This window comes from Actinocorallia sp. B10E7, from assembly GCF_039871655.1.
In the GTDB taxonomy this organism is placed as follows: domain Bacteria; phylum Actinomycetota; class Actinomycetes; order Streptosporangiales; family Streptosporangiaceae; genus Actinocorallia.
Genome location: NZ_JBDPLZ010000008.1, coordinates 112,846 through 225,680, shown reverse-complemented (window position 1 = coordinate 225,680; position 112,835 = coordinate 112,846). Strand labels below are relative to the sequence as shown.

The window sequence follows — 112,835 nt, the reverse complement described above, 5'->3', positions numbered from 1 at the left end:
AGCGGCCGCAGGACGCGCCGCTCGACCTCGGCTTCCAGCGGCCGTCCGGTGACCCGCTCGACGATCATTCCGGCGAGTGCGTAGTTGGTGGTCGAGTAGTGCCAGGTCCGTTCCGGGCGCGGCATCGCCAGCGCCAGTCGGACCAGTTCGGCCGGCCGGAACGTGCGGTACCGCCATTGCTCGCCTTCGGGCAGGTCGGCGTGGTCGGGCAGCCCGGAGGTGTGCCGGAGCAGGTCTCGGACGCTCATACGCCGCCCGTCGTAGGCGCCCTGGACCAGGCCGGGCAGGTAGGAGTCCACGGACGCGTCCAGCGAGACCTGTCCCTCGGCGGCGAGCTGGAGCACGGCGACGGCCGTGAACGTCTTGGTGATGCTGCCGATCCGGAACCGCTCGTCGACGGGCATGGGCCGTCCGATGCGCCGGTCGGCGACCCCGGCGGACGCCGTCCATCTGCCGCAACGGGGGTTGTCGACCTCGACGGCCGCTCCCGCGAGGCCCTGTTCGGTGATGAGCCGGTTCAACCCGGCCCGCAGTCCTGGCAGATCCCCGCACTCCGTCGCCGCCGCGCGTGCCGGCGTCCCGGCCAGGGCGACCGCGAGGAGGGTGAGGATCGTCAAGTTCGCACCAAGGATCCGCATGCCGTTGACGCTACGGATCGCACATGCGCTGTCCCATGGTGCTGACCTGAGTCCTCGTACGGGGGATGGCCCCCCGGAGCGTTACGCCCGCGGAATTCCGGCAGCTCGGCCTGCATGAGACCGCAGCCGCGCGATGGTCGGCCCGCTGATGCGCGGCCGCCCTTGGCCGATCTCGGGCGCCTGTTACGGCTGGTCCTTGCGGTCTTCCCCAAGGCCGCCCATCGACGGGAGCGTGAGCGCGATCCGTCTGCGGGTGACGTCCACCTGGGCGATCCGCACAGTGAGAAGGTCACCGACCTCTACGGTGCTCTGCCCCAGTTCGGAACGGGGCAACAAGCCCTCGAAACCGTGCTTCACGTTTTCGACCCGGACGAAGACCCCGAAGGGCACGACCTTGGTGACAGGACCGGTGACGACGTGCCCGACCCGCTGCTGGAGCTCCTGGAACGGGTCGTCCTGGAGCGCTTTGAGAGACAGGGACACGCGCCCGCGCCCGAAATCGACGTCGAGGATTTCGGCGGTGACTTCTTGCCCGACGGCGACGACGTCGGAGGGGTGATCGATATATCGCCAGGAGATCTCGGGAATGTTGATCATGGCGGTGAAGCCGCCGATGTCCACGAAGGTCACTCCGAAATGAGCGATCTCGATGACCGTCCCCTGGACGATCTGCCCCCGGCGCAGCGTCCGCAGGAAGGCCGACTCGCTTTCGCCGAGGATCCGTTCCGTCATGTCAGCGTGCTCCGATCGACGACCTGGACACAGTGCTCGTCACCGCCCCGACGCGTGGTGACGCCGACGGTCGGCGAGAAGCCGGGCGACTTGCTCGTCGGTGGTGTCGGCCATCCGGCGAAGGTCTTCGAGCAGGAGGTCCCGCCGAGGATGGTCACTGTCGGCGACGTACTGGAGGGTGTGTTCGACGCCGGCAGCGTAGACGATCCGGTGAGGCATGATTCCCAGGGTGTCGAAGCTCCTGTGGACCGCCTCCCAAAGAAGCCAGACGTCCTGGACGCGGCGGTGCTCGGCGACCAGAATCGCGGCGATCTCGATGCTGTGGCAGAAGCCCCAGTAGTGCCCGTGCGCATGCGTCTCCTGGACGAGTAGGAAACGCGCGAACTCCAGATCGGCGAGGCCAGGGCAGCGGGCCAGGCTCTCAAGCACTTGCCGCCGATCCCCGGCCGCCAGGTCGATGGGCCCGCCGTCCTCACTATGGCCGGCTTCGAACGTGAGCAGAGGCCAGAGCTCGGGATTCTCAAGCCACCACGCAGGCTCGGGAAGTGAGCTGTTGGGAGGCCTTCCGTCAGTGCACGCCATGATCTACCTCGCTGACCACGTCTGCGGGCGGCCGCCAGACGAGCCTGCATGCTGACTTTGTGGTTGGGATGGCAGTGCTGCAACCAGCGCTCGAGTTGCCGAGTGGTCTCCGCGTGGCCGAGGTTCCGCTTCGAGATCTCGTGATCATGCCACTCGATGACGTAGTCGCCATCATCAAGTGTCCCGAACCCGCCCCGCAAGCAGTCGACGAAGGAGTCCAGGCATTTCCCGAAGTAGCCACCGCAACCGATGGCCTCGCCCACCACTCGCCAGAAGTCTTCCAGACTTCCGACCTGCGAACCCTCGACAACATAGATCACGGTCACGCCTTGCAGGATAAGCCGGCCTGTATTAAGAGATCCTCATTCCGAGCGCGCAGATCAGCGGCCGCATCTCGGCGAACAAGTCCCCGGCCGCACGCGATTGATCGTTATCTTCTGGGTGTGGCCTTGGTACGCGCCCTCCATGATGAGCGGCACCCGGTGGACCTGTACGGACTTCGTGTCGAGGACTTCCCCGACGGAAACGAGCACGCGTCCGCAGGGTCACTCGAACGGGGGATCGGGCCGCTGCACAAGAGCGGGACGTTCGTGCGTGCCGGCGCGGGATGGTTGCAGGGAAACCCGGCGGAGGCGAAAGTCGATCTCAGGATCGAGTTCCACGACAGTTCGCCGATGGCCGATCATGAGGCTTGGTCCGATGTGCTGGAGACCCCGTATCTCTGCCGTAGCGGCTCGGTCTGGCAGAGCATGGATGATTTCCCCAACGAATCCCTGGCGTTGGACGGTCCCGGACTGTACCGAGTCAGGGTTTCGGCCTCTGCTGGGGCCTGGTGCCTCCGGTTCTGGCGGGTGTCGGATACCGCCGAACCACCGTTGCGGCTGGTGAGGAGCACTCCAGCCGTTCGCGCGAGGTCTTCCGGTTGGAAGGCCGCTTTGCCTGCTCCTGTGTGGCGGGTCTTCTGCGTCGCCCGCCGGGTCGCCGAGAACGGCCGAGCCGTGCGGCCCGAGCAGGTCTTGGACGGACTCCGAGCCCGCCCGGACTTCTTGGAGGAGAAGGAAGCCATCGCAGAAGTCGAGTCAGCCCTTCCGCTGCTCGTCTCCGTCGGTCTCCTCTCGGAGAAAGCCGGTGAATTCCGGATCGCCGACGAGTTTCCTCCGCTGGATCCACGCCTGGCCACGACCAGGGCGCTGAGCGGCGCCGATGACTATCTGCGGTATGAGGCCCTGGCAGCCGACGTCTTCTCGCTCTTGGCTTGGAGCGCTCGTGAATCGGTCTCCGTCGCCGATGCGGCCGATTGCCTTCTGGTCTCCGCAGAGGACATTCGCACGGCGGTCGCGAACGCCGGTTCCGTTGATGCCGTCGCGGGGTTCCGGATGGCTCCCGACGACACGATCGACCTCATCGCCGTACCCGCGGCCGGTGCTCATCCGGTCGGTCCTCCACCGAGAGCGGGAATGCTCGGAAGTGACGGCCGGCTGGTCGTCTGGCGGGACGGCGAACCCGAAATCGTGGCGGAGTACGGCGAACCCTGCCCGGGCGGTTTCATCGATCTCTGGCACGAGGCCCCGATACGGATATCCCGAACCCCGCACGGGCTGATCCTGCACGACCACGGCCCGGGTGAGGAGGAATTGAACCTTCTCCGGCCCGACAGCCGATTGGACGAGATCGGCTCCGTGTCCGAGTACGGAACGCCGCTGTTCCTTCTGGACGAACGAACGATCGCCGCGGAAAACGGAAGCGACCTGTACACGTTCGACCTGGTCGACGGAACCCGCGCCTCCGTTCCGCATGACCCCGCCGCCAGGCATGTGAAGATCGTCGGAGTGTTCGACGGCTGCGTCTACTTCCACGGCTGCACACCCGGCCCACCGACGACCTGGCGCTGGAGACCCGGCCGTGAACCCGAAGCTCTTCCTCGGGACGTGGAACAGGTCGACCCGCTCAGCGGCGCGACCCTTGCCCTACGGCCGGACGGGCTTGTGGTCATCGAGTCCGGCGGCGACCGCTACCACGCGAGCATCGACCGTGGCGTCCGTATGGCCCCTGGCGGCAGGACGCTCTACCTCGCCCACGACGATCCGCCGGCCATCACCTTCTTCGACCTGACCGACTCCCGGTCCCTACCGAGGGTTCTTCGTCTTCCGGCAGGAGCCGAGACTTCCAAGATGTTCTGGGAGGACGAAGACCACCTGCTCATACCAGCCGGTTCGAACTGGAGGATCGAAGGACCGACCTGGGCGTACCGGCTGACCATGCCGTCCGGGGAGCTGGAACGCGTCTCCGACTGCGACACCACTGGCCTACCGGATGAATGCGAGTGCTGTGCCGGACCCCAGGCACCGGTCTTCGTCCGTCCCCTCCTGCTGGGGGAGGGGTGAACGGCCCGAGCCCTTTACGGCCGGTCGCGGCCGTAAAGGGTGGGCAGGTCGATGAGGTGGATGTCGGGGGAGGCGCTGGCTGAGGCATACGCCTTGTCGTTGAATCCCGCTCCACTGAAGCAGAGCAGTTTGGTGTGCGTGGTGTCGTAGCGGCCGGTCTGGGCGATGAGATCGCGAATGTGGTGGAGGCGTTGGAGGTGGGCGGCTCCCATGGTGTCGTTCCATTTGGCCTCGCCGATGGCGAGCAGGGGCGGCTTGCCGTTGTCGGCGATACCGACGACGGCGACGTCGACTTCGTGGCCGGTGCGCGCCTTGGGGTCGTGGACGGTTCCGTGACCGACTCGGGCTGGTAGCCCGCCGAGCAGGTCAGGGTCGGCGTGGTGGAGGGTCCATTCCCGGCAGATCTGTTCGAAGTGCGGGCCGAGGACGTTGCTGACGAAGCGTCGGCGGCTGGCCTGCCAGACCCGTCGGGCGCTGCCGGGGCGTTCCAGTTGGTCCCAGACGGGCCGCATGATGGCGTGGTGGAAGCCGATCAGAGGTTCGGTGATGCGGTAGGTCGGCCTGTTCTCACGGAAGACGTCCGCGTCGCGGTGGAGCAGCCCGGCGTCTTCGAGGACGTTGATGGGATGCGCGATGTCGGTGGCCTTGCGCTCCAGGTAGCCGGCGATGCCGCATCGAGTGGCGTTCCCGTCGGCGACGGCCCCCAGGACGGACAGGTAGAGGGCGGTGTCACGCAGGTCGGGTTCTTCGGCGAGTAGATAGCGGGCCTCACGGAAGAGCGGCGTCTCGGGGTTGAGGACGGTGCGGACGACCCAGTCATCGAAGTCCTCAGGCCCGGACGGAGAGTCACCGCGAGTGAACTCGCGCCGGTAAGCGGGCGTGCCTCCGACGATCGAGTGGACCATCAAAGCCAGCCGCGGGTCGGTGATGCCCCAGAAGTCGGCGGCGAGGTGGTAATCGAGAGGACGGATGAGCAGTTCCAGCCCGGACCTGCCGCGCAGCGGCGCGTTGCCAGACAGGAGCTTGCCCATGAAGGTCAGAGCCGAGCCACAGAGCAGAAGCCGGGTGCGTGAAGCGACACGCTGGTCGCGCAGAGGGCGCAGGGCCTCTTGGAGGATGGACGGCAGCTCGGGATTGGCTTTGGCGAGGCAGGGAAACTCGTCGATCACGACAGGGACCGGCCGCTCAGAGCCAAGGGCGAAGAGAGCGTCGATGACTTCGGCCCAATGGGCGAAGTGGTAGGGACTCGGCGGCCGGACATGCTCGGTGAGCGCGGCACTGATCCGGCGCAGCGACTCGGCGTCGGCGGCCTCAGTAGCCCCGAAATAGAAGCCCCCGGCGGCCCGGCAGGCCGCGTCGAGGAGGAAGGTCTTGCCCTGACGCCGCCGCCCGGAGACCACGCCGAGGGTCGCTCCGGGCTGCTCATCGGTGATGAACCTGGTGAGCGCTCCCCACTCATGGTCCCGGTCGAACATCCCCTGAGGCTTCTCCACCGGAGCTCCCCGCCGCCAAGGATGTAGGGGTACAGATCTATAAACTGTACCCCTGCATCCTTGGTTGAGTGAGGACGCCAAGGCGCTAGTTCAACTAATTGTTGGCAAGGCTAGCTGGAATGCCTCGTGCCGAACATGGTCTTCTTGGCCTGTGAAAGCCTTAAAAGAAAGGAGTTTGTAAGAAGGGCCGGACTTCGACTGGCGAGTATCGATCTCGAAATCACGGTTGAGGATACTGATATGCCGTTCAAGGTCCTCTAGCGGAAGTTGGCGTCTGGCGATCCGCGCGATTTGAGCTGGGGTCAGATAGTCGTCAGCATCACGTAGAGCCTGGTAGATCGGATCGACCGAGGGGATGATCCGTTCCTCTGGCTCTCCCTCATGGTTGAAGGCAGCTACGATTGCTTCGCCAATCGCTCGGGCGACGGGCGGCGGGAACGCGTTGCCGATTTGGCGGTAGGTGGAGGTCTTCTTGCCAGTGAACTTCCACTTGTACTCGCCATCGTCCCAGCCCTGAAGGCGAGCTACCATTTCGCAGGTCAGCTTCGGGGTCCAGTCGATGGGGCGATCTTTGCCGGGAGGCTCGTCAGCGACGCCAAGAGCATCGACACCCATTTCTGCCCAAGCCCGTTTGGCACGAGTTGGGCCGAGGTCGGCCCCGCCATGCTTCTTTGAACCACCCACGATGGTGGGGGCAATCTTGTTTGCCTTCTTTGCCCATGCCTCTGCTCCTGGCCAGCCTTTAGAGGCCATGAGGTCGTAGAGAACCTCTCCCACAGTGGGAGCCTTTTCCGGGTGAGGCGCCGGCCATCGGAAGTAAGAGGCGTCTTCCTCTTGGAGCGCGACTAGAACGAATCGGGGTCGGAGCTGGGATACCCCAAAGTCGGATGCATGGAGGAGTTTCCATTCACCGACGTATCCCAGCGAGATGAGCCTGTCGAGGACATGCTGGCGGTATGCAGCGAAGCGAGGCATGCTCAGGCCTCGAACGTTCTCGAGCATCAGGGCCCGCGGCTTGACGATCTCGCATTGCTCGACGGCCCAGGCGAACAAGTCGCGCTCATCGGTGGCACCGAGCTGCTTGCCGGCGATGCTGAAGGGGGGGCACGGTACCCCGCCTGCAAGCAAGTCAACGCCTTCGTGCTCGGCGGGGTCCCAGACTTCATGATCTGCAACGTCTCCCTGGCGCACGACCTCTGGATGGGCGAGGTTTGCTCTAAGCGTGTTGCAGGCATTTGTGTCTAGCTCGACTGCTAGTCGGTGCCTGAATCCGGCACGCTCTAGACCGAGTGACTGTCCCCCTGCACCGGCGCAGATCTCCACTACTTCAAGATCGTGCACGCGGCCTCCTCGTGGTGTCTGAGTGCCCTGCGAGGAAGAAGTCATAGCGGTATCTTCTCTCATGACAGCCCTAGCAGGGCGAATCGAGGGATGTCGGCTAGATCATGTCTAAGACAGACAGCGCTGGTGGAGCAGCTGCGGACCCACGGCCTACGTATCCAGCCGCAGCAAACGCGGGCCGGTCGCGGAACATGCGAGCAAACCGCCGGACCGATACCAAGCCGGAGATCGCGCTGCGGAAAGCGCTCCACGCGCGAGGCTACCGGTATCGGAAGGACTTCCGTCTCGATCTTCCGGGTGGTGTGCGCGTAAGGCCAGACATCGTGTTCACCGCTCGCAAGGTCGCGGTCTTCGTTGACGGGTGCTTCTGGCACGTTTGCCCAGAGCACGGCCGTGAACCGACGTCGAACGAGTGGTACTGGACTCCTAAGCTGCGCCGGAACGTCGAGCGCGATCGCGCTGCGGATGCTGCCCTCACAGCGAACGGCTGGCAAGTGGTCCGGCTGTGGGAACACGAGCCACTCCCTTCCGCTGTCGCGGCTGTTGCCGCCGCTGTTGATCAAGCCTCCATCGAACTGTGATTCGACGTTACCCCTGTGGTCTGACAGAACTAGCAGGTTGATGAGGAATGATGTGCCGGGTCTAGACCTTAGGGAGCAGCGGGGCCAGCTCCGGAGGGTCGGCAGGACCTGCGATCACCCAGTCCTGGCCATCCAGCGTGATGAACGGCTGGTCGCCGTGGTGGCTTTGGCGGCGCGCCAAGCGGACGCTGAGTGACTCTCCTCGTCCAGGAACGGGAAGTCCTAGATCCCTCGCTATGTCCCCATGGCTGCTGTATTGGCCGAGGATCACAATGCCCTCGGGCCGCAACTTGGACCGAGCCCCGCCGTTCCCCCGTACACGCTTCATGTAGTCGTCTTGCTGGGCGACTGTTGCAACGACGTTACGGCTGATCAGGCGGCCCTGTGCAAGGCGGAACAACATACTGACTCGCTGCTGGCCAGAGAGCGAGGGGTCGAGGATTTTCCCAGCAGAAACAGGATCGATACGGAGCAATGCGTTCTCAGGAAGCGGCATGTCCTTAAAGAGCCATCTGACCGATCCCTTACCTGCCTTCGTTAGCTGCCGCTTCCTGTCCCTATTCCCCCTCGGTGAAGTCAGCACAGCCTCATCGGCTCGGACCAGCCCTGCTGCCCATAGGCCCTGCTGGTCACTGGCCCATAGTCCAAGAAGAAGGTGCCCGTTGGCTTCGGGAGGGATCATCCATGCTCCGGGGACCTGGGAGAACTTGCAGTCGACGTCGATGCCTTCTATCGCGAAGTCCATCGACTGGCCGTCCGTGAAACTGAACTCACGCTGCAAGTTGATCTCGACCAGGGTGCCGAAGTGTGTCTTCTCAGTTTTGTAGAGCTGATCCCACCGGTACCTGCCCGTGTGCTGCCCGTCCAGCAGCATGTCGTAAGTACGTCTCAGAACCTGCGCGATCCTGACTCCGGAAAAATCTATAGATTTCAAGTGAGCTTCAACTATGGAGAGTTCAGCATCGTTGCTCTCAGGAGTTACCACCCTCGAGAGGTTAGCACTTTCTTCCCTTCAGGCAATAGATGATCATGAGAGTCGCAGCCAATGTTGCAATGGCGGGTTAGCAAGATCAATTTTTTAGAGTGGCTGGTCGCAAGGTCAGCGTTGCCTGGCTGCGTAGCTGGCGACTGACATTCTCGCAGGTCAGTGGCATGCGACCCTTGGCTTGGGTTCCGGCGTGAAGAACGGTGGTGATAGTGACAGATTGTCGGAGGTGTGTCATATGCTCTGTTCTAGACCAACTTACCCCTCGAACTGGAGCCTCCATGGAGACCACCGCCGCCGAAGTTCTCTCTTTGTTCAACGTTACTCGGGCTACCGAAGAGGAGTTCTCTTCTTGGAAGAAAGACAGAAACCGATGTAATACTGTTGTTCCACATGTGCTCGGCCACAAGACCAAGGTTCTTTACCGTGTAACCCCTGCTGACATTGATCGAATCCGGAAGAATAAGGATCCAAGAAACCATGCGCTAGGGGATATTAAACGGCGAGAAGGAGAGATGGTGGGATCCATCGTGGACTGGGAGCCAGATTACGCCGTCACTCATGTCCTGCACTATGCTCTTGAGGAGATCGGGGAAGTTTTCACCTGGCAACATTTTCAGTCTTTCTGTGAGGAAGATCCCAAGGCCCGGGAGATGCTCTGGATGCCGGCTATCGAGAAGGTGGAGGAGGCAAAGAGGGCAGGCTGGAGCTACGTCCAAGCACACAATGCTATGCGCTGGCGTATCGGGAATTTTTATTACTCATTCATTCGTGAAGTTCACCTGGTCGCCAGCCTTCGGATGCATGAAGTGGATGTTCGGTCACACCCGCTTGCAGATGCGCTATTTCGAGTTGATGCATGGTGGGATCGCACCATCCTGAGCCTTTACATAGGGAATAGAAAATTTAAAGGGGGTGGTAGTAGGGGAAGGAAGAAGAGGCCAGAGGATCTTCTCCGGAATGCCATCCCTGGGTTTAGCTTTAGATCTATTGAGCTGCTACCTGCGGATAGGTTTGGTGTCGTTTATTTGGCTTCGGAGCGTGATATAAAAAGGGAAGTGAATAGACTCAAATTTTCTTAATGTGGCTGTGTCAATTTTCCTGTCATTCTCATTCTATATTCCGTATTCTTGAAGTGTGGATAGCCCTAAAGCGTGCTGTCCTGGCAGCTACAAGATCATGTCTGGCTCTAGCTGTGATTTCGCTCTGAGCAGAGAGCAGCTACTGAAAAATCTGGACAAAATATCGGTTTTTCCTGGTATGTCTTGCATATGGCCGTTGTTGACTCTGTCGAGCACCGTATTGCTTTTGATGCCCTGGCTAGTGCGGACCTGATCGTGGATGCTGTTTACATGGGCGGGAGTAACGGGACTACCGCTGATGATCCGATCTCGAAGCTGATTCCCGGGGTTGGCAACCAGGGAGGCTTCCGGCACGCGGGATCTCCCAGGAAGGGAGCCGTCCGGTTGGCTGTGCTCTATACGAGCGGTGGCGAGGTGGACTGGCCAGACCACCTGGATCTGCAGACGGGTACGTTTACGTATTACGGGGATAACCGGACTCCGGGACGGGATCTGCATGACACCCCTCGAGCTGGCAACCTGCTGCTCAGAGATGTCTTCATGGCTTCTCACGGAACGGCTGGAGACCGGGCCACAAAAGTGCCCCCGTTTCTCTTGCTCGAGAAGGCCTCTACTTCGGGGAGGTCGGTTCGCTTCAGGGGGCTACTGGCTCCAGGAGGACCGACGATGATGGCTGATGATGAGCTAGTTGCGATCTGGCGCACGACGGCCGGTCGAAGGTTCCAGAACTATCGTGCTCGCTTCACAGTGCTCGATGAGGCTAAGGTTTCCCGGGAGTGGATCCAGCACTTGCTGAATGGTGGTAATTCACTTGAAGGTGGATGCCCTGCTAGTTGGCGAACTTGGGTGGAAGGCCGGGCTTACGCATCTCTTCTAGCGCCATCTACCTCGGTTATTAGGTCTCGTGAAGATCAGTTGCCTACTAGCTCTGTCGGCAAAGAAATGCTGGAGCAGATTCGTGAGTTTTTTCGAGATCGCGAACATGACTTTGAAGCATGTGCCGTAGCTATCTGGCGCATGATTGCGCCTAGTACGGGTCCTGTCGACATTACTAGGCCAAGCAGGGATGGTGGACGTGACGCCATCGGTGCTTACATGCTTGGTCCGACAGCGAACCCAATCGCGGTTGACTTTGCCCTAGAGGCTAAGTGCTATTCTGGGAAAAACTCGGTGGGCGTCAGAGAGGTCTCACGGCTCATCTCTAGGCTCCGGCATCGCAATTTTGGCGTCCTTGTCACGACCTCCTACTTCAATACGCAGGTTCAAGAGGAGATACACGAGGATAAACACCCGATAGCGCTCATCTGCGGGAGAGACATTATTGAGGTCCTCCGGCAGCAAGGCCATACCACTGTGGAGTCTCTCCTTAGGTGGCTTGAACAGAGTTTCCCCAGGTAGACCCCGTCAGCCTTCGGAAGCGGTCTGTCGCTCTGTTCAGAGCAGCAGGTTGATCAGCTGGTCTGTGTCGGCGTTTGCGAGAAACTTCTCGATCCTCTTGGCGGAGGGAGGGAGGTATGGGCGGTACTCGGCCACTGAGAGAACGAAGGTCCACGCCCTGAGGCGGTCAGGGTGAAGGGCCTGGTGCGCGCTTAGCCCGATGAGGCGGGCTTCGGTGGTGGTGGGGCCGTCTTGGATGGCGATCCAGAGGGCGGCTTCGGCGTTGAGGTCGCCTGAGGCGCCCAAAGGGTCGATGGCGTACCAGCGGTCGGGGCCTCGGAGAATGTTCTTGGCCTGGAGGTCGGCGTGGAGGACGTGCCGGGTCGTTGTGGTCTGGAGAAGGGCGTCCAGGACACGTTCGGCGTCTTTGATGTTGGCGACGTCGTTGGCGTAGCGGGGGTCGGCGAAGCGGTCTCGGGCCCAGTCGAGGCGCATCTCTGCTATCTCGGCCATGTCTTTCAGGGGCGGGGCTTGGGGGAGGAGTGGGTGGTTGAGACGGTCGAGGAGCGCGCCGAACTGTTGTGAGTCGGTGTGGTCCGCGGTGGCCCAGGCGGTGGTGCCGGGGAGGATGCGGGTCATGAGGAAGACGCCTGAGTCGCTGGCCTGATCGAGGATCTGGGGAGTGGCTTCGGACGTGCTCCAGTGCTGGAGGAGTCGCAGTTCGTTCAGGCCGGCTGCTTCGTCGACGGGAATCTTCAGGACTGCTGGGGTGCCGCTGCTGGTGGTACAGAAGATGCAGCAGGACATGGCTCCGCCTTCGGCGATGCTCTCTGGATGCAGGTTCCACTGTCGGCAGTAGAAACCGATGCGCTCTGGGAGCTCTCTCAGCCAGGCGTGCCCGTTCTCTTCGCCGCGTAGGAAGACGATTGCCTTGACCAGGCTTTCGGGGATCTCGGGAATCCTCACGACAGAGCCTCCTTGAGCTGGGCAGCTACGGTTTCGACATCACTCGCGTCGTTGTAGATGTGGGTGGAGAGCCGGAGGATGCATTCGCCGGCGGTGCCCGGTCCTACCCAGGTGCGAACTCCTGCTTCCTGGAGGAGGCCTTTGACATCAGCTACGGACAAGCCGTCTATGACGAATCCGCGCAGACGTGGTGGGAGATGGGAAGGGGCCGCGGTAGGGCGTGCTCCGACCGAGGTCAGGAGATCTACTGCGTGATCGGCGAGTTCCTGGCACTGCTCGATGAGCTTTTGTTCATGCCATGAACGCCACTGCTTGACGGCGGTGTCCAGGGAAAGCCGCGGTACGGGGTCGAAGGTGCCAGGCCATGAGAAGCGCTCGATGAGATCCGAAGAGTCCCAGCTCAGTGATATCTCTGCTGGCTTGATGTGAGGAGCGAGACTTTCGTGTAGCCAGAGGAAGCCGACCGGCCTCAGGGTGGGGAACCACTTGTGGAGCGTGCCGAAGACAGCGTCGACACCCCAGAACAGAGGCTCGAGGGGCACGTGGCCCGGGCCGTGAGCCGCGTCTAGGAGGAGGCGGCCGCCGCGCCGGTGTACCCAGTCGGCTATGTCGGTGACAGGGAAATGGATAGCCGACGAGGAGGAGACCAGGCTCATCTGAAGGTAGGTGACTGGGCCTGGGACAAGGGCCTCAAGTGAGAAAAGAAGCTGGTCCGGGCCTTCGAAGGGGAGCTGTACGGGAACCCGGATCATCGTGGCGCCGACCCGTGTACATGCGACTTCCCAGGCACGCAGGATCGAGGAGTACTCGGTCTCAAGCGCTACGACCACGGAGTCTTCGGCTAGTGGGAGAGAACTGATCAGTGCGGCCGCACCCGAGGTGGCATTCGGGCACAGTGCCGTGTTCTCGGGAGCCAGGTTCAGAGCCGCCGCCGCTGTCTGGGTCGCCTGCCGGAGATGTTCGGTCAGGTGCGAGCCGAGGAAGAAGGTGGGGTCTGATTCGATCTGCTGCCGTATCCGGTCGGCGTGACTGGTGACCAGTCGGGAGGCCAGGCCATAGGACGCATGGTTGAGGAGCACCAAGTCAGGGGCGAGGAAGAAGTCGTCCTGAGCCGAGGGCTTCACGTCCGGATGCTACCCCTCGGCTCGGAGGCGCGAACGCAGCCGGGGAAGGTCTGCGACATCGAACCGGAAGATCGCGTCGGCGGCCTCGGCTTCTGCTTGGGGGGCTTCCAGCCATCTGACCGCGAAAGGCACAGGCTGCCAAGTCGGTGGGCGGGAGGCGAGTGCGCGGAGGTGCTGGGTCAGTCGTTCTCGGCGTTCAGGGTCGACCATCTCGCGATCGCATGCGGTTGTCAGTCCGTTGAGCATGGCGTCCCCCGCACGGCGCCCGTACAACTGCTCCAGCTCATGCAGCTGGCAGGCCAGGGTCGTCGTCGCTCGCCCACCCGCGTGGGTGTACCCCGAGTCGTAGTAGTGAGAGAAGGTCTGAGCGGCCTCGGGAACACGTCCTTGAAGTCCGAGCACCCGGCTGGAGTCGCGTAGATGCCAAGGGCTTTCGCTCGCGACGCCGGAGGCTTTGGAGTTCCGGGCGAGTTCCTCCAGGAGGCGCCAGGCCCGGTCGAGTTCGAGGCAGGCCATGGCTTTCTTGCTCAGCCAATGCACCGCTTCGTACTCGGCGTAGGGGTGCTCCTTCTCGCGCGCGACTTCGATCGCCTTGTTCAGCCACTGTTCTGCGGCGACGGGGTCGTATCCCGCCAGGTGAGCGAGACCGCGGTGCCCATATGCCCGTGACTGGAGTTCAGGGTCCATGCTCATCTCCGCGACCACGTCGCAGAGCTGAATGCAGCGTTCAACATCTTGGACGGGGCCGCACAGCGCGATTTCCGCATGCAACATCAGGGCTTGGGCCAAGGTCTCGCTCGGGCCTGAGCTGGAGGCCGCCAGCTGGTCGATGAGCGCACGGCATTCGGCCCAGCTGTTGGTCATCCTGAGGTTCCGTGCCCACAGCAGCTGCAGTTTGGCTTCCCGCTCCGTGTCAGGGGAGTGGGACCGCAGCTGTTCGGCGGCTGTCGCACATGTGATTGCCGCGTCGAAGTGGTTGCCTCCGGCAGCGAGGCATTCGGCCAGTAGCTCCAGGGTGTCGAGTGTTCGTGCGGTTCCGCGTGCCTGCTCGACCGCGACCTCGGCGAGTTCCTTGGCTTTCGATACAGCGCCGAGTGTGAACTGCCGACGACATGCCGCGGCGGCGAATGCCGCGGCTTTGGCACGGTTGCCGGCGGCGACGGCGATGGCGACTGCCCGTACTTGGAGTTCGTCATCCCAGGGATGTTCGGCTTCCAGCGCCTCTAGGAGCTTCTGGTGCTGGCGGCGCCATCGGGGGCCGTTTTGCGAAGCGCGCTGGCGCAGCACTTCGGCGAGCAGCGGATGATGAAGGGTGTACCGGTCGAAGCTTCCTCTGGGTTCGGCAGGACGGACCAGGCTGTGCTCGGTGAAGAGGACGTCGAGACGTTCGTAGACGTCATCGATGTCGGCTCGGGCGAGCTGGGCGAGGTATTCGACTTCGAAGTTGTAGCCGATCAGGGCGGCGGCTTCGAGAAGGCGCTGGTCGGATGGCCTGAGGAAGGAGAGCCGCTCGTCCAGGATCGCTGTGATCTGGCTGGGAGTTCCAGCGTGTGCGGCCACGGCCTGCTCGCCCAAGCGGACCAGGGACTCCGCGAACAGCGGGTTGCCGGCGCTGAGCCGGATGATCTGGGAAACAGACTGGGCGGGCAGCCTTGATCCTCCTACCTGGCGGATGAGCTGTTCGGTTTCCCGAGCGGAGAGCGGCTCCAAGTCGACTTCAAGGCAGTCGGCGCGGTAGCGGCGAAGACGGAACACCGCTCGTCTGAGCGGATGGGTTTCGGCGCCGTCACCGGTCTGCAGGTTGTCGGGCCGGTAGGCCAGGACGAGCAGTAGGGGACCTTCGACTTTGAGGGTCATCGTGATGAGCAGATCGATTGTCGCAGTGTCGGCCCAGTGCAGGTCGTCCAGGACGAGCAGGAGCGGCCCCCGGGAAAGGAGGTCCTCTACCAATCGGATGAGCTGATCCAGTCGGCTGTCCATTTCTGGGGCGGGATTACCGTTGTCGGCTATCGATCTCCCGGTTCGGATACCTGCGGCCAGGAGGTGGCCGACGACCGGGACGGATTCCACCCAGTCGGGAGCGTGGAGGCGGAATGAGTCGGCTACACGGTTCAGCAGGTCCCTCGAGCCGGAGCGTTCGGCGGAAAGCGTGAGTGAGCGCAGGCATTCGCGCACCGCTTGAAAGGAGTCCGAGGCCAGGGAGTTCAGCATGGCCTGGCCGTATCCGACGAGGAGTCCTGTCTCTGAGTAGCGGCTCACCGCGTGATCGGCCAGCGAGGTCAGAAGGCTGCTCTTCCCGACACCGGCTTCGCCTCGTACGACGACGACACCGCTGGCGCCCTGTGTGATGCTCCGGCCGAGCTCATCGAGGAGGCGTGAAAGCTCGCGGTCCCGTCCTACCAGTCGAGGGGCCGCAGGGGGATGCGACAAGAGACCGCCACCTCTCAGTTTCCGCCGCCTCGACAGAGCACCGGTTCGAGCCCTGGGAGACTCGCCACTCCGACTAGTCGAATATTTATGACGTTTCCGGCAGATTAGCGGACCGGCCGGGGGCAGCCGGAGAGGAGATCGGTCTCGGAAAGCCGATTATCTTCACATGGCGGATTTCGATCTGAGAATGAGAAAGGCCTGGCCGATGCCTCTTTGGAAGAGGATCGACCAGACCGATGGCGAATCTGAAGACAAGAGGTTCGTGAAAGAAATCGATCGTCGGGGCTTGGCGGGTCAGGCGTCGAGAGAGGCCCAGACCCACTTGCCGCCCGACGGGACGGGGTGGTGGCCGCAGGACGAGGAGAGCGCCAGGACGAGGGGAAGCCCCCAGCCTCCGCCGTTGTCCCAGGTGTTCGGGGAAGCGTCGAGGGCTTCGAGGGTGAGTTCGGCGGCCGGCTTGGCGATGGGGAGGGCGGGGGCCGGGTCCCAGACGGAGATGAGGATGCCCTGGCTGTTGTGGTTGAGGCGGAGTCTGATGCGGGAGTTGGGGGCGGCCTTGCTCGCGTTCGTGATGAGTTCGCTGGCTACCAGGAGGACGTCGTCCAGGCGGTGGGTGCAGCCCCACTGGGTGATGCGGCGGGTGATGAGGGTGCGGGCGAGGCGGGCGGCGGTGGGACAGGCGAGCAGGCGGAGGTTCAGTCCGTCGGTCATGGTTCTCACGCGGGTCTCCCAAGAGCGGGTTTGCTGATTCCATCACGAGAATCGCATCGGATGGCTACGCTCCGTTGTGCCTTCTGAACTCAGAAACAAGGAGGGTGCGTGCCCAAGAAGCGTGATCCGCTGAACCCGAGGCTCTCGCTCTGGCATCTGCTCGCGTTCCAGCTCCGCTATCTGAGGGAGCTCAACGAGTTGAGCCTCGCGCAGGTAGGGGCCATCATCAACGCCGCCCGGTCGACGGTCTCGAACATCGAGGCCGGGAGGCTTCGTATCGACGAGCGGCAGGCCGCGCTGCTGGACCAGAGGTACGGGACGGGTGTTCTGCTCCAGACGCTCCTGTACTTCGCCTGCATGGGGCATGACCCGGAGTGGCAGCGGCAGTACGCCGACTACGAGGCACGGGCTCGGATCATCAGGATCTACCAAGGGCAGGTCGTCCCGATCGGGCTGCAGACGGAGAGGTACATCCGGGCGCTGGTGGAGGAGAGCGCCGCCACCAACGTCGAGATGGGCGTCACAGCTCGGCTGAAGAGGCAGACGGCCCTGCTGGAGCGGGAGCCGGCGCCTTGTCTCTGGGCGTTGCTGGACGAAGGCGTCCTGGAGATTGAGGTCGGCGGACGCGAGGTGATGCGGGAGCAGCTCGAGTACCTGCTGGAACTCGGTCGGCGCCCGAACGTCTCGGTGCGGATCGTCCCGAGGTATTCGGGTGCGCATCTAGGCCAGGACGGGCCAATGCGGATTATCAGCCTGAATGTTCGAGATCTCGCCTATATCGGGGCGCGTAGGGGTGGCAGGCTGGTGGAGGCGCCCGGAGAAGTCCGGGATCTGGTCTTCGAGTTCGACTGCATCGGGCAGAAGGCAGCCTCCGAGGACGAGTCTCGGAGGATCATCCAGCGAGTGTTGGAGTCCAGGTATGGCGGTTCGGTGGCGTAAGAGCTCCTACAGCGGCGCGATCAACGATGAGTTGTGTGTCGAGCTGGCACGTTTCCCGCAGAGCGTGGGTATTCGGGATTCCAAGAACCCTAGCCTCGGGCACCTCGCGTTGACTCAACGGCAGTTCGCGCGGTTGGCGTCCGGGCTCAAAAAGCAGGACTGACGCTGGGCGGCGGCTTGCCAAGGCTGCGGATTTGTCGTGCGAGACGTTCGGGGCCGACGCGCTGGCTGCGGGAGACGCCCACTTCGGTGACCCGTAGATCCTTGATGTGTCGGCTCATCCCCCGCTGTCACGCTCGTTGAGCCCCCGAAGGCTGGCTTCGGTCTCGCCTCTCCTGTCGACCTTGCGGGCGCTGCTGCCGCCGAGCGTCCAGTCGGTCACTCCGTCGGCGTCGGCGTTGATCTCCAGGCGGAAGGGGCCGCGCAACATCTGGCCGGCGAACATCGCCACCTCGGCGACCGAATCCGTGTCGGGTGGCAGCAGCAGTGCCGCTGGTGCGACGTCCAGCACCTCGCCCAGTGCGACCAGTTCCTCCGCCGTCACGTAGGAGCGGCGGCCGTTCTCGAAGTTCGCCACGATCGACCGGTCCCAGCGCACTCCAGCCGCAGTCATCTCCTCGGCGAGTTTTGCCGCGGACCATCCCCGTTCGTTCCGCAGCCTCTTGATTCGTGCGGCTATGAGCCTATGAACCGATCTCTGTGTCACAGCAGCACATTAGCTCTCTGCTGGACACAGTTCAACGCTTCGGATTACTGTGCTCAACAGACCTGTACTGAGCGTGAGGAGCACAGAGGATGTGTGGTGCACGCGGGCTCGCCACCTCGGAAGCAGCCGCCGCGCACCTTCAGGTCCTCCTGCGCGCCCTCGACGACCGGGCACATAACGGGGGAGGCCCCGCCCGCAACAGGGTGGGATGCCATCGCCGTTACCGCTGGTCGGATGATGAGAAGCGGATCGACGAGCACCGGAGAGGCGGACCCTCGGTGAGCCCGGACGGCCGACCTGCGGAAGGCCGGTGATGGGCTACAAGCTGCGTCGCGAGATCGCCGACCGCCTTCCCCCTAGCCTGTCCAGCGGGGAACGGCTCGTGGTGCTGGAGATCGCCGATCAGGCCAACGACATGACCCGGCAGGCGTTCGGCAGGGACCTGCTCGACATCGTGGCGCGCCGTACCGGGTTCGCCGGCACGAAGCAGGTCGGCAAGGTACTGGGCAAGCTCGCCGAGAAGGGCATCGAGCTGCGCGTCCAGATCGTCAAGAACGGTCGGCCTCTGGTCGACAGGCGAGGGCGTCCGGTCTTCGCCTACGAGGGGCACCAGACCACCTACCGGATCCCGGTCTTCGACCCGGTGGTCTCCCCGCCGGGGGACCACTCGGGCGCAGACGACTCTTCAGAGGTCTCCCGGGAAGGGGACCACTCCGGAGCAGAGGTCCCCCCGTCGGCCCCCAGTGGTCCCCCGCCTGGTCCCCGGTGGTCCCCCGCTGAGGGCTCAGTGCTCCCCCCAGCGGGGGACCCTTCTCCTCATCTCCCCTCAGAGTCTCCTCATCTCTCCTCGGTGGACGCGCGCTCCGAAGAGGAGAAGAGCGACCTGAACGAGATCGTCGAAGACCGGATCATCGAGCTGCTCGCCGAACACACCGGACGGTCCGTGAAGCGCTCATGGGCTTCGAGGGTGCGCCGCGAGATCCTCGACGGCCGTGACGTCCGCGACCCCGTCCGCTACGTCGCCGCCGCCGTCAAAAGCGAACCGTTCCGGTACGCGCCTCAGGACGCCCCGTGGGACCGGCGCGTGCCCGAAACCGGCCCTGCCGACCCCGACGGCTACAAGCGCAACGCTGCCCGTGCACGCGAACTGCTCGCCGCCAGACTCAGAGGACGGACGTGAGTGGCCGCCAAGCGGTCGATCGGCTGCACGGCGGAGACGTCAGATCTTCCCGATGCCGAGCGTGTTCTCAGAGGGCAGCATTCCCGAGCCGATGGCCTCCACCCAGAGCGGACCGAGGAGCTCGGCGAGCCGCGCGGTGCCCTCATCGCCGAGCGCCTGCCAGGGGGCGACGGCCAGCTCGTCGGTGCGGTGCTCGACCTCGGCGCGCAGGCCACGGCCCGCGTCGGTCGCCGCGCCGTCGGCGTCCATGAACCCCCGCGCGACCAGCCGTTCGCGGGCGGCCATCCACTCGGGCTCGCTCCAGCCGCGGCTTGCGAAGACCTCGGCTGGCGCCGCGCCGATCGAGGCGAACGACACCAGGGACTCCACGGGGTCGAGGCCTGCGGTCAGGAGGGCGGCGAGATGGCCGTCGCCCCGGTGCTCGCGCAGGATCGTCGCGGCCTGCCACAGCACAAGGTGCGGCTCCCGGGGCCAGGGCAGTTCGGCGTTGGCGGCGGCGAGCGGGCGGCCCTCGGTGCGGGCGGCCTCCGCTGCCGAGCGGGCGAGCCCGGCGGCCTCGGCGAGGTCAGATCCTTCGATCCGCTCGCCGAGGAGTGCGCGGTACATCCGGTCGACGCCGCAGGTCCGGGCTGCGAGTACCTTCTCGGGTGCGGCGACGTCCCAGACGGCGGGGACGTGCTCGGCGACCATGCGCGGGCTGAAGCTGTAGAACGCGGAGGTCACCTGGCGGGGTCCGGGTGCCCCGAGCGGTGACGCCCGCAAGGCGAAGTAACTCGGCCAGCGCTCGCTGGTGTCGTAACCGAGAGCCTCCATCTCTTCGAAGACCTCGGGGGCGTAGTAGACGATGGCGTGCAGGGGCTCCAGGAGGTGCCACATCCGCCGTGCGAGTCCGTTTCCGTTACCCATGATCCCTCGTTCCACGATCCGTACATCTTGACAATGACTAGATTGCGCTCGGCGGGCAAACTTGTCAATGCCTAGATTGCGCGTAATCTGCTGACCATGACCACCGAGCGCGCCTACCACCACGGAGACCTGCGGCGGGCCATCCTCGCCGCGGCTCTCGACGTCATCGCCGCCGAAGGGCCGACGGCCCTGTCCCTGCGCGACCTGGCCCGGCGCGCGGGCGTGTCCCACGCCGCGCCCGCACACCACTTCAAAGACCGCGCGGGCCTGCTCACCGCCATCGCGGTCGAGGGCTACGGCCTCCTGGCCGCCACCCTCCAGAAGGCGGAAAGCCTGCGCGACCTGGGCCTCCAGTACGTGCGCTTCGCCGCCGCGCACCCGGCGCACTTCCAGGTCATGTTCCGCCCGGAACTCCTGCGCCCGGACGACCCAGAACTCCTCGCGGCCCGTGAACGAACCCGCAACCAGCTCCACACGGCGGTGGAGGGCTACAGCGACGACCCGGCCATCGGCGTCATGGCGGCCTGGTCGATGGCCCACGGCTTCGCGACACTGCTGCTCTCCCACAACCTGGACGGCCTGCTGGACGGGCGGGATCCCGAAGAGGCCTTCCTGTCGCTGACGAACGAGATGTTCCAGTCCGCGAAGAACCCCGCGACAGGCTGACTCGTACCTCCGGAGTCAAGAGGACGACGGACGTACGGCTCGCGGTGTCCACGACCTGCCGGGCATGGCGATCTCGATCCGTCGACCAGGCAGCCCGGGAGGCGACGTTGCTGCCCGTGCCGTTTTCAGCGGGTCAGAACCGGATGAAGTCGAACTGGAGCTTGCCGACGACCGGGCGGTGGGGGCTGTGTCCGATGGCGGCCCAGTCCTCCCCGAGTCCTTGGAGCCAGCCGGGGAACCGGCCCAGGCGCTGACCGTCCTCCACACGGTAGACCAGCACGTGGGGGCGGGTTCCGACGGCGCCGCTGACTGAGACGAGACGGCCGGTGACAGCGGTCTGCCAACTCGCCGATGAGCCTTCCAGCCCGGGGTCGGGTGCCGTCCACAGTTGGCGGCCCGTGGCGAAGTCCAGCAGCGTCAGGCTTCCCTGGTCGGCGTGCTGGCGGACCAGGAGAGTGCGGCCGTCTCCGTCGATCGGCACTCCCTTGACGTCACCGCGCCAGACCGTACGGCCGACCTCCAGGTCGAACACCTGGGGGTATCCGTCCTCGGTGCTGGCCGCTATACGGCTGCCCGCGCCGATGAACGAGTACTGCCCTGACTGGGCGTCGGCCAGCCAATGTCGGCAGCCTCCGTGGGCTTCTCGGCCGCTGAAGACCTCACGTTTCCACTTCTTGCGCCCGGACTCGACGTTGACCGCGGTGAGGGTGACCGTGCAGCGGTCGTCGCCGTCCGGCGGGTCGTGCTCGGAGGACACCAGGGTCCGGCCGACCACGACCTCGTGCCAGCCGCTGGTGATGCGGCCGCGTGTCAGGCGGCCGGACTTCGCGTCGCGCGCGCCCACGGAAAACCCCTGGTCGTCCTCATGGAGTTCGGCGGGCAGGTAGGAGCCGGTGGCCGGTACGAACGGCAGCCGTGCCCCGATGCCGTCCTCTCCCAGCCAGGCGTCGCTGCTGCGGACGTTCCACCGCGGTTCACCGCTGCGCCGGTCATGACGGGTGGTGGTGCACTCGTCGTCCTTTCGGCAGGTGACGGTGAAGATCGCGTCCTCGGCGACCCGGAGCCCGCTGAGGGAATCCTTGCGCCACAGGATCCGGCCCGTCGCCGGGTCGGCGACCGAGAACGCCTTGATCCGATCGTGTTTCTCCAAGAGCACGATTAGATCACCGCTGACGCGCAGGCCTGCGGAGGGAAAGCTCCACAGCTTCCTGCCGGTCTCGGGGTCGGCTCCGAACATCTCCTCGTCGTTGCGGACGACGAGGACACGGCCGATCATCACCGCGGTGTTCATCCCGGTGGGGCCCTGCATCGACCAGCTCGCCGGCGGCCCCTCCCGCGGTTCCGGCTCCGGTTCGGCCACATCCAGGCTGCACGCCGCCACCCCGGCGAGCACCGCCCCGAGCGACACACACCCACGAAACCATGAGGAGGCGGACATGCCTGCATTATTCCGATCACGTCCGCCGGTGTGGAGGGCCGCCCGAGTACCGGCTTCCACGCCGCCTCAAGCGCTACACCAAAAGTCCCGTTAGCCTGCCCTCGTGCATCTCGACCTCGTGACGCTCATCGTCGACGACTACGATCCGGCGATCGCGTTCTTCACCGGCGTCCTGGGGTTCGACCTCGCCGAGGACAGCCCCGCCCGCACCAACGACGGCCGCCCCAAACGCTGGGTCGTGGTCCGCCCGCCCGCCGCACGCACCGGGTTCGTCCTGGCCCGCGCCGACGGTCCCCGCCAGTCCGCCGCCGTCGGCGACCAGGCAGCGGGCCGCGTCGCGTTCTTCCTGCGCGTCGACGACTTCGCCGCCTCCCACACCCGCCTGACCGCCGCGGGCGTCCCCTTCGTCGTCCCGCCCCGCGACGAACCCTACGGCCGCGTCGCCGTCTTCACCGACCCCTGGGGCAACCGCTGGGACCTCCTCGGCCCTCCGCCAGGCTCCTGACTCAACGGCTACGCCACTACCCCGAAAACCCCTTCTCTCTCGAGCACGAACTCCCCGCTCGGAGACATCAGAACGAACTATCGGCCTCGATTTCCGGGGACCGGCCCGCTGACGGGACTTTCCGCCTGGAGTGGCGCTGCCGGATCCCGGGGGTCACGGCTGACGCCTCTCGGCGAACCGTGACCGGTTCGGGCGCGTCTGAGTGTCTATGACCACCCCTGACCTGCGGTTGCAGCGGCTGCGCGGAACCTGGCTCTACGGCACGCTGCTCCTGTCGCTGGGCGCCTTCGCCGTCGCGATCGCCCTGGCGCCGCCCGCCGGGACCGATCCCGGACGGGCGCTGACGGGGCTGCTGTTCTTGGGCAGCTCCATGCATGTCGCGGCGACCGGGTGGTTCTACACGCTGCCGGAGATCCGCTCCCACGCCCGTGCCCACCTCGGCCGGTACGCGATCGTCCCGCTGGCGCTGGTCGCAGGGACGGCCGCGGTCGCCGCCGCGCTGTCGGAGCCGGCCTTCCGCTGGGCGCTGTACGCCTTCTTCGCCTGGCAGTTCTTCCACTTCCAGAAGCAGAACCTGGGGATGGCGGCGCTGGCGGCGAGCGCGCTGCGGGCCGGATCGTTGTCGCGCGAAGAACGCAACGCGGTGGCCGTCACCGGAATCGCCGGGACGGTCGCGCTACTGGCCAGGCCGGATCTGCTCGCCCTGCACGACGCCCATCTCGCGCGGGTGTTCCCCGTCGCATGCGCGGTCTTCCTCGCCGGGATCGGCCTCGGCCTCTACGGCCTGTACCGCCGCGGCAGCCGGCCGCCCGCGTTCGTGGCGATGTACCTGGGCTCGCTGCTGTTCTTCACGCCGGTCTTCCTGCTCGACGCGCCGTACGCGGCCGTCGCCGGCCTGATCGTCGCGCACGGGCTGCAGTACCTGCTGATCGTGGGGATGGTGGCCGTCACGCCGCGTCCGGGCGGCGGCCCGCTCGGCGTCGCGACGATGCTCGTCATCGCCCTGGTCGGCGGGCTCCTGCTGAACCTCGCCTCCCACCTTCACGGCTCACCGCACGCCTGGGAACGCGCCCTCTACGGCGCGTTCCTCGGCGCGACGATGGCGCACTTCGTGATCGACGCGGGCCTGTGGCGGCTACGCGAGGAGTTCCCCCGGCGCTTCCTCACCGCGCACCTGCCCTATCTGCTCAGGCCCTGATCAGCCACCGCCGCAGCCGGGCACCTCGCTCGCACCCACGAAGCCCGCGAACAACGCGATGACCCCCACGACCACCAGCAGCGTGGACACCACCGCCACCACCGCCCAGCGCCGCTTCCCGCGGGGCCGCTCCGGCTGCTCGGTCTCGTACCAGTTCGCCTCAACCACATCGCTCATGCCCGTCAGACGCGCAAAACGGACGAGCGGTTCGCTACCTGTCGACGTCGCCCACGACGAAGAACAAGCCGCCAAGGACGGCGACCATGTCCGCCACGAGCCTCCCTCGAGCACCTCGTTCAGAGCCCGGATGCCGTCGAACGACGCGCCGCGGGTCTCTGTTCCGTCAGCGACGCGTCTGATGGTCGAGTACCCGGGCCATCAACCGGGTGAGCTGCTCGCGCTCGTCGGGGGAGAGAGGGGCCAGGAGCTCGTCCTGCGCCTTGTCGAGCTCCCCGCCGATCCGGTGGAATTCCCGTTCGCCGGTCTCGGTGATGGTGATGATGTTGCGGCGCCGGTCGGCGGGGTCGGGGATCCGGACGGCGAGCCCCCTGTCGGCCAGGTCGTTGACGGCCTCGACGACGTAACTGCGGTCGATGGAACACCGTCGGCCGAGCTCCGCCTGGCTGGCCGGGCCGAACTCCTCCAGGGCCGCCAGCAGCGCGTACTGGTAGCGCCGGCAGCCGGTCGCGTTGAAAGCCTCACCCGACAGCCGGGCCGCGTGGATGGCGATCTGCGTGATCAGCCAGCTCGGGGTGTCCCGCAGCCGGGCCGGCGGGCGGTGTGCGTCGGTGGTGGCCATGGCTTCACCCTAACCAGGGCCGTTGGCAAGACCCACAATCTGTGCGACGGTCGCCACGATCATGACCGTGCAGCGCGCACTGGACCTCTCGGCAGTCCAGCAGCAGTGAGTGATCACCATCTTCGTGCTCCGCTACGGGGTTTCTTGCTCCTCGGCGCCGCTTCCAGGGCATTCAAATGGTTCTACCTGCAGAGATGCTCGACTTCCGCGAGGATGACTCGAGTGCGGATTCAGGAACGGAACCTGCTGTAGGGCGACTTCGGCGAAGCATGGCTGGAGGCGGTAGCTGCGGCATGCGAGATCCTGCACGGCCGCCCGACCACACTCGATCTGCAGAAAGCCGACGTGCTGCTGTCGTATCGGGGACTGCTGAACGGGACTTACAACCCGTCCGTTCTCGTACAGGTCAAGACGACCACTGATCTGCGCAAATTGCCGGACGGCGACTACAGCTACGATCTCGACGTCGATACCTATGACGTCCTACGGAGGGACGACCACGCCGTCCGGCGGGTCCTCGCAGTGATCGGCTTGGCGGACAACGGGGAGCGGATCCGCACGTACCCCGACGGGACGCTTCTCGTAGGGCGCGGCGCCTGGGTATCGCTCGAAGGCCTGCCGGAGTCGGGTAACTCGAGCACGCAAGCAGTTCGTCTGCCGGCTGCAAATACCTTGGACGGGTCGGGGCTGACGCGGATGATGGGCATGCACGGGGTCAGGAGCTCCACACCCGTGCCTGAATTCGATGTGTGGGAGCTACTTTGAACATGTCGGAAGGTGCTCGCGAGAGGGAAGCCGTGACGACTCCTGGGCTGACGGAACTGACCTCCTATCTGCGTGGTTCCGGTTGGACGCTTGAGGACGACGATGAGCGCACTACGCTGTGGCGGCCTGGCGTACCCGTGAACGGCATCCAGGTCGTTCTGCCGGTCAAGGAGCACGTCCTCGACTTTTCAGACCGTGTCCAAGAGGCATTGAAGACGATCGCTCATGTCGAACGCCGTCTCCCACGAGAGGTGCTGGAGGACATCGCCATCGGCGGTGCCGATACGGTCGCGGTGCGGCTCACGCCGGACCTTCCGTCCGGTGAGGCGCCTTTGGGGCTGGCCCATACGGCGATCAGTTCGCTGTGGACGCTGGTGGTGGCGTCAGCGTCCTCGCTCGAGGGGAAACCGCTGGTCCTCCCGTCCCGGAGGTCTCGACGTGCCGAGGTCTACGCTGATCGGGCCCGCTTTTCGACCCAGCCCGGCAGTTTCGTCCTCTCACTGTCGCTTCCCTTGGAAGACGGCTTTCCGGAGCCGCAGGCCCAAAGGGAGATGGACGGCCAGGAGCAGCTGGTGCCGACCGTGCATGAGCCGTTCGGCCGACGAGTCACCCAGCGGATGATGACCGCTGCCCGCCACGCCCGGCAACTGGCCGAAGCCGTGTGCGAGGGAACCGAACCCCTCACCGCGTTCGGCCGCCAGAGCTTCGTCAACGCGACGGAGTTGGCCGCTCTCGGCGGACTCGGCGGACCTGAGCACGATCCCTACCAGGTCAGGTTCGCGCTGTCCCCACGTGCGGGAAAACCCACCCCGCCAGAACTGCTGAGGATCACGCCGGGACAGCAGCGGATTCTGCGAGAAGCAGCCGATTACCTGAGGACCAGACAGCCTCGCACCGGAGTGACCGTGACAGGGCACGTCATTCGTCTCTTCCGAGAAACCGGGCCGGGGCCGGGTGAGGTCGTCATCCTCGGCGTCGACGACGACACCGGTATTCCTAGGAGAGTGCGAGTGGAACTCGCGAAAGAGGACTACGTCCGTGCACTCAACGCTCATGCCCAGGGCTTGCAGGTCAGTGCCACCGGAGACCTTGAGATCCGCGGTAACCGCAGAAGCCTGCGCGGACTCAGTTCGTTCGCCGTCGTTGCCGGGCTCGAAGACGACTGAGCGGGAAACGTCCGACGGGTTGTGATGCGCCCGGTTCGTTCTTGTTTCTTCCTCAAAGGCTCGTCTCGGTCTCGTCTCGACGCACGCAAGTCCCTTTCCCTCGGTGATGGCTTGATTACTGTTGGCCATTCACTGGTCGGGTCCGGGAAGCTTCGGGGGCGTTGTGGCAGGAGACGACTTTCGGCTGCGGATGATCCTCGCGGACGTGCAGGAGATGTCGGACCGGCATTGGCGGCAGTTCGACACCCCCGTGCGGCTGATGGACGGCAAGGCCTGGGTGGGGCCGTCCGCGCGGGCCTTCGAACGGGAACTGCGACGGAACCGGCAGGTGCTCCAGACGCAGTTGCAGAAGGCCGTGGACTCGCTGCGCAGGCCGGGGGTCGGCAGCGGGGCGGGCGTCGTCCGGTGAGCGGGGACGGGTGGCTGGAACCCGGGGTCTGCGGAGTGCAGTTGAGCATGTTCGAGCAGCTCACCACGGCAATGAGCCGTTCTGAGGACGATCTGGAGCGGCTCGCCCGGCGCCTCTATACCGCGTTGGCCTCAGCGGGGGCGGATACCGGGCCCGCACTGGAGATCTCCCGGGTCGCTCAATGGGCCCGTGAGGTGGGGCCGGACCTTCGACGGCGTCATCGGCTCGCGCAGGACCTCGACGCGCAGCAGCCCAGGTCGGCTTTGAGCGTGGTGGACGGGGTGTTCGTCCGACTGCCGGACGGGCGATCCGATCAGCAGGCGCAGATCAGCGGGTATCAGGCGGCGGATCTGTTCGAACAGGCCACGGCGGGGGACAGGGGAGCGCTGCGGTCGCTGCGGAACTACGAGCAGTTCGCCGGTGATCCCTACTTCGCGCGCGGGCTGCTCGAAAGGCTCGGAGCGGTCGGAGTGCTGAACGTCCCTTTCGGGCTGACCCGGACGCTTCAAGCCGACGCCAACCGGCATGGCGCGATGCTGGACGCCAACACGGCCGACACCCGGGCGGCCATGGAACTGCTGGGACGGGCACTCGCCGACGGGACGCGGCCGTTGAGCGCGGGATATATGGGGGACGATTTCCTGACCGCCCTCACCGCCGCGGGGAGGGCCGGATTCCCTCCCGAGAACAGCCACCCGCGGTACTTCGGATATCAGGGGCTCGGCACGATCCTCGGCTCCGCCCCGGGCGCGGTGAAGTACTCGGATGCGTTCATGCGCGTGGTCGGGAGGGACATGCTCGCGCATGAACGCCAGAACGACATTTCCTCCTGGCGGGCCGTGCCGGACGCCGCGGGGATCTACGCGTCGGGTGCTTTCAATAGCGAGGGCGAGCAGCCGGGGCATTACCTGCAAGGGCTGCTCATGGCTGCCGGGGCGTCGCGAACGGGGGCGCAGATCCTGCTCGACTACACGCCCGCCGGAGAGACCTCCAGCAACCTGCGCTATCTGCTGCATGACCGTCGCCGGGTATGGGCGGGCACGGACCACGGGGCGGCACTCGGGCACGTCCTTCGAACCGCCGCGTCGGGGGAGGACGAACGGTCCCGGGAACTCTTCGACGAGATCGTGCGGGTGCTGGGAGCAGACCAGTTGAAGCTGATGAAATACGAGGCCGGCGGGCTGAAGATCAGTGACCGGGAGACGTTCGACGAACTGTCGGGGCTCCGGGCGGCGATGGGCGACCTTCTGATCACCCAGCTCGACCACGTCTCCACGAGGCTTTACGCGGCAGAGGACTCAGGGCACATCGCGCGAGGATCGCGGGAGCAGACGCGGCTGCTCCTGGCCGTCATCGCCGACACCGTGACCGACGACGCCGCCTACACCGCGTTGTTCAAAGCCCACGTCGGGCACCTGAGGCTGTGGATCGACGACCAGCGGAGCAAAGGACGGGAAGGAGAGATCGGGCTGGCGATGGACGCCAGTGCGCTGGGACGCCTCCTCGCCCTGCGCACCGAGACGATGAAAGCGCTCAAAGTCCAGGAGGACAAGGTCAACGCCTCGCTCAAAGCGAAGATCGACTTCGGGCTGGGGCTGGTCGACCCGACCGCCTACCTGAGCCGTTTCAAAGTCCCGCCCGAGATCACGGGGCCCGCGGGGGCGAAGGTCTTCGACGAGATCAGCAAGTACCTGGTGCAGCGGTTCGGAGAGAACACGGAGAAGGAGAACACCGAGAACCACCGGGTCAGCGACGAAGACCGCATGCGCGACCTCGTCAACCAGATGCTGCTCTCCTCCACGGTTTCGTACTTGGAGCACGACTCGGAGGATGTAGCGGGTTGGCCTTTCGAAAGAGGTGGGGAGATCCTTCCGCCTTCCACTTGGGACCAGGCTCAGGCTGAGGCTTTCTACCGGTGGTGCAAGGAGCGCGACGTCCCTGTTCCCGAAGCAGGCAGCGGAGTCAACGAAGCTATTGAAAGAGCGCATGACAGAGCTGTGCGTAGTTTCGCGGAAGCCGGAGGGCGGGAATGAAGTCGTCTTTGCTCCGCAAAGGCAAGCTAATAGGGCCGATATTTGGGGCTTTGCTCGTCACGACGCAGTGCAGCACAGAATCGGCTGATCCCAAGCCTGTAGGGTCCTCAACGCAAGCGGTTCCGGATACCCAGCCAGTAGCAGACTCTGCTCCGTACTGGTGTGGACTTACTCCAAAGGCTGCACTAGAGAACATCACGGGCATTGAAGATGGGCTTTCGGAGTATCCGGAGGGATGGCTTGCAGAGCAAGGCGGTTGCCTGGTCAGGGACGGTAGTCCCGCAGGACCGCTTGGAATCAGCTGGAACAAGAGAGCAGGACGTAAGACGGTTCTGCGGCAGGAAGCCAAGTACCGGGACTACAAACGCGGGCGGCTTCCTGCAAAACTCGGATACGGGTTCATCGCCTATGCCCCCGGCTACACCCACGATCGGCCGTACTACGTGATCGCGCACTTTCGATGCGGAACCATGGAGCCGTGGCTGAGTCTTGATGTCAGCAGGGTGCGGGACGGCCGTGATTATCGGGAAGACCTCACCGCGCTGATGCGGATCGCTGAGAAGCGTTTCGGTGCCTTGCACGGCTGTGAGCCTGGTCCACTGACCAGGTAGCAACGCATCGAAAAGAATGATGATCATCAAAATAATTCGTTTGTCGTGATGTATCCGGGCGGCGGATGCTGAGGGGCGACGGCACCGATCCTGCACTGGAGGGCATCATGACCACCTCACCGCGCGTCGCGATCGTGACCGGCGGTTCCCGCGGCATCGGGCGGGAGGCCGCCGAACGGCTCGGGGGCGACGGGTTCGCGGTCGTCGTCACCTATTCGGGCGGCAAGAGCGAAGCGGACAACGCCGTCGCGAAGATCACCGAGGCCGGCGGGGCCGCGATCGCCGTGCGGGCCGACGTCGCCGACGAAACCGAGGTCGCGGCGCTCTTCGACGCCGCGGAACGGGAGTACGGGGGCGTCGACGTCGTCGTCCACGCGGCGGGCGTCATGATCCTGGCGCCCCTGGCCGACTTCGACCTCGAAGACCTGGACCGCATGCACCGCACCAACATCCGCGGCACGTTCGTCGTGGACCAGCAGGCGGCCCGCCGGGTCCGGAGGGGCGGCGCGATCATCAACTTCTCCACCAGCGTCACCCGGCTGGGGCTGCCCACGTACGCGGCCTACGCGGCGTCGAAGGGAGCCGTCGACGCGATGACCCTCATCCTGGCCCGCGAGCTGCGCGGCCGCGACATCACCGTCAACGCGATCGCTCCCGGCCCCACGGCCACAGAACTCTTCCTCAGCGGCAAGGACGAGGAGACCGTCGCCCGGATGGCCGCGCAACCGCCGCTGGAACGGCTCGGCACCCCGGACGACATCGCCGAGGTCGTCGCCTTCCTGGCCGGGCCGGGACGCTGGATCAACGGGCAGGTCGTGTACGCGAACGGAGGCATCGCCTGAGCGCCGTCTCCCGGTGCGGTGTTGACGATGAGAGATGGGCTCTTTAGGCTCTCGTCCATAATCAGACAGACCAGTCTGTCTAGGGAGCGGGAGCTACTCATGGGCGTACACGATTTCGAAGTGGCCACGGCGGACGGATCCAACCGGAGCCTCGGCGACTTCTCCGGCAAGACGGTGCTCATCGTGAACGTCGCCAGCAAGTGCGGGCTGACGCCGCAGTACGAGGGGTTGCAGGCGCTGTACGGCGAGTTCCAGGGGCGCGGGCTGGAGATCCTGGGCTTCCCCTGCAACCAGTTCGGCGGCCAGGAGCCCGGCACCGACGAGGATATCCAGGAGTTCTGCTCGACGAACTTCAGCATCACCTTCCCCGTCTTCGGGAAACTCGACGTCAACGGCCCGGACGCCGACCCGCTGTTCGTCCACCTGCGGGCCGAGGCCCCGGGCGACTTCGGCCCCGGCCACGGGTTCCTGTACGAGCACGTCAAGAACAGCCGCCCCGAGGCCATCGGCACCGACGAGGTCAAGTGGAACTTCACCAAGTTCCTCGTCGACGGGGACGGCAAGGTCCTGCGCCGGTACGAGCCGACCGTCACCCCCGAGCAGATCCGCGAAGACCTCGACGGTCTCCTTCCCGTCGCCTGAGGGTGAGGACGCTCAGTCCTGGGCGAGGCGGGGCGGGAACCCTCCGGTGGCGACGGGACCCCAGCGTTCGATCGTGATGCGGATCAGCGACTTGTCCTGGCGGCGCATCGCCGCGCGGTACTCATCCCAGTCGGGGTGCTCGCCGGAGATGCAGCGGTAGTACTCCACCAGCGGTTCGAGGGCGTCGGGCATGTCCAGGACCTCCGCCCGGCCGTCGACCTGGACCCACGGACCGTTCCAGTCGTCGGACAGGACGCAGACCGAGACCCGCGGATCGCGCCGGGCATTGCGGGTCTTGGCCCGTTCGGGGTAGGTCGAGACGACGATCCGCCCCTCGGCGTCCACCCCGCAGGTGACGGGGGAGAGCTGCGGGCCGCCGTCCGCGCGGACGGTGGACAGCAGGCAGCGGTGCCGGGGCCTGAGGAAGTCCAGGAGCTGGTCGCGCCCGACGGCGTCGGCGGTGGCGATGCGAGGTGCCATGCGTGCTTTCCCCCTCGTCCGGCGGCGGGCGACGCCGCCGCGGTGAACAGAGCCGGAGCCGCCGGCCGGTGAGGCATCACCGTCGGTCGGCACGTCCTGATAGACCCACTGTACGAATGAGGACGGACAGGAACCGGTCGAGAGCACAGCGGCGGCAGGCGAGCGGAGGCAGCACGTCGGCCCGGTCAGCCTGAGCGCGCTTCAGTCCGGAATGGGGTCCTGGGCTGGGGGACGATGACGCGGTCGAGGATCTGGTAGACGGTGGCGCTGCCAGCCGGGAACGCCAGATGCGTCATGCGGTGACGGGGAGAGGCAAGTCGGGCGGAGCTGAAGCCTCTCTTGCCGCTCGAAGGTCACTCCGGCCGGTCGGATCGTTCGTGCGGGAGTCGGTCAGCGGGACCTGATTCATATGGTGGTTCTGGCTGGGCTTGCTCGAAGCCGAGGGCTCTGCCGTCTTCGTCGAAGTCGTGCTTGAGCAGGATGCGGCGGCGGAACGCCTGATGGAACAAGGGGTTCACCACCGTGATGACCGCACCGACCGCCAGAATCGTCCAAGCGGTCGGCGACATCGCGGGAAGGGCGGCATCGCCGGAGGTGAATGCCATCCAGGCCCATGTGGCGAGCATGACGAGGTACATGAAGACCAGGTGACCGAGGTTGCTGCGCAGGATGTGGAAGCGGCCCAGGGCGTCGTCGCGGACCCACATCCGGTAGCGGTAGGGAACAGGGATGTCCATCAGGCGGTAGGCGAGCCAGCGGTGGAACGGAGGCCGCTCGCGCAACCGGGTCGCGATTCCGCCTCGGATCACATCCCAGCACTCGCGCACGGACGGCGCTGTGGCGTGCGGCTCGGCCGCGTCCAGGAGGGTACCGAGGATCTCGTCTCTGCGGATCTGGCGATAGCGGGGAGGGTAGCTGCGCAGGAGAAGGTCGCAGCGCTGTTCAAAAGGGGTGTTCATCATCCAGCCAGATTGATCGCGGGTCGGGGGAGGCCAAGGCGCCGGCGGGCTCGTGCGGCCAGTTCGGCGAGTCGTTCCGTCTCGGCGTTCAGCACCTCGCGACCCTCACCGGTCAGCTTGTAGTAGCGGCGGAACCGGCCGTCGACGACCTCTTCGTGGTCGAGCGCGACCAGACCGTCTGCGGCCAGCCGGTCCAGCGCCCCGTAGAGCGTGCCCGTACCCAGCTTGATCCGCTCATCGGACAGCTCGCGCACAGCGGCGATGATCCCGTACCCGTACAGCGGCTCGGGAGCCAGCGCAAGCAAGATCAAATAGCTTGGCTCCCGCAGTGGTGAAGATGTCATGGCAGATATATATCACCAACCGACATATATTGAAATGCGACGATGTGAGGGCGTCGTGGGTCAGCGACAAGGGGCGGGTGTCGGTGGCGGAGTCGGGGCTGCTGCTGCGCGTCCCGCAGGTGCTCGTCGTGCCCGCCGACCACCCGCCGGCCGTGCGGGACACGGTGACTCTGGCCGAGACGGTCGGCGAGTCCTTCATCGACTACCCCCTCGGATACGGCAACCGGACCGCCAACGACCGCGCGTTCGACGCGGCCGGAGTCGAACGCGTCATCACGATGGAGGCCACCGACGTCAGCGCCGCCGCCGAGTTCGTCGCCCACGGCCTGGGCGTGACGATCCTGCCGACCAGGACCGTCCCGAAGGCCGCCGGCTGCAAGGCCCTCACCGTCACCGACCAGTCGCTGGAGTGGGCGCTGCACGTGGCGACGGCCGAACACCGGCGGATCAGTGCCGCCACGTCCGCCCTGATCGGCATGGCCGACGACTTCGTGGACGACCGGAGCTGAGGTCCGGCCGAGCGGGATGCCGTGGCCTTCGGGGAGGACACGGTGTCAAGGTCCGTCCGGTCAGGGCCGTTGGAGCGGCTCTGACCGGACGGGCGACGGTCTTGCGGTCGGTTCGAGGAGAAGCCTCCGGGGCGGCCGGTGGGAGGTCACTCCGTCGGGGAGGAGCTGGGAGAGGGAGAGGTCGGGGAGGCTTCGGGGGTGGAGGGGGAAGCGGTCGGCGCGTCGGTCGGGGGGATCGCCGGAGCCGGGGTGATCGAGGGAAGGGCCTCGGATGTCGGGGAGGAGCAGCGGGGGACGAGGGTGGGCTCCTCCATGTCCAGATACATGTTCGGGTTGCAGATGGACAGCGGGTAGGAGTTCGGGATCTGCGGGGTCGGGCCGGGCACGAGCTGGTAGCCGTACAGCTCGTAGGGGAGCTGGACGGGGCGGCCGTTCTGGTCGTAGAGGAGGACGTCCTTGAGGGGCTTTCCGTCCTTGGTGTACGGGTAGACGTTCGCCAGCTCGCTGTTCGACTGGTAGTCGACGGGGTCGACGAACGACGGAGAGGGGCCGCCGTTCTCGCTCACCGCCAGGCCGAAGAGGGCGGCGACCACGGCGACGAAGCCCGCGCAGAGGGAGAGGAGGACCAGCACGTACGAGCGCCTGCCGTCGCGCATCCGGTAGCCGAAGAACACCGAGGCGCCGATCGAGAGAAGCAGGAGCAGCCATTCGCTGGTGCTCCACGGGACGTGGTGGAGGTTGCCCGTCCAGAACGTCCAGAAGGCGAGGGCGACCAGGTAGCCGCGGAGAAGCCACCAGGCGGGACGGAAGTCGTTCCTGGCCGTCTCGTAGCCGGGGTAACGTTCTCCGACGCGCGTGTGGAAAGCGGCGACGCGGGCGTCCAGGCGGCGGACGAGCCCGGGCTTCTTCTTGGAGGCCGGACGCTGGTCGGGGCGCTGCAGGTAGGCCGCGTGGAGCTCGGCGGCGTAGGACTCGGGGGTGCCGAGGCGGGCCTCGAGGGGCTCGTCGGACTCGCCGGCGACCTCCGTCAGGTGGTCTTCGAGGTCCTCCAGGAGCTCGGACCTGTCCGGCTCGGGGACGTCGGTGAGGGCGGCCCGGACGGCCGCTGCGTAGTCGGAGACCGGAGTGGTGATCATCGACTCTCCAAGAGGGTGTCCATGGTCTGTGCGAACGAGGTCCAGGTTTTGCGGGAGTCGGCGAGGGTGGCGCGGCCCGAGGCGTTCAGGCCGTAGTACTTGCGGTGCGGTCCTTCCTCGGACGGCACGACGTAGGAGTTGAGCGCGCCCGCCTTGAAGAGGCGGCGCAGGGTGCCGTAGACCGAGGCGTCTCCGACGTCTTCCAGGCCGGCTTCGCGGAGACGGCGCACGACGTCGTAGCCGTAGCTGTCCTCCCGGTCGAGGACCGCCAGGACGGCGAGGTCGAGCACCCCCTTGAGGAGCTGTGTGGTGTCCACCGAAAAACCTCCTTATGCCGTGCACACTACTACGGATACCGCACTACCGCGCAAGAGCTAGAAGACCACGGGAAAGGGGACGCGAACGCGGCTCAGCAGCAGCCGGAAGGCGGGCGGAAGTCCGTGCGCAGGCGCCAGAACTCCTTCTCCGGCAGCACCGGCTCACCCGGATGGGCGGCGGCGCGGTGCTCCAGGTACTGCTCGTACGCGCGGTCCCCGGTGAGTTCGCGGAGCAGCTTCCAGAAGGAACGCCAGTTCATGACGGCGCCTTCATCCGCCGGCGCTCGTCGGCGGTGGCGATCAGCCCGGACGGAGCCCACAGCTCGGACTCGATGTACGGATCCTCGGTGGTCTTCACCCGGCGGCGCAGTGAGAAGACCCAGACCCGGATGGCGTCGACGAGGATGATGATGACGAGCAGGGCGAAGAACGCCGCCAGCACGCCGTCGACCGTGGAGTTCAACACGACCCGCTCCATCGCGTCGACGGACTTGGCGTTGCCCAGGGAGGTCTTCCCCGCGTCGAGCGCGTCCTGGTAGAGGTTGCGCTGGGCGAAGAAGCCGATCTTCGGGTCGCTGGAGAACACCTTCTGCCATGAGGCGGTGAGCGTCACGGCGATGTCCCAGGCGAGCGGGATGATCGTCACCCAGGCGTACCTGGCGCGGCCCGTCTTGATCAGCAGCGTCGTGCAGACGATCAGGGCGATGGCGGCGAGCAGCTGGTTGGAGATCCCGAACAGGGGGAACAGCTGGTTGATGCCGCCCAGAGGGTCTTTGACGCCGGCCCACAGGAAGTAGCCCCAGGCCCCGACGACGGCCGCGCTGGAGAGGTAGAGGCCGGGCTTCCAGCTGATGTCGCCGAACTTCTTCCACACGTTGCCGATGGTGTCCTGGAGCATGAAACGGCCGATCCGGGTGCCCGCGTCGACGGTCGTCAGGATGAACAGGGCCTCGAACATCACCGCGAAGTGGTACCAGAACGCCTTGCTGCCGACGACCGACGCGAGGATCTCGGCGATGCCCACCGCCAGGGTGGGGGCGCCGCCCGTCCGGGCGACGAGGGTGCTCTCGCCGACGGACGCCGCGGTGGCGGCCAGCTGGTCGGGCGTGACGGTGAAGCCGAGGTCCGTGACGGCCCGGGAGGCCGACTCCAGGGTGGGGCCGAGGGCCGTGGCCGGCATGTTCATCGCGTAGTACAGGCCGGGGTCGATGATGCACGCGGCGATCAACGCCATGATCGCGACGAAGGACTCGGTGAGCATGCCCCCGTAGCCGATGACCCGGATCTGGGACTCCTTCTCCACCAGCTTCGGGGTGGTGCCGCTGGCGACCAGGGCGTGGAAGCCCGACAGCGCGCCGCACGCGATCGTGATGAAGACGAACGGGAACAGCGCGCCCGCCACGACGGGCCCGTCGCCGTTCCAGGCGAAGGACGTGAACGCCGGGGTGCGCAGGTCCGGCAGGGCCGCAACGATGCCGACGGCGAGCATCACGACGACGCCGACCTTCATGAACGCGCTGAGGTAGTCGCGGGGGGCCAGCAGCATCCACACCGGAAGCACCGAGGCGACGAAGCCGTACCCGACGAGGGCCAGGGTCAGCGTCTCGGGGGACCAGGTGAACGCGTCGGCCCAGCCGGACTCGGCGACCCACCTGCCGGAGACGACCGCCAGGACCAGCAGCACCGCCCCGATGACGGAGACCTCCATGACCTTGCCGAACCGGAGGTAGCGCAGGTAGAAGCCCATGAACAGGGCGATCGGGATGGTCATCGCGATGGAGAACGTGCCCCAGGGGGAGTTCGCGAGGGCGTTCACCACCACCAGGGCGAGCACCGCCAGCAGGATGACCATGATGGAGAGGGCGCCGACGAGCGCCGCGACGCCGCCGACGGGGCCGATCTCGTCCCTGGCCATCTGGCCGAGGCTGCGGCCGCTGCGGCGCATCGAGAAGAACAACACCACCAGGTCCTGGACGGCGCCCGCGAAGATGACGCCGAGGATGATCCACAGGGTGCCGGGCAGGTAGCCCCACTGGGCGGCCAGGACCGGCCCGACCAGGGGGCCGGCCCCGGCGATCGCGGCGAAGTGGTGGCCGAACAGGACGCGCCGGTCCGTCGGGTGGAAGTCGATGCCGTTGTTCTTCAACTCGGCCGGGGTGGCGCGGGTGTCGTCCACCCGCAGCACCCGGTGGACGATGAACCGCGCGTAGAACCGGTAGGCGATGGCGTAGGAGGCGAGCGCCGCGAACAGGATCCAGGCCGCGGACACGTGCTCGCCCCGGGCCAGGGCGAGCACCGTCCAGGCCAGGGCACCGACCGCGGAGACCAGGATCCAGATCACTTTCTGCCGCATAACGGGCCTCCTCTCGAAGCGATCCGTGTCACTGATCTCATGACATCACAGAGAGTCAAGAGATGGTGACGGCTGTGGACGAACCCGAGGAGCCGCATCCGAAATGGGTGCGCGGTGGCCATGTGTGCGGGTACCGCCGACCGGGAAGGCATCGTCTTCGGGAGCCGAAAGCCAGGAGGAGCCAGCCGATGACCAGCGCGGATCTACTCGTCGACGCTTTCGGACGAGTCCGGGAGAGCGTGCACGCCACCGTCAAGGGGCTCGACACGGCGGCATTGACCTACCGTCCGGAGGAGGAGGCGAACTCGATCGCGTGGCTGATCTGGCATCTCACCCGAGTGCAGGACGACCACGTCTCGGAGATCATCGGGACCGAGCAGATCTGGACGTCCGGAGGCTGGGCGGAACGGTTCCGCCTTCCGCTGGAGCCGTACGACACCGGATACGGGCACACGTCCGAGCAGGTGGCCTCCGTCAAGGCCGAAGCGGAGACGCTGCTGGGCTACCACGACGCCGTCCACGCCCAGACGGAGGACTTCGTCCAGTCCGTGAAGGAGCCCGAACTGGCACGGATCGTCGACGAGAACTGGGACCCGCCCGTCACGATGGCCGTCCGGCTCGTCAGCGTCATCGAAGACGACCTCCAGCACGTCGGGCAGGCCGCTTACATCCGGGGGATCTACGAGCGGACGCACGCATAGGGGCGGAGCCCCCCGAGGGCCCCGCCCCTGAACGGCGGCTCAGCCGCGCGCCTTGTGGATCGCGTCCCGGGCGCGGTCGACGACCGCGGCCAGCGGGCCCAGGGCGAGGTTCTTGGTCTGGCTCTCGACGCCCGGGTGCGGGTGCGTGGGCGCGACGGCCTCAGCGGCCTTGACCAGCGTGGCCATGCCGGTGAGCTCCTTCTCGGAGCCCTTGATGCGCAGCTGCGGGAACTCCGACCGCTCCTCGTGCTGCGCGTGGGCCTCGATGGAGGCCCTCAGTTCACGGAACAGCGGCAGGAAGTCCGACGAACCCGTGTCGACCTCCTCCAGCCGCTGGAGGAACCGCTTGCCCTGCTCTTCCTCGTCGAGGAGCTCGTTCACGGCGTCGCCTCCGCCGAACTTCCGGCGCGCGTAGGGGTGGACGACCTCCTCCTCCGCGGTCTCGTGCACCGCGAGAAGGCGTCGCAGCTCGTCGAACTTCTGCTTCCGCCGTTCGCCGCTGCTCTTCTCGACGGTGTCGAGCAGTGAACGGATCTCGTCATGCTGCTTCAGCAGCAGATCGACCACATCTTCTCGAGCCTGCGTGGTCATGCTCGCTCCTTTCGCTTCATACGGGTACGTCATTCGCCGTACCCCCGCGAACCGTCAAACCACGGTGACAACGGTCACTACTGAGTCAAAGGCTCATCCTCGGGGTCGTCACAAATATCCCTCGGTCCGAGGCAAAGATCGCCCGGGCCGAGGTCAGAGCCGGTGGGGGGTGGGGAAATCGTGAAGACCACGAGAAACCGGATTCAAGGAGACCAGGTGAACGGACGTCAGTCCACGGCGACGGGATTCGTGCTCTTCGCCGCGATTCTTTTGATCATCAACGGGCTCTGGGGGATCTTCGCCGGACTCGCCGCCATCCTCAAAAGCGAATTCTTCGTTCTCACTCCGAATTATATCTACGAGTTCGACACCACCGCGTGGGGCTGGATCCACCTGCTCCTCGGAGCGCTGGTCGTGGTGGTCGGCATCGCCCTGCTGACCGGGCAGAGCTGGGCGCGCTGGCCCACCCTCGTGGTGGTGGTGCTCCAGGCGCTCGCCCAGTTCTTCTTCATCCCCTACTACCCGTGGTGGGCGATCCTCATCATCGTCCTCGACGTGGTCATCATCTGGGCGCTGCTGGCCTACGAGCCCAAGACCCTGAGGTGACGGGCCGACGCGACGGGCTCAGATGCGGCCGTCCAGTTCGGCCATCAGGAGGCGCTTGGGCTTGGCGCCGACGATCTGGTGGACGACCTCGCCGTCCCGGTACAGGTTGAGGGTGGGGAAGCCGAGGATGCCGTAGCGGCGGGTGATCTCGGGGTGGTCGTCGCCGTTGATCTTGGCGATGGTGAGGCGGTCGCCGAGCTCGGCCTCAAGCTGTTCCAGGATCGGGGCGATCATCTTGCAGGGCGGGCACCAGTCCGCCCAGAAATCGACCAGTACCGGCTTGTCTGCGCGGAGCACCTGCTCTTCGAAGTTCTCCGTCGTCAACGTGATCATGTCTCTCCTTCGGGGACAGGACGCAGCCGGGGCACACGCCCGCCAGCTGCTCGGTCAGTTCGGCCCTGCGTCTGATCAGGGCGCGGATCTCGGCGTCGATCTCCGCGAGCTTGCGCCGGTAGACGGCGACGGACTCCGGGCAGGAGCCGCCCGCCTCGTTCCCGGCGCGCAGGCACTCCACGAACGGCCGGGCGTCCTCCAGGGAGAACCCCGAGGCGAGCAGCGACCGGATCTCCACGACCAGCCGCACGTCGGACTCGTCGTACTCCCGGTACCCGTTCGTGTCACGCCGCGCCGAGATCAGCCCCTGCTGCTCGTAGTACCGCAGCGCCCGGGTGCTCACCCCGACCCGCGCGGCCAGCTCTCCGATCCGCATGAACCCCTCCCAGCCGACGGCCGTCACCGACGCTAACCCTTGACACCGGCGTCAAGGTCAACCCCGGAACGGGGCTTGACTCTCACATTGATGTCAGGGTTTAGCGTCCTGCGCCATGAGGACGAACGATCTCGCTGCCGAACCCCTTCCCGCTCTGGTCAAGGGCACCGGCCCCGGCCTCCTCCTCGCCCACGGCGCGGGAGGAAGCCCCGAACTGAACTTCCCCTTCATCGACGACCTCGCGCGCCGCCACACGGTGGTCGCCCCCTACTACCCGGGCACCGGGCCCGCTCCGCGCGCCGCGACCCCGCTGTCGGCCGACGACCTGGCCGACAGGCTCGTGGCGACCGCCGTCGACGCGGGGCTGGCGTCGTTCGCCATGCTCGGCTACTCGCTGGGCGTCCCTCTCACGATCCGAGCGGCGGCCCGCCACCCCGAGCGCGTACGGGCGCTGGCCCTCACCGCAGGCTTCGCTCACGCCAGGACCTCCATGCAGTCGGCCGGCGCCCTGTGGGCGGGGCTTCTGGCACGAGGGGACCAGGAGTCGCTGGCGCATTTCCTGGCGTTCTTCTGCGGCAGCGAAGCCGGCCTGTCCGCCTTGTCGTCCGACGACTACGCCCGTCTCGTCGAGACGCTGCGCACCCCGCCCCCGCCCGGAGCTCCGGACCAGGTCGACCTCGTCCAGCGCATCGACGTCCGGGCCGACCTCCCGCGCATCGCGGTCCCGACCCTGGTCGTCGCGACCACCGCCGACACCCTGGTCGCCCCCGCCCACTCGGCGGAACTCCTCGACGCCATCCCCGGCGCGCGAGGCGTCTCCATCGACTCCGGCCACCTGATCGGCGCCGAACGCCCCGACGAGTGGCACCGGGCGATCGAGCACTTCCTCCAGACCCTGGACACCGAGTGAGGACAGGACGGGGAGGGGCGATGCGGGGCCGCGCCGGAGGCCGACCATCGTTTGGCTTTGAAAGCTGGATACACAGTCATTTATTAAAGCATGCTAGTTTACGCATGAGGGCTCTCCGAGTAGGTCGGGCGAGCCCGGATCCCCCGCTGCTCGGAGACCCTCATGCGTGTTCCCTCGTCATTGGCCCTGCTGCTACTCCTGGCCGGGTGCGGCTCCTCCGAAGAGACCGTCGTCTCCGCGCCGCCCGCCTCGAATCCCGTGGTCGCCGAAGAGCCGTCCCCGACGGCCCAGCCGCAGACCGCCGCAGCGGCCGAGGAGGCCGCGGCCGAGACCTTCGACTCCTATTCCGCGGGCGAGTACGGCGACTCCTGGGACACCTGGACGAAGAAGGCGAAGGAGGTCGTCCCCCGGGACTACTACGTGGGACTGCACGCCGCCTGCGTCCCGATCGCCGAAGGCGTCCCCTTCGAGATCAAGTCCGTGAAGCTGGCCGAGGACAAGGCGACCGCGAAGGTCAGAGCCTCCCGGACCCTGCCCGTCCTCAACATCACCCACCTCGACTCCTACACGTTCGTGTACGAGGACGGCGCCTGGAAATGGATGCCGGAGGACGACTTCTTCGCCGACTACCGCAAGGGCCTCACCCTGGAACAACTGGCTGCTCGGAGAAAGAAGGAAGGAAGCTGCTCCTGAGGCCCTGAAAGGCGACAGAAGGTCAGGAGAGAGAGGGGAAGCCGGATGGGTTTCGGATTCCGGGTGGGTATGCCCGGGCTGAGCGTGCGGGTCTCGACACGGGGCGTCCGCGCGTCCGCCGGGCCGCGTATCGCGCGGCTCAGCGTGGGATCCGGCGGTACCCGGCTCTCCAGCGGGATGGGGCCGTTCTACGCGTCGACCTCGCTGAGCGGAGGACGGCGTAACGCGCCGCGCAGACGTTCGGCCGGGCCGTCCGCCGCGCAACTGGAGCGGGCTAGACGGGCCGCGGAACGAGCGCAGCAGGAAGCCGAAAAAGACGCGCTGATCGCGCGGCTACAGGAGTTGCGGCGGCAGACGACCAGCGTGCATCTCCAGGAATTCCCGCCCGCGCGGCCTCCCGTGATCCCTCCGCCGCCCGCCCTCCACCCGGAGCAGGTCCTGGCGGAGGCATCCGCCTTCCACCTTCAGGGAATCGGCGTGTTCGCCCGAGCGGAACGTGCGGCGGCACGTCAACGGGCCCAGCAGGACGCGTCCGCCTACCTCGACGCGGAACAGGCCCGGCTCGCGCAGATCCACCAGCGGCTCCGCGTGTCCGCGGCGCAGTGGTGGCAGGACCTCACCGCCAACGACGAGGAGACCGTCTGCGAGGCGGTCGACGCCGCTTTCGCCGACAACCCGGCGGCCGGATGCGCCGTGGGAGTACGGGACGGCGTGCTGTCCGTCCTGATGCGCCAGCAGGACCTGGACACCCTGCCCGACCAGATGCCCGGCCTCACGCCCGGCGGACGCCCGACGTTGAAGAACCTCACGAAACGCGACCGGGTCCTCTGGTGGCTCACCAGCATGGGCTCCAACGTCATCGCCACCCTTCGGTTTCGCCGGTACCGACGCCGATCTCAGCATCCTGCTCACCGGCACCGATCATCGGGTGACCGGCGACACGGACTTCGTCTTCTACAATCAGCCCGCCGCGGCCCAAGGCGCGGTCCGCCTGCTCGGCAAAGCCTCGGAGGGCCACTACACCGTCGAACGGGTGGAGTTCCACCTGGCGGCGCTGCCCTCTCACCTGCACCATGTCATCCTGTCGGTCAGTGTGGACGCCGCCCGAGGTCTCACCTGCGCCGCTTTCACCCACGCGGGCCTGCAACTCCGCTCCGCCACCGGCTTCTGGACCCTTCCGGTGTTCCCGGATCCGAACGCCCGCGCCGTGGTCGTCGCCGAGTTCTACCGGCACACCGTCGGTGGTCGTCCGGCCTGGAACCTCCGTTCCGTCGGCCAAGGCTGGCCCGCGGGCCTCGCCGCGCTGGCCCAGGCCCACGGCGTCACCATCGCCTGATCCCTGAGATCCGGCTACAGGGGGCGGGTGAGGAATCCGATCATCGATCCGGTCCTGAAGCCGATCACCCGGGCGGGGCGAGGACGGCCAGGCGGGCGTCGTTCGGGTCGGTCAGCATCGCGAAGCGGCCGATCTCGGTGTCGACGGGCGGGAGCTGGATCCGGGCGCCCAGATCGACCGCCCTGGCGGCGGAGGCGTCGCAGTCGGCGACGGCGAAGTAGGGGCTCCAGTGGGGCGGGTAGTGGGCGGGCCACCGTTCGTCCATCAGGACCATGCCGGCTACAGGGCGCTGGGAGAGTTCCCAGTCGGTGTAGGGGAAGTCGCCGCGGGGGCGGCTGACACCCTTCCAGCCGAAGACCGTGTCGTAGAAACGGAGGGCCGTCCGGAGGTCGCGGCAGGCCAGTTCCACCCAGCACATCGTCCCGGGCGCGCCGGACACCTCGGCGCCGATCAGTTCGTAGGCCTGCCAGAGGCTGAACTCGGCCCCTTCCGGGTCGGTCAGCATCGCCGTCCGGCCCGTGTGGCCCATGTCGGTGCCTTCCAGGTACACCTGGCCGCCCGCGGAGCGCGCCGCCTCGACGGTCGCGTCCACGTCGTCGGTGGCGAAGTAGCACGTCCATGACGGCCTCTCCGACTCGTCGGCCAGCCCGATGAGGCCGCTCACCATCGGGCCCTGGACGTCTCCGAGGGTGAAGATCGTATAGTCGCCGAACCGGTCGCTGGAGACGGTGTAGGAGGCCCAGCCGAACAACTCCGAGTAGAACGCCCTGGACCCCTCCGGGTCGGGGGTGGCGAGCTCCGCCCAGCACGGGGTCCCCGGGCTGTACGCCCGTACCTCGACCATGGGCTCCTCCCGCCTCGGCAGCTCATTTCACGCTATGCCCGGCAAAGTAAATGATCACCGGGCGGGTGGAATGCATATCGCCAAGGCGGGACGGGCCGCTCAGTCCAGGGCGTTCAGCCAGGAGGCCAGAGAGGGGTCGGTGTGGGAGACGCGGCGGAGGGCCGCGGCCACCTCCGAAGGGGGAAGGCATTCGACGAGGGCGGCGGGGAGGCCGAGGAGCCTGGTCAGGTGCGGGCGGGTGGCGACGTCCGCGATCTCCTTGGCCATGAGGGGGGCGAGGACGCGGTCCTTGACGTCCGGGTCCTCGAAGACCTGGCGGAGCTGGGGTTCGCACTCGTTCAGGGCCGAGGGGGCGGCGCCGGTCCACCAGACGCGGTCGGTCCGCTGGGCGGGCCAGATCTTGAACACGGTGGCCAGGAACGGGGCCCGTCCCGTCCCTCCGGAGGCGAAGGGGAGCGCGGCGGCGACGGCCGCGAGACGGCGGAGATCGACCGCCGCCCGGTCCTCGTGGGAGGCCGACCTCAAGACCCCCTGGAGCACGCCCAGGACGTCCGCGATCAGGGCTTGGTCGTCCTTCGACAGGTCGGTCTTCAGCGCGATCGGTGCCAGCAGCTCCACCGTGGTGCGCGGGCTCGTCCGGGCGAGAGCACCCAGCCGCAGGGCCCTGGTGAGCAGGAAGAACAGCGCGGAACGCTGGGAGGAGTCGTCCTCTCGGATCTCCGCCGCGGCCCGGGTGAGGACCGCGTCGACGTCGGCGGGGGAGAGCCCGCCGACCAGTTCGAGGGGCTGGTCGTGACCGGGGCGGGCAAGGAGCAGGCTGCGGACGGCGTGCTCGGCGCCGTCCGGCGCGGACTCCACGAGGAGCTCGAGTTCGGACTCCGAGAGCCTGCCCAGCCGGACACCGACCGCCAGAGGGGTCTTCAGGTGCTCGCGGAGGGCGGCGGGGGAGGAGGAGCCGAGCACGGAGTCCAGCAGGGAGGGCGCGGGCGTCGGCTCTTCTTCCGGGGCGGGGGGCGCGTCCTGGGCGGGAGGTGCCGGGGCGTGGTGCCTCTGCGGCTTCCACCGGTAGCCGGCCTTGCTCACCGCGACCTCCTCGAGGGAGGCGAGCCTGCTCTGGACCCGGCGCCAGGCCTTGTCCACGTCGGCGGGGTCGAGCCCGAACCCGCCGAGCAGGCTCTTGATGTCGGGGGCCTTGAGCCGCGTGCCGTTCTCGCGGAGGAGCTGGACCACCAGCGCGAGCGGGTCCTCGCCCAGGCGCCTGGAAAGCGCGGCCGGGTCGACGAACGCCTGGTGGCGGAGGCTTCCCGGAGGCATGAAGGTGGTCGTGGAGCTGATCCTGACCTGTTCTTCCCTGCCGTCGTCGTCCCACCGGACGGTCAGCATGCCGCCCTTCCGGGACAGGAGCTCTCCGGTCCGGATCAGTCCGTCCAGCTCCAGCGACTTGCTCACGACGATCTCAGCCCGTTCCACGAACGTAACTGTAGGGGCGATGCCGGATGCTTTGCGCCGTCCGGGCGTCCCGCGGGTGATCGGCGGGACGCCCGGACGGGTCAGGCGCGGCGCGGAGGGCGGGGGAAGAAGCCGCTGGTGCGGGCCACGTAGGCGGCGTATTCGGGGCCCCGGCGGCGGGACATCTGGCGTTCCAGGAGGGCTTTGCCGCTCTTGTTGACCAGCATGTGGGTCATCAGGACGGGGGCGACGACGGTCAGGAGGCCGGTCCAGTGGGAGCAGGCCAGGAGGAACAGGCCCCACCAGACGGTGGCGTCGCCGAAGTAGTTGGGGTGGCGGGTCCAGGCCCACAGGCCACGGTCCATCAGCTTGCCCTGGTTGGCGGGATCGGCCTTGAAGCGGGACAACTGGGCGTCGCCGACCGTCTCGAAGAGGAAGCCGACGAGCCACACGGCGACGGCGGCGTAGGTGAGGACGGTGACGCCGGTGGTCTGGTACATCGCGAACTGCACGGGCAGGGAGACCATCCACATGATCGAGCCCTGCGGCCAGTAGATGTTGCGGATGACGAAGGGGACGACGGGGCCTTCGTTCTTGCGCATCAGGGCGGCGTAGCGGGGGTCCTCGCCGTGGCCGCGGTTGCGGCTGTAGATGTACAGGCCGAGGCGCAGGCCCCAGACGGCCGTGAGGGCCAGGGCGACGAGGCGTACGGAGGAGTCGCCCGCGTCCTGCAGGAGGGACGTGACGTAGGAGACCGCGGCGATGACGACGAAGCCGAGGCCCCACACCACGTCGATGGCGCTGAAGACGCGGGTGCGGAGGGCGACGGCCATGGTGGCGAGCATCGTCAGCGCCACGGCCAGGGCGGTGACGCCCAGGTTGACGAGGAGGGGGGCGAGGGTCACGTCGTGAGCTCCTTGGCGAAGTCCTGGAAACCGTCCTGGGCGTGGAGGTACTCGTGGGCGGGTCCCTTGCGGCTCCGCTCCAGCAGGGAGGCGAGTTCGGCGGGGTCGTCGGTGTTCTCCGTCAGCGGGACGGTGCCCCATTCGACGGACGTCGCGACGCGCAGGCCGCCGCCCGCCGCGACGATGACCTGCCCGTTCAGCGTGCTGGAAGGGGAGACGAGGGCGGCGACGACGGGGGCGACGGCGGCGGCGTCCATCACTTCGCGGTAGCGGGGATCCATGCCGGCGTCCGTCATCTGGGTGGTGGCGTACGGCAGCAGGACGTTGGTGAAGACGCCGCGGGACGCGCCTTCGACGGCGATGGTCTTGCCGAGGGCGATGAGGGCGCCCTTGCTGGCGGCGTAGGCGGAGACGGTGGGTTCGCCGTGCAGGCCGGCGGCGGAGGAGACGAGCACGATGCGGCCGTGGCGCTGTTCGCGCATGACGGCCGAGCACGCCGCGGCGATCTGGGAGCTGCCCAGCACGTTGGTGCGGATGACCGTCTCGAAGGCTTCGGGGGCGGTCTTGTGGAACATGGCGGGGCCGCTGACGGCGGCGCTGGTGACGCAGGCGTCGACGCGTCCCCAGGTGTCCAGCGCCAGCCGTACGACGTTGGACGCCGTCGCGGGGTCGGCCACGTCGCCGTGTTCGGCGACGGCCTCGCCGCCCATCGTCTTGATCTCGGCGACGACGTGGTCGGCGGGGCCGAGGCCCTGGTCGTCCACGACGCGGTTGCGGTTGTTGATGACGAGGCGGGCGCCGCGGGCGGCGAGGTCCAGGGCGAAGGCGCGGCCGAGGCCGCGGCCGCCGCCGGAGATGACGACGACCTGTCCGTCGAGGGAGGTGCTCAAGGGTTCATCCGTTCGATCAGGACCGCGACGCCCAGTCCGGCGGCGCCGCTGACCGCGGCGACTCCGTACCGGCCTTCGCGGCGTTCCAGTTCCTCCACGCAGCCGCCGGTCATGATGGCTCCGGTGGCGCCGAAGGCGTGGCCCATGGCGATGGTGCCGCCGTTGGGGTTGAGGCGGTCGGGTCCGGCGTCCAGGTCGCGGCGGAACTTGAGGCACATCGCCGCGAACGCCTCGGCGAACTCGAAGACGTCGATGTCGGCGGGGGTCAGGCCGGCCTTGGCGATGACGGCCTCGACCGCCTGCTGGCCCGCCGTCAGCATGATCACGGGGTCGGTGCTGACGACGGCGGACGCGATGATCCGGGCGCGCGGGCGCAGGCCCAGCGCCTCGGCGGTCTCGGGGGAGCCGAGCAGGAGCAGCGCGGCCCCGTCGGCCAGGGCGGGGGAGGTGCCGACGGTGTGCAGGTGGTCGATTTCGCCGGCTTCGGGGTGGGCGGCGAGCGCGATGGCGTCCTGGCCTTCGGCGCCGAGCCCGGCGAACGCGGACGGCAGTTTGGCGAGCCATTCGGCGCTGGTGTCGGGGCGGATCAGCTCGTCGCGGGCGAAGAGGGACCCGTCGGGCAGTTCGATCGGGACGACGGAGCGCGCGTGCACTCCTTCGTCCCAGCCCCGGGCCGCTTTGAGCTGGGTCTCCACTCCGTAGGCGTCGAGTTCCTCGCGGGTCCACCCGTCGAGGGTGGCGTTGAGGTCCGCGGCGATGCCCATGTGCACCGAGCCGATGCGCCTGATCGTCTCGGGGTCGGTCCACAGCGGTCCGCGGTCGCTGAACATGGGGACGCGCGAGACGCTCTCGACGCCGCCCGCGACGGCCAGGGAGAGGTCCTGGGCGCGGATGCGCGCGGCCGTCTGGGCGACGGCGTCGACACCGGAGGCGCAGAACCGGTTGATCGTCCCGCCGGGGACGCCGTGTCCCCATCCGGCCAGCAGGGTGGCGGTGCGGGCCAGGTCGGCGCCCTGTTCGTCCACCTGGGAGGCGGAGCCGACGGTCACGTCCTGGACGCGGGCGGGGTCGATCCCGGTGCGCGCCACCAGGGCCTGCTGGAGCCGGACGACCAGGTCGACCGGGCTCACCTGGTGCAGTGATCCCCGCTTGGAGCCTTTGCCCCGGGCAGTACGCACATAGTCCAGAACCAGGGCTTCGGCCATGTGATGTCCCCTTTCTCCGTTTAGATACTCTTTTAAATGTAGTTTGACGCCCTCGGCGGGGGCAAGGCCTGATCTCCGGGTTTTCCGCTGCTGTGCTGGGCGGGTAGAGAGGTTGTCATTGACGACTTACTCTCTTTGTTGTAGTAAGAACCCAGGGTGGCCCCGATCCGGGGCCGCGAGCTGAGGAGAGGACCAGAGATGACCGCAGCCGTGTCGATCCTGGGCGGCTACCAGACGGACTTCGCCCGCAACTGGGGCCGCACCGGCGGGGAGTTCTCCGACCTCACCGAGGAGGTGACGGCCCGGACACTCCAGAACGCCGGCCTCGAACCCGATGACATCGAGGTCATCCACGTCGGCAACGCCTTCGGCCAGCTGTTCACCGGGCAGGGACAGCTGGGAGGCATGCCCGCGACGGTCATCCCCGAACTGTGGGGCGTCCCGTCGTCACGTCACGAGGCGGCATGCGCCTCCGGCGGCATCGCCGTCCTCTCCGCCATGGCCGACCTCGAATCCGGCCGCTACGACGTCGCGCTGGTGCTCGGCCTGGAACTGGAGAAGACCGTCCCCGGCGACATGGCCCCCAAGCACCTGGGCGCCGCGGCCTGGGTCGGCCACGAAGGCCAGGACGCCAAGTTCATGTGGCCGTACATGTTCAGCGCCCTGACCGACGAATACGACCGCCGTTACGGCATCGACGACGCCCACCTGCGCGCGATCGGCGAACTCAACTTCCGCAACGCCCGCGCCAACCCCAACGCCCAGACCCGCGCCTGGGAGGTCACCGAGGCGAGCTTCAGCGCCGACGACCGGGTGAACCCGCTGGTCGAAGGCCGCCTGCGCCGCCACGACTGCAGCCAGGTCACCGACGGCGGCGCGGGAGTCGTCCTCGTCAGCGAGCGCTACCTGCAAAAGCGCCCCGAACTGCGGGGACTCGCCCGCATCCAGGGCTGGGGCCACAGCACCGCAGGCCTCCCGCTGCAGCAGAAGCTTGACCGCTCACGCGACGCCGAATACGCCCTCCCGCACGTCCGCGACGCCGTCCAGGACGCGTTCCGCCGCGCCGGGATCCCCGGCGTGGACGCAGTGGACGGCATCGAGACGCACGACTGCTTCACCATGTCGGAGTACATGGCCATCGACCACTTCGGCATCACAGCCCCCGGTGAGAGCTGGAAGGCCGTCGAGAACGGCGACCTGGAGAAGGACGGACGCATCCCCGTCAACCCCAGCGGCGGGCTCATCGGAGGCGGCCACCCCGTGGGCGCGACCGGTGTGCGCATGCTGGTGGACGCGTCCAGCCAGGTCACCGGTACCGCCGGCGACACGCAGGTGGACGGAGCGAACCGCTTCGCGACCCTGAACATCGGCGGCAGCACCACGACGGTCGTCAGCTTCGTCATCGGAACCGACGGCACCGACTAAGGAGATTGACCATGGACGTTGAAGTCCTGGGACGGGTGCTCTCCACCCTGCCTACAGACGACGACCACCCGTACCGGACAGGCCCGTGGCGGCCCCAGACCACCGAATGGAAGGCCGACGACCTCGAAGTCGAAGGCGAGATCCCGGCGGACCTGGACGGCGTCTACCTGCGCAACACCGAGAACCCCGTGCACCCGGCCCTGGACGGCCGCTACCACCCGTTCGACGGCGACGGCATGATCCACATCGTCGGTTTCCGTGACGGCAAGGCGTTCTACCGCAACCGCTTCGTGCAGACCGACGGGCTGCTCGCCGAACGGGAGGCGGGCCATGCGTTGTGGGCCGGCATCGCCGAACGTCCGGCCAAGTCGATCCGCCAGGACGGCTGGGGCGCGCGCGGACGCATGAAGGACGCCTCCAGCACGGACGTCGTCGTCCACGCGGGTGTCGCCCTCACCAGCTTCTACCAGTGCGGAGACCTCTACAGGCTCGACCCGCTCACCCTGGAGACGCTCGGCAAGACCACCTGGAACGGTGACTTCCCGGCCTGGGGAGTCTCCGCGCACACCAAGGTGGACGAGAACAACGGCGAACTGCTGTTCTTCGACTACGGAACCGACGCGCCGTTCATGCACTACGGCCGGGTGGACGCCGACAACAGGCTCGTCGACTACGTCGAAGTACCGCTGCCCGGCCCCCGCCTTCCGCACGACATGGCGTTCACCGAGAACTACGCCATCCTCAACGACTGCCCCCTGTTCTGGGAGCCGGAGTTGATGAAGAAGGGGCTGTACGCGTCCCGTTTCCACCCCGAGCTCCCCACCCGGCTGGGTGTCTTGCCGCGAAGGGGCGGCGGCAAGATCCAGTGGTTCGAGGCCGACCCCACGTACGTCCTGCACTGGGTGAACGCCTACGAGGACGGGGACGAGATCGTCCTGGACGGCTTCTTCCAGGGCGACCCGGAGCCCAAGGACACCGGCGACGGCAGCTTCTACCAGCGCATGTTCCGCTTCCTCGCGCTCGACCGGATGCAGACGCGCCTGCACAGGTGGCGGCTGAACCTCGTCACGGGCCAGTGCAAGGAAGAGCGGCTCTCCGAGTCCATCACCGAGTTCGGCGTGATGAACAACCGCTACGGCGGACGCCCCTACCGGTATGCGTACGCCGCCACCGGCCTGGACGGCTGGTTCCTGTTCAACGGCCTCGTCCGGCACGACGTGGTGACGGGGGCGGAGGAACGCTGCGCGCTGCCGGAGGGCGTCTACGGCAGCGAGCCGGCGATGGCTCCCAGAGTCGGGGCGACGAGCGAGGATGACGGATACGTTGTTACCTTGACCATGGACATGAACCAAGATCGTTCCGAATGCCTGATCTTCGAGGCGTCCCGGCTGGCCGACGGCCCGATCGCCCGGGTCAGGCTCCCCGAGCGCATCTCCAGCGGCACCCACGCCACCTGGGCCCCGGGTTCGGCGATCCCCGGCTGGTCGGACGCGGACTCCGCGGCCTCGGCAGTCGGCCTCTGAAAGGCGCTCCTTGACCAACCCGCCGTCAGCCCCGTCCCCCGGGGAGACCCAGCAGCTCGTCCACCCGCCGGACCGGCCGACCAGGCTTCCGGCGGGAGGCACCAACGCGGTCGGATTGACCCTCGGCCTCATCGGAGACGAGTGGAACCTCCTGATCCTGCGCTACGCGATGCTGGGTGTCCGCAGATACGGGGTCTGGCGGCAGGAACTCCCCATCTCGCACGCGGTGCTCACCCGGCGGCTCACCGTCCTCACCGAGATGGGGATCTTCGAACGGGTCGAATACCAGAAGAAGGCCAAACGTTTCGAGTACGTCCTCACCAAACGCGGGCGAGACCTGTGGCCGGTACTGCTGACGATCTGGGCGTGGGAGTCCCAATGGGTCCCCGCGCACCCCGAACGCCTGCCCCGGATGGTGCACAAGACCTGTGGGCAGACGTTCCTTCCGACGCTGACGTGCGCCGCGTGCGGGAAACCCGCCAAAGCCCGTGACGTCCTCGGCGGATTCGGGCCGAGCGGCACCTGGAGCCGCTCGGTCCCGGCCGCCACCACCCGCCGCCGCTCGGCGTCCGCCGAAGGGGCCGGCATGTTCCCCGAGACGATGGCGCTGATCGGCAACCGCTGGTCGGCGGCGCTGCTGGGCGCCGCCTTCCAGGGCGCCCACCGGTTCCGCGACTTCGAGCAGCGGCTCGGCGCCCCGCCGACGATCATCTCCGACCGGCTCCGCGTCTTCTGCGAGCTGGGCGTCTTCACCCAGACGCCGGGAGCCGAACGGGCCGACTGGCAGAGCTACCAGTTCACCGACAAAGGCCGGGCGTTCTACCCGGTCGTCATGACCGCGATCGACTGGGGCCAGCGCTGGTTCCGGGCCGCCGAAGGCCCCGCGCTGGTCTACACCCACCGAGAGTGCGGTCAGGACCTGCAGGTCCAGCTGACCTGCGACCACTGTGCCGGCGTTCTGCGCGGCACCGAGGTGCTGGTCGAGAACAGCACCTGATCCGTAGGCCCGCCACCCGGCGGGGAGAGGAGCACCCCCGACAATGCCGTCATCCATCCCCGACCTCCTGCGCACCACGGCCGCGAAGGCCCCCGACACCCTGGCCGTCACCGGAGAAGGCCGCGAGATCACCTACGGGCGGCTGTCCGAGCGCTCCGACCGGGTGGCCGACCTGCTGGCGGCCCTCCCCGTCGGCTCCCGGGTCGGCTACGTCAACCGCAACGCCACCGAGTACTTCGAGCTGCTGTTCGGCGCGGCGAAGGCCGGGGTGGCGCTGGTGCCGCTGAACTTCCGGCTGAGCGGCGACGAGATGCGCTGGATCCTGGACGACGCCGAGGTCTCCCTGGTCGTCGCAGGCCCCGAGCACGCCGAGACGCTGACCGGACTGGACGTCCCCCTGATCATCACCGGGGAGCGGTACGAGGAGTGGCTCTCCGGCGGGCGGCCCGTCGACCCCCGCCGCGAGGTCTCCGGAGACGACCTGCTGGTGCTCATGTACTCCTCCGGCACGACCGGGCGGCCCAAGGGCGTGCAGATCACCGCCGCGGGCCTGACCGCCGCGGTGGAGCTGTTCGGGGCGTGCTTCGACATGAGCGGGCACCCCGTCAGCCTCGTCCCCATCCCGTACTTCCACATCGCGGGCGCCGGATGGTGCCTGGTGACGATGGACAACGGCGGCACGCTGGTGCAGACGGCCGAGCCGACGCCGTTCTCCATGCTCGACCAACTCGTGAACCACAAGGTGACGCACACCGCGATGGTCCCGGCCGTCATCCAGATCCTCTGCGAGCTCCCGGCCGCCAAGGAAGCCGACTTCTCGGCGCTCCGCCAGATCGTCTACGGAGCCTCCCCGATCTCCGAGCCGCTGCTGGCCCGCGCGGTGGAGCTCTTCAAGGCGGAGTTCTTCCAGTCCTACGGCCTGACCGAGACGATCGGCGTCACGACGATGCTGATGCCCGACCAGCACCGCCTCGACAACCCGGTGAAGGGCCGCCTGCGTTCGGCCGGCAACGCCGTGCCCGGCATGGAGGTGCGCGTGGTCGACCTCGTGACGGGCGAGACCGCCGATCCCGACGTCGTCGGCGAGGTCGTCGTCCGCGGCCCGTGCGTCACCACGGGCTACTGGCGCAACCCCAAGGCCACCGGGGACTCGTTCCTGCCCGGCGGATGGCTGCGCACCGGCGACGCCGGATACATGGACGCCGACGGCTACCTCTACCTCCAGGACCGCCTCAAGGACATGATCGTCAGCGGCGGAGAGAACGTCTACCCGGCCGAGGTCGAGAGCGTCCTGGCCGCCCACCCGTCCGTCCTGGAGTCCGCGATCATCGGCGTCCCGTCCGAGAAGTGGGGCGAGACCCCGCACGCCGTCGTCGTCCGCCGCCCCGGCACCCCCGACGTGACCGGCGAGGAGCTCATCGCCTGGCTCCGCGACCGCATCGCCCACTTCAAGTGCCCGACCGCCGTCACCTTCGCCGACGCCCTCCCCCGCAACGCCTCCGGCAAGATCCTCAAGCGCGAACTCCGCCGCCCCTGGTGGGAGAACACCGACCGCCAGGTCGGCTGACCCGCTCGTGTGCCGGGAGACCTCCGGCCTCCCGGCACACGAACACCCCGCTAACCCTCCTCGGCGAAGAGTTCGTCGATGTTCTCGATGAGGGCGGCGCGCTCGATCCAGCGTTCGAACTGCTGCGGGTCGGTGCAGGCGCGGATGCGGTCGCGGGCGTGCTGAGTGACGGGGATACCACGTGCCTTCAGGAAGAGCAGGATGCTTTTGGCCTCGCCCTGGGTTTCGCCTTGGGCGATGAGGCGGAGGGCGAAGTCGCTGGTGTACTCGAAGTCCTTGGTCATCATCAGGTGCTCCAGGTGGTGTTTGCCGTCGCCTTTGAGGGCTGAGAGCAGAAGTTCCGTGTAGCAGCAGGCCTTGTCGAGTTCGGCGCTGTTCATAGCCTCTACGACCGTGTCGAGGATCGCCAGCCCTTGCGGCGTGTCGCCGTGGGCGAGGGCGGACAGGACGGCCAGTTCCAGGTTGTTCCGGGCTTCTTCCGGGTCGGTGATGCGGTCGATGTCGTCGGGGCCGATGCCGAGGGGGCACAGGATGAGCCCGGGGTGGCCGAGGTGGAAGCCCTTGGCGCACCAGCGGAGGACGGCCGGGTCCGGGGTGAGGACCAGCAGCACGACGGGGCATTTAAGGTCGAAGCGGAGTTTGGCCAGGTAGAGGGGCCAGGCCCAGCGGCGGCTCTCGTCGATCCGGAGTTGGATCTCGCAGCACACGGCGAGTTCGGTGACGCCGGCCTCGGACACGAATCTGATCGTGCGGTCGCGGGTCAGCTCGACAGGCGTGGTGATGGTGCAGTCCTCGGAGCCGAGGACGGGTCTGCAGCCGTCGGGGACCTTGATGCCGAGGCGGGTGCAGAAGAGGGTGACGAGGTCGGGGTTCTCCCGAAGGAGAAGAGCCCTGGCCTCGTGCGCGATGGATACGGGTTAATTCTTTTTGTCGTAAGAGGCGCGGAGTTCGCGTTTAAGGAGTTTTCCGGAGGCGTTGCGGGGGAGGGCTTCGACGAAGGTGACGTCGGCAGGGCATTTGAAGTGGGCCAGGCGGTCTCGGGCCCAGGTGACGAGGTCGGCCGGGGTGGTGGAGGCACCGGGGGCCAAGACGGCTACGGCGTGGGGGACTTCGCCCCATTTCTCGGAGGGAACTCCTATGACGGCGACCTCGGCTATGGCGGGATGCGCGGTCAGGACGCTCTCGACCTCGGCCGGGTAGACGTTCTCTCCGCCGCTGACGATCATGTCCTTGAGGCGGTCGTGGAGGTAGAGATAGCCGTGTTCGTCGAAGGAGCCGCCGTCGCCGGTGCGCAGTCGGCCGTCGGGGAGGAGGGCCGTCGCGGTGGCCTCCGGGTTGCGCCAGTAGCCCTGCATGACGTGGCCTCCGCCGATGACGACCTCGCCCCGTTCGCCCGGAGGGAGTTCGGCGAGGGTTTCGGGGTGCACCACCCATACGTCCACGCCGAGCATGGGCTTGCCCACGGACGTGAGACGGCGTTCTTCTCCGGGCTCGGGGAAGTGGTCTTCGGGGCTCAGGACGGTGACGCCGCCGGTGGACTCGGTCAGGCCGTAGCTCTGCAGGAACTTGCAGCCGATGGTGCGTGACGCGGCGTGGATGACCGGCAGGGGGATGGGCGAGGCGCCGTAGACGATGTACTTCAGGGCGCTCCAGTCCTCGGTCTCGATGCCGGGGAGGGCGACCAGCCGCTGGATCAGCGTCGGGACGAGGGCCGCGTGGGAGACGCGGCGGCGGATCAGGAGGTCGCGGAGCTCCTCCGGCGCGGCGGCCGACTCCAGGAGGAGGGCGCCGCCGTTGACGGCGGCGACCATCGCCAGGCCGAAGCCCGAGACGTGGAAGTACGGGATGGGGGCCATGGCCACCGACGTCTCGTCCAGGTCGATGTCGTAGTGCATCGTGGCGAGGGCCTGGCCGAGATTGCGGCCGCTCAGCATGATGCCCTTCGGCAGGCCCGTCGTGCCGGAGGTGTAGAAGATCAGCGCGGTGTCCTCCGGGTCGGGCAGCGCGCCCGGGTCCTCGGCGGGGCGGCCGGACAGCCAGGACTCGTAGGGCGTCGTGCCCGGGGCGCCGTCGAGCGTGACGACGCGGACGAGGGACGGGACGGTGCCCGGGGCGGGCGCGAGCCGCGCGTCGCCCGCCCCGAGCACCAGTACGGAGGGCTCGGCGTCGTTGAGGACCTGAGCCACTTCATCGGGGTGAAGACGGTTGTTGACGGCCGTGGCGATGGCGCCGGTCTTCGCGGCGCCGTACAGGACTTCCAGGAACGATGGTGCGTTAGCGCCGATGTAGGCGACGCGGTCTCCGGGTTTCACGCCGTCGGAGAGCAGTGCTTGTGCGACCTGCGACGCGCGTGCGTCGAGTTCGCCGTACGTCGTCGTGCGGCCGGTCTCGATGACGGCCGGAAGGCCGGGCGTGGCGGCGGCGCGCCGGCGCAGGATGTCGGCCAGGCGTTCGACGCGGGTGCCGTCGGCGTGCAGGGCGTAGTGGGCGTCGAGACGGGTGGTCATCGGGCGCCTCCGAAGGTGAAGGGGGCGAAGACGGGAGGCTCGAAGATGCCGGGGGGTGCGGCGAGCACCTCGGGGATCGCCCGGATCACGGGGCCCGCGGTGATGTACTGGCCGGCGGTGGTGCGGCTGCCGGGCTCGTCCGGCTCGATGAGGTTCAGGGTCATGGTCATGCCGGGTTTGCCCGTGACGGTGACCGTCCAGTGGTCGCGTCCGGCGTAGCGGGGCAGTTCCGGGTCCATCGTCCAGACGATCGAGAGGCTGAGGACGCGGCGTCCTTCGCTGACCAGGTGCCAGCGCCACTCCGTCGCGGCGACCGTCCCCTTCTCGATCAGGCCTGCGGGCACCTGGAGGTCGCGGGTGGCGAGCTCGATGTGGTGGTCGGGTTCCAGCCGGTCCACGGGCAGCCCCATCCGTTCGGCCATGAACAGGAGGGTCTCGGAGTAGAGCTTCTGGTAGAGGGCGGGAAGCTCGCCGGCGGTCAGGTCGATCCGGGCGGGGTCCGAGCCCATGCCCATGACGTTGAACACGAAGTCGGGGTCCGGTACGCGGCTGGCGTCCAGGACCTCGTCGATGCCGACGTGCTCCAGCTCCAGGCACACTCCGGTGAGCGCCAGGACGATGCGTTCCCCGATCACGCCCGGGCTGATGCCGACGCCGTAGAGCGTGGTTCCGCCTTCGCGGCAGGCGTCCAGGAACATCTGCTCCCGTTCGCCGCCGTGCGCGCGGGGGAAGTGGTGCCCGGCCGTCGTGATGACGTTCTTTCCCGAGCGGAGCAGCGCGCACAGGTCGGCGTCGTGCGTCTCGTACGGGACCTGCAGGCGCGGGGTGTGGATGACGAGGTCGGCCTGCGTGGCGAGGATCTCCTCGCGGTCGCGGGTGGCGATGACGCCGGTCGGGGGGCGGCGGGCGATGTCCCCGGCGTCGCGTCCGGCTTTGCGGTCGCCGTAGACGAACAGGCCCGCGAGCTGAAGTTCGGGGGAGTCGAGGACGGCGCGCAGCGTCGTCTTGCCGATCGCGCCGGTGGCCCACTGGATCACCCGGATGCTCACGAATCCTCCTCGGAGACGAAACGGACGGTCAGTCCGGAGAGCACGTGCTCGGCGGCTTCGGAAGCGCGGAGGTCGACGGCGACGAGCCCGGGACGTCCGGCGACGGGCACGAACCGCACCAGGCCCGAGCCGACCTGGACGGACGTGGCGGAGGCCTGCGGGGCGTCCAGCAGAAAGGCCCACAGCCCGGCTTTCTCCTCGGGGGAGTCCACCGCGACGTCGACCGCTATCAGATCCCCGGCCGGAGCGTCATCGGGCCGTTCGGGCACGTCCCAGGTGTCGTAGTGCCAGTGCCTTCCTGCGGGAAGGAGGTCGGCTTCGAGCATCACGCCCAGGTCGGCGGGGTGGAGTTGGACGATGTCCGCGCCGTGGAACTCCTGCCGGTGCACCATCCGCACTCCGCGTTGTGAAGCCCGCTCGACCAGCGCGTCGGTGTCCGGAACGCGGATCGCGACGACGTATCCGCCTTCTCCGCGCGCCAGGAATCGGGTCAGGGGAGAGGAAGGCCCGGAGGGAGCGAGGAACTCCAGGTATGTCCGGCCCAGGTTGAGGACCTCGTTGACCATCCCCCAGTCGGCCAGCGCCGGGTCGGGGAAGCCGGGCGGCAGTCCCAGCACCTCGCGGGGGCGGGAGGTGAGCCGGTGTCCGGCGGCTGATGCCTGGATGAGTTCGAGCCCGCTCATCGGCCGGTCCGCAGGGTCGGGACGTGCAGCATCCGGGCCATCTGGCGCTCGTATCCGGAGGGGTCGCGGGCGACCCGGGCCCGCGCGTCGATCGCCATCCAGTCGGTGTCGGCGACGTGTTCGCCGCGTTTGACGGCCTTCAGCCCGGCGCGGGCGATGTCCCGGGGGTCCTCCTTCCGCCCGTCCACGTGCGAGGCCATGCGGGTGTCGACCGATCCGACGATCAGCGCGGTCACCGAGGTGCCCTGCGGCTCCAGTTCGGCCCGCGTGATCGTGCTCAGCCACAGCGCCGCGGCCTTGGAGGGGGAGTAGCCGCCCATGAAGGGGGCCGGCACCATGCCCGCCACCGACAGCACGTTCGCGATGGCGCCGCCTCCGTTGGCGGCCAGTACCGGGGCGAACTCCCTGGTCATGGCGAGCACCCCGAAGTAGTTGACCTCCATCTCGGCGCGCGCCGCGTCCGGATCCTCGGCTTTGATCAGCCGTTGTCCGGCGAACAGCCCCGCGTTGTTGATCAGCAGCGAGACGTCCGCGCAGTTCCAGGCGGCTTCCCGTACCTGTTCGGGGTCGGTGACGTCCAGCCGTACGGGCACCGCGCCCAGTTCGCGCAGTTCGGCGTCGACGTCGTCGGGGTTGCGCGCGGCGGCGTAGACCCGGTTCGCGCCCTGGGCGATCAGTTCTTCGACGAAAGCCCGTCCGATGCCGCGGTTGCCTCCGGTCACCAGTGCGGTGACGCCCTCGATCTGGATCATTCGCCGGCTCCGTTCAGGGTCGTGTAGACGGGGTCGTTCGGGTACTTCCCGCTTCGGGTGAGGTCGGCCGGGTCGCCGATGAGCATGCCGAAGAGCCAGGTCTCGGTGGCCGGCGCGTCATGGGACCAGTCCCAGACGAGGGCGCGGTGCGCGATCCCCCAGCGGCCGTCGCGCCGCTCCAGGCGGTCGATGATCCGGGCTCCGACGAAGCAGTGGCCGAGCTGCCCGTCGGGGGTGCGGACGGCGCTGAACGTGGTGACGTACGACTCCGCCTGGGCGAGGTCCGGGTCGTTCGGCGAAAGCTCGACCAGCACGTTCGTCATGCAGTGCATGGTCCGCGAGCGCGGATGGGAGACGACGGCGCTGACGCTCGTCACGTAGTCGTCGGCGGTGCCGGTGAAGACGCCGCCGTGGTCCTCGGTGGCGCCGGGCAGGTAGCAGGCCCGCACGCCTTCGACGTCTCCGCGGTCCACGGCGCGCAGGTAGCGGGTCAGGAGTTCGTGGATCTCCTGTTTGTCGAGCAGGGCGCCTACCGCGTCGTTCCGGTCGCTCATCTCTGCCTCCTCGGCGGTGGGGTGATCCGGGTCTCAGTCAAGCTACAACTAAGAGAGTGAAATGACCACCCGTTGACGAGGTGACTCTTTTTGTTGTAGCAAGTCCTGTGACCGGCAACACACTGCTAATTGAAGTGTTACCCGTAAGGAGCCCAGCCGGATGGCAACGGACACCCCACCCCCCGAACTGAAGATCTCGGACGTGACCCTGAAGTTCGGCGGCGTCACCGCCCTGGACGGGGTGTCGCTCACCGTCGCGCCCGGCGAGATCTGCGGTCTCATCGGCCCCAACGGAGCGGGCAAGACCACCCTGTTCAACTGCGTCACCCGGATCTACCGGCCCGACTCCGGCTCGATCTCCTTCGGCGGAGCGGACCTCCTCCGCACCCGCGCCGACAAGATCGTCCGGCTCGGCGTGGCCCGGACCTTCCAGAACCTCGCGCTCTTCCCGTCGCTGACCGTCCTGGAGAACACCCTGGTCGGCGCGCACTCCCGCAGCCCGGCGGGCTTCGCGGCCTCCACCCTGGGCTGGCCCGCCGCCCGGCGCACCCAGCGCCGGCTGGAGGCCCAGGCCCGCGAGATCCTCGCCGACCTGGACCTGTCCGGCGTCGCCGACCTGCCCGCGCACGGGCTGCCCTTCGGCACCCTCAAGCGGGTCGAACTGGCCCGCGCGCTGGCCGCCGAACCCAGGCTGCTGCTGCTCGACGAGCCCGCGGGCGGGCTCACCCACGCCGAAGTGGACGAGCTCGGCGAGCTGATCAAGCGGCTGCGCCGCGAACGCGGCGTCGGCGCGCTGCTCGTCGAACACCACATGGGCCTGGTCATGGGCATCTGCGACCACGTCGTGGCCATGGAGTCGGGCCGCGACATCGCCGACGGGACGCCCGACGAGGTGCGCTCGGAGGAACGCGTCATCGCCGCCTACCTGGGGCGTGCGTCATGAGCCTGCTCGAAGTCGCCGGCCTCACCGCCGGCTACGGCCCCGCCAGGGTCCTGCACGGCCTCGACCTGACGGTCGAGGCGGGCGAGGTCGTCGTCGTGCTCGGCGCCAACGGAGCCGGGAAGACCACCACGATGCGGGCGCTCAGCGGCCTCATCCCCCACACCGGGACGATCGTCTTCGACGGCGAGCCCCTGGACGGCCTCGGCCCCGACGCGGTCGTCGCGCGCGGAGTGAGCCTGGTCCCGCAAGGGCGCGGGACCTTCTCCCACCTCACCGTGCTGGACAACCTGCGGGTCGGTGCGGCCCTGCGCCGCGACAAGGCAGGCATCCGCGACGACATCGACCGCTGGTGCGAGGTCTTCCCGATCCTCGCCAAGCGCTCCAAGCAGGAGGCCGGGACGCTCTCCGGCGGCGAGCAGCAGATGCTCGCCGTCGCCCGCGCCCTGATGTCCCGCCCGAAGCTGCTGCTGTGCGACGAGCCGAGCCTGGGCCTGGCGCCCCGGATCGTCTCCGAGCTGTTCGCCATCCTCGGCGACATCAACCGCGAGCAGGGCACCGCCCTGCTGCTCGTCGAGCAGAACGCCGACCTCGCCCTCGACCTCGCCTCCCGCGTCTACCTCCTGGAGGTCGGCCGGGTCGTGGCCGAGGGAGAGGCCGAACGGTTCCGCGAAGACGAGTCCATCCGACGCGCCTACCTGGGTCTGTGAGGGACGCCGATGGACATCTTCCTCGAACGCCTCTTCGACGGCGTCACCAACGGCGCCGTCTACGCCATCATGGCGATGGCCCTGGTCGTGGTCTTCCGCGGCACCGGGACCATCAACTTCGCCCAGGGCGAGATGGCGCTGTTCACCACCTACATCGCCTGGTGGCTGACGGTCCAGGGGCAGCCCGTCTGGGTCGCCGCGATCATCGCGTCCGCCGTCGGGTTCGTCCTCGGCGCGGTCACCGAACGCACCCTGATCCGGCCGATCCGCAAACGCAACGACATGGCCACGCTCATCGTCGCGCTCGGCCTGTTCACCGGATTCAACGCGCTCGCCGGGCTGATCTGGAACTCCGAGAACAAGAACATGCCGAGCCTGTTCCCCGCCGGACAGGACGACTACGCGACGGTCGGCGGAGCACGCCTGTACTTCGACGCCCTGGGCGTCTGGCTCGTGGTGATCCTCCTGATCGGCGCGGTGTTCTTCCTGTTCAACCGCACCCGGATCGGGCTGCACATGCGGGCCGTCGCCGACAACCCCGAGTCCGCCGCGCTCACCGGGGTGAAGACCGGCCGGATCCTCATGCTCGGCTGGGGCCTGGCCGGGATCATCGGCTCCTTCGCCGGCGTGCTCATCGCACCCCTGTCGTCCCAGCAGCTCGGGCTGACGACGATGTTCCCGATCCTCATCTATGCCTCGGCCGCCGCCCTGTTCGGAGGGCTCGACAGCCCCGTCGGAGCGGTCGTCGGCGGCCTGGCCATCGGCCTCCTCGAGGCCATGATCACCGGCTACGTGGACTTCGTCGGCGGCACCCTCCCGCAGACCGCGGCCCTGGTGATCATCGTGTTCATCCTGCTGTTCAAGCCCACCGGCCTGTTCGGCACCCGGCAGATGGAGCGACTGTGACCTCCCCACGCCTGGCCATCGTCCAGGGCTCGGCGCAGCACCGGGCGCTGCAGCTCGGCGGGCTCGCCCTCGCCGCCCTCGTCCTGCTGTGGGGCGCCGGGCAGGAACCGTTCCGGGTCGGCCAGCTCACCAGCGTGCTGATCTTCGCGATCGCGATCAGCGGCCTCAACCTCGCCACCGGCTACACCGGGCTGCTGTCCATCGGGCACTCGGCCTTCTTCGGGCTCGGCGCCTACACCACCGGCATCCTCATCGTCACCTACGACGTCGAGCCGATGCTGACCCTGCCCGTCGCGACCGTCCTGTGCTTCGTGCTCGGCTTCCTCGTCGGGCTGCCCGCCCTGCGCATCCGCGGCCTGTACCTGGCGCTGGTCACCCTCGCCGTCGGCGTCGCCTTCCCCGAACTGGTCCGCCGGTTCGCCGACCTCACCGGCGGCGCCGCCGGAATGGTCATCCGGTCCCGGCAGCTCGCCCCGCCGGAGTGGACGGGCCTCGCCCTCGGGCAGCGCGGCGTCTGGCTGTACTGGGTCAGCGCCGTCACCCTCATCGTCGTCCTGCTGCTGGTGCGCAACCTCACCCGCAGCCGGACGGGCATGGCGATGATCGCCACCCGCGACAACGAACTGGCCGCCGCCTCCTCCGGCGTCCACATCGCCTCCGTCAAGACCATCGTGTTCGGGCTGTCCGGAGCCGTCACCGGCCTGGCCGGCGGGCTGTTCGCGATGTACGTCGGAGCCCTGTCCCCCGACGGCTCCTTCACCCTCCTGAAGTCCATCGAACTCATCACCGGGCTGTTCGTCGGCGGCGCGGCCACCCTCTACGGGCCGGTCGCGGGCGCGCTCGCCGTCGTCTTCATCCCCTACTACAGCTCCGACCTGGCCTCCGGGCACGTGTCGGGGATCATCTTCGGCGCCGTCCTGATCCTCATCGTCTTCCTCATGCCCGAGGGAGTCGTCGGGGTCCTCGGCCGCGCGCTGCGGCGCGTGGTGCGCGTCGTGCCCTCCTCACCCTCCGCCCCTTCTGAACCCCCTGCCTCCACCCCGCAGAAGAGAGAAGACACCCCATGAGAAGGACCCACCTGACCGCCCTCGGCGTCTCCGCGATGCTGCTGCTGTCGGCCTGCGGCACCGGCGGCTCCTCCGACGAGGAGAACACCGGAGCCTCCGGCGAGATCGTCTCCGCCGCCGACTGCGCCGACCCCAAGGCCGCCGCCGAGAAGATCACCGGCACGCTCAAGGTGGGCTGGAGCGCACCGCTGTCCGGCCCGCTCGCCGCCGCCGTCGGCGCCGTCATCGACGGCATGCGCGCCCGGTTCGCCGTCGCCAACGAGGCGGGCGGCGTCAACGGGGTCAAGCTCGAGATCATCTCGAAGGACGACGCGTTCAACCCCGAGAAGGCCAAGGCCAACGGACTGGAGCTCATCCAGAAGGACGGGGTCCACGTCCTGGAGACCTTCGGGGCCGGGCAGGTCAACGCGATGGCCGACGACCAGAACGAGGCGTGCGTGCCGCTGCTGTTCGGGCAGGCGTCGGTGCCGCAGTACAAGGACGCCAAGAACTTCCCCTGGACGACCGAGTACCTGCCCGAAGGCGGCGTCGAGATGAAGGCCGTCGTCGAGCAGCTCAAGAAGAAGTACCCGGACGGGGTGGAGGTCGCGCTCGCCGCCAACCAGACCGAATCCGGCCAGAGCTACGCCAACGGCTTCAAGGCGGCGATCAAGGGCACCAATATCACCATCGTGAAGGAGGCTCCGCTCACCGACCCGAACGCGGCGGTCACCACGCTCAAGGAAAGCGGAGCGAAGGTGCTCGTGGACGCGGGCGTCACCACCGACTGCCTCGCGCTCACCCAGGCCGTCGGACGGTCCGGCTGGAAGCCCGAGACCTTCGTCCAGCCCGCCAACTGCGTGGACGGCGCGACCCTGTACGCGCCCGCGGGAGACGCCGCGGACGGCCAGCAGATCATGGTGTGGCTGAAGGACCCGGGCAACGCGCTCTACAAGGACGACCAGGCCGTCAAGGAATACCTGTCCAACGCCGAGAAGCACGGCGTGAAGGCGCCGCTGAACAGCTACACCGTCAACGGCTGGGCCATCGGCGACCTCATGGTGGACGCCTTCACCAAGGCCGCCGCGTCGTCGGACGGGCTGAGCCGGATCGGGATCATCAAGGCCGCCCGCACGCAGTCCTACGCGCCGCCCATGTTCATCGACGGCGTCAAGTGGACGATGAGCGTCGAGAACTCCCTCGGCATCTCGGGCTTCAAGCCCTTCACCTGGTCGGCCTCCAAGAAGACCTTCGAGGCGGGCGGAGACGTCATCGACATCTCCGGTAACTGACCCCCGCAGCACGGCGGGCCGGCAATGGCGCCGGCCCGCCTTCCCCCTTTTTCACGGACGAGGAGAGGAAGACCCGAATGGGGAACCGAGGACTGCACCCCGCCGGACGCGTCGCGGAGTACACCGCCGCGGGCTGGTGGAGCGACGAGACCATGGACGGGCTGTTCCGCGCCCGCGTGGCGGCCGACCCCGACCGGCTCGCGGTCGTCGACCCCGCCAACAAGGCGGACCTGACCGGCACGCCGCCCCGGCGGCTCACCTGGCGCGAACTGGACGAGGAGGTCACCGGCCTCGCCGACGTGCTGCTCTCGCACGGAGTCGGCGCCGGGGACGTGGTGGGCCTGCAGATGCCCAACACCGTCGAGCTCGTCGCCGCCTACCTGGCGTGCTGGCGGCTGGGCGCCGTCGTCTCGCCGCTGCCCGCCCAGTACCGGGAGCACGAGGTCACCGAACTGGGACGGCTCGCGGGATTCGACGCGTACCTGACCGTGGACCGCCTCGGGGACCGCTCGCCCGTCCGGGAGGTCTGCGACGTGCGGTCCTCCCTGCCGCGGCTGCGGACGGTCTTCGCCTACGGCGAGTCGCTTCCGGAGGGCGCCGTCGCCGTCGTTCCCGTCTCAGGGGCACGGGAACGCGTCGAGGCCTACGCCGCGGAGCACCCGGCCGACCCGAACGACTGCGTGACGATCTGCTGGACGTCCGGCACCGAGAGCACCCCGAAGGGAGTGCCGCGCACCCACTACGACTGGCTGGCCATCTGCTGGGCGACCGTCGACGCGCCCCGCCTCACCGCCGACGACGTGCTGCTCAACCCGTTCCCGATGGTGAACATGGCCGGCATCAATGGCATGTTCCTGCCGTGGCTGCGCGTCGGGGGAGTGCTCGTCCAGCACCACCCCTTCGACCTGCCGACGTTCCTCCGGCAGATCGCGGAGGAGAAGGCGACGTACACCGTCGCCCCGCCCGCCCTGCTGAGCATGCTGCTCGCCCGCCCCGAACTGCTCGCCGCCACCGACCTGAGCTCGCTGCGCGTCCTGGGCTCCGGCTCGGCGCCGCTGCCGCCCGCGATGGTGCGCGGCTGGCAGGAGAAGTACGGCATCGGGGTCATCAACTTCTTCGGCTCCAACGAGGGCATCGCGCTCCTGACGGACCCGCACGACGTGCCCGACCCCGAGCAGCGCGCCCGCTACTTCCCGCGCTACGGCGTCCCCGGCGTGGACTGGACGTCCCGCGTCTCGAACTGGGTGAGCGTGCGCCTGGTCGACAACGCCACGGGCAAGGAGGTGACCGAACCCGAAGTGCCCGGCGAACTGCGCATCAAGGGCCCGACGATCTTCCCGGGGTACCTCGACGGCGAGAACCTGGCCAGCCCCTTCGACGAGGACGGCTACCTGCGCACCGGCGACGTCTTCGAGATCGCCGGTGAGGACGGCCGTTTCCTGCGCTACGTCGACCGCGCCAAGGACCTCGTCATCCGAGGCGGCATGAACATCGCCCCCGCCGAACTGGAGGGCCTCCTGTCCGCCCACCCGTCCGTCGCGGAGGTCGCCGTCGTCGGCTACCCCGACGACATCCTCGGCGAGAAGGTCTGCGCCGTCGTCGTCCCCGCCGAAGGCGCCACTCCCACCCTGGAAGACCTCGTCTCCCACCTCCGCGAGCAGCGCATCGCGTCCTTCAAGCTCCCCGAACGGCTGGAGCTCCGCTCGTCCCTGCCCCGCAACCCGATCGGCAAGGTCCTCAAGCGGGACCTGCGTCAGGAGCTGTCGTGACCGACGAAGAGAGACTGCGCGTCGTCCAGCGGATGGTCGACGCCTGGAACACCATGGACTGGGACGGGATCGTCTCCCTGTTCGCCCCCGACGGCGTCCTCCACAGCGTCATGCAGGAACCCCTCCGGGGCCGGGAGGCCATCGGTGAACGCCTGGCCCTCCTCGCCGAAGGCCTCACCCACCTGGACTTGCAGATCCACGCCATGGGTGTGATCAACGGCCGGGTCTTCCTGGAACGCCGCGACGTCTTCGACAACGCCCACGGCCACACCGAGGTCCCCGTCGTGGGCGTCCTCGCCGTGGAGGACGGCCTCGTCACCGAATGGCTCGAGTACTACGACCGGGCCACCCTCCTGTCGGGCTTCGGCCGCACCCCGTCCACCGACTTCGACGCCGCCTGACCGGCGGGCCCTTGCGGGCTTCCCTCCAGATGCGAGAGGGAGGCCCGTGCCAGGGCCGTTCTTCGGGTTCGAGGTAGATCTTTGGGTCTTTTGGGTCCCGCTGGACGGTTTTTCGGCGAATACTGGAGAGGATGAAATCTTCACGCTCCACTCCGAGGCATCTGCCGACCAGTCCCTTCGCCCCTCCGCCGCCTCCGCCGCCGCTCGAGAAGTACGCCGTGGGCGACCTGGTGAGCCACGACAAGTACGGCCTCGGCCGCGTCACCTCCGTGAACGAGGACGTGGACGTCGTGGTCGACTTCGGCACCGAACGCCGCCGCATCCCGGCGCCCTACGCCAAACTGGCCAAGCTCTGACCCGCCCGCCGGCGGGTCCCTTCAGATCCAGATGGCGCAGGAGAGGCCGTCGCTGAAGGTCTCCGGCGGGTCCGGCAGGGCGCGGGCCTCGCCCCGGGCGACGCGGCGGGCCGTCCAGGCGGCGACGGCGGCGTCGAGCATGTCGCCCACGTTCGCCTTCAGGCCGGGGTCGCCGAGTTCGTTGGGCAGCATGATCCCGGCCCGGGCGAGCAGCTCCCGCCGCTCGTGGGAGCCCGACCAGGACGACTTGCGGGAACGCAGGTGCTCGCCGGCCAGCGCGGCGAAGCTCACCTCGGGATGCACCTCGACGACCTGGACCTGAGCCTCGCGCACCCACCGGTCCACCTGGAGGATCCTGGTCTTGAGGGAGAACGCCTGGGGAGTGAAGCCCTCACCCGCGAGGCGGAGGTTCGCCTCCTTCGCCGCGGTGAGGTTCTCGCTCTCCAGCGCCTCCCGAACCGGGACGATGGCCACCGAGTACCACTGCGGCCCGGCCTCCTTGCGCGCGAGCACGTCCGCCTGACGGCGTCCGGCGTCCGCCAGCCCGATCGGGACGTCCACCGCCACCACGTCGACCTTGCCGTCCTGTTCGACCGTGGCGACGAGCTCGTCGATCTCCGGAGCGTGGTAGGCGGTCAGCCTCCCGTCCTCCGACACCGAGACCCCGACCCAGCCCTTCTTGCAGGCGTCCACACCCAGGACACGCGGCAAGTCCATGCGGTTCTCCCCGGATTCGCACTTGTAGACGACGACCTTAGAGCCTCCAGGATCACTTCACCGGCATAACGGACAGACTACGGAAAATAGGGGCACTTCCAATCTGATTGACAGGGGAAATGCTCACACTCCGTATCCTCCATGCCATCGCCGACTTACCTGACCGTCGATCACGGAGTCGTTGCCAACGGGTTTGTTGACGCTTGAGCAACATGCCGCGTGGGAATTTCGGTCGACGGACAAGTGGCCCCCTATATCGCGGAAGCCATTGCCCATGGAAGGTCCTCTCGGCACTTTTCGAGGCCCCGGAGGTCACTTTCTCGGGCCCTCGGATCGCGGGCGCGGCGAGACCCCGCCGGGAGCCGTGAACGATCTTTAAGGTTCGGAGGGCTGGGAGGGAGGGGTCGGCGGGTAGGGAGGGACGCGACCAAGATCGTTTGACTTTCGGGAAAGGAAGCACGTGCTCCGAACTCTCCGTTTCGCAAGCGTCCTGGCCGTCGCCGTTCCGCTGAGCCTGCTCGCCGTGCCCGCCGCGAACGCCGGGCCTCCGGGGGAACCGGCGCCCGCGGCGGGGGAGTCGGCGGGGAAGCCGCCGGGCGGGGGGACCGTCACCCGGGTCGAGAACGGCGGGGTGCTGACCCGTAAGACCGTCGGGGGCGAGCAGCGGTTCGAGTACCACTTCGAGATCTGGCAGCTGAGGGGAGGCATCGACGCGACGGGCGCGAAGACCGAGCTCTCGGCGGCGATGCAGGTCCCGCTCTCCGGGCCCGCGTCGCTCGGGGAGGCCGAGGGCGCCCTCAAGGAAGGGGTCACCGTTCCGTTCGAGCTCAGCGTCGCCAAGGGCGACGCCCGGCTGTACCTCAAGGGGGAGAAGGAGGTCTGGGCCCGCATCAAGGCCACCACTCCTTACGGGTCCTACGACCACGACGTGCGTCTCTTCGACCTGGAGAACACGAAGAGCGGCGCCGGTGCGAAGGACGCCGAGAGCAAGCAGAAGACCGCGAACACGCAGATCATCCCGAGCGAGCCGGACGCGTCGAGTGAGCCGGACGCGTCGAGCGGCACCGGTTCCTGACCTCCGCGTCCGTCCACGGCCCGGCTCCCGCCGGCTCCGGTTCATCCCGTGTCGAACCCGGGTCGGCGTGGAGCCGGGCTGGAAGGCGCCTCGAAGCGTGCTCGTCCCTGACCGGCACACCCTGCGTGCCGGGTGACCTGGCCCTCGTGCTGACGCGGTGAGCGCCCCCGGCGAACCCCATGGGCGGCTCCGACCTGAAGCTCCAGACGAAGGTGAACGGCGGAGAATCGGTCTACCGCTCCTTCTACAGCGCCGCCTACGACGCGTGGGGCACCAGCGGCCCCATCACCAAGCCCTACTGATCCTCAGTTCTGCGGCTGGGGGTTCTCCCGCAGCCACTGGTCGAACTTCGCCTTGAGCCGGAGGAACTCGTTGTAGGACGTCGCGAATTCAGTGCGGCGTTCGGTCGGGTTCGTGGTGACGAAGTAGAGCCATTTCCCGTCGGCGGGGTTCATGGCGGCCTCGATGGCGGTGAGCCCCGGGTTGGAGATCGGCCCCGGCGGCAGGCCCTTGCGGCGGTAGAGGTTGTAGGGCGAGTCGATGTTCTGATGCCGTTCGCGCACGTCGATGGTGCGTTTCCGCCGGGCGTACAGCACGGACGGATCGAGCTGGAGCGGCATGTCGATCTTCAGCCGGTTGTGGATGACCCTGGAGATCCTCCGGTAGTCCTCGGGCCGCCCGGCCTCGGCCTCGATCAGACTGGCGACGGTGACGACCTCACCGGGGTCGAGCCCCAGTTCCTTCCCCCGGGAGAAGTCGACCTTCTGCGTCTCCCGCTTGAACCGGTCGACCATCATGCCGAGCAGCTGGTTCGCGGTCGCGTCCGGCGGCAGGTCGTAACGCCCGGGGAACAGATACCCCTCGACCTCGCCTTTCGCCGGCTCCGGAAGCCGGAGCGAAGCGGGATCGACCTTCTCGAACTCCCTGACCGGGATTTCCGTCGCCTGCGACAACTGCGTGTAGATCTCCGAGGCCCACCTGCCCTCGGGAACGTGCACGACGCCGATTCTGGACTTCGGATCGAGCAGCGCGGCGACGGCCGTCTGCGACGACATCCGCTTCCGCACCCGGTAGAACCCCGGCTGAAGCGTCTGGAGCTTCTCGCCCGCCGCGATGGTGAAGGCCTTGACGGACTTGACGACCCCCGCTTCCCGCAGCCTCCTGCCCACCTCGGCGGTGGAATCGCCCTTCACCACCTCGACGGTGACGACTTCCGTCCCCTGCCCGGAGTAGTCCGGAGGAGGCATGTGCCCCTGCAGCTTGGAGTAGCCGAAGTAGCAGCCCCCGCCGATCACCACGATGAGGAACAGCAAAGAGGCCACAATGGCCAGGCCACCGCGCCGCCCCTTGCGTTCGCGGCGGGAAGGTTCGCCTTCTTGCCACAGTTCCGGGTCGACGACCATCGCTTCTCCTGACCGGTCCGCCCCGACCCCGGCGAAGGTGCGATCGCCGCGCGAACACCCGATGGGGCCGGAGTTCAGAGCATGGAAAACGATGCTCTCGGGTGACCTCCCCGGCCTCCGCTTCCGTCACCACTCCACGGGCGAGTCTTTGCCCAAAGCGAGACCTCTGTTTCTGCGGGGTCCGGCGGCGGAAGGAGCCGGGAGAACCGCTGATCCCATGATCCGCGTCCCGCCCCGGTCTCGACGTGATCATGGCGGTCTCGTGGGACTGAGGCCGTCTGCCGCGTCGCCTCGATAGAGTTGGGACACCGCCCGCCCGACCCCGAAAGGCCGAGATCGACTGTGGCTGATTCGTTCGTGCACCTGCATGTTCACACCGAGTACTCCATGCTGGACGGCGCGGCGAAGATCGGGAAGATGGCCGACCGGGTCTCTGAGCTGAAGATGCCGGCGATCGCCATGTCCGACCACGGGAACCTGTTCGGGTCGTACGAGTTCCACAAGAAGATCAAGGGCGCGGGGATCAAGCCGATCATCGGCATCGAGGGCTACGTCAGCCCCGAGTCCCGCTTCCACAAGAAGCCCGTCTTCTGGGGCGAGCCCCACCAGCGCAAGTTCAACGAGCAGACCGGCGTCGGCGGCGACGTGTCGGCGAGCGGCACCTACCTGCACAAGACCATGTGGGCCTACAACGCCCAGGGGCTGCGGAACCTCTTCAGGATCAGCTCGCTGGCCTCCCTCGAAGGCCACATGAAGAAGTACCCGCGCATGGACGACGAGCTGTTCGACCAGTACCACGAGGGGATCATCGCCACCACCGGATGCCCGTCGGGCGCGGTCCAGACCCGGCTGAGGCTCGGCCAGTTCGACAAGGCCCTGGAGCACGCCGCGAAGTACCAGGAGATCTTCGGCAAGGAGAACTACTTCCTGGAGCTGATGGACCACGGCGGCATCCTGATCGAGACCGCCGTCCGCTCCCAGCTGCTGGAGATCGGCAAGAAGCTCGGCATCCCGCCCCTGGTCACCAACGACTCCCACTACGTCACCGAGGACCAGGCGAGCGCCCACGACGCGCTGTTGTGCGTCGGCACCAACTCCCAGATCGCCAACCCCGACAGGTTCCGGTTCAGCGGCAGCGGCTACTACATCCGCTCCGCCGAGGAGATGCGCGACCTCGACCACGACACGCTGTGGAAGGAAGGCTGCGACAACACCCTCCTGATCGCCGAACGCGTCGAGCCCTACGACGAGGTCTTCGCCCACCGCGACCTCGCCGCCAAGTTCCCGGTTCCCGAAGGGGAGACCGAGATGAGCTGGCTGCGCAAGGAATGCCAGAGGGGCGCGGTCCGCCGCTACGGCGACCCGGTGCCCGCGGACGTGCAGGAGCGCATCGAGTACGAGCTGTCGGTCATCGAGGAGATGGGCTTCCCCGGCTACTTCCTCGTCGTCGCCGACATCTGCCAGTACGCCCGGGACAACGGGATCTGGGTCGGGCCCGGCCGAGGATCGGCCACCGGCTCCATGGTCGCCTACGTCACCGGCATCACCGAGCTCGACCCGATCGAGCACAGCCTCCTGTTCGAGCGGTTCCTCAACCCCGAACGCATCTCGATGCCCGACGTCGACCTGGACTTCGACGAGCGTCGGCGCGGTGACATGATCCGCTATGTCACCGAGAAGTACGGCGAGGACAACGTCAGCCTGATCATCACCTATATGACGATCAAGTCGAAGGCCGCCGTGAAGGACGCCGGACGCGTCCTGGGCTACCCCTTCGCCGTCGGGGAGAAGATCACCAAGGCGTTCCCGCCCGCCGTCATGGGCAAGGAGATCCCGCTCACCGGCATCTTCGACCCCAAGCACGAGCGCTACGCCGAGGCGACGGAGCTGCGCAAGCTCTACGAGGAAGACCCCGACGTCAAGAAGATCATCGACACGGCGCTCGGCCTGGAGGGACTGACCCGCGGCACCGGCGTGCACGCCGCCGGAGTCATCCTGTCGTCCGAACCGCTCATCGACGTCATGCCGATCTTCCAGCGGCCCGACGACGGCGCCCGCATCACCGGTTTCGACGGGCCCAGCTCGGAGAACATGGGCGCGCTCAAGATGGACTTCCTGGGCCTGCGCAACCTGACGGTGCTGGGCGACGCGGTCGAGAACGTCAAACTCAACCGCGGCATCGAGCTCGACATGCTCAAGCTCCCCCTGGACGACAAGAAGACCTACGAGGTGCTCGCCCGCGGCGAGACGCTCGGCGTCTTCCAGCTCGACTCGACGATGATGCGGGACCTCACCAAGCTCATCGCCCCGACCCGGTTCGAAGACGTCTCGTCGATCCTGGCGCTCGGGCGCCCCGGCCCGATGGGCGCGAACGCGCACGTCAACTACGCGCTCCGCAAGGAGGGCAAGCAGGAGATCACCCCCATCCACCCGGGGCTCAAGGACGCGCTGGAGCCGATCCTGGGGACGACCTTCCACCTGGTCGTCTACCAGGAGCAGGTCATGGCCATCGCCCAGCAGCTGGCCGGCTACACCCTCGGCGGCGCCGACATCCTCCGTCGCGCGATGGGCAAGAAGAAAAAGGAGGAGATGGACAAACAATGGGCCACCTTCTCCGCCGGAATGGTGGAAAACGGTTACACCGAAGAGATGGCCAAGGCCGTCTGGGACGTGCTGGAACCGTTCAGCTCCTACGGCTTCAACAAGTCCCACACCGCCGGATACGGACTCGTCTCCTACTGGACCGCCTACCTCAAGGCCAACTACCCCGCCGAGTACATGGCGGCGCTGCTCACCTCGGTCGGCAACAACAAGGACCGCATGGCGGTCTACCTCGCCGAATGCCGCCGCATGAAGATCCGCGTCCTGCCGCCCTGCGTCAACGAGTCGAACCTGCGTTTCGCCGCCGTCGGAGACGACGTCCGCTTCGGTCTCGGCGCGGTCCAGAACGTCGGCGAGGGCCCCATCCACGGGATCATCTCCGCGCGCGAGGAGCACGGGAAGTTCAACGACTTCAACGACTTCCTCACCAAGGTCCCTGCGGTGGTCTGCAACAAGCGGACCATCGAGTCCCTCATCAAGGCGGGTGCGTTCGACGGCCTCGAACACCCCCGTTTCGGACTGCACCAGATCCATGAGCAGGCCATCGACTCCGTCATCGACGTCAAGAAGAAGGAGGCGATGGGGCAGGACTCCCTGTTCGGGGCCTTCGAGGACGCCGACGCGGGCAATGACGCCTTCAACGTCGTCGTACCGCCCGTCGAGTGGGACAAGAAGGTCAAGCTCGCGTTCGAGCGGGAGATGCTCGGCCTGTACGTGTCCGACCACCCCCTCAACGGGGCCGAACGAGTCCTGGAACGCAACCGCGACTACAGCATCGCCCAGATCCTCAACGGCGACGCCGACCGCGAGCGCGGCGAGATCAGGATCGCGGGGATCATCTCCGGCGTCGACAAGAAGGTCACCAAACAGGGCAACGTCTGGTCGATCCTCAAGATCGAAGACCATGACGGGTCGATCGAGGTGCCCTGCTTCCCCGCCACCTACCAGCTCTACGGGGACAACCTGGCTCCCGACCTCGTGGTCTCCGTCACGGGCAAGATCCGGATCCGGGACAGCGGAGAGGACGCCAGCGTCAGCTTCAACGCCGTCGCCATCGAGTTCCTCGACATCTCCAACGTCCCTCAGGACGGAGGCCGCGAACCCATCGTCATCGCGCTACGTGAGGACAGGGTCAACCGGGCCCTGGTCTCCGAGCTCAAGCAGATGTTCCGCACGCACCGGGGCGACACCCCCGTCCACATCCTGCTGGAGAAACTCAACCGCCGGAAGGTCCTCCTCGACCTCCCCGACTACAAGGTCGACCTGAACAACGGCGCCTTCGCAGGCGACCTCAAGGTCCTCCTCGGCCCGTCGGCCCTGGTCGAGCACTGAACGGCCGCAGAGCGGTGGAGGTCCTCTCCGCTTGACTGAGGCGACCGCGAGGGAGGTCCGCTATCCGGCCCCGAAGATGAGGGCGGCAAGGAAGCCCGCGTATACGGCGAGGCTCGCGTAACCGATCGTGCGCGGCAGCCAGCGGGGGCCTCGGCCGACGGCGGTGATGGTGAGCGCGGCCGTGAGCAGGACCCAGACCGCGGTGTGCCCGTGTTCGAGGACGGCACCGCGCACCCCCCGGGCCTCGGCGTCGACACCATCGCCGACCGTCGCGAACACGACGGTCACCCCTGCGGCCGCGACGGCCCCGACACCCGCCGCCACCCGAACCGTACGCCCCTGCGGCCTTCGGATCTCCACGCGCTCGCCTCCGCCTTCCCTCACCACGCGACGGGGGCTTCACCGCCGCCGCGACCAGAGCACGGCAAGCCTAATTCCTGAAGGCGGAACCACGACGTGATCATCCGCTCGGCGGCTTGTGGCGCTGGTAGTGGCGGGCGACGCGGACGCGGTTGCCGCAGCGGGCGGCCGAGCACCAGCGGCGGCGCGGGTGGGCGGGCAGGAACAGCATCACGCAGTCGTCGGCCTCGCACTGGCGGATCTTGACGACTGACGGGTCTGCCAGCAACTCGGCCGCGGCTTCGGCGAGCCATGACGCCGGCCGCGCTTCGGGCGGGCCGGTGCGGCGGCGGGTCAAGGTCACCGCCTCGCCGTTCCAGCCGAGCTCGGCGATGGCGGGGGCGGCGCGTTGCGCCTGGTTGAGGGCTTCCAGGTCGCCTGTCTCCGGTTGATCGCCATGACGTACGCGGTCGAGGGCGCGGGCGGTGTGGTCCCGGACCGCTCGGACGGAGACGAGGTCGGCGACGTCCGGCCCGGCGGCGGTGAACTCCCGCGCCTCGGAGAACCGTTCGGCCTGGAGCTCCAGCCAGACACGCAGGTCCTGCGGGGTGACCAGCAGGTCGCCGACGGCCGGACGGGTGTTGACGAGGTCCAGGGCCAGGGGTTCTCCGGTCAGCGGGATGAGGTCGCTCACGGCACTAATGGTACCTCGCATGGTTGACACGTTAGATCATCGGCCGTTATATCTAATGCATCTACAGGAAAGAAAGGCATTAGTCATGTCGCTTCCCCAGATCGCCCGCGTCGCCCACCGCCACCTCGACGTCGAAGGCGTCCGCGTCTTCTACCGAGAGTCCTCACCGGAGCGGGAGGACGCCCCGGTGCTGCTCCTCCTGCACGGCTTCCCGTCCGCCTCCCACCAGTTCCGCCGCCTCATCGACGTGCTCGGCCCGCACTACCGCCTGATCGCACCCGACTATCCGGGCTTCGGCCACACCGAGACCCCCGCCGGCTTCACGTACTCGTTCGACCGCCTCGCCGACATCACCGAGGGTTTCGTCCAACGGCTCGGCCTGACCCGTTTCGTCCCGTACATGTTCGACTTCGGCGCGCCCGTCGGCTTCCGGCTGGCCGAACGCCACCCCGAGTGGATCGCAGGGCTCGTCATCCAGAACGGCAACGCCTACACAGAAGGCCTCTCCGACGGCGCCCGCGACTTCATCGCCCTACGTCCCGAAACCCCCGGCGCCGAGAAGACGATCCGCGACCTGCTCACCCTGGAGGGCACCCGCGGCCAGTACGAGACCGGCGTCCCCGACCCCGCCGCGCTCGCCCCCGACGGCTGGACTCTCGACCAGCACTTCCTCGACCTCCCCGGCCGCAAGGAAGCCCAGTTGGCCCTCGCCTTCGACTACGGCTCCAACCTGGCCCGCTACGACCGCTGGCAGTCCTGGCTGCGCGACCACACCCCGCCGACCCTCATCACCTGGGGCGCCGACGACCCGTTCTTCCCCGAACCGGGAGCCCGCGCCTACCTCCGCGACCTCCCCGACGCCGAACTCCACCTGTTCCCCACCGGCCACTTCGCCCTCGAGACCCACCTCCCCGAGATCGCCCCCCTCATAGCCGACTTCCTCGACCGCAGCTGCCCCTGACCACCTCGGAACGGCGCGCCCCGCCGCGCAGATGTGAGACCTGAGGCGGATCAGCGGATGGCATGAGAACACATTGCGATCTAAAACGCATGGAGTCGCTGGAAGTGATTTCGGGTGACCCGATTCAGGTGCGAGTCGTCCTCGGGATTTCCGGGTAGTGGGTCCTCCGGCGCGAAGGGGGCCTGGTGATGCGTTGGTATCCCATGTCTTGATAGCCCTGATTTATCGGACAAGTTTGACTTGTGATCACGTGGCGGCTACTTTACCGGCGTGTCCGACGAAGAAACCTCGAAGTTCGACGCGTTGCTGAACACGAGTACTCCGTTGGCGCCCCGATCGCGTGCCGAAGCGCTGGAGCGCCTGGCAGCCGACGAAACGGAGGCGCCGCCCTCTCCCGTTCCGCCCGCGACGGACGGGACGCCGGAGGAGACGGACACACCGCTGCTCTTCGGCGGGGAGGGGCAGAGGGCGGAGACGCGTATTCCGCGGTGGGCCGGGAAACCCGCGCCCAATGACGAGCTGGAAGAACTGCTCCGCAGGATGGCCGCTCCCCGCGACGCCAGCACCCGTTTTCTCCGGGAACTCGAGGAGAAGCGCGCCGTTCTGGCTCGGGAACGGGTGACCGCCGAGGCGGGAGGCGTCTCGGTGACCATGGACGGGACGGGCCGGCTGATCTCCATGGACATCTCCGAGGACCTCTACAAGGGGCCTCATCTGCGCATCGTCGGCGAGAAGGTCGTCGAAGCCGTGGAGCAGGCCAGGACCAAGGTCATGGAGGCGGCCATGGAGCGGGCGGAATGAGAGAACACCAGATCGACTGGGCCGAGATGATCGACGAGAAGGTCAGATCCATCAACTCCCTCGTCGAGATCCGGGAAGCCGAACTCGCCGAGGTGGAGAGGGCCGCCAAGGCCGACACGGTGATCGAGCGGGAAATCGAGGGCGGCCTGGGGAAAGTGGTCCTCGACGGGAGGGGCAGGCTGCTGAAGGTCGAACTCGACCACAGGGCGGCCCGGCTGGTCGGGCGTCAACGGCTGGCGGAACGGCTGGTCCTCGCGATCAGCGGTTCCTCGGAGACCGCCGGGAATTCCGGCGGCTGACCTGCTGAAAGGCTGATCATGTCACCGCAGGATGGATTCGCAGTACGTTACGAGGCGATGCAGACCGCGTCCGAACACGTGGGGAACGCCGCGCAGCAGTGGACCGCGGCGGTGACCGCCCTCGGCGGCGGGCAATTCCAACCGCTTTCCCTGGGGATCCTCGGGAAAGGGGTCGTTTCTGGATACAACGCCGTCGTCACGGGCTCGCAGAAGACGTTGCGAGATGGTGCCACCTCGGTGAAGGGCGTCTCCACGAAACTGAAGGAGAGCTCGGCCAAGTACAAGGAGAACGACTACCTCGGCCCCATCTGAGGCCGCTGTCCGCCGACATAAAGAAATCCCCGACCCATCACGGAGGCTAGATGACCCCGCCTAAAGTTCCTGATATCGGGATCGGCCAGCCGGTGGCCTACCCGGTGGAGGCCGCGGCCACCGTGGCCAAGTGGGCGATCAGGCTCCACCACGACGCCGCCCGCGCCGCCCTGCAACTGGTGCGCGACATGGTCGGGAATCCCGAAGACGTGAAAAGGGCCGTGGGGGCCTGGCGGGGCGCCGCGACGGGGATGAACAACGCGTGGTCGGAGGAGGGCCTCGCGCACCAGGCCGTCGCGGGGATCACCGCGGGGGAGAAAGGGTGGGAAGGACCGGCGTACACGGCCTTCAACACCTACTTCACCGATCTCAAGACGACGACGGCGAGCAACCAGAATGTGCTCATCGACCTGGGGAAGGAGACCGCGACCTTCTACAACACGGTGCTGGACACCTACCGGGAGTGCGTCAACTTCATCTTCGACTGCGCGCAGGCGGTGACCTCCTTCTTCAAGAGCCTGGACTGGGAGGAAGTCGTGGCGGTCGTGGCGGCGGGGGCCACTTTCGGGGCCTCGCTTCTGCTGCTCCTGAAGCCGATGCTGGACGCCCTCGACGAGATGACGGAGAACATCCAGCAGCGGGTGGACGGATTCATCCAGATCAGCGGCAAGTTCAACACCACCCTCCTCAACCTGTCGAGCGGCTCTGCGGGATTGGCTTCCCCTCCCTCGGTGGCCGATAACGTGTGGGGCATGTGACATGAGGTGGATGGCAGGCGTTCTGCTGGCCGCGTCGCTGGTGGCGGGATGCTCTTCGGAATCTCAGGTGCCGTCGGACCCGACGAGCGGCCCCGACGACGTTCAGGAGAAGCCGGACGGAGTGAACGAGCCGATCTCATTGCCCGACGCCTGCGCATTGGTGGAGGACCCGGAGCCCGGGCTGCTGGGAAACGGAACGCTCGTAGTGGCGGACCAGTCGAAGACCGACTACAGCGTCTCCTGCGAGAAACGAACAGAACTCGGCGGATCCGGGATCTCCTCGCTCACCGTCCGGGTGAGCGCCATTCCCTCGATGGGAACCGGAGAGACGGTCCACACGGACATCCTGGAGCAGGTGAAGAGCGGGGAATGCGACCGCATCCCCGACGTCCAGGAGATCGCGTGCCTGAAGGCGGGGAAGTTCAGCAACCTGCTGCGCGTCGGACGCGGTGCTTACCAGGCCGACATCATCTTCCACTTCACCGGCGCAGGAGAGGAGAAGAGCCGCCGGTTCGCGGAGAGAACCGCGACGCAGGTCGCCCAGAAGCTCGCCTGAGCACTCTCGGGGTCTTCAGACACCGTTCGGCCCGGTCATGGGCCACGCTTCCGCCCGCGCTTGACCGCGATGGTAGTTGTAACAGAAGCTGTTGCAGTGAGGGGGTGTGATGGCGGCGAACAGTCGACTGACGATCGCGACGCACGTGCTGACGTGGTTGGCGTTGGCGCGGCGGAGTGGGCGGGAGGTGCTCACTTCGGATCAGGTCGCGGCCAGCGTCAACACCAATCCCGTGATCATCCGGCGCAGTCTCGGTGATCTGCGGCGGGCCGGCCTGGTGGAGGTGCGCCGCGGCGCCGGTGCGGGCTGGAGTCTCGCCCGCGCGCCGGAGGAGATCACCCTCCTCGAGGTGCATGACGCCGTCGACACGGAGCCGCCGTTCGGCCTGCATCACACCGAACCCAACCTGGAGTGTCCCGTCGGCCGGGGTATCCGGCCCGCCCTGAGCGAGGTCTACGGCCGGGCCGAGCGGGCCATGCGGCGGGAGCTGGCGGAGACGTCGATCGCCGACGTGCTGCGCGAGACGCTGGTGAACTGACCGACGGATCACAGTGCCGGAGGACCGTCGCATCGTTTGTTGTAACAGAATATGTTCCATCAACTGAAGAGGAGCAAGGGTGGAAGCCGTACGGTGTCCGGTCGTCGAACTGCGGCAGTACACGCTGCACCCGGGACGGCGCGACGTCCTGATCGATCTGTTCGACCGGGAGTTCGTCGAACCCCAGGAAGCGGCGGGCATGAGCGTCCTGGGCCAGTTCCGCGACCTTGACGACCCCGACCGCTTCGTCTGGCTCCGCGGCTTCGCGGACATGCCACGCCGTGCTGAGGCCCTGGAGAGCTTCTACGGCGGCCCGGTCTGGCGGGCACACCGCGACAAGGCGAACGCGACGATGATCGACTCCGACGACGTCCTGCTGCTGCGCCCGCCCTCGGCGCAGGCCGGGTTCCCGGCGCCGACCGTCCCCCGACCGGCCCCCGGCGCCCCGGCGTCGTCGCCCCCGTCCCTCATCCTCGCCACCATCTGGTACGCCCACGACCCCTTCGACACCGCATTCCTCGACTTCTTCGAACGCCGCGCCCTGCCCGTCCTCACCGCGACCGGCGCCGAACCCCTGGCCCACCTCCAGTCCGAACACGCCACGAACACCTTCCCGGCGCTCCCGGTCCGAACGAACGAAGAGGTCTTCGTCTGGTTCGCCCGTTTCCCCGACGAAGCGCACCTCGCCGACCACCTGAACCGCCTCCGGCATTCACGAGCCTGGCGCGACGGCGTCCTACCGGCCTTTTCGAAGCGATGGGCCCGAACTCCGCAACACCTGCGATTGGCCCCCACCGACCGCTCGCTGCTGCGGTGACTCCCGAGGACGTGCTCGCCGACGAATTCCAGGCGCAGGCCACCAGCCGACTTGTCTGCGACGTCAGGTATTAATGGCCCGCAGATGGCGATGACGTCTTTTACGGCCGCCGTACGGAAGGACCGTCCAGAAGAAGGAGAGCGGCCTTCCACTTCCAAGCTATAGCGCACAGGGGGGCTTGCCACAAGACCCGGGGTTCGGTGCAGGATCTCAGGCCGGACACCAAAAAAAGGGGGGCGCGGAATGCGTGTTCTGTTGTCGGTTTACGGGTCGCGGGGGGATGTCGAGCCGATGGCGGCGCTCGCGGTGCGGCTGCGGGAGCTCGGGGTGGAGGTGCGGGTGTGCGCGCCGCCGGATGAGGAGTTCGCCAAGCGGCTGGCCGGGGTCGGGGTGACGCTGGTGCCGGCGGGGGTGCCGGTGCGTGAGTTCATCAAGCGGGCCGGGCCGCGGCCGGTGGAGAACTTCCAGGAGACCGTGGCGGCGTTGCTCGCCGCGCAGTACGAGGCGGTCGCCGCGGCTGCCGAGGGGTGTGATCTGGTGGTGGCGACCGGTCTGATGCCGGCTTCGGCCGCCGCGCGGTCGGTCGCCGAGAAGATGGGCATCCCTTACGTGCTCACGGCCTACTTCCCGGGAATGCTGCCGTCGCCTCACCACCGGCCGTTCTCGTATCCGGGCCGGCCGCTCCCGCAGGACCTCACCGACAACCGGGTGTTGTGGGAGCTGGACCGCGAGAACATGAACATCATCTTCGGCGGGCCGTTGAACGCCCACCAGGCGTCGGTCGGGCTGCCCCCGGTGGAGAGCGTCCGGGACTACGTCTTCACGGACCGGCCGCTGCTGGCGGCGGACCCGACCCTCGCACCCTGGCGACGGCCGGCCGACCTGGAGGTCGTGCAGACCGGCGCGTGGATCGTCCCCGACGACCGTCCGCTCCCGCCCGAGCTGATGGCCTTCCTGGACGCCGGAACACCCCCGGTGTACGTGGGTTTCGGCAGCATGTCCATGAACACCTCCAAGGACGCGGCCCGGGTGGCCATCGAGGCGATCCGCGCTCACGGGCGCCGCGCCATCGTCTCCCGAGGCTGGGCCGACCTGGGCCTGATCGACGACGGGGACGACTGCTTCCCCGTCGGTGAGGCCAACCACCAGGCCCTGTTCGGCCGCGTGGCCGCCGTCATCCACCACGGCGGCGCGGGCACGACGACGAAGGCCGCCCTGGCCGGAGCCCCTCAAGTGATCGTCCCTCAGCTGGTAGACCAGCCGTACTGGGGCCGTCGGGTCACCGACCTGGGCGTCGGCGCGGTCCTCGACGGCCCGACCCCGACCACCGAGTCCCTGTCCGTCGCCCTCGAGACGGCGCTGGCCCCCCAGACCCGCTCCCGAGCCTCCGGCCTCGCCGGCACGATCCGCACGGACGGCGCGTCCACGGCCGCCCGGCTGCTCCTCGACACGATCAACCGGGCGAAGCAGCCCGGATAGCCCGAGCACGCCCACCACGCGCCTCCGGCAGACCCGGCTCCGAAGGGGCAGCCGGAGGCGCGCGGGCTCAAACGGCGGCGAGGCGGAGCTGTTCCTCTTCGACGATCCGGCGGGCGATGGAGGGGTCGGACAGGTCGATCGCCTCAGGGGCGGCTTCGGCCAGGTCGCTGCGGCGGGCGTAGGCGTCGAACAGGGCCTTCTTGCGGCGGAGCCGGGCGAGGATGCGTTCGTCGACGCTGTCGGGGGACAGCAGGCGGTGGACCTGGACCCGGCGGACCTGGCCCATGCGGTGGGCGCGGGCGACGGCCTGGCTCTCCACGGTCGGCTTGAGCTGGGGTTCGCAGAGGATCACGACCGAGGCGGCCTGGAGGTTCAGGCCCACGCCGCCCGCCTGGATCTGCGCCAGCAGCACGGCGTGGCCGGGGCGGGCGGTGAACAGGTCGGCGATCTCCTGGCGGCGGGTGGCCGGGACGTCTCCGGCGATCGGGCCGAACGCGTCGGGGAGCCTGGTGTGCACGGTCGTCAGCACGTCGCGGAAGAAGGAGAACACCACGACCTTGTGGCCGTTCTCGCGGGCCTCGGCGACCAGCTCCATCAGGCGTCCGAGCTTCCCGGACGTCTCGGGGACGGCGTAGGCGGCGCGGCGCATGGCCATGAAGTTGCCCGCCTCCACCGCCTGGCGGTAGACGGCCAGGTCGGCGGGGCTGAACTCCTCCCATTCCTCGGTGTGCACCAGTTCGGGCAGCTCGGTGAGCACGTCGTCCTGGTTGCGCCGCAGGTAGGCGGGGCCGACGGAACGCCGGAACGCCTGCGCTCCGGCGATGGTGTCGCCGTCGTCGACCCGCAGGTCCGGCTGGAGCATCGCGACGAGGTTCCGGAACTCCTCCACCCGGTTCTCCATCGGGGTTCCGGTCAGGAAGAGGACACGGTCGGCACGGTCGGCCCAGGCGGCGACGGCCTTCGCGCGGCGCGTGGCGGGGTTCTTGACGTAGTGGGCCTCGTCGACGACGAGCATCGCCACGTCGGAGACCGGCAGGGCGTGGAGGCCGTCGATGGTGGTGACGGCGACGCCGCCGGTCCGGCCCCATTCGGCGAGCGCCGCGTCGCGGTCGGGGCCGTGGACGCGGTAGGCGCGCAGGGCGCTGCGGGACTCGATCTCGCGGATCCAGTTGACGAGGACGCTGGCCGGGCAGGCGACGAGGAAACGGGTGTGGCCTTCGGAACGCAGGTGGGCGAGGGCGGCGACGGCCTGGACGGTCTTGCCCAGTCCCATCTCGTCGCCCAGGATGCAGCGGCGCTGCGCGAGCGCGAACCGGGCGCCGAACTCCTGGTAGCCGCGGAGGGAGACGCGGCGGTGGGTGTCGTCGAGGGGCTGGGCGTTGACGCGTTCGGCGATCTCGTGGGGCAGGAAGCCTTCGGCGCGGTCCCGGTCGGGGCGGGCGCCGGCGAGTTCGATGAGCACGCTGTAGTAGGCGGGGGCCTGGATCTCGAAGTCGATCCACGCGCTGACGCCGTCGACGGGCGGCCGTCCCAGGTCGAGGGCGGCGTCGAAGACGAGTCGCGGGGTTTCAGGGTCGGCGCGGAGCCCGGCGAGGGCGGTGAGAGCGGCGCGGGCCTCCTCGCGGCGGCGCCGTCCGGCGAAGAGACGGCGGAGCCGGCTGCGGGCGGGAGCGGCGGCGGCCAGCAGAGGCTCGATCGTCTCGGCCACGGAACGGGCGGCGGAGATCGCCCGAGGCAGGCCGGGACCGGCGTTCACCAGCGGATGGAGCGCGGTGACCAGCGCGGTGGCCTCGGGGCTGCGGTCGTCGGCGTCGAGGCGGATCGAGACGGTCTCGGCGGCCGCGGCGGCGATCTGGCGCGCGGCGGCATGGAGCTGGGTGGCGGTCTGGACGCCCACGCCAGGCAGCAACTGCAGCGCGTACGGAGTGGCGTCGAGGACGTCCAGAACGGTGGAGTACCCGGCCTGCTCGACGGGACCGAGGCGGAGCCGCCCTTCGGTGACGTCCTTGAGCCGGGCGACCGGGATCCGGGCCAGCTCGTCACGTGCCGCGTGCTCGCGGATGGGGTCGAGGGCGGCCCGCACGGCGGCGACGGCCCGGTCGTGCTCGTCGATGAACCCGCGGGCGATCCGATGCGTGCGGCCTGCCTCGTCGAGCAGCGCCCGTATCCCTTCCCGCGCGGGCCATTCGTCAGCCATGCGGAGATTATGTCGCGGCTGTTCGATCGAGGTTCCGTGAAGGCGAGGTGCTCGCGCGATGCCCCGTGAGGCCCCGGACGGTCAGGAGGACAGGGCCTCGATGGGTTCTATGCGGGCGGCTCGGGCCGCGGGGCAGAGACCGGCGATCATGCCCACGGTGAGGTCCAGGCCCGTCCCGGCCCCGATGACGCCGCCGACCAGGCCGAGGAAGGAACTCTCCAGCAGGAACTGCAGCAGGATGGAACGCCGGGAGGCGCTGATGGCACGCCGTCACGACCCCAGGATCTTCCGAGCTCTTGTCAGCGCGGCCCGGTTGGTCTCCTGGAGGGCCGTCACCTCGGTCTCGTAGTGCATGAGCGCCGCCGTCAGATAGCGGTCCTCAAGCTCCTCACGCTGCTCGGCATAACCCATCCGCTCCTCGCACTCGGCGTCGGCCACAGCGACGGAGACACCATCCCCAGATCCTGCGGCCCTGGCCCTGGCGGCTCCCGGATCACTCAGACCGGACTGCCCTTTCTCCGTCATACAAGACGACCAGGACGCGTTCAGCGTGCGCAGCTTCGGATCGGCGGCGGCTCTTTTGAGTGCTTCGGGAGGCAGAGAAGCCGCGAAGTTCTCTGTCTTGAGCATCTCCTCCAGAGAGTCGTAGACCTGCTTCTGGGACTCCGCCAGACACCCCTGGGACGAGGTCTCGATCTGCTCTCCGTTCGGTAGCGTGACGCGGATCTTCGGTGCGGACTCCGGACCGAAGAAGGCCTCGCCCCAAGCCTGTTGCTGGGCGTCGGTCTGGTCCCGGTACGGGTCGGGCCGGGACGATTCCTCCGCGGTCTTGTCCGGATACCCCTGACGTGCCTCGGCGACGCTCTGCCCGTACTCGGGAGGCGTCATCGTGGGATTGGAATCCCGTTCCAACGGTGGGATCTTCACATACATCTGGTTCTTCGCCCGCATGCAGCGCCAGATCAGTTCCTCGATAGCGGAAAGACGAGTCCCTTGGCCTGCGAAAAGCGCGTGTATCTGGTCCCGGACATTGGGGTAAGGCTTGTCCGGTAGTTTCCAGGCTATGGATTCCTCTTGTGTGGAGGGGCCGGGGGAGTCATTCGAAGAGCAGCCCGACAGTACCGACAAGGACATTCCCATGATGATCACGGCCCGGAGGGGCCGGGGGATGTCCCGGCCCCTCCGGGCGTTCTTGACCAGATCCGCTCTCATGCAGAACTCCTCCGTCGGCTCGATGGAAATCGACGCTTTTGTAAGGATCTTTGGCGGGTGAACAAGACCACGGATGGGAACTCGTCCGCAAGATCCAGAAGGGTCGGCCGCGAAGAGGCGGGGCCGGCTTCACCGGTCTGACCTGGGGGGACTTTTCTGATGCTGGGGTTTTGTGAGGAATAGGTGATTTAAGTCACAGGTTGCATATTTGGCCGGGGCGAAGAAGGGCATGCCGGTGTGCTGGAAGGCCTGGGGCGCCTGTCCGTGGCGTTCCGCTTCGCCGACGAGACGCAGGCCGCCCAGCGCGGAGAACAGCCGGGCAGAGGGCGTCGACTATCTGGCGGAGAACCACCTTCGGCCCGGGCCTGTTCTCGCGCGCTTCTCGAGCGCGGTCAGCCGGCCACTCACCTGCTCGGTCCACGCGGGGTGGCCGGAGCCGATGACCCGCTGGTACCAGTCGCGGGCGGCCGGGAGGTTCCCCTGCTCCTCCTCCAGAGCGCCGAGGCAGGCCATCGCCTCGGGGCCGCACTCGGGATGGCCGGAGTTCGCGACCCGCAGGTACCAGTACTGGGCGGCCGGGAAGCGGTGCTGCTCCTCCTCCAGAGCGCCCAGGTGGATCATCGCCTGCGGGGCCTGGTCGGCGTGGCCGGAGTCCACGGCCCGCTGGTACCACCCCTGGGCGGACTGGATGTTTCCCTGCCTCTCATCCATGAGACCCAGATGGACCATCGCCTCGGGCGCGCACTCGGGATGGCCGGTGCCGACGGCCTGCTGATACCAGCCCCAGGCGTCCTGGAGGTTCCCCTGCTCCTCCTCCAGAGCGCCGAGGTGGACCATCGCCTCGGGCGCGTAGTCGGGATGGCCGGAGCCGACCATGCGCCGATACCAGTCCCGGGCGGCCAGGGGATTCCTCCGGTCCTCCTCCAGCGCGCCCAGATAGGCCATCGCCTCCAAGGAACGCTCGGGATGCCCGGAGTTCGCGGCCCGCAGGTACCAGTACTGGGCGGCCGGGAGGTTCCCCGACTTCTCCTCCAGGAGACCCAGGTTGACCATCCCCTTCGGACCCTGGTCGGGATGGCCGGAGTCGACCATGCGCTGATACCAGCTTCGAGCGAACTCGAAGTTCCTCCGCTCCGCTTCCAGGATGCCCAGGTAGGCCATTGCCCGCGGGGCCCACTCGGGGTGGCCGGAGTCGGCGGCCCGCAGATACCATCCCTGGGCGGCCGGGAGGTTCCTCAGCTTCTCCTCGAGTTCGCCCAGGTGGATCATCGCCAGGAATGCCTGATCGGGATGGCCGGTGCGGGCCGCCGATTCGAGCAGCTCACGCGCGGACTGGAGGTCGCCGGACGCCATCCTCTGGACGCCGGTGTCGACCATCTTCTGGGCGTCTGTGTCGAGTATCTTCCGGGCGTCGGTGTCGACCGGCTCCCAGACGTCGGCGGAGGCCGGGGACTCCTGCGTCGAAGCCTCGGCCCGTGGAGGCGGAACGGCCTGGTTCAAGCCGTCGAGGAGCTGCCGACCGGTGAGACGGTCGGCGGGGTTCTTGGCCAGCAGGGCCAAGACGAGCCGGTCGAGGTGGGCCGGGGTGTCCGGGCGCAGCTCGCGGGGCGGGGACGGCTCCAGATTGAGATGCTGGCCCATCAGCGTCGTGACGGACGTGCCGCGGAACGGGGGACGGCCGGTCAGCAGCGTGTACAGGATGCCGCCGAGGGCGTACAGGTCGGTGCGGTGGTCGACGTCGTCGCCGAGCCACTGCTCGGGCGCCATGTAGGCGGGAGTGCCCACCTGCTGGCCCATCAGGGTGTGGGTGGTGGTGGCCTCGGCGATATGGGCGATGCCGAAGTCGCAGACCTTGACGCGGTCCCCCGGAAGGAGCACGAGGTTGCCGGGCTTGAGGTCCCGGTGGACGATGCCGTGCTCATGGGCCGCCGCGAGGGCATCGGCGATCTGGACGCTCAGCGCCTGGACCCGGGAGATCTCCAGCCCCTGCGGATGGTCGGCGATCTCCTCGGCGAGATTCCTGCCTTCGAGGAACTCCATGACGAGATACCACTGCCCGTCGTATTCCCCGAAATCATCGACCGAGGTGATACCCGGATGGTTCAACCGTACGGCTATCTTCGCTTCCTGCCGGAACTTGCTCAACCACACCGGACTGCTCTCGGCGACTTCCCGGTACAGGAGCTTGACGGCCACCCGCCGGTCGCGCAGCAGGTCCTCGGCCGACCACACCTCCCCGAAACCGCCCCGGCCCAGACTCTCCTCCAGCCGGTACCGTCCGGCGAGCTCCAAACCGGCCTGCACCCGAGCCTCCGTTTCCCACGACGATGACAACCGTGACAAGCAAACACCATGCCGGGTCGCGACGGCCATCGAACGATGACCGTCCGGCTTGAAAGGGCTCAGGGGCGGCGGCCCAGCAATCTGCTCAAGCCGAACACGAGGAGCGCCGAGCAACCTTTCTCGCCCAGTTTGTTCAGCACGGACTCCGCGAACACCCGTTCCTGCTCCTTATCGCTGTGGATGTTGCGGAAAGTCACCTCTACGGGATACTCGGGAAAGGGTATTCCGAAGTCTTCGTCATACTCGTGCTGAAGCATGATCTCGATGACATGGTCGCCGATCGTGCCGCCGTAAGCGTATTCGCCGCAGGACGCTTCGGGGCCTCCCAGCTCTCTCAACTCGGCTCCAACGGCCAACGAGAGGTCTCCCACCAGAGTTTCGACGTCGACATCCGTGCGGATGAAGATCTTGTGGTACTCGCTCATGATGACTCCAGTCCAGGGCCGCGCCGTCGTGACCCCGGTGATCGATTCAGCGGGTCAGATGATGGTCCTCGCCCTGATCGGCAAGGGGGGTGGAGCTACGCCCCGGAATCCGAGATCCATTACATGGTGGACGACTACGAATGGAAGACGGCAGGAGAGGCGGCGCTTCCCTCGGTCCTCAAGGAGATTGAGAACACCTTGGCCTCGGACGAGGCGGCGGCCGTCCGGTTGTGGCACCCTGCGGGGGAGACCGGCGGAAATCTGATGTTCATGCCCGGTGGCAAGGTCATCTCCTTTCTACCGGTACATCAACCGAAGATGCTCTCTGAGCCGCCTTCCGAATTCACGGACAACGGTTGGTACGTCGCCAGGCTGGTGCCCGTTCTGGCGGATCTCGGCTTGACTTCCATCCGGACCCGCGACGAGTATCCGTGAATTGGGGCCCCGCGTGTTCCGCCTGTTGTTCCATCACCTTCGACGGGGAGGCCGGATCGCGCAGGGCAAACAAAGGTCAGTTCTGTTGACCCTCCGGGCGGTGCGATCTCAGGCATCACGAAGCCGGACTCTCCGGGGATTCGGGTGCCCCGTACCGGTTCCACCAGGCATGCAGGACCGCCAGCTTCTCGGTGAACTCCGCATCCACGCCCTGCATGGTGCTGGGAGCGTGCAGGGAGATCCGCTCTCCGGACGTCAGGCGGAGGCGCGGATGATGGCTCCCGGCGGTCGAGGTGATGTCGATCTCGGCGATCGGCGACCAGGGAAAGACCTTCCCCCTGCGGAGAAAGAGCCTTTTCCGCACTCCTGCAGCTGAGAGCTCCGTGCCGAACCGCGCGTACCTCAGGGGCGCGAAGACGCCGACGGCGGTGATGGCCAGGCCCAGAAGGTCGAAGAAGTAAGGCGCCTGCGCGCAGGTGACCACTCCGAAGACGATCAGTATCGCGCCGAGGGGGGCCATGAGCCGAAGCATGGAACGGTGCCAGGAGCTTTGGAGCAAGACCTTTTCGCGGCTTGTCCCGTCGCCGCCTGTGGAGCTGTCTTCCATTGCAGTCCAATATGTTCGACTCACGCCTTTTCGGCTAACCCTAACGTCACAAAGTGCTTTTAGGGAGGCCGTGCCCCGTTCCGTCGGCTGACAGCCGACCCCCTCCAGGGCGACGTGCGGCACGTCCACCACGACGATCTCCGCGCCCACGTTCACCGTGCCGGACGCGGTCCCCTCGATCTCAAGGGGTGACCGGCGCCCGCATGTCTCCTTCCCCCGGCCCGTTGGATACGTGAAGTCTGTACACATATAATGTACCTGTTTCTCTGCGACAGACCCGAAAGGCCGACTCTTGCCTGTGCGTTCGGACAAGCCGTGTGCCCGCTCCCTGATCCTCCGAGCCCACGGGTTCAGGCGGCTGCCCGCCGACGACGGCCTCGCCCCCGTCCTCGCGGACTACGACCGGGTGCTGGAACGCGGCTTCGGGCTGGCCTTCTACCTCGACGAAGACCGGTACGCCGTGCGTACCTACGGTGGGCCCGAGCCGGTGATCGGGGCGCGCACGCCGCCGGACGAAGCAGGGCCGTGGCGGCTCGTCGGGGCTTACAAAGGCAGCCGGCTGTTCGGCAGAGGGTGGAGGAAAAACGTCCGCGGAATGCCGGAAGGCACCGTGCTCGCCGCCTCCATACGGACGGCCGAGGGACTGAAGGAACGCGCGCTGTTCGTGCAGGGCGACCAGCTGATGCTGCACACCATCCACGAAACCGGAGTGCCCGAGTCCGTACCCATGCTCAGCAGTACCGGCAGGACTCTCCGGGCCTCCGCCTTCCCCCGGGGCGACTGGGAACTCGGGTTCCTCATGGCGGCCTCCGTGGACATCGAATGCGACCACCCCGACGAGGTCAGGGACCACATCCGCCTGGTCGGCCCGCACGCGGACACCTCCGAAAGCGTCTACGAGGAACTGAAGCCCCTCGACCTGCGCATCAACGGCGTCCGTCACGGCCTCGCCGAACTCGAAAGCAAGCGGATCCTGCTGCCCTTGGACGGCCCTCATCCGAAGGCGATCGAGACGCTGGCCGTGGCCACCTGCTCGGAAGGACCGGAAGGAGAACTGCGCCGGGAGATCGCCGTCGTCCGTCCGGGCGTCCTGGCCTCCTGGACGTACAGCGCCGACCCCTCCCGCCGCACCATGAGGTTCCGCGCGTGCCGTTCCATCAACCCCGAGGTCTTCTCCTCCGACGACGTGGCGTCCTGGCCGCTTCTGCCGCTGGTGGTCGACGGCCTCATCGGCGGCAGGGCGGGCCGCCGGGAGGCGGAACTCCAGGGGTACGAGGACGCCGACGCGCGCTGGCTGGGGAACGCGAAGAGCTTCCTCCCGATCCTCCGGCGCCGCCTCCCCGACGGCAGCCCCCTGGCCCGCCGCATCGACGAGCATGTCGCACTCTCCGGCCTGCCCGTCCTGCTGGAGGCGCGCATCGGCTCAAAGGAGGGCGAGGAGCCCTTCTGCCGCACCGTCCACCTGACCCGTGAAGGCGGCGCTCTCGTCCGCCTCGCAGACGGGAGCCTGCTCCCCGTCCCCACGAGCGACCCGGCCGAGATCCTGGCCGCCTGCCCGGACGTCCTCACCGTCCCGGCCAGTGAGCCGATCTTCATCACCACCAGAGTGCCGAGCCTCGTCGCCGACCACCTCATCCTGACCGGCGACCTGCCGGACGAGACGGACTGCGACCTGGGGGACGCCGAGGCAGGGGCGCTCTGCGGCTTCTCCGACCTGAAGCCCGTCTCCCTCCGGATCAACAACGTCCCGTACCTGGTCACGTGGTTCGACGGCAGATGGACGCCCGTCCCCATCGAAGGGGACGCCCCGCGCACGACCCGGGACTACGCGACGCTCTCCTGCGGCTACGAGGACAATCTCCCCGACGACAGGACGGTCGGGACGCTCCGTCCCGGCCTGACGATCTCCTGGAAGCGCATGGACGACGGCGGGGACTCCCGCGTCCGGCTCTCCACCGGGGACCCGCTGAAGTTCACCGTCGAGGAGACCGCCGGCTGGCCGGTCATCAACGCGATGCTGGGCCGCTACCTCGACCTGGAGGGCCCAGAAGAAGACCACTACGGCCGCGAACTGGAACACCTGGAAGGCTCATGGCACTTCAGCCTGGAACCCGAGGAACTCCCGCGTTTCTTTGCTCTCGTGGCCGAACGCCTCGGCGATTACTCCAGCCTCCGCCCCCACGTCGACGCCTATCTCCGTTTCGTCGCGGACGGCGGCCCCGCGCTCCTCTCAGGCCTGGACACCCTCCTCCAGATCCGCATCGGCTCTCTGGAATCGGACACTCCCACCCGCCGAACCATCCACCGGAGTCCTGAAGGCGGAGCCCTCGTCCGTCTCGCCGACGGGAGCCTGCGCTCACTGCCCACCACGGACCTCGCCGAGATCCTGGCCGTCCGCCCGGACCTCCTCACCGTCCCCGCGGGCAAGACGGTCTCCATCACCACCGACGCCCCGGACTTCGTAGCCGACCACCTCACCCTGACCGGCGACCTCCCCAAGGCCCTGGACGACGAGGAACTCGGCGACCCCGACGTCTACGAGGCCCTGGAGCAGGCCCTCAGCCGCTACTCGAGCCTTCGCCCCCTCCACCTCACCATCAACGACGTCCCCTACCTGGCGGCCCCGCTCGACGGCGCCTGGACCGTCCTCCCCATCGACGCGAGCGATCCGTACGAGTCCCGTTTCCTCCTGTCCAGGGAATTGGCGGCGGCCACCTACTCCTTCCTGGGCGGCGGCATAAGCGACGGCTCCTACTACGACTACATAGGCGTGATCCGCCCCGGCCTGGCCGTCTCCTACTCGGCCTATGACGGCGACGGCTGCCCCTTCGCCCTCTCCGCCGGCGACCCCCTGGAGTTCACCGCCCGGCAAATCCAGGACTGGCCTTTCTTCCCCGCCGTCCTGGATCCCTTCCTGGGCACCCGGACCACCACGGACTCCTACGGGCAGAGCCTCGACGAGCACTACGACGGCTCCGGGGGGCTGGACCTCACCGACGAGGAGACCCCCCGCTTCCTCAAGGCCCTGGCCGCCTCCCTCGACGACTCCTCCGAACTTCGTACCACCATCGAATCCCAGCTGAAAGCCGACCGCTGAGCAGGCCATCGCCCTACGAGGAGCCGGTGGGACGGCGGGCCGCTGCAGCAGGCGCTCACCGACCCAGACGGAGGTCGAAGGCTACCGGGCGGAACTCGCGCTGGCGGTCGGCCTCGCGGACGAGGTGTTCCTGGCCCGGGGCACGGCGGCATGACGGGAGACGCGCGTGCCGGGCTCGGGCGGCAGCGGCTCGATCAGCGGAAAGTGGAGATCAGACGCCCTTGTGCTGGCCTGCTCCATCGAATAGCAGCTTGGTCATATAGTGAAGATAAGAGCGGAATCTGGCGCGGCCCTCCGGGTCTTCAGGTCGCAGTATCGGTCCTCCGCCGATCTGAATGATCCCTTCGGTCATGAATCCGCGAAAGCTCCAGCTGGTGATATTGGCAAGGATTTGAAGATCGGCGCGAGAGGTGAGTTCCGGCCCGAAGATATCGGCGGTGCGCTGAAAGACGGACACCCGGTATTTGGCTTCGATGTCGGCGATGTCGGCGGCGTCATGGAGATAGCGTTGCTGCCAGAGAGCCATCTCGTCCGGATGATCCAGATAGAATTCCATCATGCGTTCGAGGAGCATGTGGATTCCGGCCTCGTCGGGAACGAAAGAGGCGGCGACCTCGTCCAGCATCTCCAGTTGTGCGCGGTAGAAGTCTTCGACTATCGAAAGATATATTCGCCTGCGGCCTCCCGCCGCGATGACCTCCTGGCGGGAAACGCCGGCAGCATTGGCGATCATTTCATTATCCGTGCTGTCGTACCCCATATTTGCAAAAATGGGCAAGGCTGCTTCGTTCAGTCGATTCTGCAGGGTCCTCTGCTCTGGTCGTTCTTCCATACCTCAATCCTGAGGCATTTGATTCCAATAAAAGACCATCATATGGGTGATCATTGGAAATATTGGATGTGGGGGGGTGTGCAAACCCGGATACGCGGTCCTCGTGAACGCCGACGGATCTTCCCGCGCGCTGAAGACCAGGGAGATGGACCAGGGGATCGGTTTCGCAAACCCGAAGTCGACGGCACGGAATCTCCATTTCGCCTTGTCCGGCGGCGGTGCCGTGGGGGTGTACAACCACGAACACACCGACGGCGGCTACCTCAACCAGGTGAGGCCGTGGTTCGCCTTCACCAAGACCAAGATCCACTCCCTCGGGCAGTCCTATGACGGCGACCTCACCTACACCGTGTTCGGCCGTGACAGCGGTGAGAAGACCGGCACCGTGTCCCTGCCCATGGCCATGAGTGCTCAGAGCCGTGCGGCTTGCGGATCGAGAACGTCCGCAGGGAACGTGATCAGATCTCGGGAGGGGATCGTGCGGGACGGGCAGGTGCGCCTCCTGGGTGGCAGACTGTCTCTTATCAGGCGAAAGTCCGTCATAATTCTTGTGATCTTCGGGTCTTGCGCTCTCTCGGAGTGCGAGAGGTAATGTGACCCTGGTACACAAACAGTCTTTGTGAACTTTCAATCACCTGGGAGAATTTCAGGGCGCCGGGCGGGCGGGAGAGAAAAGGTCGGGCATCTGGACCTTTGTCACGCTGGAGGCCGCTGGGACGCTGGAGAGAGTGTGAAGAACGAGAGCGAAGCCGCCACGGTGACAGCGGCTGACATCGCGAGGCTCACCGGGTACGGGCGGGCCGCGGTCAGCAACTGGCGGCGGCGGTATGACGATTTTCCCCAGCCTGTGGGCGGGACGGCGAGCAGCCCGCAGTTCGCGCTCTCTGAGGTCGAGGAGTGGCTGGACCGGCGCGGCAAGGGAGTGCAGGTTCCGCTCGAAGAGCGGATCTGGCAGCGGCTCCGGTCGGTGGCCGAGGACCTGTCGCTCGCGGAGGCCGTCGCCGACGTCGGGGAATTCCTTGCCGAGAAGAAGCAGAGCGTACGGCTCGACGGGGTCTCCGCGGACCTGGCCGGGCTGGTGAAGGACGGCAAGGCGCCTGAGTTCTACGAGTTCGTCGTCGATCGGTACCTGGAGGCTCACTCGAGGAGAGTGGCCACCACGCGTCGTGAGAGCGCCAAGCTGATGGTCGCGCTCACCGGAGTGCGGGGCGCGACGGTGCTCGATCCGGCTTGCGGGACGGGGACGCTGCTGTTCTCCGCGCAGGAGGCGGGTGCGGAACGCCTCTTCGGCCAGGAGATCGACCCGGTCGCGACCCGGATAGCCGAGACGCGGCTGGCTCTGCATGGAGTGGAAGCCGAACTCGAAGCCGGTGACTCCCTGCGCGCGGACGCCTTTCCCGATGTGAAGGCGGACGTCGTCCTGTGCGATCCGCCCTTCGGGGAGCGCTCCTGGGGATACGAGGAGCTGACAGGGGACGTCCGGTGGACTTATGGGCTTCCCCCGCGAGGGGAGTCGGAACTCGCCTGGGTACAGCATGCGCTCTGGCACACCAAGCCGGGCGGGTACGCCGCGGTCCTGATGCCGGCCGCCGCCGCCGATCGCCGGTCAGGCCGGCGCATCCGTTCGCAGCTGCTGCGCTCGGGCGCGCTGAGGGCGGTGTTCGAGCTCCCCGCCGGCATGGCGGCGGGCTCGCCCGCGGCGCCGCACCTGTGGCTGCTGCGCCGCCCCGCGGAAGGCGACCCGCTGCCCACCCTGGTGCTGCTGGCGGACCTGACAGAGCTCGACGACTTCCAGAAGCCCGCACTGAAGGCGTGGAAGGCGGTGGCGCGCGAGAGCCAGCCGGAAGTGGAGTTCGCCCGGGGCGTTCCGATCATCGAGCTGCTCGACGACACCGTCGACCTGACGCCTTCGCGGCATCTCGTCCGCCCCGTGGCGCGCGGCCTGGACTTCTTGACGGCCCGCGACGGGCTCACCGGTTTGATCGACGCGGTGCGCGAAGCGGCCGATGCCCTGCGGACGCTCACCGACGAGTCACGCGAACTGCCGATGACGACGATGGCGGAGCTCCTGCAGAGCGGAGCCGTCTCCCTGAGGCAGCCGCCGATGCGGATGGAGACCGGGTCGGGGAAGATCCCGGTGCTGATGGGCAAGGACGTGGTGCTGGGCAGGGGCCCGTCCGGCCGTACCGAGGACGCTCCTGGGCTCGTCCTGCTGGAGCCGGGGGACGTGGTCGTGGCGCTGAGCCCGCGCAGGCTGGAGGTCCACGTCGTCACCGAAGGCGGAACGGCGGCCGGCCCGCACACCCAGGTGCTCCGCCCCGAACCGGACCGCTGCGACCCCTTCTTCCTGGCCTGCTTCCTGCGCGCCGCGGGTCTCGCCCGCTCCTCCACCACCACGACCTCGCGCTCGGACGTGAGGCGCGCGGCCGTCGCCCGCCTTCCCCTGGGCGCGCAGCGGCCTTACGGCGAGGCGTTCCGGAGGCTCCGGGAACTGGAGCGGACGCTCAGCACCCTGCACGAAGCGGGGGAGACCCTCATCAACCTCGGCTACCAGGGCCTGGCCGGAGGCGACCTGACGCCGTGACCCGAGTTCGTCCGGCCTCCCCCGCTCCGATCTTTTCGGGGCGGGCGGAGGGAGTTACCTTGGTGTGATTCGGATGCGCTCGGGGCCTGCCGAAAGGTATGCGCGTGCGGCTGAGGGGGCGTCGCGTTCGGGTCGGCGGGCTTGTGGCCGTCGTCGTGGTGGTGGCCGCGGTGGTCGTGATCTGGGGGAGGCCCAGGGCCGAGCCGCTGCGGATCCTCGCGGTTCCGGAGCTGGGTGATCTGCGGCCGGTGCTGGAGGAGTTCACCCGGGAGACGGGGGTTCCGGTCGAGCTGCTCGTGGAGGAGCACGCACGGATCGCCCGGCGTGTCGCAGGGGCGAGGCCGGATTTCGACGCCGTCTGGTCGCACACGGATCCCGAGTCCGGGAGGCGGGTGCTGGGCGCGGGCACCGTTGTGATGTCGTCGCCCGTGCTGCTGGGGCTGCGGGAGTCACTCGCCGAAGACTTCGGCTGGACGGAAGGCGTCACCTGGGAACGACTCGTCCGGGTAGCGCGCGACCGTGACTTCACCTTCGGGATGAGCTCGCCCGAGAGTTCCTTCAGCGGCCGGGCCGTCGTGCTGTCGGCGGCGACAGGACTGTCGGGGGCCGTCGGCGCGCTGTCCGCCCGGGACGTCTACCCGGCGGCGGGTGGGCTCCACGGGCTCTCCACGGCACAGGACTCCACCGCTCCGACCGATGGCGGCTGGCCGAGGGTTTCCTGAGGGAACGCGGGGAGAAGGTGGACGGCCTGTTCACCTACGAGTCGGAGATAGCCCGGCTCAACGCCTCAGGGCGGTTGGCAGAGCGGCTCGTCCCCGTCCGGCCCGACGGGGCGGTCGCCGCCCGGTACACGCTCCGTCCCCTGCTGGAGCCCCGAACGCGGGAGGCGGGCGAGAGGCTTTCCCGTCTCACCGGCCTTCTGCTCGCCGGGGACACCCAGCGGAGGATCGCCGAACTGACGCACAGGCGTCCGGGTGCTCCCGGCGTCGAGCCGCCCGGGGCGCTCGCCGGTCCCGTTCTGAGACCGCTCGACGTGCCCGAGGACCAGTACGTCGTCAACCGGCTGGTCGATGCTTATCTGGGGCGGTATCGCTATGACGCGCGAATGCTCTTCCTGCTGAACGTCTCGGGCTCCATGCGAGGGGTGAGGCTGGAGCGGCTGCGTGAGGCCGCGGTGAGGCTGGCCGGGGCTCCGCTGGCCGATACGCCCGCTGTCGGAGACATGCATCTGATCTTCGTGCCGTTCGGGGCGCGTCCCGGGGAACTGCGGCAGATCCGGCTGTCCGGGTGGGCCCCGGCGAATGTGGAGGGGGAGGTGAGAGCCCTGATGGGCGGGCTCGTTCCCCGGGGGGAGGCCGCGATCTACGACGCGCTCGTCGCCGGTTACCGCGAGCTGGGGGGATTCCATGAGGAGGACCGTGTCGTCTCGGTCATCCTGATCACCGACGGGTCGAACGGCCGGGGCCGCGACCTGGACGGATTCCTGCGCCACCGCGCCGCGCTCGCCCCCGGGCTTCGGGCCGTCCCGGTCTACCCGGTGCTGGTCGGCGGGGCCGGCGAGTCCGAGATGAGGGAACTCGCCGACCGCACCGGAGGGCGGGTGCTCGACGCCCGGGGTGAGAGCCTCGCCGAGGAGTTCCTTACTGCCCGTGCTGGGCGGTGATGGCCTTGATGGCCTCGGTGACGAGGCGGGCGGTGGCCTCCTTGGTGAGGCCGAGGCCGGTGAGGGGGCCGGTGCCGTTCTCGTGTTCCAGGAGGGCCAGGAGGATGTGCTCGGTGCCGATGTAGTTGTGGCCGAGGAGGAGGGCCTCGCGGAAGGTGAGCTCCAGGACCTTCTTGGCGTTGACGTCGTAGGGGATGAGTTCGGGGACCTGCTCGGAGGCGGGGGGCAGGGTCGCGGAGACGGCCTCGCGGACGGCTCCGAACGTGACGCCCTGGCCTTCGATCGCCTTGGCGGCGAGGGACTCGGGTTCGTGCAGGAGGCCGAGGGCGAGGTGCGCGGGGACCATCTCGGCGTTGTTGGCGAAGTGGGCCTCGTTCTGCCCGGCCACGATGACGTTCTTGGCGCGGGGGGTGAAGCGGCTGAAGCCCTGGCTGGGGTCGAGGTCGTTGGGTTCGGACTTGGGCGTCTTGGGGACGAAGCGCTTCTGGGCCGCCTGCTTGCTGACGCCCATGCTGCGGCCGATGTCCGTCCAGGAGGCGCCGGAGCGGCGGGCCTGGTCCACGAAGTGGCCGATGAGGTGGTCGGCGACCTCGCCGAGGTGGTCGCCTGCGATGACGGCGTTCGAGAGCTGCTCCAGCACGTCGGGGTCGCTCTTCTTGACGGCGTCGATGAGTTCGTCGAGCCGTACCGGGTTCGTCATTCCGATCGGGTTCGTCATGCGTCAACCATAGGTTGACGATCCCCGCTGCGTCAACCTCGGGTTGACGTATCGGGGCTCTCGGCGACGGTCGGGGCACAGGCGGGTACCGGGCTGTGGAGAACCGGCGCCCGGGGCTTCGCCGGTGGATACGCTCCGGGTGTGGTGACTTGGCTCCCCTCGGTGACGGGCGAATACGCGCAGGACTGGGCGCTGGTGGACGTGGAGACGTCGGGGCTGCGGTCCTCGCGCGACAGGGTGCTCTCGCTGGCGGTGATCACCGTCGGCCGCGACGGGCGGCAGACCGGGGAGTTCAGCACGCTGCTCGACCCCGGCTGCGACCCGGGGCCCGTCGAGGTGCACGGGCTGACGGCCGAACGGCTGCGCGGGGCGCCCACGTTCGAACGGGTCATGCCCCGGGTGGCGGAGATGCTGGACGGGCGGGTCATGGTCGCCCACAACGCCCAGTTCGACTATGACTTCCTGGCCCGGGAGTTCACCGAGGCGGGCATGGCGCCGCCCATCGAACGGCGGCTGTGCACGCTCGCGCTGAACCGGAGGATCGCGCCGCCCACCCCGGACCTGCGGTTGGGCACCCTCGTCGGGCACTACGGCGTGCCCGCGCTCACCGCCCACGACGCGCTGAGCGACACCCGCATGCTGGCGGGCGTGCTGCGCGGCTCGCTGGAGGCCGCGTCCCGGCTCGGGCTGAGCCTGCCGTTCGTGCCGTGCCCGCCTCGGCGCAACACGCCGCACGCCCCGGGCATCCCGAAGATCCGCTGCCTCTACCGGAACCCGGGACCGCTGGTCGGGCCGCTCGTGCAGGGCATGAAGGTCGCCTTCAGCGGCGAGACGCCGACCCCGCGCACCGAGCTCGCCGTCCGGGCGTCCGCGGCGGGGCTCAACGTCATGGGCTCGGTCAGCCGGCACACCAGCGTGCTGGTGACCGACGAGCCCGAAGCGGAGACGGGCAAGGTGCTCCGGGCCAGGGCCGCCGGAGTCCCGGTCATCGACGAGGCGGCGTTCCTGCGGCTGCTGGAGCACGTCCAGCCCGGCGAGTCGATCAAGAGCGAGGCGCGGGTGCCCCCGCAGGCCCGCAGGGTGCCGGTCCCGGCCGGGCCGCTCACCGGACGGCGGGTCCTGGTGCTCGGCGGGCCGCACGCCGAGGCCGTCAAAGCCCGCGCCCGCGTCGCCGATCTGGGCGGAGCCGTCAGCGTCAACCTCTCCCGCACGGTGACGGACGTCCTCATGCTCGACGGCGGAGAGAACGACCGCCGCCTCGGCAAGATCAAGGACCTGGGCCTGCCGGTCCACCCGCCGTCCTGGCTGCGCGACCCGCGGGCCGTCCCGTCCGGCCCCGCGACCCGCGTCCTGACCCGCGGCGCGGCCATCGACCTGCCCGACGCCCCGGTCTGGACGATCGGCGCGACCTGGGCGCAGCGGACCACCTGCGAGATCGACGTCGTGGCCTTCGCCCTGGACGGCGACGAACAGGTCTGCGCGGACGAGGACTTCGTCTTCTACGGCGCCCCCGAGACCCCCGACGGCTCGATCCGCCTGTCCGTCGACGGGCCCGTGGAGCAGTCCGTCACCGTCGACCTCGCGGCGCTGCCCCTCCAGGTGCGCGGGGTCGTCATCGCCGCCGCGATCGACGGCCCCGCCACCTTCGGCACGGTCGGCGCCGTGGAGATGTCCGTCATCCCCGGCGCCTGCGCGCCCCATGCCGAGGCCACCCTCGACGCCGCCACCACCGAACGCACCCTGCTCCTGGCCGAGCTCTACCGCCGCAACGGCCTGTGGCGCCTGCGCGCCGTCGGCCAGGGCTACGACCACGACCTGGCGGGCCTGGCCCGCCACTACGGCGTCGACATCGCCGGCTGACGCGCCCCGGACGGCCCGGTGAAGGGCCGCCCGGGGACGCGGTCACCCGTCGGCCAGAAGCTCTTCGAGTTCCTGGACGGCGGTCTTCAGATGGTCGGCGAAGTCGAACATCGCGGCGGCGACGGGCTGCGGGGTGCTGAGGTAGAGGTTGAAACGGTCGGGGAGCAGGACATAGGCGATGCCGATGCACTTGTCGCTGGTGGAACCGAAACCGAAGTACTGGATGTTGACGGACGGCGCCGAGCTGGTGCTCAGGTAGTCGTCGCGGGTGACCGTCCAGCCGGGGGTGTCGTACAGCGACAGATGCTCGGTGACGCCGAGTTCCGCGCCGCGGCGGCGCTGGATCCACTGCAGCTCCCACAGGTGCTGCTCGGGGGCGTCACCGGCCTGGCACTGCTTGGCGCGTTCGACGTGCTTGTCGGCGGCGGCGCGGAACGCCTCGCGGCGGGACGCCCTGTCGGCCGACGCGTCGTCCATGACGGAGACGAAACGCAGGATCTCCGGGGTGACGACGCGCATCGCCTCGGTGCGTCCGCGGTTGAAGTGCCGGGTCGCGATCGACTCGTACGTCGCGCCGGTGATGCCCTTGGAACGCTTGTGGGCGAGCTGGTAGGCCATCTGGACGAACGCGTCCGGGGAGATCTTCAGCTGCTTGGCGCGGGACGTGCCGAAGTCCGGGAACGACAGGGTGGTCGTCGCGGTGTCGGCGGCGTACTGGGCGAACGCGTCGGCGGCCTCCCGCACGTCGGCGCGCAGCGTGTCGTCCAGCGTGAACTCCACCGGCCGGACGGGCGGGGCGCCCAGCGACGGCGTCTCGGCCTGCGTGGCCAGGACGTCCTCCACGAACGACAGGATCGTGGTGCCGTCCAGGCCGCAGTGCTCGACGTTGATGCCCGCCTGACCGTCCTCGAAGACGATGAAGGAGACGGCCTTGTCGAACCAGCGGTTGCCGCTGTCGCCGTGCAGCAGCTGGTCGCAGGCCTCCAGCGTGGTGGAGGGCGCGAAGTCCTCCAGGCACAGGCAGAAGAGGGCCGACTCCACCTCTTCGAGCGAGGCCGGGTTCGCCGGGTCGCAGGCCAGCAGCCGGTCGCGGGCATCCGCCCAGGCGGCGCGGGCCATCGTCGTGAGGTGCCCGACGGACGTGTCCCGCTCCGCCCGCACCTCCCCGGCCTTCAGGACGGCCTGGACGCCCGCGACGAGGTCCGCGCGCGAGTAGGGGCGGCCCTCGGCGTCCAGGACCTCCATCCGGAACATGTTGCCCCGGTGGAACACCACGATGTGCCTGGACTTCGACGGGCCCGGCTCCGCCTCCGAGTAGGGGGCGCGGACGGTGTCCTGCTCGGCGCCGGGGATACGGGTGGTGGCGAACAGGAACTTGTTCTGCTCCATCGACAGGGCCTGTCCGCGCCGCAGGACCGGCGGGACGCGCTCGCCGTCCAGGCGCAGCTTGTAGTCGACGGCCGCCGTGACGAGCTGCGCCGCGCGGTCGACCTGGCCCAGCGGGGACTCCTCGAAGAGGAAGAAGAAGTTGGCGTTCAGCGCGATCCTGTCGCGGCGGCCCAGGTAGCGGGACGGCCAGAACAAGTCGAGCCAGCTGTGCACGCCCTCCTGCGCGTCGTACTCCTCCAGCGCGGCGTGCAGTCTGCGGCCGGCGCCGCCGGGGCGCAGGAACTCCTCCACGGCGGCCTTGGTCTCGGCCAGCTGCTCTTCGGTCAGAAGCGGCGAGCACCACTCGATGAACCGCTCACACGTGTGGTCGAGCGTCGGCAGGGGCACTCGCGGCAGCCCGTCCTCCAAGGCGAAGGTGCGGGCGGGCGTCTCGTTGCTGCTGGTCACTTTTCCTCTATCCGGGTGGGGGCGGGGCGAGCTTCCTCGCGGGGACGGGAGACAAAGAGTCGCGCATAGAACCAGCCGTCGGCCTCTCTGCCACGCGGGCTCAGGCCGATCTCCGCCAGCCGGTCCAGGACGAGTGTGCGCTCCTCCTCGGTGGCGAACCTGCGCTGGCGGAAGAATCCCTCGGCCGGGACGGTCTCGTAGCCGGCTTCGGCGAGGGTCTCCTCGATCGGGTCGAACGGGAACATGCGCAGGACGAAGTGCGCCATCCAGGGACGTCTCCCGTCGAAGGCCTCGATGAGCCGGGAGATGCTCTTCTCACCGACGTAGCCGAGGCAGCCGGTGGAGACGACCAGGTCGATGTCCGCGAGCTTCGCGCGCTGCTCGTCGGTGGGGTCGGCCGATTCGAAGTCGGCGTGGACGGCGTCGTCCAGGAAACCGGCGGCCAAGGCGTACTCGAGGGCGGGCCCGGAGACGTCGAGGCCGGTGAAACGCACGTCGCGGGAGGTGCGGGAGGCGACGAACTCCCGGTCGCGGGCGAGGACGGCCTCACGGGTCGGGGGAGCGTCGCAGTAACGCTCGTACAGATCGTCCATGGTGGCGTCGTATTTCACGAGCGCGGCGTTGATGCCGTACGAGCAGCCGATGTCCAGAACCTGGGGGACGGCGACTCCGGTGGTGCGGCGGTACTCGTCGATGAGCGCCTCGAAGTGGGGCTTGGCCGCCTGCGGGACCTGGTATTCGAGCCCGCGCAGGGTGGTGAAATAAGCGCGGGGATCAGGTTCGGTGTAGATGTGATCCAGTGAGACTTTTCCGGTGCTGTCGACGCGCAAGGTCTCGCATTCCTCCTTGGTGGTGCGGGCAGTCGGACGACCGCGGCGGAGCGAGGATCGGCTGACTGCTCTCGGGGGTCTGGGGTCGTCCCCCAGGCGGACGGGCGGGAGATCTTCAGTCGAGCAGGAGGTCGCCGCGGACGGCTCGTCCGGCCTCCAGGTGGACGGGGAGCACCCGGCCGAACAGCTGCTTCGTGCGGGAGACGCTGCCGATGACCCCGGGGCGCTCGCTGTAGGCGAAGATCGCCGAATGCCGTGCGGTCCCGCCCTCCACGGGGCTCACGCGGTGCAGGGAGAACCTGCCCTTGAACAGCTGAAGGTCCCTGGGCCTGAGGGTGATCCGGCGGACGAGGCGCTCGCCCCGGCCGTCGAGCACGTCGCGGACGTCGTCGAAGTTCTCCGACTCCTCGGACCTGATGCCGGGGCAGTACTCGAAGACGCCGCCCGAGTCGGGGGACTGCGTCAGCACGCTGACGGTGAACTCGTTGGTGTCGAAGTGCCAGGGGTGTTCCATGCCCGGGCGGACGACGTTCAGGCAGAGGCCCGAAAGGGGGTCGGCGAGCTCGTGGACCCGTTCCAGGCCGAAGCAGTCGGCGACGAAACGCTGGAACACCGGGCTGGTGTAGAGCCGGTGAACGACCGCGTCCTCGGGGATGAGGTCGCGTGCGACGAAGGCGTTCCCCCGCTGGAACTCGACCCGTCCCGGATGGTCGGCGGGGAGGTCCTCGTCCACCGCGATGTTGTAGACGTTGACGGTCTCGACGTCGTAGTGCGCGCGGGGGGCCGCCTCGGCGCCCTCACGGCGGAGCGTCTCTTCCAGTTGCGGCCGGACGAAGTCCTTGAGGACACAACATCCGGTCTCGGCCAATTCGGCTCTGACCTGGGAGATCACGCCTTTCCATGCGGCACTGCCCGCCTCGGTGAGGGGATATCGTCCCGTGTCGACCACTTGATCAAACATGGTGAACGATCTAACCCTGCCCTCTTGCGGGACTTCTATCCCCGCGAGGGGGAAAAATGCGGAAAATACCTTGTGAGGGCTTCCCTGAACGGTTTTCGCGGTCAGTCCAGGCCGGTGACGAGAGCGTCCCAGAAGGCCGTCTCGTACACGTGCAGCGCCTGCGCGGCCCGCAACGCCTCGACCGGATCCTCACCCGCCTCCAGGCCCTCCTCGACGGCGGCCTCGGCCTGCTCCATGAAACCCGGAGGGGGCGTCGCGAAGAAGCGGAAGAAGCCGACCGCCTCCTCTGAAAGGCGGTACCGGGAGGTCAACGCGTCGGCGATCCGCCCGCAGTAGCCGCCCCACTCGTCGAGGTTCGCGGCCATCGCGACCGCCACCGCGCTGCGCGTCCCGTAGAGCGCGCACCAGGCGAGATAGGCCGGATAGACCTGCGCGAACGGCAGCGGCGCATAGCCCCTGAGCTTCTTGCCGTCCCAGCCGAGCGCGGCGGCGAACTCCAGCAGAAGGGCCGACGCCCGCGCCTCTCCCTGCGCGAGCCCCAGGAACAGGCCTCCCGCCGAACCGTCGGGAAAACGCGACGCGAGCAGTGCGAAACTCCGCTGGTCGCTCCTGACGATCCGGAATTCCTCCCCGGCCAGCCAGGCCAGCCGTTCTCTCGGCAGTTCCCCGGCTTCCAGCAGCTCGACGAATCGATTCCCGCCCGACCGCGCGGAGACATCGTCACACGCCTGCCTGATGAGCTCGTCGGCGAAGAGATTCTCACTCATCCCTCCACGGCATCATCCGAAGATCAGGCTGTCAACGGCTCCGGATATTCCTCTACAGGGGTTTCGACCCACTGATGCCGATGACGAAGCCCCTGCGCAAGGAGCCTGCTCGCGCCGGTTTTGCCCTGCAATCGTCGGGGCCCGTTCGGAGCCGTGCTCAAGTGGCTGGAAAAGGGTTGGACGGGGTGATGTTCGGGTTTGTAGCTTGCAGTCGACCGTGACACCGCCCGAGGAGGTGAGACCCATGAACGCTGTATCGATGTGGGTGCTCCCCCTGCCGTCACGGTCGGGCGATTGACATAGGTGTCGCCGGGAGCGCCTTGCTGACAAGGCACTCCGAAAGGCAACACCTATGCATTCTTCGCAGGTCACCGATGCCGATCGCGCGCCCTTCACGTTCGACGTGATCATTGCCGGGTGCGGGTCGGCCGGTGCGATGCTGGCCGCCGAACTGCGGCTGCACGATGTGCGGGTACTCGTTCTGGAGAAGAAACCGAGCCCGCGCCCGAGGGCCTGGATTCCGCGCACGCCTATCTGCTGGGCATTCCGCAGCCGGTCATCGTTCACCTGCTCGAAGAACACGAGATCGAACTGGGCGCGCAGGTCCGGCGCGGTTGCGCGGTGGCCGGTCTCGAACAGGACGAGGGTGTGACCGTCGAGCTGGCCGACGGGGGACGGCTGCGTGCGCGCTACCTCGTCGGCGTGGTCGGCAACCTCATCGGCGTCTTCGGAGAGATCCCCGTCCTGTCCTTGGTGTTCGCCCCCGTTGCGATCATCGGGCTGACCGGCCTCATCGTGAACCAGCGGAAGGGGAAGGCGTAGGGCGAGCCCGCGTCGAACAGCCGTCTCTCCGGAATCGCCGCCCCGAAGAAGCACCGTCCGTGGAACGTCCCTGCCGTACGGCGGGAATGAACGGCGGAGAGGGCGACGTGAACGAGGGGGGACGGGCATGGGCAACGGATTCCCGGACGGGGACTTCCACATCATCGATGTCGAAAGCGGGGAGTGCGCGGTCCTGCTCACCGATGGGGAGCATCCTCGGATCGCGCTGGGCGCGGTGACGGCTGACGCTTCGGCGTTGTGGTACCTGGACACCGGCCCAGGGCCGCGAGGAGAACCCGTCGGTCTGCTGGTCAGTCGGTACGAGGACTTCCGGGGGCGGTGGGCGCTGGGGGAGACGGTGAGCGGCCAGGTCAGGGCCGACCTCCTGGGAGAGGGCCGCGTGTTCGAGAAGAACGTCGACGTGGTGGGGGTCGGCTCCGGACGGGCCGCGCGGTGGCGGGCCGAGCAGGAGGCGATCTTCGTCGAGGACAGGCCCGGGGAGATGCTCGGCGTCTACCACCTGAAGGCGGACCGGGCCGGGCCCAACGACGTGTTCGTCCTGACCGACGAGGAGGACCCGCCGTCGTATCACGGACGTTCCCCGCACCGGCGCTGGCGTCTGGAATGAACGGACGCGGTCGGAGGCCGTCTCGATGGGCCGTCGATTATGTGGGGTTCTGTCCACTTGGGTGGTGGTTGTCGCTACGGTGACCCATGGTCTGTCCGGACTCGTGACCGATGGAAGGGCGAGGCGGCTGTGGGTGAGTTGCTGGAGGCGTTCGAACGGCATCCGGGGGAGGCCGCGGTCATCGCGGTGTGCGTGCTGGTGGTCGTGCTGCTGGTGGGCTGGGGGGCGGCCCGGATCGGCCTGGCGGTGCGGCGGGGGAAGGTCGAGGGGCAGCGGGTGGTGACGCTGCTGGGCGCGGCGATCGCCACCGGGCTGTCCGCCCAGGGCATGTACGTGTTCTTCAGGGACTCGGTGGAGGTGCCGCCCGTCCTGCGGGTGGTGTTCTTCGCCTTCCTGGAGATCATGGTGCTGGGGTCGGCGCTGCGGGCCAAGTCGTCGATGCGGGAGAAGTACAACGCGGGCATCGACGGGATCGCGATGTGGGCGTTCACCGTCCTGTCCGCGCTGCTGGCCGCCACCCACGCCCACGGGCTCGGGGAGACCCTGTTCCGGCTGTCGGTGCCGCTCGCGGCGGCCTGGGCGTGGGAACGGGAGATGCAGCTCGAACGGCGCCGGCGCACCGGGCGGAGCGGGCTGAACTGGACGCTGACCCCGGAGCGGATCCTCATCAAGCTCGGGCTGGCCGACCCGACGGACCGGACCGCCTCCGAGGTGGGCGCGCAGCACCGGCTGATGCAGCTGGCGCTGGCCGCCAAGAAGGCGCGGGTGGCGCGGGACGGCGGGAACCGGCGGGCCTACGCCAGGGCGCTGCGGCGGCTGGACAAGGCCATGGACCGGGCGACCGAGCTGACGGGGCTGGGCACGGACCCGAGCAGGCCGCAGACTCCGGAGGAGATCCTCGTCGGGCGGCTCTCGGTGCTCTACAACACCGAGAGCCTGCTGGACCTGCAGCCTCCTCCGCCATGGGCCGTGCCCGCACCCGCGCCCCGGCCCGATCCGGCTCCGGCTCCGGAGCCGGTCCACGAGAAGAGGACTTCCGAGGAGGCCGGGGAGTCCGCGGAGCAGCGGCCGATGGTCGCGAAGCCGCGCCGCTCGCCGGCCAACCGGCTGCCCCGGCCGCTCGCACCCGACCTGTCCCGGGTGGTGCAGGGGGAGAGGCAGACCGCGGGACAGGCCAACGGGACGGCTCCGCCACCGGTGAGGACCGTGGCGGGAGCGGTGGCCGCGCTCGTCGGCCAGGGGGTGACCGAGCTCGACGACGTCGCGGCGCGGGTCCCGTCCATGCTCGGACGGGACGTCTCGCGGTCCACGGTCGCGCAGGCGCTGCGGCGTCAGCGCGGCCGGTCCCGGGCGTCCGCGCCGGACGATGATCCGCCGATCGGCAACTACCTGTGAGTTCGCCTCGCTCCGCGAGGAGATCGGCCTGGTCTGAGCCGCCTGGTTAGACTCGCCTCTCGTGCGGCGCTTGGTGGGTTTTCTACTGTCTTTGTTGATCTTTGGGCTGTTCTGTTCTGTTCCGGCCTGGGCGGAGCCCGGGCCGAGCCGGGCGGACCTGCTGGCGCAGCGGCTGGAGAAGGACCCCGTCCAGGTGACGGACCACGAGCCGAGGGCGATCCCGGAGGGCGCCGCCGAACGGATCGAGAAGACTCTGGAAGCGCTGGGAGAGCCGTTCTTCGTGGTGGTGGAGACGTCAGAGGTGTCCACCCGCGCGGGTCGGGAGCAGCCCGGCGAGCTCATCTCCCTGCTGCACGACCGGATGCGCAAGGACGGCATCTACCTGGTGACCAACTCGCGAGGGAACGGGACGGCACGGCAGTACGGGGGGGCGCGGCCCGTGGAACGGGCCTGGTCCACGGCGCAGTCGGAACTTCCCTATGACGCGGGCGTGACGCGGCACGTGGAGCGGTTCGTGGAGATCCTGCGGGCGCCCGACGTCAACGCCCGGATCGAGGCACGGCGGGAGGCCCCGGAATCGGAGTACCGAAGCCGTAGCGAGGAACGCGACAGGACGGAGATGACGGCGCTCGGCATCGGCGCGGCGCTGAGCGGTCTGCCGCTGATCGCGCTGCTGGTCTTCAACGTCCTGCGGAAGGGGAAGCGCAAGTGAGGGCGGCGGCGTTCTGGCTTGTGGCCGTACTGGCGCTGCTGCTGCCGGGAGGACCCGCTTCCGCGGACGATCCGCCGCACGCGCTCGCCCGCCTGGACCGGGTGGCCACCGCGTTGGAAGAGAACCCCTTGTTCGTCGACGAGGAGCTCCTGGGCGCGCTCGACGGCGAGGGACGCAAGCGGATCAAGACGGCGATCAAGGACACGGGCAAGCGCCTCGGCACGCCGGTGTTCGTGGTCCTGCTCCCCAACACGTCGGAATCCGAGTCGGAAGGCCACAACGACGTGTTCCTGCACGGGCTGCACAAGCAGCTCGGCAAGGACGGCCTCTACCTGATGGTCGACCACTATGGGGACATGGAGGTCGTACCGTTCCAGGTCCCGCGCGACCTCGGATACAGCACCATCCCCCGGGAACTGACCCGTCCCGCCGATTGGAAGGCACCCTTCGCGGACCTTCCTTCGAGGATCGAAAAGACGTTCATCGAGGTGGTCGAAGCGCCGTCCGGAGAGCCCGACACACCCCGTCTCTACTCCACGGCCGATCCGTTCGGCGCGGAAGACGAACCAGCGCGCGAGCCGGCGATCTGGGGTCCTTTCTTCGCGGGTCTGCTTCTCGTCGGCCCGCTCGCCGCCGCGGCGCTGTTCGTGGTGCTCCTGCTGGCGGGGGTGGCCTACGGGTTCTGGAAACGGCCTCCGTCCGCTTCCGTCCGGGTCCGGACCAAGAACCTGCGCGCCCAGGCCGACGAGGAGCTGGCGTTGCTCGCCGCGCTGCTGCCTCCCCCCGACGGGGCGCCGGGCAGGCTGGCGGCCCTGCGCTCCTATGACGCGGCCCTGCTCCTGTCCGACGAGGTCGGCCGCGAACCGGGCACCCACGACGCCGCCGCGGCGATGGATCTCGTCGGGGTCATCGTGCTGGCAAGGCAGGGCCGTGAGGTCCTGGAGAAGGGGCTGACCCGTCCGCTCGTCCCGTGCCGGGTGAACCCGCTGCACGGTCCGGGTGTCGCGAAGCGCGCGGTCAGCGGCATGCCCAACGGCAAGGTGTGTCGGGCGTGCGCGGACGCGGCCCCGGACGCACGCCGCCGAAGGACGCTCAAGATGCCCGACGGGCATCCCTATCACGCCCATCATGGGACGGAAGGCCGCTGGAAGCGCGGTTTCGCAGGCCAGGACCTGGCCGAGAGAGTTCTGGAGTCCTTCGGTGTCGGTTGAGCCCTCTCCCGGAACGGAGATCGCCGAAGCGCTGCGCCGTTCGCCGGTTTACGCGGACCCGTCGCTGGAGGCGGCCCTGCCCGCGGCCAAGCGCAGGGTCCTGCTGGCCCGCATCGAGGCGGCGCCCATGCCGGTCTTCGTGGTGCTGGTGCCACTGGTCAAAGGCGGCACCTGGGAGGACCCCGAGGAACTGCTCACCGTGGTCCACGACCGGCTCGGCCGCGACGGCGTCTACATCAGCCTCGGCTCCTACAGCCCTCAGCTCGAAGCCCGCCAATGGGGCGGTACCGAAGAGGAGCGGCGGGACTCCGAGTACGCCGTCCAGGTCCCGTTCTTCCTGTCCGAGTTCGACGAGGCGCCCCTGGCGGACCACCTGATCGAAGCGGTCGAACTGGTCGCCGCGGGCGGCGGGCGGGCCGCCTACGAGAAGGCCATCGAGCATCCGAGGTCCGAACCCTCGATCGAGCTCTCGGACTCGGCCGAGCTCATCCCCACGCCCGTCGTCGCGGGAGTCCTGGGCGTGGCGGCGGTCACCGGCCTGGCGGTGTGGCGCTGGCGCCGCTCGGCCCGCGTCCTCAGGGAGCAGCGGCCCCTGCTCCTTTCGCGCGAGATCCTGACCGCGGCGGGCAAGGCGGACCGGGCCGAGCTGCGCGACCGGGCCGAACGCGAGGTCATCGCCTTCGGTGAACTCCTGGAGGGAAGTGACCTGGACTCGGACGCCTCCCGGGTCCACGACCTGATGACCCTCGCCCTGGACGCCTACCAGGCGGCGGCCAAGACCCTCGACTCCGCCACCGGGGTGCCCGACCTGGCCGGAGCCCTCGTCCTGGTCGACCGGGGACGCGACGCCCTGGACTCCGCGCGGGCCCTGGCCTCGGGCGGACGGGAGGCGCCGCACAGCCCGCTCTGCTTCTTCAACCCCCTCCACGGCGACGCCGCGGGCGCCGTCGTCTGGCGCGAGCTCGGCAGCCGCGACAGCCTGCGCGTCCAGGCCTGCCGCGCCTGCGCCAAGGCCGTCCGCGACCACCGCGCCCCCGAGTCCCTGCCCGACCAGGTGGATGGCAGGACCGTCCCGTACTACGCCGTCCCCACCCTCTGGGCCCGTACCGGCTACGGCCAGTTCGGCGACGACCTCGTCCACAGGGTCCTCCGCGGCGACCTCCGCCGCACCTGAGAATGGGTGGATGGACGTGGAGCGGACACGACCCGTGGTCGTGGTGATGGGTGTCTCGGGAAGCGGCAAGACGACCGTCGGACGGATGTTGGCGGAGCGTCTGGGCGTCGAGTACGCGGAAGGCGACGAGTTCCATCCGGCGGGCAACGTCGCGAAGATGGCCTCGGGGCTGCCGTTGGACGACGAGGACCGCTGTCCGTGGCTGAGCGCCATCGCCGGGTGGATCGCGGAGCGTCTCCGGAGCGGCCGGGGCGGTGTGGTGTCCTGCTCCGCGCTGAAGTACCGCTACCGGGACGTGCTGCGCCAGGCAGGGCCCGGGGTGCGGTTCCTGCACCTGGACGTCGACAGGGAGACGACCGCGGCGCGAGTCGCGAGGCGTACGGGGCATTTCATGCCGGTCTCGCTGGTGGAGTCCCAGTTCGAGGCGTTGGAACCGCTGCGTCCGGATGAACAGGGTGGCGTCGTCGATGCCGGGTCGCCGCCGGAGGAGACCGTGGAGAACGCGGTGGCGCTGCTGGGCGGATTATTGGAACGTTCTTTTTCGGGAACTTGACGGCCGCTGGACTTATGCGACTTGTCCCGTTGACTTCGTTCGCGGCAATCGACTCTGTTTGTGTAAGCGTCACGGAGCCGCACGGCATATGATCTCCTTCTGGGTTTCGGCGACCATCGGGGAGGCTTCCGTGAGCGAGTCCGGATCTGAGTGGGACTTCACGTCCATCAGCAGCGATCGGGCACCGATGAGCCTCGACACCACGGTCGCGCACCCGGCCAGGATGTACGACTACTACCTGGGCGGAAAGGATAATTTCGCTGCGGACAGGGCGGCCGCCGACGCCGCGATCGCCGCCGCGCCCGATATGAAGGTCACGGCACAGGCGAACCGCGCCTTTCTCGGACGCGCAGTGCGGTTTCTCGCGCAAAGCGGCATCAAGCAGATCATCGACATCGGCACCGGCATTCCCACCGCGGGCAACACCCACCAGGTCGCGCAGGAAATCGACCCCTCCATCCGCGTCGTCTACATCGACAACGACCCGATGGTCCTCATCCACGCGCGGGCGCTGATGGAGGCGCACAGCCAGGGCACCACCACCGTCATCCAGGCCGACCTGCGCGAACCCCGGGAGATCCTGGCTCACCCGCAGGTGAAGGCGCTCATCGACTTCGGCGAGCCGGTGGCCGTCAACCTCGTCGCCATCCTGCACTTCATCAAGGACGAGGAGGACCCCGGAAAGATCGTCCGCACGCTGCGCGACGCCCTTCCCCGGGGGAGCCACCTCGTCATCTCGCACTGCACCCTCGACTTCACCGAACCCGAGGTCGGCGTCGCGCTGCGCGCGATCTACAACAAGGCCACCGCGCCCCTGGTGCCGCGCACCCACGCCGAGATCCTGGAGTACTTCGACGGTTTCGAGCTCGTGGAGCCGGGGCTCGTCCACCTGCCCCTGTGGCGCCCCGACAGCATCGTCGCCCCCTCGCTGCTGGAGCGCGTGCACTTCTACGCGGGGGTCGGCCGCCTCTCCTGATCACGAGGACCAGGCGAAGAGCGAGACGTCCTTCACCGTGGTCGTCTTCCCGTCCCGGGAGACGGTGAGGGTGCCGGGCGGGATGCGCCCGGTGAGCGTGGCCTCGGAACCGTCCTCGGAGAACCCGGAGTCGAGGACGGATCGGCCGTCGGGCACCCAGGCGCCCGCCCGCAACTCGAACACGGCGGGACGGTCCGGGACGGCCGGGTCGACGTCCGGGCACGTCCTCTCCTTCGGCAGGAAGGAAGCGCGCACGACACCCGAGGCGTCGTGCCAGACGCCGCTGACGGTGACGTAGCCGGAGGGCATCTGGGGGGTCTCCACCCGGCCGGTGGCCAGGGTGGCGAAGACGACGTTCTCATAATGCTCGCAGTAGCCGCCTCGTCGGGCGCCCGTATAGACGAGGGTCTTCCCGTCCGGGGTGACCCGGGTTCCGCGCGGCGCGACGTTGCCGCCGTCGTCGAAGAGCTTCGTGGCCTGGCCCGTCTCCGAGACGCGGTAGTACGCGACCGGTCCTCCGTAAGCGCTGGTGCCCACGCCGTGGGAGAGGATCACGGTGTCCTCCGTGGCGGCCTCCAGGTTGGGGATTCCGTAATTGTCCAGGTAGGGGTCCTTGGGCAGGCCGGTGACGGGAAGCCCGGCCGGATCCCCGCCGTCATGCGGGTAGAGGAGCAGCCGAGGCCGGGCGTCGGAGTCGAGGGGGACGAGGACGAGCTGGTCGCCCCGGAAATCGATCTTGCCGCAGTACTCGTCCGGGCAGGTCCAGGAGCGGACCTCGCCTCCGCCGACGGACGCCAGATGGAGCCTGTCCTCGCGGTGGGGGGTGCCCGCGGGGGCCGTCGTCCAGCCGAGCCATTCTCCGTTCGACGACCAGGCCAGCGAGTATCCGGGCGCCCGGCCGGACAGTGACGTGATCCTCCTGGACCGTCCGTCCGGGCCGTTGACCATGACGGCGCTGTTCGTCATGTAGGCGAGAGACGGCTTCGGTGGAGCGGAGCCCGTGACCACGGGCGGTGGAGACGGCTTGTCTCCGGTGAGTTTCTGCACCGTGAAGACCCCCACGCCCGCCGTGACGGCGACGCCGAGGACGGCACCGACGACGGTCAGGGAGGCGCCGCCGAGCACGGTGGAGCCCAGTCCCGTCCCCGCCGTGGTGGCGGCGGTGGTCGCCGTAGTGGTCCCCGCCATCGCGGACAGTGCCGCGCCGCCGAGCATTCCGGCCGCCATGCCGCCGAGCACGGCACGTCCGTGGGACTCCCAGTCCGGTCCGTACGCGGTGGCGGCGGCCGCCTCCAACTCGGCGACGAAACTCTGCGCGGACGGGGGCCGCTCGGACGCCTCCTTGGCCATGCCGCGCGCGACCAGTCCCCGCAGCGGCTCGGGGACCTCCTCCACGGGGATCGGAGCCCATCGGTGCAGGTCCGCGAGCAGGCCTTCGCGGAAGGGGCGGCGCCCTGTGACGCACTCGAAGAAGACGCACGTGGCGGCGTACACGTCCGTCGCGGGAGTGCTGACATTCCGCGTCCACTGCTCGGGCGCCATGTATGCGGGTGTCCCCGAGCCGCCACGGCTGCCGGCGAAGACCGCCACGCCGAAGTCGATGAGTTTGCTCTGTCCCTCACTCGTCACGATGACGTTGGCGGGCTTGTAGTCGCGGTGCACGATGCCGA

The 112,835-nt window shown here is 68.0% G+C and carries 111 protein-coding genes and 4 pseudogenes (2 of these 115 only partly in view); 61 read left to right on the top strand and 54 right to left on the bottom strand.

Going from position 1 to position 112,835, the window contains the following annotated elements:
- The 4 genes and pseudogenes from ABGB12_RS26505 to ABGB12_RS26490 form a co-directional block, all read right to left on the bottom strand.
- Positions 1-638: the 5' portion of a serine hydrolase domain-containing protein gene (locus ABGB12_RS26505; protein ID WP_347682173.1), read on the bottom strand. 496 nt of this gene lie to the left of the window's left edge; the window shows 638 of its 1,134 coding nt (coding positions 1-638); it begins with the start codon at positions 636-638; the stop codon falls past the left edge of the window.
- Positions 639-821: 183 nt separating this feature from the next.
- Positions 822-1,370 carry a S1 RNA-binding domain-containing protein gene (locus tag ABGB12_RS26500; protein WP_347682172.1) on the bottom strand — a complete coding sequence of 183 codons (549 nt, stop codon included), beginning with the start codon at positions 1,368-1,370 and terminating at the stop codon, positions 822-824.
- Between the two features lie 39 nt (positions 1,371-1,409).
- Positions 1,410-1,799, bottom strand: a complete 390-nt coding sequence (locus tag ABGB12_RS26495) for a hypothetical protein (protein WP_347682232.1) — start codon at positions 1,797-1,799, stop codon at positions 1,410-1,412.
- A 263-nt stretch (positions 1,800-2,062) separates the two neighbouring features.
- A pseudogene (locus ABGB12_RS26490) lies at positions 2,063-2,272 on the bottom strand (barstar family protein); the annotation flags it as partial.
- Between the two features lie 123 nt (positions 2,273-2,395).
- Between ABGB12_RS26490 and ABGB12_RS26485 the strand changes: the two are divergent.
- On the top strand, positions 2,396-4,336 hold the full coding sequence (locus ABGB12_RS26485) for a hypothetical protein (RefSeq protein WP_347682171.1): 1,941 nt from the start codon (positions 2,396-2,398) through the stop codon (positions 4,334-4,336).
- A 14-nt stretch (positions 4,337-4,350) separates the two neighbouring features.
- Here ABGB12_RS26485 and ABGB12_RS26480 read toward each other — a convergent pair whose 3' ends face one another.
- Both ABGB12_RS26480 and dcm read right to left on the bottom strand, forming a co-directional pair.
- A complete protein-coding gene (locus ABGB12_RS26480) occupies positions 4,351-5,829 on the bottom strand; it encodes an ATP-binding protein (RefSeq protein WP_347682170.1) in 1,479 nt (492 codons plus the stop codon).
- A 90-nt stretch (positions 5,830-5,919) separates the two neighbouring features.
- A complete protein-coding gene (gene dcm, locus ABGB12_RS26475) occupies positions 5,920-7,170 on the bottom strand; it encodes a DNA (cytosine-5-)-methyltransferase (protein ID WP_347682169.1) in 1,251 nt (416 codons plus the stop codon).
- Positions 7,171-7,274: 104 nt separating this feature from the next.
- On the opposite strand from dcm, the gene ABGB12_RS26470 reads away from it, so the two are divergent.
- Positions 7,275-7,751, top strand: coding sequence for a very short patch repair endonuclease (locus ABGB12_RS26470; protein WP_347682168.1), 477 nt, complete (start codon positions 7,275-7,277; stop codon positions 7,749-7,751).
- A gap of 61 nt (positions 7,752-7,812) precedes the next feature.
- Here the strand turns inward: ABGB12_RS26470 and ABGB12_RS26465 are convergent, their stop codons facing one another.
- Positions 7,813-8,736 (bottom strand): NaeI family type II restriction endonuclease, encoded by a 924-nt coding sequence (locus ABGB12_RS26465; RefSeq protein WP_347682167.1) that lies wholly within the window; start codon positions 8,734-8,736, stop codon positions 7,813-7,815.
- A 281-nt stretch (positions 8,737-9,017) separates the two neighbouring features.
- Here ABGB12_RS26465 and ABGB12_RS26460 point away from each other — a divergent pair, with 281 nt between their 5' ends.
- Together ABGB12_RS26460 and ABGB12_RS26455 are read left to right on the top strand one after the other, a co-directional pair.
- Entirely contained in the window at positions 9,018-9,818 is an 801-nt protein-coding gene (locus ABGB12_RS26460; protein ID WP_347682166.1) for a hypothetical protein, read from the top strand.
- 189 nt (positions 9,819-10,007) lie between these two features.
- Positions 10,008-11,216: a restriction endonuclease gene (locus tag ABGB12_RS26455; RefSeq protein ID WP_347682165.1), complete on the top strand. Its 1,209-nt coding sequence runs from the start codon at positions 10,008-10,010 to the stop codon at positions 11,214-11,216.
- A gap of 36 nt (positions 11,217-11,252) precedes the next feature.
- Here ABGB12_RS26455 and ABGB12_RS26450 read toward each other — a convergent pair whose 3' ends face one another.
- The 4 genes from ABGB12_RS26450 to ABGB12_RS26435 form a co-directional block, all read right to left on the bottom strand.
- On the bottom strand, positions 11,253-12,161 hold the full coding sequence (locus ABGB12_RS26450) for an aminoglycoside phosphotransferase family protein (RefSeq protein WP_347682164.1): 909 nt from the start codon (positions 12,159-12,161) through the stop codon (positions 11,253-11,255).
- Positions 12,158-13,285: an aminotransferase class V-fold PLP-dependent enzyme gene (locus ABGB12_RS26445; protein WP_347682163.1), complete on the bottom strand. Its 1,128-nt coding sequence runs from the start codon at positions 13,283-13,285 to the stop codon at positions 12,158-12,160. Before ABGB12_RS26445 ends, ABGB12_RS26450 begins: the two co-directional genes overlap by 4 nt.
- Before the next feature lie 9 nt (positions 13,286-13,294).
- On the bottom strand, positions 13,295-15,715 hold the full coding sequence (locus ABGB12_RS26440; protein ID WP_347682162.1) for an AAA family ATPase: 2,421 nt from the start codon (positions 15,713-15,715) through the stop codon (positions 13,295-13,297).
- 294 nt (positions 15,716-16,009) lie between these two features.
- Positions 16,010-16,426: an ATP-binding protein gene (locus ABGB12_RS26435; protein WP_347682229.1), complete on the bottom strand. Its 417-nt coding sequence runs from the start codon at positions 16,424-16,426 to the stop codon at positions 16,010-16,012.
- Between the two features lie 108 nt (positions 16,427-16,534).
- Between ABGB12_RS26435 and ABGB12_RS26430 the strand changes: the two genes are divergently transcribed.
- The gene (locus tag ABGB12_RS26430) at positions 16,535-17,365 is read left to right on the top strand and encodes a helix-turn-helix transcriptional regulator (RefSeq protein WP_347682161.1); all 831 of its coding nucleotides are present in this window, start codon (positions 16,535-16,537) and stop codon (positions 17,363-17,365) included.
- The gene (locus tag ABGB12_RS26425) at positions 17,346-17,528 is read left to right on the top strand and encodes a DUF397 domain-containing protein (protein ID WP_347682160.1); all 183 of its coding nucleotides are present in this window, start codon (positions 17,346-17,348) and stop codon (positions 17,526-17,528) included. Before ABGB12_RS26430 ends, ABGB12_RS26425 begins: the two co-directional genes overlap by 20 nt.
- 114 nt (positions 17,529-17,642) lie before the next feature.
- Here ABGB12_RS26425 and ABGB12_RS26420 read toward each other — a convergent pair whose 3' ends face one another.
- The gene (locus ABGB12_RS26420) at positions 17,643-18,071 is read right to left on the bottom strand and encodes a helix-turn-helix transcriptional regulator (RefSeq protein WP_347682159.1); all 429 of its coding nucleotides are present in this window, start codon (positions 18,069-18,071) and stop codon (positions 17,643-17,645) included.
- 313 nt (positions 18,072-18,384) lie between these two features.
- On the opposite strand from ABGB12_RS26420, the gene ABGB12_RS26415 reads away from it, so the two are divergent.
- Entirely contained in the window at positions 18,385-19,251 is an 867-nt protein-coding gene (locus tag ABGB12_RS26415; protein WP_347682158.1) for a hypothetical protein, read from the top strand.
- A 39-nt stretch (positions 19,252-19,290) separates the two neighbouring features.
- Here ABGB12_RS26415 and ABGB12_RS26410 read toward each other — a convergent pair whose 3' ends face one another.
- The gene (locus ABGB12_RS26410; protein WP_347682157.1) at positions 19,291-20,157 is read right to left on the bottom strand and encodes a hypothetical protein; all 867 of its coding nucleotides are present in this window, start codon (positions 20,155-20,157) and stop codon (positions 19,291-19,293) included.
- Between the two features lie 96 nt (positions 20,158-20,253).
- On the opposite strand from ABGB12_RS26410, the gene ABGB12_RS26405 reads away from it, so the two are divergent.
- The gene (locus tag ABGB12_RS26405; protein WP_347682156.1) at positions 20,254-20,823 is read left to right on the top strand and encodes a TetR/AcrR family transcriptional regulator; all 570 of its coding nucleotides are present in this window, start codon (positions 20,254-20,256) and stop codon (positions 20,821-20,823) included.
- A 133-nt stretch (positions 20,824-20,956) separates the two neighbouring features.
- Here ABGB12_RS26405 and ABGB12_RS26400 read toward each other — a convergent pair whose 3' ends face one another.
- Positions 20,957-22,231 carry a PQQ-binding-like beta-propeller repeat protein gene (locus ABGB12_RS26400; protein ID WP_347682155.1) on the bottom strand — a complete coding sequence of 425 codons (1,275 nt, stop codon included), beginning with the start codon at positions 22,229-22,231 and terminating at the stop codon, positions 20,957-20,959.
- 133 nt (positions 22,232-22,364) lie between these two features.
- Between ABGB12_RS26400 and ABGB12_RS26395 the strand changes: the two genes are divergently transcribed.
- Together ABGB12_RS26395 and ABGB12_RS26390 are read left to right on the top strand one after the other, a co-directional pair.
- The gene (locus ABGB12_RS26395; protein ID WP_347682154.1) at positions 22,365-22,766 is read left to right on the top strand and encodes a VOC family protein; all 402 of its coding nucleotides are present in this window, start codon (positions 22,365-22,367) and stop codon (positions 22,764-22,766) included.
- 208 nt (positions 22,767-22,974) lie between these two features.
- On the top strand, positions 22,975-23,964 hold the full coding sequence (locus ABGB12_RS26390) for a hypothetical protein (RefSeq protein ID WP_347682153.1): 990 nt from the start codon (positions 22,975-22,977) through the stop codon (positions 23,962-23,964).
- Here the strand turns inward: ABGB12_RS26390 and ABGB12_RS26385 are convergent, their stop codons facing one another.
- Both ABGB12_RS26385 and ABGB12_RS26380 read right to left on the bottom strand, forming a co-directional pair.
- Positions 23,965-24,141, bottom strand: coding sequence for a hypothetical protein (locus ABGB12_RS26385; RefSeq protein ID WP_347682152.1), 177 nt, complete (start codon positions 24,139-24,141; stop codon positions 23,965-23,967).
- A gap of 166 nt (positions 24,142-24,307) precedes the next feature.
- Positions 24,308-24,763 (bottom strand): MarR family winged helix-turn-helix transcriptional regulator, encoded by a 456-nt coding sequence (locus tag ABGB12_RS26380; protein ID WP_347682151.1) that lies wholly within the window; start codon positions 24,761-24,763, stop codon positions 24,308-24,310.
- Positions 24,764-25,033: 270 nt separating this feature from the next.
- Here ABGB12_RS26380 and ABGB12_RS26375 point away from each other — a divergent pair.
- The 6 genes and pseudogenes from ABGB12_RS26375 to ABGB12_RS26350 all read left to right on the top strand — a co-directional run.
- Positions 25,034-25,528: pseudogene (locus ABGB12_RS26375) on the top strand (DUF4365 domain-containing protein); the annotation flags it as partial.
- A gap of 2 nt (positions 25,529-25,530) precedes the next feature.
- On the top strand, positions 25,531-26,694 hold the full coding sequence (locus ABGB12_RS26370; protein ID WP_347682228.1) for a hypothetical protein: 1,164 nt from the start codon (positions 25,531-25,533) through the stop codon (positions 26,692-26,694).
- Between the two features lie 205 nt (positions 26,695-26,899).
- Positions 26,900-27,103: a hypothetical protein gene (locus tag ABGB12_RS26365; protein WP_347682150.1), complete on the top strand. Its 204-nt coding sequence runs from the start codon at positions 26,900-26,902 to the stop codon at positions 27,101-27,103.
- A 41-nt stretch (positions 27,104-27,144) separates the two neighbouring features.
- Entirely contained in the window at positions 27,145-29,136 is a 1,992-nt protein-coding gene (locus tag ABGB12_RS26360) for a hypothetical protein (protein ID WP_347682149.1), read from the top strand.
- A 718-nt stretch (positions 29,137-29,854) separates the two neighbouring features.
- Entirely contained in the window at positions 29,855-30,589 is a 735-nt protein-coding gene (locus tag ABGB12_RS26355; RefSeq protein ID WP_347682148.1) for an SDR family oxidoreductase, read from the top strand.
- A gap of 99 nt (positions 30,590-30,688) precedes the next feature.
- Complete coding sequence (locus tag ABGB12_RS26350; RefSeq protein ID WP_347682147.1) at positions 30,689-31,231, top strand: glutathione peroxidase; 543 nt, start codon at positions 30,689-30,691, stop codon at positions 31,229-31,231.
- A gap of 12 nt (positions 31,232-31,243) precedes the next feature.
- Here ABGB12_RS26350 and ABGB12_RS26345 read toward each other — a convergent pair whose 3' ends face one another.
- The 3 genes from ABGB12_RS26345 to ABGB12_RS26335 form a co-directional block, all read right to left on the bottom strand.
- Positions 31,244-31,711 (bottom strand): PPOX class F420-dependent oxidoreductase, encoded by a 468-nt coding sequence (locus ABGB12_RS26345; RefSeq protein ID WP_347682146.1) that lies wholly within the window; start codon positions 31,709-31,711, stop codon positions 31,244-31,246.
- A 353-nt stretch (positions 31,712-32,064) separates the two neighbouring features.
- The gene (locus ABGB12_RS26340) at positions 32,065-32,673 is read right to left on the bottom strand and encodes a hypothetical protein (RefSeq protein WP_347682145.1); all 609 of its coding nucleotides are present in this window, start codon (positions 32,671-32,673) and stop codon (positions 32,065-32,067) included.
- Positions 32,670-32,981, bottom strand: a complete 312-nt coding sequence (locus ABGB12_RS26335; protein WP_347682144.1) for a PadR family transcriptional regulator — start codon at positions 32,979-32,981, stop codon at positions 32,670-32,672. Before ABGB12_RS26335 ends, ABGB12_RS26340 begins: the two co-directional genes overlap by 4 nt.
- A 77-nt stretch (positions 32,982-33,058) precedes the next feature.
- Between ABGB12_RS26335 and ABGB12_RS26330 the strand changes: the two genes are divergently transcribed.
- Entirely contained in the window at positions 33,059-33,523 is a 465-nt protein-coding gene (locus ABGB12_RS26330) for a LysR substrate-binding domain-containing protein (protein ID WP_347682143.1), read from the top strand.
- Between the two features lie 146 nt (positions 33,524-33,669).
- On the opposite strand, the gene ABGB12_RS26325 is transcribed toward ABGB12_RS26330, so the two are convergent.
- From ABGB12_RS26325 to ABGB12_RS26310, 4 genes are all read right to left on the bottom strand, one after another.
- Positions 33,670-34,659: a hypothetical protein gene (locus ABGB12_RS26325; RefSeq protein WP_347682142.1), complete on the bottom strand. Its 990-nt coding sequence runs from the start codon at positions 34,657-34,659 to the stop codon at positions 33,670-33,672.
- On the bottom strand, positions 34,656-34,976 hold the full coding sequence (locus tag ABGB12_RS26320) for a PadR family transcriptional regulator (protein WP_347682141.1): 321 nt from the start codon (positions 34,974-34,976) through the stop codon (positions 34,656-34,658). Before ABGB12_RS26320 ends, ABGB12_RS26325 begins: the two co-directional genes overlap by 4 nt.
- Before the next feature lie 92 nt (positions 34,977-35,068).
- Positions 35,069-35,236, bottom strand: coding sequence for a YbdD/YjiX family protein (locus ABGB12_RS26315; protein WP_347682140.1), 168 nt, complete (start codon positions 35,234-35,236; stop codon positions 35,069-35,071).
- The gene (locus ABGB12_RS26310) at positions 35,233-37,329 is read right to left on the bottom strand and encodes a carbon starvation CstA family protein (RefSeq protein ID WP_347682139.1); all 2,097 of its coding nucleotides are present in this window, start codon (positions 37,327-37,329) and stop codon (positions 35,233-35,235) included. The genes ABGB12_RS26315 and ABGB12_RS26310 overlap by 4 nt, the downstream gene beginning before the upstream one ends.
- A 188-nt stretch (positions 37,330-37,517) precedes the next feature.
- On the opposite strand from ABGB12_RS26310, the gene ABGB12_RS26305 reads away from it, so the two are divergent.
- A complete protein-coding gene (locus ABGB12_RS26305) occupies positions 37,518-38,030 on the top strand; it encodes a DinB family protein (RefSeq protein ID WP_347682138.1) in 513 nt (170 codons plus the stop codon).
- A 39-nt stretch (positions 38,031-38,069) separates the two neighbouring features.
- Here the strand turns inward: ABGB12_RS26305 and ABGB12_RS26300 are convergent, their stop codons facing one another.
- A complete protein-coding gene (locus ABGB12_RS26300) occupies positions 38,070-38,621 on the bottom strand; it encodes a hemerythrin domain-containing protein (protein ID WP_347682137.1) in 552 nt (183 codons plus the stop codon).
- A 216-nt stretch (positions 38,622-38,837) separates the two neighbouring features.
- On the opposite strand from ABGB12_RS26300, the gene ABGB12_RS26295 reads away from it, so the two are divergent.
- Positions 38,838-39,227, top strand: a complete 390-nt coding sequence (locus ABGB12_RS26295) for a hypothetical protein (protein ID WP_347682136.1) — start codon at positions 38,838-38,840, stop codon at positions 39,225-39,227.
- Positions 39,228-39,245: 18 nt separating this feature from the next.
- Here ABGB12_RS26295 and trxA read toward each other — a convergent pair whose 3' ends face one another.
- Positions 39,246-39,524, bottom strand: coding sequence for a thioredoxin (trxA, locus tag ABGB12_RS26290; RefSeq protein ID WP_347682135.1), 279 nt, complete (start codon positions 39,522-39,524; stop codon positions 39,246-39,248).
- Complete coding sequence (locus ABGB12_RS26285) at positions 39,433-39,936, bottom strand: MerR family transcriptional regulator (protein ID WP_347682134.1); 504 nt, start codon at positions 39,934-39,936, stop codon at positions 39,433-39,435. Before ABGB12_RS26285 ends, trxA begins: the two co-directional genes overlap by 92 nt.
- A 115-nt stretch (positions 39,937-40,051) precedes the next feature.
- Here ABGB12_RS26285 and ABGB12_RS26280 point away from each other — a divergent pair, with 115 nt between their 5' ends.
- Positions 40,052-40,846, top strand: coding sequence for an alpha/beta fold hydrolase (locus ABGB12_RS26280; RefSeq protein ID WP_347682133.1), 795 nt, complete (start codon positions 40,052-40,054; stop codon positions 40,844-40,846).
- Between the two features lie 162 nt (positions 40,847-41,008).
- Positions 41,009-41,539: a hypothetical protein gene (locus ABGB12_RS26275; RefSeq protein WP_347682132.1), complete on the top strand. Its 531-nt coding sequence runs from the start codon at positions 41,009-41,011 to the stop codon at positions 41,537-41,539.
- A 333-nt stretch (positions 41,540-41,872) separates the two neighbouring features.
- Here the strand turns inward: ABGB12_RS26275 and ABGB12_RS26270 are convergent, their stop codons facing one another.
- Positions 41,873-42,115 (bottom strand): hypothetical protein, encoded by a 243-nt coding sequence (locus ABGB12_RS26270; RefSeq protein ID WP_347682131.1) that lies wholly within the window; start codon positions 42,113-42,115, stop codon positions 41,873-41,875.
- A 307-nt stretch (positions 42,116-42,422) separates the two neighbouring features.
- On the opposite strand from ABGB12_RS26270, the pseudogene ABGB12_RS26265 reads away from it, so the two are divergent.
- A pseudogene (locus tag ABGB12_RS26265) lies at positions 42,423-42,875 on the top strand (TerD family protein); the annotation flags it as partial.
- A gap of 64 nt (positions 42,876-42,939) precedes the next feature.
- Here the strand turns inward: ABGB12_RS26265 and ABGB12_RS26260 are convergent.
- From ABGB12_RS26260 to ABGB12_RS26240, 5 genes are all read right to left on the bottom strand, one after another.
- Positions 42,940-43,719: a VOC family protein gene (locus ABGB12_RS26260; protein ID WP_347682130.1), complete on the bottom strand. Its 780-nt coding sequence runs from the start codon at positions 43,717-43,719 to the stop codon at positions 42,940-42,942.
- A 99-nt stretch (positions 43,720-43,818) separates the two neighbouring features.
- The gene (locus ABGB12_RS26255; RefSeq protein ID WP_347682129.1) at positions 43,819-45,189 is read right to left on the bottom strand and encodes a hypothetical protein; all 1,371 of its coding nucleotides are present in this window, start codon (positions 45,187-45,189) and stop codon (positions 43,819-43,821) included.
- An 80-nt stretch (positions 45,190-45,269) separates the two neighbouring features.
- On the bottom strand, positions 45,270-46,073 hold the full coding sequence (locus ABGB12_RS26250) for a DUF1295 domain-containing protein (protein ID WP_347682128.1): 804 nt from the start codon (positions 46,071-46,073) through the stop codon (positions 45,270-45,272).
- The gene (locus ABGB12_RS26245) at positions 46,070-46,963 is read right to left on the bottom strand and encodes an SDR family NAD(P)-dependent oxidoreductase (RefSeq protein ID WP_347682127.1); all 894 of its coding nucleotides are present in this window, start codon (positions 46,961-46,963) and stop codon (positions 46,070-46,072) included. Before ABGB12_RS26245 ends, ABGB12_RS26250 begins: the two co-directional genes overlap by 4 nt.
- Complete coding sequence (locus ABGB12_RS26240) at positions 46,960-48,168, bottom strand: acetyl-CoA C-acyltransferase (RefSeq protein WP_347682126.1); 1,209 nt, start codon at positions 48,166-48,168, stop codon at positions 46,960-46,962. Before ABGB12_RS26240 ends, ABGB12_RS26245 begins: the two co-directional genes overlap by 4 nt.
- 198 nt (positions 48,169-48,366) lie before the next feature.
- On the opposite strand from ABGB12_RS26240, the gene ABGB12_RS26235 reads away from it, so the two are divergent.
- The 4 genes from ABGB12_RS26235 to ABGB12_RS26220 are packed head-to-tail and all read left to right on the top strand — an operon-like array spanning position 48,367 to position 53,680.
- Positions 48,367-49,593 (top strand): acetyl-CoA acetyltransferase, encoded by a 1,227-nt coding sequence (locus ABGB12_RS26235; RefSeq protein ID WP_347682125.1) that lies wholly within the window; start codon positions 48,367-48,369, stop codon positions 49,591-49,593.
- An 11-nt stretch (positions 49,594-49,604) separates the two neighbouring features.
- Positions 49,605-51,116 (top strand): carotenoid oxygenase family protein, encoded by a 1,512-nt coding sequence (locus ABGB12_RS26230; protein WP_347682124.1) that lies wholly within the window; start codon positions 49,605-49,607, stop codon positions 51,114-51,116.
- Positions 51,117-51,126: 10 nt separating this feature from the next.
- Positions 51,127-52,113 carry a helix-turn-helix domain-containing protein gene (locus ABGB12_RS26225; protein ID WP_347682123.1) on the top strand — a complete coding sequence of 329 codons (987 nt, stop codon included), beginning with the start codon at positions 51,127-51,129 and terminating at the stop codon, positions 52,111-52,113.
- Between the two features lie 43 nt (positions 52,114-52,156).
- The gene (locus tag ABGB12_RS26220; protein ID WP_347682122.1) at positions 52,157-53,680 is read left to right on the top strand and encodes a long-chain-fatty-acid--CoA ligase; all 1,524 of its coding nucleotides are present in this window, start codon (positions 52,157-52,159) and stop codon (positions 53,678-53,680) included.
- A gap of 50 nt (positions 53,681-53,730) precedes the next feature.
- On the opposite strand, the gene ABGB12_RS26215 is transcribed toward ABGB12_RS26220, so the two are convergent.
- The 6 genes from ABGB12_RS26215 to ABGB12_RS26190 form a co-directional block, all read right to left on the bottom strand.
- Complete coding sequence (locus ABGB12_RS26215) at positions 53,731-54,417, bottom strand: hypothetical protein (protein ID WP_347682121.1); 687 nt, start codon at positions 54,415-54,417, stop codon at positions 53,731-53,733.
- A 180-nt stretch (positions 54,418-54,597) separates the two neighbouring features.
- Positions 54,598-56,187 carry a long-chain-fatty-acid--CoA ligase gene (locus tag ABGB12_RS26210; RefSeq protein ID WP_347682120.1) on the bottom strand — a complete coding sequence of 530 codons (1,590 nt, stop codon included), beginning with the start codon at positions 56,185-56,187 and terminating at the stop codon, positions 54,598-54,600.
- Positions 56,184-57,236: a hypothetical protein gene (locus ABGB12_RS26205; RefSeq protein ID WP_347682119.1), complete on the bottom strand. Its 1,053-nt coding sequence runs from the start codon at positions 57,234-57,236 to the stop codon at positions 56,184-56,186. Before ABGB12_RS26205 ends, ABGB12_RS26210 begins: the two co-directional genes overlap by 4 nt.
- Positions 57,233-57,919 carry a VOC family protein gene (locus ABGB12_RS26200; RefSeq protein WP_347682118.1) on the bottom strand — a complete coding sequence of 229 codons (687 nt, stop codon included), beginning with the start codon at positions 57,917-57,919 and terminating at the stop codon, positions 57,233-57,235. The genes ABGB12_RS26205 and ABGB12_RS26200 overlap by 4 nt, the downstream gene beginning before the upstream one ends.
- Positions 57,916-58,671: an SDR family oxidoreductase gene (locus tag ABGB12_RS26195; protein ID WP_347682117.1), complete on the bottom strand. Its 756-nt coding sequence runs from the start codon at positions 58,669-58,671 to the stop codon at positions 57,916-57,918. The genes ABGB12_RS26200 and ABGB12_RS26195 overlap by 4 nt, the downstream gene beginning before the upstream one ends.
- Positions 58,668-59,225 (bottom strand): nuclear transport factor 2 family protein, encoded by a 558-nt coding sequence (locus ABGB12_RS26190; protein WP_347682116.1) that lies wholly within the window; start codon positions 59,223-59,225, stop codon positions 58,668-58,670. The genes ABGB12_RS26195 and ABGB12_RS26190 overlap by 4 nt, the downstream gene beginning before the upstream one ends.
- A gap of 160 nt (positions 59,226-59,385) precedes the next feature.
- On the opposite strand from ABGB12_RS26190, the gene ABGB12_RS26185 reads away from it, so the two are divergent.
- The 8 genes from ABGB12_RS26185 to ABGB12_RS26150 all read left to right on the top strand — a co-directional run bounded on the left by ABGB12_RS26185 (position 59,386) and on the right by ABGB12_RS26150 (position 66,645).
- Positions 59,386-60,168 carry an ABC transporter ATP-binding protein gene (locus ABGB12_RS26185; protein WP_347682115.1) on the top strand — a complete coding sequence of 261 codons (783 nt, stop codon included), beginning with the start codon at positions 59,386-59,388 and terminating at the stop codon, positions 60,166-60,168.
- A complete protein-coding gene (locus ABGB12_RS26180) occupies positions 60,165-60,875 on the top strand; it encodes an ABC transporter ATP-binding protein (RefSeq protein WP_347682114.1) in 711 nt (236 codons plus the stop codon). The genes ABGB12_RS26185 and ABGB12_RS26180 overlap by 4 nt, the downstream gene beginning before the upstream one ends.
- Before the next feature lie 9 nt (positions 60,876-60,884).
- The gene (locus tag ABGB12_RS26175; protein ID WP_347682113.1) at positions 60,885-61,781 is read left to right on the top strand and encodes a branched-chain amino acid ABC transporter permease; all 897 of its coding nucleotides are present in this window, start codon (positions 60,885-60,887) and stop codon (positions 61,779-61,781) included.
- Complete coding sequence (locus ABGB12_RS26170) at positions 61,778-62,848, top strand: branched-chain amino acid ABC transporter permease (protein WP_347682112.1); 1,071 nt, start codon at positions 61,778-61,780, stop codon at positions 62,846-62,848. The genes ABGB12_RS26175 and ABGB12_RS26170 overlap by 4 nt, the downstream gene beginning before the upstream one ends.
- Entirely contained in the window at positions 62,845-64,119 is a 1,275-nt protein-coding gene (locus ABGB12_RS26165) for an ABC transporter substrate-binding protein (protein WP_347682111.1), read from the top strand. Before ABGB12_RS26170 ends, ABGB12_RS26165 begins: the two co-directional genes overlap by 4 nt.
- A 77-nt stretch (positions 64,120-64,196) precedes the next feature.
- Positions 64,197-65,888, top strand: a complete 1,692-nt coding sequence (locus ABGB12_RS26160) for a class I adenylate-forming enzyme family protein (protein ID WP_347682110.1) — start codon at positions 64,197-64,199, stop codon at positions 65,886-65,888.
- Positions 65,885-66,289, top strand: a complete 405-nt coding sequence (locus ABGB12_RS26155; RefSeq protein WP_347682109.1) for a nuclear transport factor 2 family protein — start codon at positions 65,885-65,887, stop codon at positions 66,287-66,289. Before ABGB12_RS26160 ends, ABGB12_RS26155 begins: the two co-directional genes overlap by 4 nt.
- 131 nt (positions 66,290-66,420) lie before the next feature.
- Positions 66,421-66,645: a hypothetical protein gene (locus ABGB12_RS26150; RefSeq protein WP_347682108.1), complete on the top strand. Its 225-nt coding sequence runs from the start codon at positions 66,421-66,423 to the stop codon at positions 66,643-66,645.
- Positions 66,646-66,666: 21 nt separating this feature from the next.
- On the opposite strand, the gene ABGB12_RS26145 is transcribed toward ABGB12_RS26150, so the two are convergent.
- The gene (locus ABGB12_RS26145; RefSeq protein ID WP_347682107.1) at positions 66,667-67,362 is read right to left on the bottom strand and encodes a DUF429 domain-containing protein; all 696 of its coding nucleotides are present in this window, start codon (positions 67,360-67,362) and stop codon (positions 66,667-66,669) included.
- Between the two features lie 460 nt (positions 67,363-67,822).
- On the opposite strand from ABGB12_RS26145, the gene ABGB12_RS26140 reads away from it, so the two are divergent.
- Positions 67,823-68,437: a hypothetical protein gene (locus tag ABGB12_RS26140; RefSeq protein WP_347682106.1), complete on the top strand. Its 615-nt coding sequence runs from the start codon at positions 67,823-67,825 to the stop codon at positions 68,435-68,437.
- 179 nt (positions 68,438-68,616) lie between these two features.
- Positions 68,617-68,739, top strand: a complete 123-nt coding sequence (locus tag ABGB12_RS26135) for a hypothetical protein (protein ID WP_347682105.1) — start codon at positions 68,617-68,619, stop codon at positions 68,737-68,739.
- A gap of 3 nt (positions 68,740-68,742) precedes the next feature.
- On the opposite strand, the gene mltG is transcribed toward ABGB12_RS26135, so the two are convergent.
- The gene (mltG, locus tag ABGB12_RS26130) at positions 68,743-69,840 is read right to left on the bottom strand and encodes an endolytic transglycosylase MltG (protein ID WP_347682104.1); all 1,098 of its coding nucleotides are present in this window, start codon (positions 69,838-69,840) and stop codon (positions 68,743-68,745) included.
- Between the two features lie 342 nt (positions 69,841-70,182).
- On the opposite strand from mltG, the gene dnaE reads away from it, so the two are divergent.
- A complete protein-coding gene (gene dnaE / locus ABGB12_RS26125; RefSeq protein ID WP_347682103.1) occupies positions 70,183-73,773 on the top strand; it encodes a DNA polymerase III subunit alpha in 3,591 nt (1,196 codons plus the stop codon).
- 60 nt (positions 73,774-73,833) lie between these two features.
- Here the strand turns inward: dnaE and ABGB12_RS26120 are convergent, their stop codons facing one another.
- Together ABGB12_RS26120 and ABGB12_RS26115 are read right to left on the bottom strand one after the other, a co-directional pair.
- Positions 73,834-74,133 (bottom strand): hypothetical protein, encoded by a 300-nt coding sequence (locus ABGB12_RS26120; protein WP_347682102.1) that lies wholly within the window; start codon positions 74,131-74,133, stop codon positions 73,834-73,836.
- A gap of 100 nt (positions 74,134-74,233) precedes the next feature.
- Positions 74,234-74,806, bottom strand: a complete 573-nt coding sequence (locus ABGB12_RS26115; RefSeq protein WP_347682101.1) for an ABATE domain-containing protein — start codon at positions 74,804-74,806, stop codon at positions 74,234-74,236.
- 85 nt (positions 74,807-74,891) lie between these two features.
- Between ABGB12_RS26115 and ABGB12_RS26110 the strand changes: the two genes are divergently transcribed.
- The 9 genes from ABGB12_RS26110 to ABGB12_RS26070 all read left to right on the top strand — a co-directional run bounded on the left by ABGB12_RS26110 (position 74,892) and on the right by ABGB12_RS26070 (position 81,327).
- The gene (locus ABGB12_RS26110) at positions 74,892-75,767 is read left to right on the top strand and encodes an alpha/beta hydrolase (RefSeq protein ID WP_347682100.1); all 876 of its coding nucleotides are present in this window, start codon (positions 74,892-74,894) and stop codon (positions 75,765-75,767) included.
- Between the two features lie 270 nt (positions 75,768-76,037).
- Entirely contained in the window at positions 76,038-76,568 is a 531-nt protein-coding gene (locus ABGB12_RS26105) for a YbaB/EbfC family nucleoid-associated protein (RefSeq protein WP_347682099.1), read from the top strand.
- On the top strand, positions 76,565-76,867 hold the full coding sequence (locus ABGB12_RS26100; RefSeq protein ID WP_347682098.1) for a hypothetical protein: 303 nt from the start codon (positions 76,565-76,567) through the stop codon (positions 76,865-76,867). Before ABGB12_RS26105 ends, ABGB12_RS26100 begins: the two co-directional genes overlap by 4 nt.
- An 18-nt stretch (positions 76,868-76,885) precedes the next feature.
- Positions 76,886-77,179, top strand: coding sequence for a type VII secretion target (locus tag ABGB12_RS26095; RefSeq protein ID WP_347682097.1), 294 nt, complete (start codon positions 76,886-76,888; stop codon positions 77,177-77,179).
- Positions 77,180-77,229: 50 nt separating this feature from the next.
- The gene (locus ABGB12_RS26090) at positions 77,230-77,937 is read left to right on the top strand and encodes a hypothetical protein (RefSeq protein WP_347682096.1); all 708 of its coding nucleotides are present in this window, start codon (positions 77,230-77,232) and stop codon (positions 77,935-77,937) included.
- 10 nt (positions 77,938-77,947) lie between these two features.
- The gene (locus tag ABGB12_RS26085; protein ID WP_347682095.1) at positions 77,948-78,493 is read left to right on the top strand and encodes a hypothetical protein; all 546 of its coding nucleotides are present in this window, start codon (positions 77,948-77,950) and stop codon (positions 78,491-78,493) included.
- Between the two features lie 109 nt (positions 78,494-78,602).
- The gene (locus ABGB12_RS26080; protein WP_347682094.1) at positions 78,603-79,031 is read left to right on the top strand and encodes an Rrf2 family transcriptional regulator; all 429 of its coding nucleotides are present in this window, start codon (positions 78,603-78,605) and stop codon (positions 79,029-79,031) included.
- A gap of 79 nt (positions 79,032-79,110) precedes the next feature.
- Complete coding sequence (locus ABGB12_RS26075) at positions 79,111-79,848, top strand: NIPSNAP family protein (protein ID WP_347682093.1); 738 nt, start codon at positions 79,111-79,113, stop codon at positions 79,846-79,848.
- A gap of 243 nt (positions 79,849-80,091) precedes the next feature.
- On the top strand, positions 80,092-81,327 hold the full coding sequence (locus tag ABGB12_RS26070) for a glycosyltransferase (protein ID WP_347682092.1): 1,236 nt from the start codon (positions 80,092-80,094) through the stop codon (positions 81,325-81,327).
- A 67-nt stretch (positions 81,328-81,394) separates the two neighbouring features.
- Here the strand turns inward: ABGB12_RS26070 and ABGB12_RS26065 are convergent, their stop codons facing one another.
- The 4 genes from ABGB12_RS26065 to ABGB12_RS26050 all read right to left on the bottom strand — a co-directional run bounded on the left by ABGB12_RS26065 (position 81,395) and on the right by ABGB12_RS26050 (position 87,504).
- The gene (locus ABGB12_RS26065) at positions 81,395-83,524 is read right to left on the bottom strand and encodes a DEAD/DEAH box helicase (RefSeq protein WP_347682091.1); all 2,130 of its coding nucleotides are present in this window, start codon (positions 83,522-83,524) and stop codon (positions 81,395-81,397) included.
- 270 nt (positions 83,525-83,794) lie between these two features.
- Entirely contained in the window at positions 83,795-84,736 is a 942-nt protein-coding gene (locus ABGB12_RS26060; protein ID WP_347682090.1) for a hypothetical protein, read from the bottom strand.
- A gap of 333 nt (positions 84,737-85,069) precedes the next feature.
- The gene (locus ABGB12_RS26055; protein ID WP_347682089.1) at positions 85,070-87,040 is read right to left on the bottom strand and encodes a serine/threonine-protein kinase; all 1,971 of its coding nucleotides are present in this window, start codon (positions 87,038-87,040) and stop codon (positions 85,070-85,072) included.
- Between the two features lie 98 nt (positions 87,041-87,138).
- Entirely contained in the window at positions 87,139-87,504 is a 366-nt protein-coding gene (locus tag ABGB12_RS26050) for a hypothetical protein (protein ID WP_347682088.1), read from the bottom strand.
- Between the two features lie 126 nt (positions 87,505-87,630).
- On the opposite strand from ABGB12_RS26050, the gene ABGB12_RS26045 reads away from it, so the two are divergent.
- The gene (locus ABGB12_RS26045) at positions 87,631-87,939 is read left to right on the top strand and encodes a hypothetical protein (RefSeq protein ID WP_347682087.1); all 309 of its coding nucleotides are present in this window, start codon (positions 87,631-87,633) and stop codon (positions 87,937-87,939) included.
- A gap of 115 nt (positions 87,940-88,054) precedes the next feature.
- Here the strand turns inward: ABGB12_RS26045 and ABGB12_RS26040 are convergent, their stop codons facing one another.
- Complete coding sequence (locus tag ABGB12_RS26040) at positions 88,055-88,459, bottom strand: hypothetical protein (protein ID WP_347682086.1); 405 nt, start codon at positions 88,457-88,459, stop codon at positions 88,055-88,057.
- A 379-nt stretch (positions 88,460-88,838) separates the two neighbouring features.
- Between ABGB12_RS26040 and ABGB12_RS26035 the strand changes: the two genes are divergently transcribed.
- On the top strand, positions 88,839-91,643 hold the full coding sequence (locus tag ABGB12_RS26035) for a hypothetical protein (RefSeq protein ID WP_347682085.1): 2,805 nt from the start codon (positions 88,839-88,841) through the stop codon (positions 91,641-91,643).
- 211 nt (positions 91,644-91,854) lie between these two features.
- On the opposite strand, the gene ABGB12_RS26030 is transcribed toward ABGB12_RS26035, so the two are convergent.
- On the bottom strand, positions 91,855-92,475 hold the full coding sequence (locus ABGB12_RS26030) for a hypothetical protein (RefSeq protein ID WP_347682084.1): 621 nt from the start codon (positions 92,473-92,475) through the stop codon (positions 91,855-91,857).
- 103 nt (positions 92,476-92,578) lie between these two features.
- Between ABGB12_RS26030 and ABGB12_RS26025 the strand changes: the two genes are divergently transcribed.
- The 4 genes from ABGB12_RS26025 (at position 92,579) to ABGB12_RS26010 (ending at position 96,722) form a co-directional block, all read left to right on the top strand.
- Positions 92,579-93,067 carry a hypothetical protein gene (locus tag ABGB12_RS26025; RefSeq protein WP_347682083.1) on the top strand — a complete coding sequence of 163 codons (489 nt, stop codon included), beginning with the start codon at positions 92,579-92,581 and terminating at the stop codon, positions 93,065-93,067.
- 138 nt (positions 93,068-93,205) lie between these two features.
- Positions 93,206-95,059 (top strand): N-6 DNA methylase, encoded by a 1,854-nt coding sequence (locus ABGB12_RS26020; RefSeq protein ID WP_347682082.1) that lies wholly within the window; start codon positions 93,206-93,208, stop codon positions 95,057-95,059.
- Positions 95,060-95,163: 104 nt separating this feature from the next.
- On the top strand, positions 95,164-95,781 hold the full coding sequence (locus ABGB12_RS26015; protein WP_347682081.1) for a hypothetical protein: 618 nt from the start codon (positions 95,164-95,166) through the stop codon (positions 95,779-95,781).
- Between the two features lie 17 nt (positions 95,782-95,798).
- Positions 95,799-96,722, top strand: coding sequence for a vWA domain-containing protein (locus tag ABGB12_RS26010; RefSeq protein WP_347682080.1), 924 nt, complete (start codon positions 95,799-95,801; stop codon positions 96,720-96,722).
- Here the strand turns inward: ABGB12_RS26010 and ABGB12_RS26005 are convergent.
- Positions 96,700-97,440, bottom strand: coding sequence for a Clp protease N-terminal domain-containing protein (locus tag ABGB12_RS26005; protein WP_347682079.1), 741 nt, complete (start codon positions 97,438-97,440; stop codon positions 96,700-96,702). The two genes, ABGB12_RS26010 and ABGB12_RS26005, sit on opposite strands and share 23 nt — an antisense overlap.
- Before the next feature lie 141 nt (positions 97,441-97,581).
- Here ABGB12_RS26005 and ABGB12_RS26000 point away from each other — a divergent pair, with 141 nt between their 5' ends.
- Entirely contained in the window at positions 97,582-99,300 is a 1,719-nt protein-coding gene (locus ABGB12_RS26000; protein ID WP_347682078.1) for a TerD family protein, read from the top strand.
- 42 nt (positions 99,301-99,342) lie between these two features.
- On the opposite strand, the gene ABGB12_RS25995 is transcribed toward ABGB12_RS26000, so the two are convergent.
- The 4 genes from ABGB12_RS25995 to ABGB12_RS25980 form a co-directional block, all read right to left on the bottom strand.
- Positions 99,343-101,136 (bottom strand): choline/carnitine O-acyltransferase, encoded by a 1,794-nt coding sequence (locus ABGB12_RS25995; RefSeq protein ID WP_347682077.1) that lies wholly within the window; start codon positions 101,134-101,136, stop codon positions 99,343-99,345.
- The gene (locus ABGB12_RS25990; RefSeq protein ID WP_347682076.1) at positions 101,133-101,966 is read right to left on the bottom strand and encodes a class I SAM-dependent methyltransferase; all 834 of its coding nucleotides are present in this window, start codon (positions 101,964-101,966) and stop codon (positions 101,133-101,135) included. The genes ABGB12_RS25995 and ABGB12_RS25990 overlap by 4 nt, the downstream gene beginning before the upstream one ends.
- A gap of 115 nt (positions 101,967-102,081) precedes the next feature.
- Entirely contained in the window at positions 102,082-102,858 is a 777-nt protein-coding gene (locus ABGB12_RS25985) for an arpA protein (RefSeq protein WP_347682075.1), read from the bottom strand.
- A 170-nt stretch (positions 102,859-103,028) separates the two neighbouring features.
- The gene (locus tag ABGB12_RS25980; RefSeq protein WP_347682074.1) at positions 103,029-103,694 is read right to left on the bottom strand and encodes a hypothetical protein; all 666 of its coding nucleotides are present in this window, start codon (positions 103,692-103,694) and stop codon (positions 103,029-103,031) included.
- A 352-nt stretch (positions 103,695-104,046) separates the two neighbouring features.
- On the opposite strand from ABGB12_RS25980, the pseudogene ABGB12_RS25975 reads away from it, so the two are divergent.
- From ABGB12_RS25975 to ABGB12_RS25940, 8 genes and pseudogenes are all read left to right on the top strand, one after another.
- Positions 104,047-104,396 (top strand): annotated as a pseudogene (locus ABGB12_RS25975) (FAD-dependent monooxygenase); the annotation flags it as partial.
- A gap of 247 nt (positions 104,397-104,643) precedes the next feature.
- The gene (locus tag ABGB12_RS25970) at positions 104,644-105,144 is read left to right on the top strand and encodes a hypothetical protein (protein WP_347682073.1); all 501 of its coding nucleotides are present in this window, start codon (positions 104,644-104,646) and stop codon (positions 105,142-105,144) included.
- A gap of 129 nt (positions 105,145-105,273) precedes the next feature.
- A complete protein-coding gene (locus tag ABGB12_RS25965) occupies positions 105,274-106,539 on the top strand; it encodes a hypothetical protein (protein WP_347682072.1) in 1,266 nt (421 codons plus the stop codon).
- Positions 106,540-106,633: 94 nt separating this feature from the next.
- Positions 106,634-107,251, top strand: a complete 618-nt coding sequence (locus ABGB12_RS25960; protein ID WP_347682071.1) for a hypothetical protein — start codon at positions 106,634-106,636, stop codon at positions 107,249-107,251.
- Complete coding sequence (locus tag ABGB12_RS25955) at positions 107,248-108,462, top strand: hypothetical protein (RefSeq protein ID WP_347682070.1); 1,215 nt, start codon at positions 107,248-107,250, stop codon at positions 108,460-108,462. Before ABGB12_RS25960 ends, ABGB12_RS25955 begins: the two co-directional genes overlap by 4 nt.
- Positions 108,452-109,636 carry a hypothetical protein gene (locus ABGB12_RS25950; RefSeq protein WP_347682069.1) on the top strand — a complete coding sequence of 395 codons (1,185 nt, stop codon included), beginning with the start codon at positions 108,452-108,454 and terminating at the stop codon, positions 109,634-109,636. The genes ABGB12_RS25955 and ABGB12_RS25950 overlap by 11 nt, the downstream gene beginning before the upstream one ends.
- 10 nt (positions 109,637-109,646) lie before the next feature.
- A complete protein-coding gene (locus ABGB12_RS25945) occupies positions 109,647-110,189 on the top strand; it encodes a gluconokinase (protein ID WP_347682068.1) in 543 nt (180 codons plus the stop codon).
- Positions 110,190-110,319: 130 nt separating this feature from the next.
- Positions 110,320-111,165, top strand: a complete 846-nt coding sequence (locus ABGB12_RS25940) for an SAM-dependent methyltransferase (RefSeq protein WP_347682067.1) — start codon at positions 110,320-110,322, stop codon at positions 111,163-111,165.
- Here the strand turns inward: ABGB12_RS25940 and ABGB12_RS25935 are convergent, their stop codons facing one another.
- Positions 111,166-112,835, bottom strand: the 3' portion of a protein-coding gene (locus tag ABGB12_RS25935) for a serine/threonine-protein kinase (RefSeq protein WP_347682066.1). 361 nt of this gene lie beyond the right edge of the window; 1,670 of the gene's 2,031 nt are visible here — the last part of the coding sequence; its start codon lies off the right edge, out of view; it ends in the stop codon at positions 111,166-111,168.

What these genes read in the sequence shown, in the direction of transcription:
- ABGB12_RS26390 (WP_347682153.1), top strand. Translation starts at nt 22,975, where the DNA reads ATGACCACCCCTGACCTGCGGTTGCAGCGGCTGCGCGGAACCTGGCTC.
- ABGB12_RS26220 (WP_347682122.1), top strand. Translation starts at nt 52,157, where the DNA reads ATGCCGTCATCCATCCCCGACCTCCTGCGCACCACGGCCGCGAAGGCC.
- ABGB12_RS26315 (WP_347682140.1), bottom strand. Translation starts at nt 35,236, where the DNA reads ATGAACTGGCGTTCCTTCTGGAAGCTGCTCCGCGAACTCACCGGGGAC.
- ABGB12_RS26040 (WP_347682086.1), bottom strand. Translation starts at nt 88,459, where the DNA reads ATGGCCCCCCTCGGCGCGATACTGATCGTCTTCGGAGTGGTCACCTGC.
- ABGB12_RS26165 (WP_347682111.1), top strand. Translation starts at nt 62,845, where the DNA reads ATGAGAAGGACCCACCTGACCGCCCTCGGCGTCTCCGCGATGCTGCTG.
- ABGB12_RS26145 (WP_347682107.1), bottom strand. Translation starts at nt 67,362, where the DNA reads ATGGACTTGCCGCGTGTCCTGGGTGTGGACGCCTGCAAGAAGGGCTGG.
- ABGB12_RS26185 (WP_347682115.1), top strand. Translation starts at nt 59,386, where the DNA reads ATGGCAACGGACACCCCACCCCCCGAACTGAAGATCTCGGACGTGACC.
- ABGB12_RS26160 (WP_347682110.1), top strand. Translation starts at nt 64,197, where the DNA reads ATGGGGAACCGAGGACTGCACCCCGCCGGACGCGTCGCGGAGTACACC.
- ABGB12_RS26310 (WP_347682139.1), bottom strand. Translation starts at nt 37,329, where the DNA reads ATGCGGCAGAAAGTGATCTGGATCCTGGTCTCCGCGGTCGGTGCCCTG.
- ABGB12_RS26300 (WP_347682137.1), bottom strand. Translation starts at nt 38,621, where the DNA reads ATGACCACGCAGGCTCGAGAAGATGTGGTCGATCTGCTGCTGAAGCAG.
- ABGB12_RS26285 (WP_347682134.1), bottom strand. Translation starts at nt 39,936, where the DNA reads ATGCGGATCGGAGAGCTGGCCGCGCGGGTCGGGGTGAGCACCCGGGCG.
- ABGB12_RS26380 (WP_347682151.1), bottom strand. Translation starts at nt 24,763, where the DNA reads ATGGCCACCACCGACGCACACCGCCCGCCGGCCCGGCTGCGGGACACC.
- ABGB12_RS26110 (WP_347682100.1), top strand. Translation starts at nt 74,892, where the DNA reads ATGTCGCTTCCCCAGATCGCCCGCGTCGCCCACCGCCACCTCGACGTC.
- ABGB12_RS26200 (WP_347682118.1), bottom strand. Translation starts at nt 57,919, where the DNA reads ATGAGCGGGCTCGAACTCATCCAGGCATCAGCCGCCGGACACCGGCTC.
- ABGB12_RS26415 (WP_347682158.1), top strand. Translation starts at nt 18,385, where the DNA reads ATGGGCTACAAGCTGCGTCGCGAGATCGCCGACCGCCTTCCCCCTAGC.
- ABGB12_RS26070 (WP_347682092.1), top strand. Translation starts at nt 80,092, where the DNA reads ATGCGTGTTCTGTTGTCGGTTTACGGGTCGCGGGGGGATGTCGAGCCG.
- ABGB12_RS26005 (WP_347682079.1), bottom strand. Translation starts at nt 97,440, where the DNA reads ATGACGAACCCGATCGGAATGACGAACCCGGTACGGCTCGACGAACTC.
- ABGB12_RS26090 (WP_347682096.1), top strand. Translation starts at nt 77,230, where the DNA reads ATGACCCCGCCTAAAGTTCCTGATATCGGGATCGGCCAGCCGGTGGCC.
- ABGB12_RS26460 (WP_347682166.1), top strand. Translation starts at nt 9,018, where the DNA reads ATGGAGACCACCGCCGCCGAAGTTCTCTCTTTGTTCAACGTTACTCGG.
- ABGB12_RS26230 (WP_347682124.1), top strand. Translation starts at nt 49,605, where the DNA reads ATGGACGTTGAAGTCCTGGGACGGGTGCTCTCCACCCTGCCTACAGAC.
- ABGB12_RS26405 (WP_347682156.1), top strand. Translation starts at nt 20,254, where the DNA reads ATGACCACCGAGCGCGCCTACCACCACGGAGACCTGCGGCGGGCCATC.
- ABGB12_RS26355 (WP_347682148.1), top strand. Translation starts at nt 29,855, where the DNA reads ATGACCACCTCACCGCGCGTCGCGATCGTGACCGGCGGTTCCCGCGGC.
- ABGB12_RS26500 (WP_347682172.1), bottom strand. Translation starts at nt 1,370, where the DNA reads ATGACGGAACGGATCCTCGGCGAAAGCGAGTCGGCCTTCCTGCGGACG.
- ABGB12_RS26470 (WP_347682168.1), top strand. Translation starts at nt 7,275, where the DNA reads ATGTCTAAGACAGACAGCGCTGGTGGAGCAGCTGCGGACCCACGGCCT.
- ABGB12_RS26305 (WP_347682138.1), top strand. Translation starts at nt 37,518, where the DNA reads ATGACCAGCGCGGATCTACTCGTCGACGCTTTCGGACGAGTCCGGGAG.
- mltG (WP_347682104.1), bottom strand. Translation starts at nt 69,840, where the DNA reads ATGGTCGTCGACCCGGAACTGTGGCAAGAAGGCGAACCTTCCCGCCGC.
- ABGB12_RS26370 (WP_347682228.1), top strand. Translation starts at nt 25,531, where the DNA reads ATGTCGGAAGGTGCTCGCGAGAGGGAAGCCGTGACGACTCCTGGGCTG.
- ABGB12_RS26340 (WP_347682145.1), bottom strand. Translation starts at nt 32,673, where the DNA reads ATGATGAACACCCCTTTTGAACAGCGCTGCGACCTTCTCCTGCGCAGC.
- ABGB12_RS26275 (WP_347682132.1), top strand. Translation starts at nt 41,009, where the DNA reads ATGCGTGTTCCCTCGTCATTGGCCCTGCTGCTACTCCTGGCCGGGTGC.
- ABGB12_RS26455 (WP_347682165.1), top strand. Translation starts at nt 10,008, where the DNA reads ATGGCCGTTGTTGACTCTGTCGAGCACCGTATTGCTTTTGATGCCCTG.
- ABGB12_RS25980 (WP_347682074.1), bottom strand. Translation starts at nt 103,694, where the DNA reads ATGAGTGAGAATCTCTTCGCCGACGAGCTCATCAGGCAGGCGTGTGAC.
- ABGB12_RS26345 (WP_347682146.1), bottom strand. Translation starts at nt 31,711, where the DNA reads ATGGCACCTCGCATCGCCACCGCCGACGCCGTCGGGCGCGACCAGCTC.
- ABGB12_RS26190 (WP_347682116.1), bottom strand. Translation starts at nt 59,225, where the DNA reads ATGAGCGACCGGAACGACGCGGTAGGCGCCCTGCTCGACAAACAGGAG.
- ABGB12_RS26385 (WP_347682152.1), bottom strand. Translation starts at nt 24,141, where the DNA reads ATGAGCGATGTGGTTGAGGCGAACTGGTACGAGACCGAGCAGCCGGAG.
- ABGB12_RS26180 (WP_347682114.1), top strand. Translation starts at nt 60,165, where the DNA reads ATGAGCCTGCTCGAAGTCGCCGGCCTCACCGCCGGCTACGGCCCCGCC.
- ABGB12_RS26065 (WP_347682091.1), bottom strand. Translation starts at nt 83,524, where the DNA reads ATGGCTGACGAATGGCCCGCGCGGGAAGGGATACGGGCGCTGCTCGAC.
- ABGB12_RS26410 (WP_347682157.1), bottom strand. Translation starts at nt 20,157, where the DNA reads ATGGGTAACGGAAACGGACTCGCACGGCGGATGTGGCACCTCCTGGAG.
- ABGB12_RS26095 (WP_347682097.1), top strand. Translation starts at nt 76,886, where the DNA reads ATGTCACCGCAGGATGGATTCGCAGTACGTTACGAGGCGATGCAGACC.
- ABGB12_RS26175 (WP_347682113.1), top strand. Translation starts at nt 60,885, where the DNA reads ATGGACATCTTCCTCGAACGCCTCTTCGACGGCGTCACCAACGGCGCC.
- ABGB12_RS26280 (WP_347682133.1), top strand. Translation starts at nt 40,052, where the DNA reads ATGAGGACGAACGATCTCGCTGCCGAACCCCTTCCCGCTCTGGTCAAG.
- ABGB12_RS26235 (WP_347682125.1), top strand. Translation starts at nt 48,367, where the DNA reads ATGACCGCAGCCGTGTCGATCCTGGGCGGCTACCAGACGGACTTCGCC.
- ABGB12_RS26195 (WP_347682117.1), bottom strand. Translation starts at nt 58,671, where the DNA reads ATGATCCAGATCGAGGGCGTCACCGCACTGGTGACCGGAGGCAACCGC.
- ABGB12_RS26325 (WP_347682142.1), bottom strand. Translation starts at nt 34,659, where the DNA reads ATGATCACCACTCCGGTCTCCGACTACGCAGCGGCCGTCCGGGCCGCC.
- ABGB12_RS26100 (WP_347682098.1), top strand. Translation starts at nt 76,565, where the DNA reads ATGAGAGAACACCAGATCGACTGGGCCGAGATGATCGACGAGAAGGTC.
- ABGB12_RS26425 (WP_347682160.1), top strand. Translation starts at nt 17,346, where the DNA reads ATGGCGGTTCGGTGGCGTAAGAGCTCCTACAGCGGCGCGATCAACGAT.
- ABGB12_RS26435 (WP_347682229.1), bottom strand. Translation starts at nt 16,426, where the DNA reads ATGACCGACGGACTGAACCTCCGCCTGCTCGCCTGTCCCACCGCCGCC.
- ABGB12_RS26050 (WP_347682088.1), bottom strand. Translation starts at nt 87,504, where the DNA reads ATGAGCGAGTACCACAAGATCTTCATCCGCACGGATGTCGACGTCGAA.
- ABGB12_RS25970 (WP_347682073.1), top strand. Translation starts at nt 104,644, where the DNA reads ATGGGCAACGGATTCCCGGACGGGGACTTCCACATCATCGATGTCGAA.
- ABGB12_RS26150 (WP_347682108.1), top strand. Translation starts at nt 66,421, where the DNA reads ATGAAATCTTCACGCTCCACTCCGAGGCATCTGCCGACCAGTCCCTTC.
- ABGB12_RS26080 (WP_347682094.1), top strand. Translation starts at nt 78,603, where the DNA reads ATGGCGGCGAACAGTCGACTGACGATCGCGACGCACGTGCTGACGTGG.
- ABGB12_RS26260 (WP_347682130.1), bottom strand. Translation starts at nt 43,719, where the DNA reads ATGGTCGAGGTACGGGCGTACAGCCCGGGGACCCCGTGCTGGGCGGAG.
- ABGB12_RS26030 (WP_347682084.1), bottom strand. Translation starts at nt 92,475, where the DNA reads ATGGAAGAACGACCAGAGCAGAGGACCCTGCAGAATCGACTGAACGAA.
- ABGB12_RS25945 (WP_347682068.1), top strand. Translation starts at nt 109,647, where the DNA reads ATGGACGTGGAGCGGACACGACCCGTGGTCGTGGTGATGGGTGTCTCG.
- ABGB12_RS26350 (WP_347682147.1), top strand. Translation starts at nt 30,689, where the DNA reads ATGGGCGTACACGATTTCGAAGTGGCCACGGCGGACGGATCCAACCGG.
- ABGB12_RS26085 (WP_347682095.1), top strand. Translation starts at nt 77,948, where the DNA reads ATGGCAGGCGTTCTGCTGGCCGCGTCGCTGGTGGCGGGATGCTCTTCG.
- ABGB12_RS26135 (WP_347682105.1), top strand. Translation starts at nt 68,617, where the DNA reads ATGGGCGGCTCCGACCTGAAGCTCCAGACGAAGGTGAACGGCGGAGAA.
- ABGB12_RS26210 (WP_347682120.1), bottom strand. Translation starts at nt 56,187, where the DNA reads ATGACCACCCGTCTCGACGCCCACTACGCCCTGCACGCCGACGGCACC.
- ABGB12_RS26240 (WP_347682126.1), bottom strand. Translation starts at nt 48,168, where the DNA reads ATGGCCGAAGCCCTGGTTCTGGACTATGTGCGTACTGCCCGGGGCAAA.
- ABGB12_RS26060 (WP_347682090.1), bottom strand. Translation starts at nt 84,736, where the DNA reads ATGAGAGCGGATCTGGTCAAGAACGCCCGGAGGGGCCGGGACATCCCC.